122 protein-coding genes and 3 tRNA genes (2 of these 125 running past the window's edge) are annotated in these 115,343 nt (G+C 31.7%); 69 read left to right on the top strand and 56 right to left on the bottom strand.

Going from position 1 to position 115,343, the window contains the following annotated elements; genetic code table 11:
* Together JJ842_03730 and JJ842_03735 are read left to right on the top strand one after the other, a co-directional pair.
* Positions 1–293, top strand: partial view of an NUDIX hydrolase gene (locus JJ842_03730; protein MBO6971020.1) — the 3' portion only. It extends 271 nt beyond the left edge of the window; the window shows 293 of its 564 coding nt (coding positions 272–564); its start codon lies off the left edge, out of view; it ends in the stop codon at positions 291–293.
* Positions 290–1,726 carry a deoxyribodipyrimidine photo-lyase gene (locus JJ842_03735; GenBank protein MBO6971021.1) on the top strand — a complete coding sequence of 479 codons (1,437 nt, stop codon included), beginning with the start codon at positions 290–292 and terminating at the stop codon, positions 1,724–1,726. The genes JJ842_03730 and JJ842_03735 overlap by 4 nt, the downstream gene beginning before the upstream one ends.
* On the opposite strand, the gene JJ842_03740 is transcribed toward JJ842_03735, so the two are convergent.
* Together JJ842_03740 and JJ842_03745 are read right to left on the bottom strand one after the other, a co-directional pair.
* A complete protein-coding gene (locus JJ842_03740) occupies positions 1,711–2,916 on the bottom strand; it encodes a DegT/DnrJ/EryC1/StrS family aminotransferase (GenBank protein ID MBO6971022.1) in 1,206 nt (401 codons plus the stop codon). The two genes, JJ842_03735 and JJ842_03740, sit on opposite strands and share 16 nt — an antisense overlap.
* 53 nt (positions 2,917–2,969) lie before the next feature.
* Positions 2,970–3,563: a thioredoxin family protein gene (locus tag JJ842_03745; protein ID MBO6971023.1), complete on the bottom strand. Its 594-nt coding sequence runs from the start codon at positions 3,561–3,563 to the stop codon at positions 2,970–2,972.
* Positions 3,564–3,669: 106 nt separating this feature from the next.
* Between JJ842_03745 and fabI the strand changes: the two genes are divergently transcribed.
* From fabI to JJ842_03760, 3 genes are all read left to right on the top strand, one after another.
* Positions 3,670–4,452 (top strand): enoyl-ACP reductase FabI, encoded by a 783-nt coding sequence (gene fabI / locus JJ842_03750; GenBank protein ID MBO6971024.1) that lies wholly within the window; start codon positions 3,670–3,672, stop codon positions 4,450–4,452.
* 20 nt (positions 4,453–4,472) lie between these two features.
* Positions 4,473–5,078, top strand: a complete 606-nt coding sequence (gene hisB / locus JJ842_03755; protein ID MBO6971025.1) for an imidazoleglycerol-phosphate dehydratase HisB — start codon at positions 4,473–4,475, stop codon at positions 5,076–5,078.
* A 72-nt stretch (positions 5,079–5,150) separates the two neighbouring features.
* A complete protein-coding gene (locus tag JJ842_03760) occupies positions 5,151–6,635 on the top strand; it encodes a carotenoid oxygenase family protein (GenBank protein MBO6971026.1) in 1,485 nt (494 codons plus the stop codon).
* A gap of 2 nt (positions 6,636–6,637) precedes the next feature.
* Here the strand turns inward: JJ842_03760 and rdgB are convergent, their stop codons facing one another.
* Complete coding sequence (gene rdgB / locus JJ842_03765) at positions 6,638–7,213, bottom strand: RdgB/HAM1 family non-canonical purine NTP pyrophosphatase (protein ID MBO6971027.1); 576 nt, start codon at positions 7,211–7,213, stop codon at positions 6,638–6,640.
* A gap of 2 nt (positions 7,214–7,215) precedes the next feature.
* Positions 7,216–8,670: a phosphoglucomutase/phosphomannomutase family protein gene (locus JJ842_03770; GenBank protein MBO6971028.1), complete on the bottom strand. Its 1,455-nt coding sequence runs from the start codon at positions 8,668–8,670 to the stop codon at positions 7,216–7,218.
* 80 nt (positions 8,671–8,750) lie between these two features.
* Here JJ842_03770 and JJ842_03775 point away from each other — a divergent pair, with 80 nt between their 5' ends.
* Complete coding sequence (locus tag JJ842_03775) at positions 8,751–10,160, top strand: TM0106 family RecB-like putative nuclease (GenBank protein MBO6971029.1); 1,410 nt, start codon at positions 8,751–8,753, stop codon at positions 10,158–10,160.
* Here the strand turns inward: JJ842_03775 and JJ842_03780 are convergent.
* A complete protein-coding gene (locus JJ842_03780) occupies positions 10,155–10,991 on the bottom strand; it encodes a folate-binding protein YgfZ (protein MBO6971030.1) in 837 nt (278 codons plus the stop codon). The genes JJ842_03775 and JJ842_03780 overlap by 6 nt on opposite strands.
* 9 nt (positions 10,992–11,000) lie before the next feature.
* Complete coding sequence (gene pyrE, locus JJ842_03785; GenBank protein ID MBO6971031.1) at positions 11,001–11,561, bottom strand: orotate phosphoribosyltransferase; 561 nt, start codon at positions 11,559–11,561, stop codon at positions 11,001–11,003.
* 140 nt (positions 11,562–11,701) lie between these two features.
* Here pyrE and JJ842_03790 point away from each other — a divergent pair.
* The 3 genes from JJ842_03790 to JJ842_03800 all read left to right on the top strand — a co-directional run bounded on the left by JJ842_03790 (position 11,702) and on the right by JJ842_03800 (position 14,116).
* Positions 11,702–11,774 (top strand) — tRNA-Ile (locus JJ842_03790).
* Between the two features lie 18 nt (positions 11,775–11,792).
* Positions 11,793–13,061 carry an HlyC/CorC family transporter gene (locus JJ842_03795; GenBank protein ID MBO6971032.1) on the top strand — a complete coding sequence of 423 codons (1,269 nt, stop codon included), beginning with the start codon at positions 11,793–11,795 and terminating at the stop codon, positions 13,059–13,061.
* A gap of 50 nt (positions 13,062–13,111) precedes the next feature.
* A complete protein-coding gene (locus JJ842_03800) occupies positions 13,112–14,116 on the top strand; it encodes a Gfo/Idh/MocA family oxidoreductase (protein MBO6971033.1) in 1,005 nt (334 codons plus the stop codon).
* A 25-nt stretch (positions 14,117–14,141) separates the two neighbouring features.
* Here the strand turns inward: JJ842_03800 and JJ842_03805 are convergent, their stop codons facing one another.
* Together JJ842_03805 and tgt are read right to left on the bottom strand one after the other, a co-directional pair.
* Positions 14,142–14,282, bottom strand: a complete 141-nt coding sequence (locus JJ842_03805) for a photosystem II reaction center protein K (GenBank protein ID MBO6971034.1) — start codon at positions 14,280–14,282, stop codon at positions 14,142–14,144.
* A gap of 33 nt (positions 14,283–14,315) precedes the next feature.
* Positions 14,316–15,434 (bottom strand): tRNA guanosine(34) transglycosylase Tgt, encoded by a 1,119-nt coding sequence (gene tgt / locus JJ842_03810; protein ID MBO6971035.1) that lies wholly within the window; start codon positions 15,432–15,434, stop codon positions 14,316–14,318.
* A gap of 96 nt (positions 15,435–15,530) precedes the next feature.
* Here tgt and JJ842_03815 point away from each other — a divergent pair, with 96 nt between their 5' ends.
* Positions 15,531–16,271, top strand: a complete 741-nt coding sequence (locus JJ842_03815) for an adenosylcobinamide-GDP ribazoletransferase (GenBank protein ID MBO6971036.1) — start codon at positions 15,531–15,533, stop codon at positions 16,269–16,271.
* On the opposite strand, the gene JJ842_03820 is transcribed toward JJ842_03815, so the two are convergent.
* Complete coding sequence (locus JJ842_03820) at positions 16,249–17,385, bottom strand: sensor histidine kinase (GenBank protein MBO6971037.1); 1,137 nt, start codon at positions 17,383–17,385, stop codon at positions 16,249–16,251. The genes JJ842_03815 and JJ842_03820 overlap by 23 nt on opposite strands.
* Before the next feature lie 247 nt (positions 17,386–17,632).
* On the opposite strand from JJ842_03820, the gene JJ842_03825 reads away from it, so the two are divergent.
* On the top strand, positions 17,633–18,001 hold the full coding sequence (locus JJ842_03825) for a DUF3155 domain-containing protein (protein MBO6971038.1): 369 nt from the start codon (positions 17,633–17,635) through the stop codon (positions 17,999–18,001).
* Here the strand turns inward: JJ842_03825 and JJ842_03830 are convergent.
* The gene (locus JJ842_03830) at positions 17,998–18,615 is read right to left on the bottom strand and encodes an esterase (protein ID MBO6971039.1); all 618 of its coding nucleotides are present in this window, start codon (positions 18,613–18,615) and stop codon (positions 17,998–18,000) included. The two genes, JJ842_03825 and JJ842_03830, sit on opposite strands and share 4 nt — an antisense overlap.
* A gap of 33 nt (positions 18,616–18,648) precedes the next feature.
* Here JJ842_03830 and purH point away from each other — a divergent pair, with 33 nt between their 5' ends.
* Positions 18,649–20,202: a bifunctional phosphoribosylaminoimidazolecarboxamide formyltransferase/IMP cyclohydrolase gene (purH, locus tag JJ842_03835; GenBank protein MBO6971040.1), complete on the top strand. Its 1,554-nt coding sequence runs from the start codon at positions 18,649–18,651 to the stop codon at positions 20,200–20,202.
* 1 nt (position 20,203) lies between these two features.
* Here purH and JJ842_03840 read toward each other — a convergent pair whose 3' ends face one another.
* From JJ842_03840 to sfsA, 4 genes are all read right to left on the bottom strand, one after another.
* Complete coding sequence (locus JJ842_03840) at positions 20,204–20,764, bottom strand: DoxX family protein (GenBank protein ID MBO6971041.1); 561 nt, start codon at positions 20,762–20,764, stop codon at positions 20,204–20,206.
* Between the two features lie 105 nt (positions 20,765–20,869).
* Positions 20,870–22,066 (bottom strand): 4-hydroxy-3-methylbut-2-enyl diphosphate reductase, encoded by a 1,197-nt coding sequence (locus JJ842_03845; GenBank protein MBO6971042.1) that lies wholly within the window; start codon positions 22,064–22,066, stop codon positions 20,870–20,872.
* Between the two features lie 89 nt (positions 22,067–22,155).
* On the bottom strand, positions 22,156–23,616 hold the full coding sequence (amt, locus tag JJ842_03850; protein MBO6971043.1) for an ammonium transporter: 1,461 nt from the start codon (positions 23,614–23,616) through the stop codon (positions 22,156–22,158).
* 180 nt (positions 23,617–23,796) lie between these two features.
* Complete coding sequence (gene sfsA, locus JJ842_03855) at positions 23,797–24,537, bottom strand: DNA/RNA nuclease SfsA (GenBank protein ID MBO6971044.1); 741 nt, start codon at positions 24,535–24,537, stop codon at positions 23,797–23,799.
* Positions 24,538–24,607: 70 nt separating this feature from the next.
* Here sfsA and murJ point away from each other — a divergent pair, with 70 nt between their 5' ends.
* Positions 24,608–26,191, top strand: coding sequence for a murein biosynthesis integral membrane protein MurJ (gene murJ, locus JJ842_03860; protein ID MBO6971045.1), 1,584 nt, complete (start codon positions 24,608–24,610; stop codon positions 26,189–26,191).
* Here the strand turns inward: murJ and JJ842_03865 are convergent.
* Together JJ842_03865 and JJ842_03870 are read right to left on the bottom strand one after the other, a co-directional pair.
* Positions 26,188–26,478 (bottom strand): DUF3181 family protein, encoded by a 291-nt coding sequence (locus JJ842_03865; protein MBO6971046.1) that lies wholly within the window; start codon positions 26,476–26,478, stop codon positions 26,188–26,190. The two genes, murJ and JJ842_03865, sit on opposite strands and share 4 nt — an antisense overlap.
* Before the next feature lie 11 nt (positions 26,479–26,489).
* Complete coding sequence (locus JJ842_03870) at positions 26,490–26,741, bottom strand: hypothetical protein (protein ID MBO6971047.1); 252 nt, start codon at positions 26,739–26,741, stop codon at positions 26,490–26,492.
* 86 nt (positions 26,742–26,827) lie between these two features.
* Here JJ842_03870 and JJ842_03875 point away from each other — a divergent pair.
* From JJ842_03875 to leuD, 5 genes are all read left to right on the top strand, one after another.
* Positions 26,828–26,901 (top strand) — tRNA-Arg (locus tag JJ842_03875).
* Positions 26,902–26,977: 76 nt separating this feature from the next.
* On the top strand, positions 26,978–28,249 hold the full coding sequence (locus JJ842_03880; GenBank protein ID MBO6971048.1) for a serine hydroxymethyltransferase: 1,272 nt from the start codon (positions 26,978–26,980) through the stop codon (positions 28,247–28,249).
* Positions 28,246–29,520, top strand: a complete 1,275-nt coding sequence (locus tag JJ842_03885; GenBank protein MBO6971049.1) for a competence/damage-inducible protein A — start codon at positions 28,246–28,248, stop codon at positions 29,518–29,520. The genes JJ842_03880 and JJ842_03885 overlap by 4 nt, the downstream gene beginning before the upstream one ends.
* Positions 29,521–29,533: 13 nt before the next feature.
* Positions 29,534–30,940, top strand: coding sequence for a 3-isopropylmalate dehydratase large subunit (gene leuC, locus JJ842_03890; GenBank protein MBO6971050.1), 1,407 nt, complete (start codon positions 29,534–29,536; stop codon positions 30,938–30,940).
* Positions 30,940–31,563 carry a 3-isopropylmalate dehydratase small subunit gene (leuD, locus tag JJ842_03895; protein ID MBO6971051.1) on the top strand — a complete coding sequence of 208 codons (624 nt, stop codon included), beginning with the start codon at positions 30,940–30,942 and terminating at the stop codon, positions 31,561–31,563. Before leuC ends, leuD begins: the two co-directional genes overlap by 1 nt.
* On the opposite strand, the gene JJ842_03900 is transcribed toward leuD, so the two are convergent.
* The 3 genes from JJ842_03900 to psbN form a co-directional block, all read right to left on the bottom strand.
* Positions 31,564–33,570 carry a DUF3769 domain-containing protein gene (locus JJ842_03900; protein ID MBO6971052.1) on the bottom strand — a complete coding sequence of 669 codons (2,007 nt, stop codon included), beginning with the start codon at positions 33,568–33,570 and terminating at the stop codon, positions 31,564–31,566.
* A 23-nt stretch (positions 33,571–33,593) separates the two neighbouring features.
* Positions 33,594–33,722: a photosystem II reaction center protein I gene (locus JJ842_03905; GenBank protein ID MBO6971053.1), complete on the bottom strand. Its 129-nt coding sequence runs from the start codon at positions 33,720–33,722 to the stop codon at positions 33,594–33,596.
* A gap of 127 nt (positions 33,723–33,849) precedes the next feature.
* Positions 33,850–34,002: a photosystem II reaction center protein PsbN gene (gene psbN, locus JJ842_03910; protein ID MBO6971054.1), complete on the bottom strand. Its 153-nt coding sequence runs from the start codon at positions 34,000–34,002 to the stop codon at positions 33,850–33,852.
* A gap of 79 nt (positions 34,003–34,081) precedes the next feature.
* Between psbN and psbH the strand changes: the two genes are divergently transcribed.
* The 3 genes from psbH to JJ842_03925 all read left to right on the top strand — a co-directional run bounded on the left by psbH (position 34,082) and on the right by JJ842_03925 (position 35,321).
* Positions 34,082–34,282, top strand: a complete 201-nt coding sequence (gene psbH / locus JJ842_03915) for a photosystem II reaction center protein PsbH (GenBank protein MBO6971055.1) — start codon at positions 34,082–34,084, stop codon at positions 34,280–34,282.
* A 175-nt stretch (positions 34,283–34,457) separates the two neighbouring features.
* Positions 34,458–35,060, top strand: coding sequence for an aminoacyl-tRNA hydrolase (locus JJ842_03920; protein ID MBO6971056.1), 603 nt, complete (start codon positions 34,458–34,460; stop codon positions 35,058–35,060).
* 3 nt (positions 35,061–35,063) lie between these two features.
* A complete protein-coding gene (locus tag JJ842_03925) occupies positions 35,064–35,321 on the top strand; it encodes a DUF3146 family protein (GenBank protein MBO6971057.1) in 258 nt (85 codons plus the stop codon).
* On the opposite strand, the gene JJ842_03930 is transcribed toward JJ842_03925, so the two are convergent.
* Genes JJ842_03930 through ntcA form a run of 3 tightly spaced genes read right to left on the bottom strand, consistent with a single transcriptional unit; the run spans position 35,299 to position 37,480 of the window.
* Positions 35,299–35,739 carry a hypothetical protein gene (locus JJ842_03930; protein MBO6971058.1) on the bottom strand — a complete coding sequence of 147 codons (441 nt, stop codon included), beginning with the start codon at positions 35,737–35,739 and terminating at the stop codon, positions 35,299–35,301. The genes JJ842_03925 and JJ842_03930 overlap by 23 nt on opposite strands.
* Before the next feature lie 7 nt (positions 35,740–35,746).
* Complete coding sequence (locus tag JJ842_03935; protein MBO6971059.1) at positions 35,747–36,706, bottom strand: DUF3084 domain-containing protein; 960 nt, start codon at positions 36,704–36,706, stop codon at positions 35,747–35,749.
* A 39-nt stretch (positions 36,707–36,745) separates the two neighbouring features.
* Entirely contained in the window at positions 36,746–37,480 is a 735-nt protein-coding gene (gene ntcA, locus JJ842_03940) for a global nitrogen regulator NtcA (GenBank protein MBO6971060.1), read from the bottom strand.
* A gap of 200 nt (positions 37,481–37,680) precedes the next feature.
* Here ntcA and JJ842_03945 point away from each other — a divergent pair, with 200 nt between their 5' ends.
* The 3 genes from JJ842_03945 to JJ842_03955 are packed head-to-tail and all read left to right on the top strand — an operon-like array spanning position 37,681 to position 39,494.
* On the top strand, positions 37,681–38,262 hold the full coding sequence (locus JJ842_03945; GenBank protein MBO6971061.1) for a cob(I)yrinic acid a,c-diamide adenosyltransferase: 582 nt from the start codon (positions 37,681–37,683) through the stop codon (positions 38,260–38,262).
* Between the two features lie 4 nt (positions 38,263–38,266).
* The gene (locus JJ842_03950; protein MBO6971062.1) at positions 38,267–38,860 is read left to right on the top strand and encodes a dCTP deaminase; all 594 of its coding nucleotides are present in this window, start codon (positions 38,267–38,269) and stop codon (positions 38,858–38,860) included.
* 1 nt (position 38,861) lies between these two features.
* Positions 38,862–39,494 (top strand): FAD-dependent thymidylate synthase, encoded by a 633-nt coding sequence (locus JJ842_03955; GenBank protein MBO6971063.1) that lies wholly within the window; start codon positions 38,862–38,864, stop codon positions 39,492–39,494.
* Positions 39,495–39,497: 3 nt separating this feature from the next.
* On the opposite strand, the gene JJ842_03960 is transcribed toward JJ842_03955, so the two are convergent.
* On the bottom strand, positions 39,498–40,043 hold the full coding sequence (locus JJ842_03960) for a thioredoxin fold domain-containing protein (protein MBO6971064.1): 546 nt from the start codon (positions 40,041–40,043) through the stop codon (positions 39,498–39,500).
* A gap of 137 nt (positions 40,044–40,180) precedes the next feature.
* On the opposite strand from JJ842_03960, the gene glmM reads away from it, so the two are divergent.
* A complete protein-coding gene (gene glmM / locus JJ842_03965) occupies positions 40,181–41,533 on the top strand; it encodes a phosphoglucosamine mutase (GenBank protein ID MBO6971065.1) in 1,353 nt (450 codons plus the stop codon).
* Between the two features lie 11 nt (positions 41,534–41,544).
* Here glmM and trmB read toward each other — a convergent pair whose 3' ends face one another.
* Positions 41,545–42,174: a tRNA (guanosine(46)-N7)-methyltransferase TrmB gene (trmB, locus tag JJ842_03970; protein ID MBO6971066.1), complete on the bottom strand. Its 630-nt coding sequence runs from the start codon at positions 42,172–42,174 to the stop codon at positions 41,545–41,547.
* A 121-nt stretch (positions 42,175–42,295) separates the two neighbouring features.
* Here trmB and JJ842_03975 point away from each other — a divergent pair, with 121 nt between their 5' ends.
* Both JJ842_03975 and JJ842_03980 read left to right on the top strand, forming a co-directional pair.
* The gene (locus JJ842_03975) at positions 42,296–42,919 is read left to right on the top strand and encodes a DUF3177 family protein (protein ID MBO6971067.1); all 624 of its coding nucleotides are present in this window, start codon (positions 42,296–42,298) and stop codon (positions 42,917–42,919) included.
* Positions 42,879–43,214, top strand: a complete 336-nt coding sequence (locus tag JJ842_03980; protein ID MBO6971068.1) for a hypothetical protein — start codon at positions 42,879–42,881, stop codon at positions 43,212–43,214. The genes JJ842_03975 and JJ842_03980 overlap by 41 nt, the downstream gene beginning before the upstream one ends.
* On the opposite strand, the gene ileS is transcribed toward JJ842_03980, so the two are convergent.
* From ileS to JJ842_03995, 3 genes are all read right to left on the bottom strand, one after another.
* Positions 43,211–46,117, bottom strand: coding sequence for an isoleucine--tRNA ligase (gene ileS / locus JJ842_03985; GenBank protein ID MBO6971069.1), 2,907 nt, complete (start codon positions 46,115–46,117; stop codon positions 43,211–43,213). The two genes, JJ842_03980 and ileS, sit on opposite strands and share 4 nt — an antisense overlap.
* Positions 46,118–46,238: 121 nt before the next feature.
* Positions 46,239–46,679 (bottom strand): hypothetical protein, encoded by a 441-nt coding sequence (locus JJ842_03990; GenBank protein ID MBO6971070.1) that lies wholly within the window; start codon positions 46,677–46,679, stop codon positions 46,239–46,241.
* A 79-nt stretch (positions 46,680–46,758) separates the two neighbouring features.
* Positions 46,759–46,840, bottom strand: a tRNA-Leu gene (locus tag JJ842_03995).
* A 170-nt stretch (positions 46,841–47,010) separates the two neighbouring features.
* On the opposite strand from JJ842_03995, the gene JJ842_04000 reads away from it, so the two are divergent.
* The gene (locus JJ842_04000) at positions 47,011–48,030 is read left to right on the top strand and encodes a fatty acid desaturase (protein MBO6971071.1); all 1,020 of its coding nucleotides are present in this window, start codon (positions 47,011–47,013) and stop codon (positions 48,028–48,030) included.
* A 1-nt stretch (position 48,031) separates the two neighbouring features.
* On the opposite strand, the gene gatC is transcribed toward JJ842_04000, so the two are convergent.
* On the bottom strand, positions 48,032–48,325 hold the full coding sequence (gene gatC, locus JJ842_04005) for an Asp-tRNA(Asn)/Glu-tRNA(Gln) amidotransferase subunit GatC (protein ID MBO6971072.1): 294 nt from the start codon (positions 48,323–48,325) through the stop codon (positions 48,032–48,034).
* Between the two features lie 194 nt (positions 48,326–48,519).
* Here gatC and JJ842_04010 point away from each other — a divergent pair, with 194 nt between their 5' ends.
* A complete protein-coding gene (locus JJ842_04010) occupies positions 48,520–49,089 on the top strand; it encodes a DNA-3-methyladenine glycosylase (GenBank protein MBO6971073.1) in 570 nt (189 codons plus the stop codon).
* Between the two features lie 21 nt (positions 49,090–49,110).
* Complete coding sequence (locus JJ842_04015; protein ID MBO6971074.1) at positions 49,111–50,127, top strand: aspartate carbamoyltransferase catalytic subunit; 1,017 nt, start codon at positions 49,111–49,113, stop codon at positions 50,125–50,127.
* Between the two features lie 2 nt (positions 50,128–50,129).
* Here the strand turns inward: JJ842_04015 and JJ842_04020 are convergent, their stop codons facing one another.
* Both JJ842_04020 and JJ842_04025 read right to left on the bottom strand, forming a co-directional pair.
* Positions 50,130–50,471 carry a DUF565 domain-containing protein gene (locus JJ842_04020; GenBank protein MBO6971075.1) on the bottom strand — a complete coding sequence of 114 codons (342 nt, stop codon included), beginning with the start codon at positions 50,469–50,471 and terminating at the stop codon, positions 50,130–50,132.
* Between the two features lie 5 nt (positions 50,472–50,476).
* Positions 50,477–50,677, bottom strand: coding sequence for a hypothetical protein (locus JJ842_04025; GenBank protein ID MBO6971076.1), 201 nt, complete (start codon positions 50,675–50,677; stop codon positions 50,477–50,479).
* 215 nt (positions 50,678–50,892) lie between these two features.
* Here JJ842_04025 and JJ842_04030 point away from each other — a divergent pair, with 215 nt between their 5' ends.
* The 6 genes from JJ842_04030 (at position 50,893) to JJ842_04055 (ending at position 57,165) form a co-directional block, all read left to right on the top strand.
* A complete protein-coding gene (locus JJ842_04030) occupies positions 50,893–51,114 on the top strand; it encodes a DUF2555 domain-containing protein (GenBank protein MBO6971077.1) in 222 nt (73 codons plus the stop codon).
* The gene (gene coaBC, locus JJ842_04035) at positions 51,104–52,360 is read left to right on the top strand and encodes a bifunctional phosphopantothenoylcysteine decarboxylase/phosphopantothenate--cysteine ligase CoaBC (protein MBO6971078.1); all 1,257 of its coding nucleotides are present in this window, start codon (positions 51,104–51,106) and stop codon (positions 52,358–52,360) included. The genes JJ842_04030 and coaBC overlap by 11 nt, the downstream gene beginning before the upstream one ends.
* Positions 52,361–52,577: 217 nt before the next feature.
* Complete coding sequence (locus tag JJ842_04040) at positions 52,578–53,372, top strand: photosystem II manganese-stabilizing polypeptide (protein MBO6971079.1); 795 nt, start codon at positions 52,578–52,580, stop codon at positions 53,370–53,372.
* A 71-nt stretch (positions 53,373–53,443) separates the two neighbouring features.
* Complete coding sequence (gene sat / locus JJ842_04045) at positions 53,444–54,619, top strand: sulfate adenylyltransferase (protein MBO6971080.1); 1,176 nt, start codon at positions 53,444–53,446, stop codon at positions 54,617–54,619.
* A 46-nt stretch (positions 54,620–54,665) separates the two neighbouring features.
* Complete coding sequence (gene ftsH / locus JJ842_04050) at positions 54,666–56,519, top strand: ATP-dependent zinc metalloprotease FtsH (GenBank protein ID MBO6971081.1); 1,854 nt, start codon at positions 54,666–54,668, stop codon at positions 56,517–56,519.
* Between the two features lie 19 nt (positions 56,520–56,538).
* Complete coding sequence (locus JJ842_04055) at positions 56,539–57,165, top strand: bifunctional 4-hydroxy-2-oxoglutarate aldolase/2-dehydro-3-deoxy-phosphogluconate aldolase (GenBank protein MBO6971082.1); 627 nt, start codon at positions 56,539–56,541, stop codon at positions 57,163–57,165.
* A 34-nt stretch (positions 57,166–57,199) separates the two neighbouring features.
* On the opposite strand, the gene aroC is transcribed toward JJ842_04055, so the two are convergent.
* The 3 genes from aroC to JJ842_04070 form a co-directional block, all read right to left on the bottom strand.
* On the bottom strand, positions 57,200–58,297 hold the full coding sequence (gene aroC, locus JJ842_04060) for a chorismate synthase (GenBank protein MBO6971083.1): 1,098 nt from the start codon (positions 58,295–58,297) through the stop codon (positions 57,200–57,202).
* A gap of 108 nt (positions 58,298–58,405) precedes the next feature.
* On the bottom strand, positions 58,406–59,488 hold the full coding sequence (psbA, locus tag JJ842_04065) for a photosystem II q(b) protein (protein ID MBO6971084.1): 1,083 nt from the start codon (positions 59,486–59,488) through the stop codon (positions 58,406–58,408).
* A 434-nt stretch (positions 59,489–59,922) separates the two neighbouring features.
* Entirely contained in the window at positions 59,923–60,828 is a 906-nt protein-coding gene (locus JJ842_04070) for an aspartoacylase (protein ID MBO6971085.1), read from the bottom strand.
* A gap of 23 nt (positions 60,829–60,851) precedes the next feature.
* Here JJ842_04070 and JJ842_04075 point away from each other — a divergent pair, with 23 nt between their 5' ends.
* Entirely contained in the window at positions 60,852–61,805 is a 954-nt protein-coding gene (locus tag JJ842_04075) for a glutathione S-transferase C-terminal domain-containing protein (protein MBO6971086.1), read from the top strand.
* Positions 61,806–61,927: 122 nt separating this feature from the next.
* Complete coding sequence (locus JJ842_04080) at positions 61,928–62,146, top strand: hypothetical protein (GenBank protein MBO6971087.1); 219 nt, start codon at positions 61,928–61,930, stop codon at positions 62,144–62,146.
* Positions 62,147–62,214: 68 nt separating this feature from the next.
* On the opposite strand, the gene JJ842_04085 is transcribed toward JJ842_04080, so the two are convergent.
* The 5 genes from JJ842_04085 to hemB form a co-directional block, all read right to left on the bottom strand.
* On the bottom strand, positions 62,215–62,397 hold the full coding sequence (locus JJ842_04085) for a hypothetical protein (GenBank protein ID MBO6971088.1): 183 nt from the start codon (positions 62,395–62,397) through the stop codon (positions 62,215–62,217).
* A gap of 86 nt (positions 62,398–62,483) precedes the next feature.
* Entirely contained in the window at positions 62,484–63,467 is a 984-nt protein-coding gene (obgE, locus tag JJ842_04090) for a GTPase ObgE (GenBank protein ID MBO6971089.1), read from the bottom strand.
* 41 nt (positions 63,468–63,508) lie between these two features.
* Positions 63,509–65,920, bottom strand: coding sequence for an endonuclease MutS2 (locus tag JJ842_04095; GenBank protein MBO6971090.1), 2,412 nt, complete (start codon positions 65,918–65,920; stop codon positions 63,509–63,511).
* Between the two features lie 14 nt (positions 65,921–65,934).
* The gene (locus JJ842_04100) at positions 65,935–66,321 is read right to left on the bottom strand and encodes a VOC family protein (GenBank protein MBO6971091.1); all 387 of its coding nucleotides are present in this window, start codon (positions 66,319–66,321) and stop codon (positions 65,935–65,937) included.
* Positions 66,322–66,383: 62 nt separating this feature from the next.
* A complete protein-coding gene (hemB, locus tag JJ842_04105) occupies positions 66,384–67,385 on the bottom strand; it encodes a porphobilinogen synthase (GenBank protein ID MBO6971092.1) in 1,002 nt (333 codons plus the stop codon).
* Positions 67,386–67,608: 223 nt separating this feature from the next.
* Between hemB and JJ842_04110 the strand changes: the two genes are divergently transcribed.
* From JJ842_04110 to JJ842_04120, 3 genes are read left to right on the top strand one after another with little or no spacing between them, the layout of a single operon-like run.
* Positions 67,609–69,264 carry a SulP family inorganic anion transporter gene (locus JJ842_04110; protein ID MBO6971093.1) on the top strand — a complete coding sequence of 552 codons (1,656 nt, stop codon included), beginning with the start codon at positions 67,609–67,611 and terminating at the stop codon, positions 69,262–69,264.
* A 3-nt stretch (positions 69,265–69,267) separates the two neighbouring features.
* Positions 69,268–70,266 (top strand): sodium-dependent bicarbonate transport family permease, encoded by a 999-nt coding sequence (locus JJ842_04115; protein ID MBO6971094.1) that lies wholly within the window; start codon positions 69,268–69,270, stop codon positions 70,264–70,266.
* Positions 70,267–70,268: 2 nt separating this feature from the next.
* Complete coding sequence (locus JJ842_04120) at positions 70,269–70,550, top strand: transcriptional regulator (protein MBO6971095.1); 282 nt, start codon at positions 70,269–70,271, stop codon at positions 70,548–70,550.
* Positions 70,551–70,574: 24 nt separating this feature from the next.
* Here JJ842_04120 and JJ842_04125 read toward each other — a convergent pair whose 3' ends face one another.
* Positions 70,575–71,531: an FAD-dependent oxidoreductase gene (locus JJ842_04125; protein MBO6971096.1), complete on the bottom strand. Its 957-nt coding sequence runs from the start codon at positions 71,529–71,531 to the stop codon at positions 70,575–70,577.
* A 253-nt stretch (positions 71,532–71,784) separates the two neighbouring features.
* Here JJ842_04125 and JJ842_04130 point away from each other — a divergent pair, with 253 nt between their 5' ends.
* Complete coding sequence (locus JJ842_04130; protein ID MBO6971097.1) at positions 71,785–72,102, top strand: hypothetical protein; 318 nt, start codon at positions 71,785–71,787, stop codon at positions 72,100–72,102.
* A complete protein-coding gene (locus tag JJ842_04135; protein MBO6971098.1) occupies positions 72,099–73,766 on the top strand; it encodes an AarF/ABC1/UbiB kinase family protein in 1,668 nt (555 codons plus the stop codon). The genes JJ842_04130 and JJ842_04135 overlap by 4 nt, the downstream gene beginning before the upstream one ends.
* A gap of 5 nt (positions 73,767–73,771) precedes the next feature.
* Here JJ842_04135 and eno read toward each other — a convergent pair whose 3' ends face one another.
* Positions 73,772–75,064, bottom strand: a complete 1,293-nt coding sequence (gene eno, locus JJ842_04140; GenBank protein MBO6971099.1) for a phosphopyruvate hydratase — start codon at positions 75,062–75,064, stop codon at positions 73,772–73,774.
* A 262-nt stretch (positions 75,065–75,326) separates the two neighbouring features.
* Between eno and JJ842_04145 the strand changes: the two genes are divergently transcribed.
* The 10 genes from JJ842_04145 (at position 75,327) to JJ842_04190 (ending at position 84,535) form a co-directional block, all read left to right on the top strand.
* Positions 75,327–78,080: an AAA family ATPase gene (locus JJ842_04145; protein MBO6971100.1), complete on the top strand. Its 2,754-nt coding sequence runs from the start codon at positions 75,327–75,329 to the stop codon at positions 78,078–78,080.
* Positions 78,081–78,140: 60 nt separating this feature from the next.
* Complete coding sequence (gene secE / locus JJ842_04150; protein MBO6971101.1) at positions 78,141–78,383, top strand: preprotein translocase subunit SecE; 243 nt, start codon at positions 78,141–78,143, stop codon at positions 78,381–78,383.
* 49 nt (positions 78,384–78,432) lie between these two features.
* Positions 78,433–79,044, top strand: coding sequence for a transcription termination/antitermination protein NusG (gene nusG / locus JJ842_04155; GenBank protein ID MBO6971102.1), 612 nt, complete (start codon positions 78,433–78,435; stop codon positions 79,042–79,044).
* A 67-nt stretch (positions 79,045–79,111) separates the two neighbouring features.
* The gene (rplK, locus tag JJ842_04160) at positions 79,112–79,537 is read left to right on the top strand and encodes a 50S ribosomal protein L11 (protein MBO6971103.1); all 426 of its coding nucleotides are present in this window, start codon (positions 79,112–79,114) and stop codon (positions 79,535–79,537) included.
* 66 nt (positions 79,538–79,603) lie between these two features.
* On the top strand, positions 79,604–80,311 hold the full coding sequence (rplA, locus tag JJ842_04165; protein MBO6971104.1) for a 50S ribosomal protein L1: 708 nt from the start codon (positions 79,604–79,606) through the stop codon (positions 80,309–80,311).
* 188 nt (positions 80,312–80,499) lie between these two features.
* Complete coding sequence (locus tag JJ842_04170; protein ID MBO6971105.1) at positions 80,500–81,027, top strand: 50S ribosomal protein L10; 528 nt, start codon at positions 80,500–80,502, stop codon at positions 81,025–81,027.
* A gap of 28 nt (positions 81,028–81,055) precedes the next feature.
* Positions 81,056–81,451, top strand: coding sequence for a 50S ribosomal protein L7/L12 (gene rplL / locus JJ842_04175; GenBank protein MBO6971106.1), 396 nt, complete (start codon positions 81,056–81,058; stop codon positions 81,449–81,451).
* A gap of 47 nt (positions 81,452–81,498) precedes the next feature.
* Positions 81,499–82,218: a ribonuclease HI gene (gene rnhA, locus JJ842_04180; protein MBO6971107.1), complete on the top strand. Its 720-nt coding sequence runs from the start codon at positions 81,499–81,501 to the stop codon at positions 82,216–82,218.
* A gap of 6 nt (positions 82,219–82,224) precedes the next feature.
* Positions 82,225–83,394, top strand: coding sequence for a quinone-dependent dihydroorotate dehydrogenase (locus tag JJ842_04185; protein MBO6971108.1), 1,170 nt, complete (start codon positions 82,225–82,227; stop codon positions 83,392–83,394).
* A gap of 16 nt (positions 83,395–83,410) precedes the next feature.
* Positions 83,411–84,535 (top strand): aminotransferase class I/II-fold pyridoxal phosphate-dependent enzyme, encoded by a 1,125-nt coding sequence (locus tag JJ842_04190; protein ID MBO6971109.1) that lies wholly within the window; start codon positions 83,411–83,413, stop codon positions 84,533–84,535.
* Here JJ842_04190 and JJ842_04195 read toward each other — a convergent pair.
* Positions 84,514–85,605, bottom strand: coding sequence for a UDP-N-acetylglucosamine--N-acetylmuramyl-(pentapeptide) pyrophosphoryl-undecaprenol N-acetylglucosamine transferase (locus JJ842_04195; protein MBO6971110.1), 1,092 nt, complete (start codon positions 85,603–85,605; stop codon positions 84,514–84,516). The genes JJ842_04190 and JJ842_04195 overlap by 22 nt on opposite strands.
* 41 nt (positions 85,606–85,646) lie before the next feature.
* Between JJ842_04195 and JJ842_04200 the strand changes: the two genes are divergently transcribed.
* Positions 85,647–86,372 (top strand): hypothetical protein, encoded by a 726-nt coding sequence (locus JJ842_04200; protein MBO6971111.1) that lies wholly within the window; start codon positions 85,647–85,649, stop codon positions 86,370–86,372.
* Position 86,373: 1 nt separating this feature from the next.
* Here JJ842_04200 and JJ842_04205 read toward each other — a convergent pair whose 3' ends face one another.
* Positions 86,374–87,582, bottom strand: a complete 1,209-nt coding sequence (locus JJ842_04205; protein ID MBO6971112.1) for a phosphoglycerate kinase — start codon at positions 87,580–87,582, stop codon at positions 86,374–86,376.
* 215 nt (positions 87,583–87,797) lie between these two features.
* On the opposite strand from JJ842_04205, the gene ylqF reads away from it, so the two are divergent.
* Together ylqF and JJ842_04215 are read left to right on the top strand one after the other, a co-directional pair.
* Positions 87,798–88,670, top strand: a complete 873-nt coding sequence (ylqF, locus tag JJ842_04210) for a ribosome biogenesis GTPase YlqF (protein MBO6971113.1) — start codon at positions 87,798–87,800, stop codon at positions 88,668–88,670.
* Positions 88,661–89,620, top strand: a complete 960-nt coding sequence (locus JJ842_04215) for an RluA family pseudouridine synthase (GenBank protein MBO6971114.1) — start codon at positions 88,661–88,663, stop codon at positions 89,618–89,620. The genes ylqF and JJ842_04215 overlap by 10 nt, the downstream gene beginning before the upstream one ends.
* Here JJ842_04215 and JJ842_04220 read toward each other — a convergent pair.
* Entirely contained in the window at positions 89,613–91,211 is a 1,599-nt protein-coding gene (locus tag JJ842_04220) for an ABC transporter ATP-binding protein (protein ID MBO6971115.1), read from the bottom strand. The two genes, JJ842_04215 and JJ842_04220, sit on opposite strands and share 8 nt — an antisense overlap.
* Positions 91,212–91,266: 55 nt before the next feature.
* Here JJ842_04220 and JJ842_04225 point away from each other — a divergent pair, with 55 nt between their 5' ends.
* Complete coding sequence (locus tag JJ842_04225) at positions 91,267–93,576, top strand: bifunctional (p)ppGpp synthetase/guanosine-3',5'-bis(diphosphate) 3'-pyrophosphohydrolase (protein MBO6971116.1); 2,310 nt, start codon at positions 91,267–91,269, stop codon at positions 93,574–93,576.
* A 17-nt stretch (positions 93,577–93,593) separates the two neighbouring features.
* Here JJ842_04225 and JJ842_04230 read toward each other — a convergent pair whose 3' ends face one another.
* Positions 93,594–94,037: a DUF2062 domain-containing protein gene (locus JJ842_04230; GenBank protein MBO6971117.1), complete on the bottom strand. Its 444-nt coding sequence runs from the start codon at positions 94,035–94,037 to the stop codon at positions 93,594–93,596.
* Between the two features lie 66 nt (positions 94,038–94,103).
* Here JJ842_04230 and mnmE point away from each other — a divergent pair, with 66 nt between their 5' ends.
* The 4 genes from mnmE to JJ842_04250 all read left to right on the top strand — a co-directional run bounded on the left by mnmE (position 94,104) and on the right by JJ842_04250 (position 99,382).
* Positions 94,104–95,486 carry a tRNA uridine-5-carboxymethylaminomethyl(34) synthesis GTPase MnmE gene (gene mnmE / locus JJ842_04235; protein MBO6971118.1) on the top strand — a complete coding sequence of 461 codons (1,383 nt, stop codon included), beginning with the start codon at positions 94,104–94,106 and terminating at the stop codon, positions 95,484–95,486.
* Between the two features lie 78 nt (positions 95,487–95,564).
* Positions 95,565–96,431 carry a carboxylating nicotinate-nucleotide diphosphorylase gene (gene nadC, locus JJ842_04240; protein MBO6971119.1) on the top strand — a complete coding sequence of 289 codons (867 nt, stop codon included), beginning with the start codon at positions 95,565–95,567 and terminating at the stop codon, positions 96,429–96,431.
* Positions 96,432–96,458: 27 nt separating this feature from the next.
* A complete protein-coding gene (gene argS / locus JJ842_04245; protein ID MBO6971120.1) occupies positions 96,459–98,273 on the top strand; it encodes an arginine--tRNA ligase in 1,815 nt (604 codons plus the stop codon).
* Positions 98,273–99,382 (top strand): histidinol-phosphate aminotransferase family protein, encoded by a 1,110-nt coding sequence (locus JJ842_04250; protein ID MBO6971121.1) that lies wholly within the window; start codon positions 98,273–98,275, stop codon positions 99,380–99,382. The genes argS and JJ842_04250 overlap by 1 nt, the downstream gene beginning before the upstream one ends.
* Here the strand turns inward: JJ842_04250 and JJ842_04255 are convergent.
* The 6 genes from JJ842_04255 to prfB form a co-directional block, all read right to left on the bottom strand.
* Positions 99,379–100,104 carry an MBL fold metallo-hydrolase gene (locus JJ842_04255; GenBank protein ID MBO6971122.1) on the bottom strand — a complete coding sequence of 242 codons (726 nt, stop codon included), beginning with the start codon at positions 100,102–100,104 and terminating at the stop codon, positions 99,379–99,381. The two genes, JJ842_04250 and JJ842_04255, sit on opposite strands and share 4 nt — an antisense overlap.
* A gap of 20 nt (positions 100,105–100,124) precedes the next feature.
* Entirely contained in the window at positions 100,125–100,721 is a 597-nt protein-coding gene (locus tag JJ842_04260; GenBank protein ID MBO6971123.1) for an aminodeoxychorismate/anthranilate synthase component II, read from the bottom strand.
* A 12-nt stretch (positions 100,722–100,733) separates the two neighbouring features.
* On the bottom strand, positions 100,734–101,144 hold the full coding sequence (locus JJ842_04265; GenBank protein ID MBO6971124.1) for a diacylglycerol kinase family protein: 411 nt from the start codon (positions 101,142–101,144) through the stop codon (positions 100,734–100,736).
* Between the two features lie 6 nt (positions 101,145–101,150).
* Positions 101,151–101,690 carry an rRNA maturation RNase YbeY gene (gene ybeY, locus JJ842_04270; GenBank protein ID MBO6971125.1) on the bottom strand — a complete coding sequence of 180 codons (540 nt, stop codon included), beginning with the start codon at positions 101,688–101,690 and terminating at the stop codon, positions 101,151–101,153.
* 6 nt (positions 101,691–101,696) lie between these two features.
* On the bottom strand, positions 101,697–101,879 hold the full coding sequence (locus JJ842_04275; protein ID MBO6971126.1) for a DUF3285 domain-containing protein: 183 nt from the start codon (positions 101,877–101,879) through the stop codon (positions 101,697–101,699).
* 3 nt (positions 101,880–101,882) lie between these two features.
* Positions 101,883–103,005 (bottom strand): peptide chain release factor 2 gene (gene prfB / locus JJ842_04280; protein ID MBO6971127.1). Its coding sequence is split into 2 segments (ribosomal slippage): positions 101,883–102,929 and positions 102,931–103,005, totalling 1,122 coding nucleotides; the frame shifts between segments, so codons are not numbered across the junction.
* Between the two features lie 76 nt (positions 103,006–103,081).
* Here prfB and grxC point away from each other — a divergent pair.
* Positions 103,082–103,336, top strand: a complete 255-nt coding sequence (gene grxC / locus JJ842_04285) for a glutaredoxin 3 (protein MBO6971128.1) — start codon at positions 103,082–103,084, stop codon at positions 103,334–103,336.
* Between the two features lie 5 nt (positions 103,337–103,341).
* Positions 103,342–104,265 (top strand): glutathione synthase, encoded by a 924-nt coding sequence (gene gshB, locus JJ842_04290; protein ID MBO6971129.1) that lies wholly within the window; start codon positions 103,342–103,344, stop codon positions 104,263–104,265.
* On the opposite strand, the gene JJ842_04295 is transcribed toward gshB, so the two are convergent.
* On the bottom strand, positions 104,258–105,670 hold the full coding sequence (locus JJ842_04295; GenBank protein MBO6971130.1) for a chorismate-binding protein: 1,413 nt from the start codon (positions 105,668–105,670) through the stop codon (positions 104,258–104,260). The two genes, gshB and JJ842_04295, sit on opposite strands and share 8 nt — an antisense overlap.
* Positions 105,671–105,771: 101 nt before the next feature.
* On the opposite strand from JJ842_04295, the gene JJ842_04300 reads away from it, so the two are divergent.
* From JJ842_04300 to JJ842_04310, 3 genes are read left to right on the top strand one after another with little or no spacing between them, the layout of a single operon-like run.
* The gene (locus JJ842_04300) at positions 105,772–106,689 is read left to right on the top strand and encodes a 2-carboxy-1,4-naphthoquinone phytyltransferase (protein MBO6971131.1); all 918 of its coding nucleotides are present in this window, start codon (positions 105,772–105,774) and stop codon (positions 106,687–106,689) included.
* The gene (locus tag JJ842_04305; GenBank protein ID MBO6971132.1) at positions 106,686–107,651 is read left to right on the top strand and encodes an o-succinylbenzoate synthase; all 966 of its coding nucleotides are present in this window, start codon (positions 106,686–106,688) and stop codon (positions 107,649–107,651) included. The genes JJ842_04300 and JJ842_04305 overlap by 4 nt, the downstream gene beginning before the upstream one ends.
* Positions 107,636–108,850 carry an AMP-binding protein gene (locus tag JJ842_04310; protein ID MBO6971133.1) on the top strand — a complete coding sequence of 405 codons (1,215 nt, stop codon included), beginning with the start codon at positions 107,636–107,638 and terminating at the stop codon, positions 108,848–108,850. The genes JJ842_04305 and JJ842_04310 overlap by 16 nt, the downstream gene beginning before the upstream one ends.
* A 3-nt stretch (positions 108,851–108,853) precedes the next feature.
* Here JJ842_04310 and JJ842_04315 read toward each other — a convergent pair whose 3' ends face one another.
* Positions 108,854–109,306 (bottom strand): acyl-CoA thioesterase, encoded by a 453-nt coding sequence (locus JJ842_04315; GenBank protein ID MBO6971134.1) that lies wholly within the window; start codon positions 109,304–109,306, stop codon positions 108,854–108,856.
* Between the two features lie 9 nt (positions 109,307–109,315).
* Positions 109,316–110,503, bottom strand: a complete 1,188-nt coding sequence (locus JJ842_04320; GenBank protein ID MBO6971135.1) for an NAD(P)H-quinone oxidoreductase subunit H — start codon at positions 110,501–110,503, stop codon at positions 109,316–109,318.
* A 38-nt stretch (positions 110,504–110,541) separates the two neighbouring features.
* Between JJ842_04320 and rsmH the strand changes: the two genes are divergently transcribed.
* Positions 110,542–111,444 carry a 16S rRNA (cytosine(1402)-N(4))-methyltransferase RsmH gene (gene rsmH / locus JJ842_04325; protein ID MBO6971136.1) on the top strand — a complete coding sequence of 301 codons (903 nt, stop codon included), beginning with the start codon at positions 110,542–110,544 and terminating at the stop codon, positions 111,442–111,444.
* 13 nt (positions 111,445–111,457) lie between these two features.
* Here the strand turns inward: rsmH and JJ842_04330 are convergent, their stop codons facing one another.
* Positions 111,458–112,603 carry a cysteine desulfurase gene (locus tag JJ842_04330; GenBank protein MBO6971137.1) on the bottom strand — a complete coding sequence of 382 codons (1,146 nt, stop codon included), beginning with the start codon at positions 112,601–112,603 and terminating at the stop codon, positions 111,458–111,460.
* 59 nt (positions 112,604–112,662) lie between these two features.
* On the opposite strand from JJ842_04330, the gene JJ842_04335 reads away from it, so the two are divergent.
* Entirely contained in the window at positions 112,663–113,391 is a 729-nt protein-coding gene (locus JJ842_04335; protein MBO6971138.1) for a response regulator transcription factor, read from the top strand.
* A gap of 1 nt (position 113,392) precedes the next feature.
* Here the strand turns inward: JJ842_04335 and JJ842_04340 are convergent, their stop codons facing one another.
* Complete coding sequence (locus JJ842_04340) at positions 113,393–114,094, bottom strand: magnesium protoporphyrin IX methyltransferase (GenBank protein MBO6971139.1); 702 nt, start codon at positions 114,092–114,094, stop codon at positions 113,393–113,395.
* 134 nt (positions 114,095–114,228) lie between these two features.
* Between JJ842_04340 and purE the strand changes: the two genes are divergently transcribed.
* Positions 114,229–114,720: a 5-(carboxyamino)imidazole ribonucleotide mutase gene (gene purE, locus JJ842_04345; GenBank protein MBO6971140.1), complete on the top strand. Its 492-nt coding sequence runs from the start codon at positions 114,229–114,231 to the stop codon at positions 114,718–114,720.
* A 16-nt stretch (positions 114,721–114,736) separates the two neighbouring features.
* On the opposite strand, the gene cysC is transcribed toward purE, so the two are convergent.
* Positions 114,737–115,343: the 3' portion of an adenylyl-sulfate kinase gene (gene cysC, locus JJ842_04350; GenBank protein MBO6971141.1), read on the bottom strand. 17 nt of this gene lie beyond the right edge of the window; the window shows 607 of its 624 coding nt (coding positions 18–624); the start codon falls outside the window, past its right edge; it ends in the stop codon at positions 114,737–114,739.

Consider the following 115,343-nt stretch of genomic DNA (forward strand, 5'->3'; position numbering starts at 1 on the left):
ATTCAATTAAAAGAGAAATTCAAGAAGAGACTGGATTTACTGCAAACAAATGGGACGAACTAGGAACTCTTGTCCCTGCTCCTGGTTATGCAGATGAAGAAATTTATTTATTTTTGGCCCGTGATTTGAGCAAACTTAATTACGAGGTTAAAGGAGATTTAGATGAAGATATAGAAGTATTAATCTTAGATCCAGACGCACTAGATAATCTTATTTCTAATAAGGACGAAATTCTTGACGCAAAAACAGTGACAGCTTGGTTTAGAGCTAAACAATTTTTATATAATTTATGAATAAACCTAGAATACTTTTTTGGCACAGAAAGGATTTAAGAATATTTGATAATAGAGCTTTAATCAAAGCATTTTCATTATCAAATGCTATTACTTCAACTTATATATTTGATAAAAATTACTCACACGATTTTAATGCGAATTCAAGAGCTTGGTTTCTAGTGAATTCGCTACATGAATTAAGAAATAATTGGAGAAAATTGGGAAGCAGGCTAGTTATTGAACAAGGTGATCCGGTATTAATTATCCCTCAATTAGCAAAGATAATAGATGCTAAATTTGTTTTCTGGAATAAATCAATTGAGCCTTATGAGATTAATCGAGATTTAAAAATAAAAGAAATTTTAAAAGTAAAAAATATTCAAGTTATTGAATCTTGGGATCACTTATTAATAGAACCTTCAAAAATATTTTCAGGGAATAATAAACCTTATTCGGTTTATGGACCTTTTTATAAAAATCTTAAATTGAAAATGAATTTATTAAGTTCATATGATCAAGATAAAGTTATTTTCCAATTTAAAGATATAGATAATAAACTTAGAAATAATAAGACAATAAAATCATCTGATTCGGTTCTAGAGCAATTTCTCAAAAACATCAAATTTTCTGGTTCGAATATTTGTCCATGTAGACCTGGGGAGAATGCTGCAGAGAGATTATTAGAAAACTTCATTAACGAAAAAAAAATATATTCTTATACTTATGCAAGAGATTTCCCTTCCCATAATGGGACCTCTTTTTTAAGCGCATCTCTTAGATTTGGCACCATCAGCATTAGAAAAGTTTGGAACGCTACATTAAATTTAAGCTCAGATTTTGAAAATCAAGAAAATTACCTATCTATTGAAACTTGGCAAAAAGAACTTGTTTGGCGTGAATTTTATCAACATTGCTTATTCCATTTTCCAGAGCTAGAGAAAGGCCCATATAGAAAAAAATGGAATAAATTTCCGTGGGGAAACAATAATGAATGGTTGCAACAATGGAGCAACGGTGAGACTGGAGTTCCTATAGTTGATGCTGCAATGCGTCAACTAAATAGTACAGGCTGGATGCATAACAGATGTCGTATGATAGTCGCTTCATTTCTGGTAAAAGATCTTTTATGCAATTGGCAAATGGGCGAGAAAAAATTTATGGAGACTTTGGTTGATGGAGACTTAGCCGCAAATAATGGGGGCTGGCAGTGGAGTGCTAGTAGCGGTATGGATCCAAAACCACTTAGGATTTTTAATCCATATACCCAAGCAAAAAAATTTGATCCTATTTGCGAATATATAAAATATTGGATTCCTGAATTATCTAAAGTGTCAAATTCAGAACTATTAAATGGGGAGATATCTAATTTAGAAAAAAATAATTATTCAAGCGCTATTGTCAATCACAACATACAACAAAGATTATTTAAGTCACTTTATGCTGAAATTTGAATTTCCTCTATACAATCTTTTAAAACTTTATTTAAATTTTCTGCAACATAAACTTGCTCTTCATAAGAAATTTCAGGAAACATTGGAAGACTTAGAACTTCTGTACAAATTCTCTCTGTATTTATGAGTTTTGTTCTAGAAAAATTTTTATTTTTGTAAGCTATTTGTGCGTGTATTGGAATTGGATAATAAATAATTGAATTAATACCTTTTTCAAAAAGTTGTTGTTTTACCAAATTCCTTAAGGAATAGTATTTTTTGCAATCAGTTTCAAATAAATTTGAAAAATCTTCATTTAAAAAATATTTATCGTTTCTTAATTTGATGACAAATTGATTCCAAGAATGGGAGATTGAATCAGAGCTAATTTTTGGAAAACTAATAAATGGATTTTTGTCTAATAAATCAAGGTAATTATTAGCGATTTTTTGGCGATTATTAATCCACTCAGAAATATATTTAATTTTGATATTTAATATGGCGGCTTGAATGGTATCAAGTCTACTGTTATACCCAATTTGAGTATGGTGATATCTTATTGGGCTACCATGAACAGCTAGTTCTCTAATTTTTTTGGCAATCTTCTGATCTGAAGTTGTTACTGCTCCTCCATCTCCAGCAGCTCCTAAATTTTTAGTAGGGAAAAAGCTAAAACAACCTATATCACCGATACTTCCAACTTTGGTATTTTCCCACGTTGTGCATGTTGCCTGAGCACAATCTTCGATTACTCTTAAGTCATATTTGTTTGCCAATGATTTTATAACGGTCATATTTACTGCATTCCCAAATAGATGAACTGGCATAATTGCCTTAGTATTAGAATTTATTTCTTGTTCTATTAGTTCGGTATTAATGAGATAAGTTTCAGGATCGATATCTACCAGAATAGGATTAGCGCCAACTGCGCTAATAGCCTCTGCGGTCGCAAAAAAGCTAAAAGATGATGTAATAACTTCGTCGCCCACACCAATATCTAATGCGCGCAAAGCTAAAACTAAAGCATCAGTTCCACTGTTACATCCAATAGTATTTTGAACACCAATCAGATTAGAAAAACTCTCCTCAAATTTGGCAATCTCTTGTCCTCCAATATACTGGCCTCCTCTTAATACTTTAAAAACCTCACTCTCAATTTCAGAGCCAATTTCTTGGAACTGCCTATTTAAAGTAAATGGAGGTATCTGCATATTTAATATATTAACCTTAAACCATATTTCTATGGGTAAAAAAATATTTTAATTCACTTAAACCAACTCGGTTCTTTTCCAGGAGTCCATTTAATATTGCAACCTAAAGAAGGAATTTGATTTGAAGGATAAGCATTTTCTTGATTCAAATCGCTTACAGCAGATCGCAAATCTTCACCAGACAAAGGGATATTATTACCTGGTCTACTATCGTCTAATTGGCCATGATAAAACAATAAAAAATCACCATCTCCTGCATTTGAAAAAAGATAAAAATCGGGCGTGCAAGCTGCTTTTAACTCCTTAGCAAATTTTTGATTTTCATCATATAGATAAGGAAAACTCCATCCCTGTGATTGTGCTTGTAATCTCAAATTTTCAGGAGAATCTGAAGGGTGAGAGACAATATCGTTACTAGAAATTGCAACCGTTTGAACTGTATTTTCAATTTCCCTACTTAATGTGAAAATTTGATTCTCAATATATTTAACAAATGGACAATGGGCACAAATAAACATTAGAAGTAAATGCCGATTATCTAGATTATGAGAATTAAAATATTGATTATTTGAAGAATTAGCATTTAACATTTCGAAATTAGGTAATTGAAAACCTAATTCCAAAACCATAGATTTTGTTCTGACCATGTTTAAGTTAAATATTCTTTGATATTTGAAAATTATTGTATATTTTGCAGTAATCCGTAAAGATGGGTACTTTTATATAGGAGAATATATAGAAATAATAAACAAAATGCTTCTAAATCTAACTGGCAAAAAAATTCTTGTTACGGGAATTGCCAATAATCGTTCAATAGCATGGGGTATTGCTCAACAACTATCAAAAGCTGGAGCAGAACTTGGAATCACATATTTGCCCGATGATAAGGGAAGATTCGAATCTAAAGTTAGAGAACTAACTGAACCTTTAAACCCATCGTTATTTTTACCTCTTGATGTTCAAAATCCATCTCAAATAGAAGAAATCTTTCAAAATATAAAAAACAATTGGGGGCAAATTGACGGATTAGTTCACTGCTTAGCATTTGCAGGACGCGACGAATTGATTGGAGATTATAGTGCTACAACTTCAGAGGGTTTTGATAGGGCTCTTAATATAAGTGCTTATTCATTAGCACCCTTATGTAAAGCAGCAAAACCACTTTTTAGTGAAGGTGCTGGCGTTATCTCATTAACTTATTTAGGATCAGAAAGGGCCATTCCTAACTATAACGTGATGGGAGTCGCTAAAGCAGCTTTAGAAGCTTCAGTCAGATATCTTTCTGCAGAACTTGGTCCGGAAAAACAAGTCAGAGTTAATGCAATAAGTGCTGGACCTATAAGAACACTTGCGAGTTCTGCTATAGGTGGCATTTTAGATATGATTCACAATGTTGAAGAAAAGGCTCCTTTACGCAGAACAGTCACTCAAACAGAAGTAGGCAATACTGCTGCTTTTCTATTAAGTGATCTCTCTAGCGGCATTTCAGGCCAAACAATTTATGTTGATGCGGGTTACTGCATTAATGGAATGTAAACTAAGTTTTTTGCATAAAAATGTCATCTCTAAGACAATCTGAAATAAAAAGAAAAACGAACGAAACAGATATCTCTGTATTTATAAACTTAGATGGAAATGGAATTTCTGAAATTGATACTGGGATACCATTCTTAGATCATATGCTTCATCAAATATCCAGTCATGGTTTGTTTGATTTAAAAATAAAAGCAATTGGAGACACCCATATTGATGATCATCATACAAATGAAGATGTAGGAATCGCATTAGGCAAAGCATTTACAAAAGCCTTGGGAGAAAGAAAAGGAATAAGCAGATTTGGACATTTCTTTGCCCCATTAGATGAAGCATTAGTTCAAGTCACTTTAGACTGTTCTGGCAGACCACATCTGTCTTATGATCTTGAATTAAATGCTCCAAGAATAGGAAATTATGATACTGAATTAGTAAAAGAGTTTTTTATTGCCTTTGTAAATAACAGCGGTATTACTCTGCATATAAATCAAATACAAGGTAGTAATTCACATCATATCGTTGAGGCTTGCTTCAAAGCTTTTTCTAGAGCACTTAGAATGGCTACCGAAATAGATCTGAGAAGATCTGATTCAATTCCAAGCAGTAAAGGAATGCTAGAAAAAGAATAAAATAGGATTTTTTTCAAATCAGCCACAATTTAGTTGATTTTTGGCGAAGATAGAAAAAGTAATTGTTTTGTTGTGACTAATTTACAAGATAAAAAAAGTGATAAAATTAAAAGTTTTAATAAAGAAGATTGGTCCAGTGCTTATCAAAATGTAGAAAGGGAGCTAACTAAAGAGCCTCTTAAAGTTAGCAAAGGTAATAATATTAAAAATTTAAATGGAACATTATTAAGAAATGGGCCAGGAATATTAGAGAGAGGTGGGCAATGGGTTCATCATCCATTTGATGGTGATGGAATGATAACATCTATAAAATTCGAAAATGGTCATCCATTTTTAACAAATAGATTTGTTAAAACTAAAGGCTATTTGGAAGAAGAAAAAATAAATAAATTTATTTACAGAGGTGTTTTTGGGACACAAAAAAATGGAGGGATTTTAAATAATGCATTAGATCTAAAATTCAAGAATATTGCTAATACTCATGTCGTCAAATTAGGTGATGAAATTCTCGCATTATGGGAAGCAGCCGGTCCACATGCAATGGATCCTGATAGTCTCGACACTATTGGTTTAACATCATTAAAAGGAGTTCTCAAGCCTAACGAAGCATTCAGTGCCCATCCCAAAACAGACCTCAACTCAAATTCATCTTCAGAACTTTTAGTCACTTTTGGAGTCCAAACCGGGCCAAAAAGTACCATTAGATTAATGGAATTTAGTAATGCTGGTACAAATTCTGGAGAGCTAATTTTTGATAGAAAAGATACCTTTAATGGCTTTGCATTCCTTCATGATTTTGCAATTACAACTAATTGGGCAATATTTTTACAGAACGCTATTGATTTCAATCCTCTACCGTTTGTAATGGGTCAAAGAGGAGCAGCACAATGTCTAAAGTCAAACCCAAATAAAAAAGCAAAGTTTTTTATCATCCCCAGAGAAAGTGGATTATTTAGAGGTCAGCCACCTTTAACAATAGATGCTCCAGAAGGATTCGTTTTTCATCATGTTAATGCATTTGAAAAAGATTCCAAAATTGTATTAGATAGTATTTTTTATGATGATTTCCCATCAGTTGGTCCAGACGAGAATTTTAGGGATATTGACTTTGATAAATATCCAGAAGGAAAACTGAAAAGATCAATTATCGATCTAAAGAAAAAAACTAGTGAACTTGAAACTTTAAGTGAACAATGTTGTGAATTTGCTGTTGTTAATCCTAAAAACTTAGGAATAACAGCAACTTTTAGTTGGATGGCAAGCACATCTCAAAAGCTGGGGAACGCTCCACTTCAAGCAATAAAAAAAATAAATTTAATTTCTAAGGAAGAGATTTCTTGGTCAGCAGGTCCAAGTGGATTCGTAAGTGAACCAATTATGGTTCCATCAGATAAATCGTCCAAAGAAGATGAGGGATTCTTATTTATTATCCTATGGAACGGAGAAAGAAGAGGAAGCGATTTAGTGATATTAGATGCAAAAGACTTAAAAGAATTAGCTGTTTATGAATTACCCATTTCGATTCCTCATGGCCTCCATGGATCTTGGGTTAATTGAATTTAAGAAAAAATTTCAATTAAATCTGGAATAATTTTTTTTAATGCTTTACCTCTATGACTACAAGAATCTTTAATATCATTATTCATTTCTGCGAAAGTTAATCTGGTAGAACTCTCCTCAAAAATTGGGTCATAACCAAAACCACCTTTTCCTCTCGAGTTTAAAATAATATTGCCATGACATTTGGCCTCAGATTCAATAATCACTTCACCACTTGGGGAACAAACACAAATATTAGCAATAAAGAAAGCACTTCTATTGTGAACTCCATCAAGTTCTTTTAAAACTCTTTCAATTCTCTTCTGATCATTTTCTGCATATCTAGAGGAGTAAATGCCTGGCTTACCATCTAGTGCTTCAATACAAATTCCTGAATCATCTGCTATGGAGAAATTCTTTGTTTTCCTCGAAACTTCACTCGCTTTTTTAATTGCATTATCTCTAAATGTCAGTCCATCCTCTTCAACTTCTAATGATTCTGGCTGGAGTAATAATTTACAATTCACTCCAGCAAGCAATTTCTTATATTCTTCAATTTTCCCTTTATTCTTACTCGCTAAATATAAATTTTTCATCCTTATTTTCCTGCCAGATTTATAAATACTTGACCCCATTCTAATAACTCATCTAAATAAGATTCTTTTGGAGCTTCGCAATATAACCTTAAAAGAGGTTCCGTTCCTGAAAACCTAAAAAGAAGCCAAAAATTTTTATCAATTCTCAACTTTATTCCATCAATCTTTAAGATACTTTTTAACTTATGATTGTTAATACTTTCAGGAATATTATCTATGATAAATTCTTTAACGTTATTTTTTTCTGACTGATTTGGAAATTTAATATCAATTCTTTTATAAAAACTTGGCCCAAATTCTTCTTGAATTTTATCTAAGGTTTCATATAAATATTGAGATTTTTCAGCAATTCCATTTAATAAAACCATCGCTGCATATAGAGCATCTCTTTCAGGCATAAAGTCGCCAAAACCAACTCCCCCAGATTCCTCTCCTCCAATAAATATTTTCTCTTTAATCATTTTTTCAGCAATATATTTAAAGCCAACTGGAAGTTCAAAAACATCTCTATTTTGACTCTCTGATATATTTTTAATAATATCTGAACCACTAACAGTCTTTAAAACCGGATAAGAATTATTTTTAATTTCGCCCAAATAGCTAATAAAATATGGGAGTAAATCTTGAGTACTAGAGTATCTTCCTTTTTCATCAATTGCCGCAATTCTATCACCATCGCCATCAAATATAATTCCTAGAGTTTTTAATTCATTTGTTGAATTTTTTATTAGTATTTGATTTAGATCATCTGCATAATTTAAAAGAGGTTCAGGAGGTTTTCCTCCAAAAAAAGGATCAGCATCTTTCCTGATTTCTGAAATAATTTCTAAATTATTAGAAGCAAAAATCTCAGCCATACAATTTGCAGCTGAACCATGCATAGAATCTACAAAAATTTTCAATTTCAATTTTTTCAATCTATTAGAAATAAAGTCAATATCAAAAAGAGATTTAATTCTATCTAAATGAAATTTCTTAATATCTACCAATTTATTAACACCATCTATTTTTTCAATTGAATTTCCAAGAATTAATCTTTTTTCAACTTGACTCGTAAAAGATTCGTCAACAGAACATCCATTAAAGCTCTTTATTTTCAGACCCAGCCAATTATATGGATTATGACTTGCTGTAATTACTAATGCTCCAAGACAACCGACTTCTTTAGCATAGAAACTACAAGAGGGGGTCGGAACAAAGCTATCAGATAAGATCGGTTCAAAACCACATCCTCTTACAAATGGCACTATTTGCTTGGCAAATTCACAAGCCATAAATCTACGATCATATCCAATAATAATTTTCTTTGAATTAACTTCTTTATAGTATTGATAATGCAACTCCTGACATGCAGCAACTACAACTCTTGAAAGATTGGATAAATTAAAATCAAATCCAATAATTCCTCTCCACCCATCAGTTCCAAATTTTATCTTATCTAATTTATCAGCTGTCAAATTTAAAATAACCTTGATTTCTTTTAATTATCTATACTAATTTATATGAGTAAATTTTAAAACCGTCCTTTAAAAATAATTTGAATTCTCTTCATTTAAAAAGTTTTACAAGATGCAAAAGAAAGGCATGGCTAGATTTTAAGGGTACAAAATCTTATGAAGTTTGGTCTACCCATAAAGCCATAGATAAAGTTAAACAATATCAAATTTTCTCTAAATTATGTAATAGTGAAATATATACAGGATTAAAAGCTTGTGAAAATGGTTCCCAAGGGGTAATTGGATTAAAAATAAAAGAGAATCTTTTCCAAGATATTAACGCAGAGATACGTCCACAATTACTTGTAAAGACTAAAGGTAAAAGTAAATGGGGACAATATAAATATTTACCTGCTGTTTATAAGTTAGGCCAAAAAACCACTAAAGAACATTTATTCGACTTAGCTTTTAGTTCTATGCTGTTGGAATCTTTTCAAGAATCTAAAATTGAGAAAGGATTAGTAATTTCAAGTTTTAATAAAAAAGTTAATGTTGAAGAAATTTATTTAAATAAAAGATTAAGAAAAAAAGTTTTGAATGTTTTATTAAGTTTGAATGAATGCTTGGAGGGATCTATGCCAGAAATAACCAAAGATAGAAAAAAATGTACTATCTGTTCATGGCAAAAATTTTGTGACAAAGAAGCAAAAGAAAATGGATATCTAACAGATATAGATGGGATAGGTTCCAAAACGGCATCATTACTCATAACAAATGGAATATCTAATACCCAAACATTAGCTTCGTATAGCGAAAAAAAACTTGGAGAGAAATTATCTAAATTCAATGATCAAAAGTATGAAAAAGCATCCATATTTGTGAAGCAAGCACAAGCTTATATTTCTGGGGAACCATATCGCATTTTCAAAAATAATAATAATAATGATCTAAAAGAAAAAACATGTTCGGGATTTTATATATTTGATATTGAGTCAAATCCAGATGATAAGCATGATTTTCTATATGGGTTTTTAAAAATAAATAATTTGTTTACAAAAAAAGAAGATCATATCTATAAACCAATTTTAAATCTCAAAAACAATAAAGAAGAATCATGCAGACAAATTATTACAATGCTTTTTTCAAACAAAGAATGGCCAGTTTTACATTACGGAGAGACTGAAAAATTAGCAATAGTTAATATTGCTAAAAACTTAAAACTTAGTTTTGAAGAAATTGATTCCCTTACCTCAAGGTTTATAGACTTACATACTCTTATCAGGAAATCTTGGATATTACCGCTAAAAAACTATAGCTTAAAAACGGTTTCTAACTGGCTAGGTTTTGAATGGATGCAGAAAAATGTTAGCGGCTCAAAAGCCCTTTACTGGTGGATTCAATATCAAATCACAGAAAATGAAGTATTTTTAAAAAAAATTATGCAATATAACAAAGATGATTGTTTAGCTACTTTACATATTGCGGAATATTTAATCAGAAATCAATTATAGGAAAATTGATCCTACAGATTTATTTGTAAAAATTTTTCCAAAAATTTCTGAATAAAAATAACTTCCCTCATTTAAGTATTTTCTTTTTATCATTGCTAAGCCTTTTATTTGAGAATTCACTTTAAAAACACTAGTGATTTTGCCTACAGAATTTTCTTTGGCATAATTTGTGTATAAATTTTTATCTACAACTTCTAAATCCAAATTAGATTTTAATGATTGCCAAACTCTTATTTCTTGTTTGAGAGAAGAAACATTTTTTATTTTTGACATTGTTTCTTGTCCCAAATAACAACCTTTATTAAAATCTATAAGATCTTTTAATCCCAACTCAAGAGGATTATTTTTTCCATTTATTTCCATATCTAAAGAGGGTATTGCCTGATTAACCTTCCAAAGTTTTAACTCATTGGAATTCAGTATGTTTAGTTTATTTTTGTATGTTTCAAATTCACTATCTTCTGTTTTAAAGAAAATAGGTTGGTAAGCTCTCCATGAATTAGATTCATCGATTTCCTGAATTCTATTTATCAAGAAAGGTTCACTTAAAAGTACATCATCCGCTGGGAAAATAATTTGATTAAAGTACTCAATTATTTCATTTGTGTTTCCTGCCAAGATAATTACTTCTAGGTTTCTTTCTAAAAAAATAATTTCAATTAACGATCTCAAAACCCCATTGGGAGTTAACCAACAAGTTTTAATAACTTTATCTTCTGAATTTAGAATATTACCAGTTGTTATTCCATTCAAGAATTTTCTGGCATCTTTTCCAGAAACAGAAAAAGAATCAAATTTTTCAATCCAATACTTTTTTTTAATATCTTGCATATTAATTTATTATAAAAAGTCTTTTATTGTAAAAAGACTTTTTAACTCGACATTTTCATCATTCAGAGCTTCGAATCCCCCCTCTTGTCTATCCACTATAGACAAAACCTCCTCAACAATATAATTATTTTCACGTAACTTTTTTATGGCCTTTATCACTGAACCAGCAGTAGTAACTACGTCCTCTAAAACAGATACCAAAGTTCCTTTCTCTAAGAGAGGCCCCTCAATTCCAGCCTTAGTGCCGTAACTCTTGATTTCTTTCCTGATTATTAAACCATTAAGGTATTGGCCTCGCGAAGCTGCTTTGACGATTACTCCACTGACAAGAGGATCTGCACCTAACGTCATTCCTGCTACTGCTTTTGACTTTAAGTCTTTTAGATCTAAAAATAATTCACTTATTAAATTTAGACCCTCTCCATTTAATGAGACAGGTTTACAATTTAAGTAATGACTGCTCTTTTTGCCAGAAGCTAAAGTGAAATCTCCCTTTTTATAAGATTTTTCAGTTAATTGTTTTAACAACCTGGCTTTATTTAAATCATACTTATCCGTAAAATTGCTCATTAGGAAATTTTAAATTTATATTTTAAGATTAGAAGAAAAAAAAGAAATCTCACAAAAACTTACTAATAAGGTGTTTTTTGAAATATTATTTTTATATTGTATATTGAAATTCAATGTAATTAAAATTACATCAATTCCTTGGGGGTGTAGCAATCTGGTGAATGCACCAAACTCATAATTTGGCTTAGGCGAGTTCGATCCTCGCCACCCCCATTATTCATTTGTTACTGAATGAAAATAACTCTACTTTTATTTATTTTATTTTTCCCAGCTTTTTTCGCGGCAAGCGAACTCTCTTTTTTATTGATTAGGCCAAGCAAAGTTTTAAGACTAATAGAAGAAAAGAAGAAAGGAGCATTGTCAATTCTAAAAATTCAAAAACGTTTCAGATCATCCTTAATTGCTTCTCAATTTGGAGTAACAATTTCATTAATTGCAATTGGATGGCTCAGTAATAGTGTTGCAATTGATTATTGGGGAAAAAATATTTTGCAAAATAGATTTTATGATCTTCTGTTTTTTTTGTTTGTTGTTTTAGTAGTTACTCTTGTCTCTGGACTAATTCCTAAAGCCCTAGTAATTAACAATCCTGAATCTGCTGCGTTAAGACTAACCACCGTATTCGATGCTGTAAGGAAGGGTATGCAACCCATTATTACGATAATCGAATTCTTTGCTAGTGCATGTTTAAGCTTATTTAATTTAAATAACAAATGGGATTCTTTAAATTCAGGTTTATCCGCAAGTGAATTAGAAACACTTATAGAAACAGATAATGTTACAGGTTTAAAACCAGATGAAAAAAATATTCTCGAAGGAGTTTTTGCTTTAAAAGATACACAGGTTAAAGAAGTAATGATTCCAAGATCTGAAATGGTAACTTTGCCAAAAAATATAACCTTTTCAGAACTTATGAAAAAAGTAGATAAAACTCGACATGCACGTTTCTTTGTTATTGACGAGTCTCTAGATGATGTATTAGGAGTTTTAGATTTGCGTTATTTAGCGAAGCCAATTTCAAAAGGTGAAATGGAAGCCGATACTTTATTGGAACCCTTTCTTTTACCAGTTACAAAAATAATAGAAACAAGTTCACTAGCAGAAATATTACCAATAGTCAGAGAATATAATCCTTTTTTACTCGTAGTTGATGAACATGGTGGAACAGAAGGTCTCATAACTGCAGCTGATCTTAATGGAGAAATAGTTGGGGAGGAAATGCTCAATAGTAGAATTTATTCAGACATGAAAATGCTAGATAATTTCTCTAAAAAATGGTCAATAGCTGGAAAATCAGAAATTATTGATATCAATAAAAAGCTAGGATGCTCGATTCCCGAAGGTGCGGACTACTACACCCTTGCTGGATTTCTGCTGGAAAAATTTCAAATGGTTCCAAAAATTGGCGATGTTTTAGATTTTAATAAAATTAAATTTGAAGTTATTTCTATGTCAGGTCCGAAAATAGATCGTGTTAAAATAATACTTCCTAAAAGCTAAATGTGGCTTCCCATAGAGGATAATTATATTTAATATACGGATTTAAAGTTATGCAACCAACCTCATCACCCGTAAAGGTTGGAGTCATAGGGATAGGAAATATGGGATGGCATCATGCTCGAGTACTTAGTTTACTCAAAGATGCAAACCTCATTGGAGTTGCAGATCCAAATGAAGAGAGAGGCAAATTAGCTGTTGAGCAATTTCAATGTAAATGGTTTAGAGATTATAAGGACTTAATTCCGAAAGTTGATGCTATTTGTATCGCTGTACCAACATTACTTCATAAAGAAGTGGGACTAGATTGTCTTAATGAAGGTACCAATGTTCTAATTGAAAAACCAATTGCAGCAAATGAGTCAGAAGCAAAATCTTTAATAGAGGCAGCAAATGCAAGTAATTGTCTATTACAAGTTGGGCATATTGAAAGATTTAATCCTGCTTTTAGAGAATTAAATAAAATAGTACGTAATGAAGAAATCGTTGTTTTAGAAGCAAGAAGGCATAGTCCCCATGCAGATAGAGCGAATGACGTTTCGGTTGTAATGGATTTAATGATTCATGATATTGATCTTGTATTAGAGCTTGTAAACTCAAAAATCCAAAAATTAGCAGCTGTTGGGGGTAGGAATAGCGAAGGATTAATAGATTATGTGAATGCAACTTTAGTTTTTAAAAATAATGTTATCGCAAGCTTAACTGCTAGCAAAATGAGTCACAAAAAAATTAGAAGCTTAAGTGCTCACTGCCAAAATGGCCTAGTAGAAACTGATTTCTTAAACCACTCGCTTCAAATCCATCGAAAGTCTCATGAATCATACACAGCAGAGCATGGCGAATTAGTTTATAGGAATGATGGATATGTAGAGGAAGTTAGCACAACTTCTATAGAGCCTCTTTATGCTGAATTGGAGCATTTTCTTAAATGCGTTCAGGGCAAAGAAACACCTGAGGTAGATGGTGAGCAAGCCTCAAGAGCTTTAAAAATAGCTGATTTTATAGAAAGTGCTGTAGAAAATTCTGGAGATGCAATTTTACTAGAAAATCCCTTCTAAGAGTAACTGTCTAAACGAAAAGATTTTATTTAAATCCAACTGCAGCTTGCCAAACAAATACCAATAAAAAGAAAAATAAAGGTATTAATGGAAGAACATCAACAGTTGGAGCAAAAGCTTTGTAAGCCTCAGGCAATTCAGCGAATGTATTAAATAGAATGAGCACCTTTTTAATAATTTAATTAATTATGATAAGACGTTACCACGTATAGTGAGCAATAGAGGATGTTTTCCAAGGAGCGAAATCAATTGTAAAACAATTATCTTTAACTGCATTAGAAATAGCATTGGTAAATCTTATTAAATGAGCAATATTATGCATGCTTATTAAGGTGAGACCTAATATTTCATCATTTCTGATTAGATGATGCAAATATGCACGAGAATAGGACTTACAGGTTTCGCATTTACAAGTTTTGTCAATCGGATTAAAGTCATTTTTAAATCTCGCATTTCTTAAATTCAATCTTTCATCATTAAAAAATGCAGTCCCATGTCTTCCTAGTCTTGTAGGTAAAACACAGTCAAAAATATCGAATCCTTTTGCAACAGCTAAAGAAATTTCTCTTAAAGAACCAATTCCCATTAAATATCTCGGTTTATTTATTGGTAAGAATTTCGGAATGTAATTTATTACACTATGTATTTCTTCGACTGCTTCGCCAACACTGACGCCTCCTACCGCTATTCCGGGGAGATCAAATGAACTTGTGAATTCTGCACTATATTCTCTTAATTTAGGATACTTACCACCTTGAACTATTCCGAACAACGCTTGATTTGATTTCTGATGAGTTTCAACACATTTTTTTAACCATGCATGAGTTCTTTGCAAAGAGTCCTCAATATCGTTTTCGTTAGCTGTGTGTGGAGGGCAATGATCAAAAGCCATAGCAACATCCGAGCCAAGATCCATTTGAATCTGCATTACCTTTTTAGGTGATAAAAAAACATGACTACCATCTCTTGGATTTTTAAATTCCACACCTTCATCAGAAATATTATTTAATTTGGCCAAACTAAAAACTTGATATCCTCCTGAATCAGTAAGAATAGGCTTAGGCCAATTCATGAACTTATGTATTCCACCAGATTCTTTAACCAATTTTTCTCCAGGTTGTAGATGAAGATGGAAGGTATTTGAGAGAATCATTTCTGATCCTGTAGAGCTTAACTGCTTAGATGAAATTCCTTTAACTGTAGCCAAAGTACCGACTGGCATAAATCGTGGGGTATTTACCTGACCATTTGGAGTATAAAAAATACCTGTCCTTGCCTCTGTCTTACTGCAATTCGATGTAATTTCAAATTCAAACACGATAAATTATAAAATTTTTTGATAGTTTTATTAATCTACTCTATTATTTAATATTGAATCTATTTTTATCTCATCAAAAAATATTTAATAAAAAATTTGGCAGGTTCTTGGATTTTCTATACGACCTTTCCAAAGATACCTTTTATTAATCCCGAATTTAAAAATATTGCACAATTTGCACCCCCTTTAGGATTTTTAATTGGAACAATACAGAGTTATATTTTTATTTTTTTAAGAGCAAACTCTTGGTCCATTTACACATCTGCATTAATTTGTTTAGCTTCAGGATATTTAATTACTGGAGGACTACACTTCGACGGTTTAATGGATACTTTCGATGGTATTTTTGCGGGCAAAAAAAAACGTTTAAAAGCTATGAAAGATAGTAAAGTAGGATCCTTTGGGGTTCAATCTTTGGTTTTTATAACTTTGATTCAGATTGCTTGCATACTCAAAATTCAAACCCAAATAATTATTGTTTTGCCAATATGCTTATTTTGGGGAAGATTTTCAAATTTATTTTTTATAGAAAAGTTTAAATATGTTAGTTACAAAAAAAAATCTATAAGTCATAAAAAGTTTTGGAATGGATTTAAAAAAGAATCTTTGATTTCCATAATTTTTCTTGCAATTTTCATTGCATATCAAATAGTTTCAATTACATCCCAAGCGATGTTTATTAAATTTTTGTTTCTTATTTTGATTGGTATTTTTTTAAGTTATTCTATCCCAAAAATGCTGGGTAATAATATTGGTGGCTTCAATGGAGATGCGTGCGGCGCGAGTATTGTATTAGTCGAAACTGCAATGTTATTTATGCACGCAATTCTTTTGTAGGAAGTTCCAAATAGAACATATTTTTCTTCTTAAGATTTTTTAATTCCTCAACATCATTTATTGAGGACCTTTCAAGCAACTTTAAGTCTCCCCCAATTTGTTGTGCTAGTTTCCTCGCCAAAAAAAGTCCTACCCCAGTGCCATCCTTTTTTTTAGAAGCACTTCCTCTAAAACCTTTTTGAAAAATCTTCTCTGTTTCATTTTTTGATATTTTTTTTCCATCATCAAATATGCAAAGACCTTTACTCGTTATTGCGATTCCAATCTCAGCGTCTTTTTGAGCATATTTAAAAGCATTTTCTAACAAATTGGCAACAATCTCTGCAATTACAACATATTTTGCCTTTACAGGTGACAACGTCCAATCTAGCCAAAGAGAAGGTTCTGTCCAATCTCTATTTTCTAATTTCGCATTAGCTTCACCTCTTTCTAAAATCGGCCTCAATAAACTCTGAACAGTTATCACCTTTTTATCATCCAAATTTGGAGGCAACAATAATCTTTCTTCTCCTATTTCTAAAGGGAGTTGGATAGGTTTATTTAATTGCTCAAAAGATTCCATATACTGATTAATTTGTTTTTGCTCTATCATCATGTGTTCAACTATCTCAATAGAATCATCATCTGAACCAAGTCTTTTTATAAGTAATTTTGCATATGTTCTAAGTGCAGCCAATGGATTCCTTAGTTGATGGATTACAACATTAACTTGGTTTTTTAAATAATTGATTTCGTCATTTTTATTTTGGCGTTCTAATTCGATTGAAACGCAATTAGCTAAAGATATTGAAAGCGCTTTTAATCTAGAATCTAGAGATATTGGCCAATTCCCACCCTCAAAATCAGTTTCTACCCTAAGAACTCCAAGTAAAATATCGTTTTCTTGAAGAGGATACCACCTTCTGTTTGGAGAAGAAACTTTTACTGCAGGATCATCTTCTATAGATATTAAAAGTCTATCAAGTTTTGGCCATTGACCAATCATTTCAAAAGTCGCTTTAGATCCTTGCTTAGCTGTAGCGAGATACATAACTAAGTGAGTCACTCCCATAGAGGGGCCAAAACTCTCTAATTGTTTTATTATTAATTCTTCAAATTTTTTAGAGAGAATCATAAGTAATGAAATTTGGATAATTTTTAGACAAAAATCTGAAAAAAAGCTTGTAAAATCTGAAAAAAGTATTAAGATATAAGGAGGTCTGACTTATGCCAGCCTTCAATATGAACATCTGATCATATTTTAAGCTACATCAGAGGTTGATGGGTCCTCTATGTAATTAAAGTGAATTCAACATCACATATATAGGATTAGTAAAAATAATCAAGACTAATCTCACTAATAATTTCAGGAGTACCAATCAATGTCAAAAAAAAGGAAAAGAATCAGCAGAAGAAGGTTGGCTGGTCAAAGAGTAATGGCACATGTACCTATCTATCATATCGAAACTGGCAAACATAAACCAGTTACAGCAGCAAGAAGATTTATAGCTGAAAATGCTTTATCTGCCCCTTCAGTCTTCAATGTTCGAAGAAATGAACATACTACGGATAGATTTTTTTGGGGTGAAAAAGGTTTATTCAGCGCTCAATATGCTGAGGAAAACCACTTCTTATTTCCATCACTAAAAGTTGTAGTTGAAGGTATTGGTGAAGAAAAAATATTCGAAGGTCTAGAACTTAGTGCAGATGATTGGGAAGAGATTGAAGAATACGAATATGCTTTCGTTTAAAAAATATTACCTATATTGGAACTTATAAAATTAATTAAATTTGGATCAATTTGATGAAATCCTTCAAATTCTATTAATTTACAAAATTTAGAAGTTTTACTTTTTACCTTTTTATAAATAACCCTAGATGCATCTATGGGTACCACATCATCGAATAAACCATGACTAATAATCAATGGGGGGCATTTTTCTCCTGGGGACCAATTTGGATGAGGATAACCACTACAAGCAACTATTAATCCAAAATTTAGTTTAACTCCTGCATCAATTGCCATTGCCGCACCCTGGGAAAAACCTAACAAAATAGTTTTTCTGAGTGGAATCTGATCAGTATCCAATTTTTTTAATGTACCTAAAAGATTATTAACTTCAACCTCAGCTCCATCCCAATCATGAGGATATAATCCATACCACTGTCTTCCCTGACCACTTGGATGTAATCTAGGAGCTCTCAAAGAAATTAGCTCAAAATCAAGATGTATTTTTGCTGTTATCTCCTTTCCAAATATTAAAAGGTCATCTGAATCAGCTCCCCAACCATGCATCAAAATAATTCTATGAGTTGCAGTTTGAGAGCTAATCGAAACAAATTCATGATTGATATCGTATTTCATGTTTATATTCTTAAGTAAATAAACTTTTCCATAATGTCACCATTAGCTCTCGTAAGTGTCTCTGATAAAAAAAATATAATCCCTTTTTGCACGGAATTAGTTGAACAATTTAATTATAAAATTCTATCAAGTGGAGGAACTGCCAAATATCTAATGGAGGCAAAAATTCCAGTTATTAAAGTTGCAGATTTTACTAATTCTCCAGAAATCCTTGGAGGAAGAGTTAAAACTTTACATCCAAAAATACATGGAGGAATATTAGCCAAAAGAACTGATGCGAAGCATAAAAAAGACGTAGAAGCCAATGATCTTGAGTTGATTGATCTAGTAGTGGTCAATTTATATCCTTTCAAGAAAACTGTAGAACAGGGATCAAAATGGGAAGACGCTATCGAAAATATCGATATCGGAGGGCCATCAATGATTCGTTCTGCAGCTAAAAATCATAAAGAAGTTAGCGTTTTAGTGGATCCTAGTCAGTATCAAAATTTTCTTGAAGAAATTAAAAAAGGTGAATTAAAGGAGTCATATAAGGTCAAATTAGCCCTTGAAGCTTTTCAACATACCGCGGATTATGATACTGCAATATCTAATTGGATAAGAAAAGAAAGAGATTTACAATCTTCCAAATATATTCAATCCTATCCATTAATCAAAACTTTAAGATATGGGGAAAATCCTCATCAAAAGGGTTATTGGTATGGTTTAAATAACATTGGATGGAACGCCGCAGAACAATTGCAAGGCAAAGAGTTAAGTTATAATAATCTATTAGATCTTGATTCAGCGCTTTCAACAGTTTTAGAATTTGGCTTCGCAGAAAAAGATGCACAAAGAGCCGATACGTTTGCTTCTGTTATTCTAAAACACAATAATCCTTGTGGTGCCTCTATAAGTAATTCAGCCTCTCAAGCATTTTTGAACGCTTTGGCATGCGATTCAGTTAGTGCATTTGGAGGAATTGTTGCTTTTAATTCAAATGTGGATAGTGAGACCGCAATTAACCTCAAAGACATTTTTTTAGAATGTGTTTTGGCTCCATCTTTTGATGAGGAAGCTTTAGAAATTTTAAAAGTCAAAAAGAATTTAAGAGTTTTAAAGTTATCAAAAGGTCACCTTGCAAAAAAGAAGCAAACTTTAACTAAGTCAATTATGGGAGGATTACTAGTTCAAGACACTGATAATATTGAAGATAAAACTGAAAGTTGGATTTCAGTAACTAAAGAAAATCCAAGTAATCAAATAAACAAAGATCTGGATTTTGCATGGAAAATTTGTAAACACGTAAAATCAAATGCAATTGTAATTGCAAAAGATCAAACAACTATTGGCATTGGAGCTGGACAAATGAATAGAGTTGGAGCAGCAAAAATAGCATTAAAAGAAGCTGGGAAATTATGTACCAATGCCGTCTTAGCCAGTGATGGGTTTTTCCCATTTTCAGATACTGTAGAACTTGCAAATGAATACGGTATAAAAGCAATTATCCAACCAGGAGGAAGTCTAAGAGACCAAGAAAGTATTGATATGTGCAACTCGAAGGGGATCTCAATGATTTTTACGCAAAAAAGGCATTTCTTACATTAAGTTAAGTTGATTTTGGGTAATATGTAATCTTGTTAGTTTTTCTAAATAATGAAAGTCTGCCTGGACCTGCACATAGAAAGTAGAGAGAAATAGCTCCATATATAAAAGACAATTCAAAAGCATAATTATGACCTTCAACCACTGCTAGAGGAAAGCCCTCTAGTCCAGTATCAAGGAGATGAAAATATACAGCAAATGCCATTGTGGAGAATAAACCAAGAGAAGAAAGCCTCGCAAAAATCCCTAAAGCCAATCCTACTGGGCATATCAATTGAGTAATCGCAGCTCCAAAAGTCCAAATGACAGGATCACCTGGCAAAAATGGGAAGTACTTACCAACTACAAACTCAGCAAAACCTTGGGGATCTTGAAGTTTCTCTAAACCATGATGAATCATCAAAGCACAAAAACCTATTCTTAAAACAAAAATTGATAGTTCTCCAAGTATATTTACTTCTGAGCCTGATGATGAATTGGCAACTACAACTTCAACCTTTTGGGGAGCCTTTGTTCTATTCATACTGGCAGTTTGAACCTGATTAGTTTGTGCTTTGTCTTCCATGCTTCGTTAATTTTTCATTATTCTAGTTAATAAAGTAGATCTTTTGGAATTATCTGACTAATAAATTAAAAAAACTAAGTAAAGTTTATAGATGAAATAATAAATTCAGGAAGCGATATCTATTAACTTTTCAATAACGTCAGCAACAACCTTATCCGGAGTAGATGCACCTGATGTAATTCCAACATTAATATTTCCATTAGGTAAAAAATTATTTTTAAGTTCTAAATCTGATCCAAGTGGTTTGTGTAATATTGAATTTTCTTTAACTGATATTCTCTCTGGGGTATCTATATGAAAAGAAGAAATATTCTTAGTAATTGCTATTTCTTGTAAATGAGTAGTATTGGAAGAGTTGAAGCCTCCTATAACAACAAGAATATCGAGGTCTTCATCAACCAAAGAAAACATTGCATCTTGTCTTTCTTCAGTTGCATCGCAAATAGTATTAAAAGCTAAAAAGTGACTATTTAAGTTTTCTGGTCCAAATTTTTTCAACATGGTTCTTTCAAAAACTTTTCCAATCTCTTCGGTCTCGCTTTTAAGCATTGTTGTCTGGTTTGCGACACCGACTCTATCTAAATCTTTATCAGGATCAAATCCATCAGAACAAGCTTTAGCAAATTTATTCATAAACTCATTTCTATTCCCTCTCCCCAGAATGTATTCAGATACATAGTTCGCTTCTTCTAAGTCAAGTACAACTAAATATTTACCTGCGAATGAGCTAGTGGCGAGAGTCTCTTCATGCTTAAATTTCCCATGGATAATGGATGTGAACACATGTTTTTTATGTTTCTCGACAGTGTGCCAAACCTTAGAAACCCATGGGCAAGTTGTATCTATGATATGACATCCTTTCTCATGAAGGAGTTTCATTTCTTGAACAGTAGCTCCAAAAGCAGGAAGTATAACTACATCACCATTAGAAACTAACGAAAAGTCCTTTATACCATTCTTAGCTGAAATAAATTTAACATTCATTTTTCTCAAATGATCATTAACCGAGGGGTTATGAATTATTTCGTTTGTTATCCAAATATTTTCATTAGGGTAATGTCTTCTAGTCTCATAAGCCATAGCTACAGCTCTTTCAACTCCCCAACAGAAACCAAAGGCTTGGGCTAACTTAATATTTAGTCTTCCATTAGTGTAAGAAAAACCATTATCTCTTATAGAACTTATCAAATCACTTTGATAGGCTTCTTCTAGCGCTTGAGCTCTTTTTGTTGGAGAATCGAATCCCCTTCTATTATATCTGTCAGAATGATGAAGAGATCTTCTAAAAGCTTGAGTATCCATCTTTTGATATTACAACATTCTTAAAAATTTTTTGTAAAAAAAAAGAAACCTGACATAAGTCAGGTTTCTAAAATCTAAATTAGATTAGATTATTTAGCAGAAGCAAAGTCTGGATAAGCTTCCATTCCGTGTTCTCCTATATCTAGACCTTGAGTCTCTTCTTCTTCAGATACTCGGATTCCACCGAATAATCCTCCGATTACAGACCAAGCAATCCAGCAAGTAACAAGTGTCCAAATAGCATAAGCAGCGGCACCAAGAGCTTGAACTAGAAGAAGGGTAATACCTCCACCATTGAACAATCCCATACCTGCTCCATCTCCTTGTACAGCAGTACCCCAAAGACCTATAACTACAGTACCCCATACACCACAAACTCCGTGAACAGAGAATGCACCTACAGGATCATCGATCTCAGCGGCATCAAGTGCTGCAACAGAAAATACAACGATAATTCCTCCTACTAGTCCTGCGAACCAGGCTCCAGCAAGGGTCATATCACCACAACCAGCAGTGATACTAACCAAACCAGCAAGGATTCCGTTAATAATCATTGTAAGATCAGGCTTACCAGAAGTTAATGTTGAAACAATAGTTGCACCAATAGCTCCAGCTGCTGCTGCCAAAGTAGTTGTTACAGCAACATATGGAACCCATTGATCCATAGCAAGTTGAGAACCGGGGTTAAATCCGTACCAACCTATCCATAGAACTAATGCACCTAAAGTAGCTATAGCCATATTGTGTCCTGGCATAGCCTGAGGCTTCCCATCAGAGTATTTGCCAATTCTTGGCCCTAGAAGCATAGCTCCTACAAGACCCGCCCATGCTCCAACTGAGTGAACAATTGAAGAACCAGCAAAATCAACAAAACCTAATGAATCAAGCCAACCACCATTCCATTTCCAGCTACCAGCAATTGGATATATAAATGCAGTTAATACAACAGCAAAAACAACAAATTCTCCAAATTTAACTCTTTCAGCAACAAGACCGGAAACGATAGTTGCCGCAGTTCCTGCGAAAGCAGACTGGAACAAGAAATCAACAGTTGGGACTAATCCAGCATCAGTTACCATATCTGCAGTAACTGTTGGATCAAAAAATAAGCCACCAAAATAAAGCCAACCGTCAGCAACACTTCCTCCGTACATTAATGAATAGCCGATAAACCAATAAGAAGTTACAGCTAGAGCAAATACAAAGAGGTTTTTAGCAAGAATGTTAACAGCGTTCTTAGAACGGCACATACCTGCCTCAACCATAGCGAAACCAGCGTTCATAAAGATCACTAGAATAGTAGCGATCAAAAGCCATAAATTGTTAGCAAGAAAAGCTGCATTCAACTCAGGTAAATCAGCTGCGTGAGCTGAAAGATTAAAAATACCTAAACCAAACAAAGCTAAGGGGACAGTTGCAAGCCACAACATTGAGCGGTTTGAACTAAATCCTCGAATACTCCTCAAAAGGAGCATAGGCCCATTTACAAGACTCGCATCTTGAAGTTTGGACCTAGAGCGCCTTTGAGGCGTTTGCAAAGCAGTGGTCATAAAAAAAAATTAGATCTGCAAAAAAACAGTTTGTGCTGTTTCCTTTCAAATTTAAATTTATTCAAAAAACTTATCCGTGTCTAGTAGTTGTTTATACCATTTTTATAGTTGCACCCTAAAAAATTATTTGTTAGATTTAAAAATTATTTTTTTTGGATTTCAAAATATCAAGTTTTTCGGCTATTTTAAAGGTTTAATTCCATTCCATGATACGTGGTCTTTATGAAATTCAAAGGAACATGGAATCGTTATCATTCCTGCACTTATAGATTCTCTAAAAAGACTGCCGTATAAGGGGTCTGCTTCATCTCCAGGGGCAAAAAAACAAGCGTCTTTTCTTGTAATGCAGAGTACTAAAACACTTTTACTTTCAGGAATTAATTCCTTTAATTCCATGAGGTGTTTTTGGCCTCTTTTCGTTACTGTATCTGGGAATAGAGCTACATTTTCTTTTATCCAAGTCGTATTTTTAACCTCAATGTAAATGTTACGTTTATCAGGATTTGAAGATTTTGGAGTTACAAAAAAGTCAATTCTGCTTTTTTTATCTTTTCCATAAGCCACTTCAGATTTAATTGTCTCTATTTCTCCTATTATTTGGTTTAAGAAATTTTTCTCAATAACCTTTTTGATTAACTTATTTGCAAATAAAGTATTAATTCCCACCCAAACCTCCTCATTTTTTGCATCTAAAACACATATTTGTTCCCAAGTAAAAGGTAATTTTCTTTTTGGAGATGGGGAAACACTTATTCTTACTTTTGCTCCCTCCCTCAAAAGTCCTTTCATTGGGCCTGTATTAGCACAATGAGCAGTTACTACCTCTCCACTCTTTAATTGTATATCTGCAAGAAACCTTTTATACCTCTTGATTAAAACCCCTTCAATTAATGGATCAAATTCAATTATCCGATCATTCATAAATATGTCGTAAGTTAAAAATCAAATATAATTGAAACTTAAACATCTTGAAAAATTTAGAAAAAGCCAAATGCATTCATTTTTAAAAAATAATGTTTTTTCAATTTCATTTGGTACTAGTCTTAGTAAATTAACTGGATGTATAAGACAAATATTTATAGCTGCTGCTTTTGGAGTTGGGATAACATACGACGCATTTAATTATGCATATATAATTCCTGGTTTTTTACTAATAATAATTGGAGGCATTAATGGTCCTTTACATAACGCAGTAGTTGCAGTTCTAACTCCTCTTAACAAAAAAAATGGAGGGATTGTTTTAACTCAAGTCAGCATAAAACTTTCAATAATATTAATCATTTTAGCCATATTAATTTACTCTAATTCCAATTTATTAATAAAATTAATAGCCCCCAATTTAAGTTACGAAGCTAAATCTATCGCCTCTTACCAATTAAGAATACTTACCCCTTGTATCCCTTTATCTGGCTTTATAGGTTTAAGCTTTGGCGCCTTGAATTCCCAAAGAAAATTCTTTTTATCAAGTATAAGCCCAGCCATAACAAGCTTAACTATAATTTTTTTTATTTTATTTAGTTGGATTTTCAACCAAGAAAATACATCTTCAAATTTCTTTTCTTATACAGGGTTACTAGCTTTTGCAACATTGACTGGAACTTTAATTCAGTTTGGGGTTCAAATTTCGGAAATAAATAAAATAGGTCTTTTGAAATTAGGTTCAAACTTCAGTTTATTTAAAGATGAGGAAAGGAGGATTTTTAAACTAATTATTCCAGCATCTATATCATCAGGCCTTAGTCAAATAAATGTTTTTATCGATATGTTTTTCGCTTCAAGTTTTAATGGAGCAGCATCGGGACTTGCGTACGGAAACTTTCTTATACAAGCACCATTAGGTATTTTGTCTAACACTTTAATTTTGCCACTGCTTCCAAAATTCTCTAACCTGAGAAATGATAAAGACAATAGAGGTCTCCAAAAAAAATTGATATCTGGGATAGAGTACTGTTTTTTGACAACTATTTTTCTTACCGGATTTTTCATAACATTCAATAATCAAATCGTACAATTAGTTTTTCAAAGAGGATCTTTTGATTACTCAGCAGCTTTAAAAGTAAAAAATATACTAATTGCTTATGCCCTTGGCATACCTTTTTATCTTTATAGAGATTTATTAGTAAGAACTTACTATTCAATAGAAAAAACAAACTTTCCTTTTAAGTCATCATTCGCAGGAATAATATTAAATATTTTTTTTGATTGGTTTTTAATCGGAGCGCCAATTAAGAATTTTGGGAATCTTTCACCATATAATTTTGGTGTTGTAGGAATAATTTTATCTTCAGTAATAGTTAATTTTATAGTTTGTATTTTGCTTTCTTTCAATCTGCGAAATGAAAAAATCTATTTGCCTAACTTGGATTTATTAAGAAAAATTAGCCTCATGTTAGTAGCAGCATTTTTAGGAAGCACACTATGTTTTACTATTCTCAAAACTGCAAATAACTCAAATTCAATTCTCGAAGAATTTTTATTTTTAATATTTGGATCTCTTACTTTTTTTGTAATTTATTTTTTACTTACTAAATTCTTTAAAGTAAATAAATTGAAAGTTTATACAAACACTAATTAATTTTCAAAAAAACTTTCCAAAATCTCCTCTAATTCTTGAATTTGTGAAGAAGTTATTAACTTAATAAGTGGAATACTGCTAACCCCATCTCCAACTTTTACTTTTATTGCATTCAAACTTATTTTTGCAGCCTCTAATGGACCTTGATCTTTATTACTGATACATTCAATAGCAAGATTTCTAGCTAGGCCAGCATCTCCTAGATATAAATTCCACTTTTCTATTTTTATAAAAACTTGTTCTGAAATAATATTTTCAAGTTCACTTATTCGCATCTGAGAGTCCATTAAAAATTGATTTAAGTTGATTGTTTTGCAGTATCTTTAGGTTTCTTTATGATTACAAAAAGCAAATGGGAAGCCAAAATAACTGACCAGAATATTGCAATGTTATTAAAAAAAGCAATTTCATATTTAATTTCTTTTAAAAGCCAAGTACCACTCACAATCGCAGTAAATATCATGCAGTGAATAACAAAATTTACTATTCGAGAAAAATGTTTGTAGATGGGGTCTTCTAAATCACCATTTCCGTACCACTTAATAGGCATATCAATAATAAGATTGTTAATAATAAATATTTTACCCGAAATCTAGTTGACTAAGAGGACCTGAAACAGAGATATTACATAATTATGCGCCTGTAGCTCAGTGGATTAGAGCACCTGACTACGGATCAGGGTGTCGGGAGTTCGAATCTCTCCAGGCGCGTTTAAAGTTATGAAATATTCTTTTTATATTTTTCTAAAAATATCGTCTATATTGAAGGCATTACACATTAATTATAATGAATATTCATCAAAGTCTTAAAGAAAGCGACCCTGTAATATCTAACTTTATAGACTCTGAAAAAAATAGACAGGAAACTCATCTTGAGCTGATAGCAAGTGAGAATTTTGCATCAATTGCCGTTATGCAGGCTCAAGGATCAGTCCTTACAAATAAATATGCTGAGGGATTACCTCAAAAAAGATATTATGGGGGATGTGAATTTGTTGATGAAATCGAAGAATTAGCTATTCAAAGGGCTAAAAAATTATTTAATGCAAATTGGGCTAATGTTCAACCTCATAGTGGAGCACAGGCAAATGCAGCAGTTTTCCTAAGTCTACTTAAACCTGGCGATACAATTTTGGGGATGGATTTATCTCATGGTGGACACCTAACGCATGGGTCTCCAGTAAATATGAGTGGCAAGTGGTTCAATGCAGTTCACTATGGAGTAAATAAAGAAACTAGTGAATTAAATTTTGATGAAATAAGAGAGATAGCATTAAAAATAAAACCAAAATTAATCATTTGCGGATACTCCGCTTATCCAAGAACAATAGATTTTGAATCATTTAGAAACATTGCAGATGAAGTTGGTGCATACTTAATGGCTGATATTGCTCATATCGCAGGGCTTGTTGCAAGTAAACTTCACCCAAATCCTATACCTTACTGCGATGTAGTAACTACGACTACGCATAAAACATTAAGGGGACCTAGAGGGGGTCTCATCTTATGTAAAGATGCCGAATTTGGGAAGAAACTTGATAAATCTGTTTTTCCTGGAACTCAAGGGGGGCCTCTAGAACATATTATTGCCGCTAAAGCAGTTGCATTTGGAGAAGCTTTACAGCCAGATTTCGTTAATTATTCCCAACAAGTAATAAAAAATGCCAAAGTTCTAGCTTCAACTTTAATCAATAAAGGTATTGATATCGTTAGTGGAGGCACTGATAATCATATTGTTTTACTAGATTTAAGAAGTATCAATATGACTGGTAAAATTGCTGACTTGCTCGTAAGCGAAGTGAATATCACGGCAAATAAGAATACTGTTCCATTTGACCCTGAATCACCTTTTGTTACCAGCGGGCTAAGGTTGGGTACTGCTGCCTTAACAACTAGAGGATTTAATGAAAGTGCTTTTGCTGAAGTTGGCGAAATTATTGCTGATAGATTACTTAATCCAAACGATTCACTGATTGAAAGTCAATGTAAAGAAAGAGTATTAACCTTATGTAATCGTTTTCCTCTTTATGAAGGCAAACTCCAAGCATCAATTAAATGAATTCCAATTCTAAGGGAGTTGAAATTCTTTCTATTGGAACAGAGCTACTTTTAGGAAATATTGTAAATACAAATGCTCAATGGATTTCTGAACAGTTATCTCAACTAGGCTTAAACCACTTTAGGCAATCAACTGTGGGTGATAATTGTGATCGAATTATAAAAGTTATTCAAGAAATATCAAAAAGAAGTAATCTTCTAATTACAACCGGTGGCTTGGGACCCACCCCAGATGACTTAACTACTGAAGCAATAGCCAAATCTTTTAATGTATCTCTTTTTGAAAGACCGCACTTATGGAATGAAATTAAACAAAAACTTTCAAACTCAAAGCTCAAAGACGATTCCTCTAGCTTGAAGAAACAATGTTTCTTTCCAAAAAATGCTCAAATTATTAATAACCCTAGGGGCACCGCCCCAGGAATGATATGGGAACCAAAAAAAGGATTTACCATTCTTACTTTCCCTGGAGTACCAAGTGAAATGAAAACTATGTGGGAAAAAACTGCATTTGAATTTATTAAAAATAAATTCTCAGATAATTATTCTTTCTTTTCAACTACGCTTAAATTCTCAGGTATTGGAGAATCTAGCATTACTGAGAAAATTGACGATCTTTTAAATCTTAAGAATCCAACTGTAGCTCCTTATGCAAATTTAGGGGAGGTTAAACTCAGAATCACAGCTAGAGCAAAGAATGATCTAGAAGCTGAAAATATAATAAAACCTGTAAAAGAAAAATTAAAAAAAAATTTTTCTAAATTTCTTTTTGGTGAAGATCAGGATACTCTCCCTAGCGTTTTAATAAAAGCATTAGCCAAAAGAAAAGAAACTATTGTTTTTGCTGAATCCTGTACCGGAGGCCTTCTTTCATCATCACTAACATCAATATCAGGCTCATCTGAAGTTTTTAAAGGCAGTATAATTTCTTACAGTAATGAGCTAAAAAATTCATTATTAAATATTTCGGAAGACATGCTTAATAAATATGGGGCTGTTTCTGAAGAAGTTTGTCAGGCTATGGCAATTAATGTAAAAGAGAAATTAGGAGCAGATTGGGCAATAGCAATCAGTGGGATAGCAGGTCCTAGCGGAGGCAGTCAAGAAAAACCTGTTGGACTTGTCTATATTTCTATTTCAGGACCAGATAATCATATTAGTAATATGAAAAAAATATTTAACTCAACTCGCAATAGATTTGAAATTCAAACACTAAGTGTAAATGTGTGTTTGAACAGCTTACGATTAATCCTATTATCGAATAGTAAGTAATTTTTTTTACAAATTGAGTCAAGATACCTTATTTGACAAAGTTTGGAATTTGCACAAAGTTTCAAGTCTTCCTGGTGGCTCAGATCAAATTTTTATTGGTCTTCACCTCATCCATGAAGTGACAAGTCCTCAAGCATTTGGTGCTTTAAAAGACAAAAACTTAAAAGTAAAATTCCCTAATAGAACTGTTGCCACAGTTGATCATATTGTGCCCACAGATAATCAGAGTAGGCCTTTCAAAGATAATCTTGCGGAACAAATGATTAGCACATTAGAGAAGAATTGCTCAGAACATAAAATAAGATTCTTTAATATTGGTAGTGGCAATCAAGGAATAGTTCATGTAGTAGCTCCAGAGTTGGGGCTAACACAGCCAGGAATGACAATCGTTTGTGGAGATTCACATACTTCAACACATGGAGCTTTTGGATCAATTGCTTTTGGGATAGGTACAAGCCAAGTAAGAGATGTTCTTGCAACCCAAACCATAGCCATGAACAAATTAAAAGTAAGGCAAATATGGTGTGAAAATCAATTATCAAATGGGGTTTATGCTAAGGATTTAGTTCTTCATATTATTAATAAACTTGGCGTTAAGGCTGGGGTGGGTTTTGCATATGAGTTCGCAGGGCCTGCGATCAATGCATTATCAATGGAAGAAAGAATGACTATATGCAATATGTCTATTGAAGGAGGTGCAAGATGCGGCTACATTAACCCTGATGAAAAGACCTTTAGTTACATTAAAAATAAGTTATGTGCTCCAAAAGATGAACATTGGGATAAAGCTCTCAGTTGGTGGAAATCATTAAAAAGTGATGAGAATTCGATTTACGATGATGTAATTAAATTAGATGCTTCTAAAGTAGAACCTACCGTAACCTGGGGGATTACTCCTGGTCAAAGTATAAGTATTAATCAACAAATCCCTCTTTTAGATGAATTGTCCCCAAATGACAAATTCGTTGCTCAAGAGGCTTACGAATATATGAGTTTCAAGCCAGGACAATCAATAAAAGGTACTCCTGTAGAAGTTTGTTTCATTGGCAGTTGCACAAATGGGAGAATAAGTGATTTAAGAGTCGCAGCAAAAGTATTAAAAGACAAAAAAGTATCTGAGAATGTAAAAGCATTTGTAGTACCCGGTTCAGAAAAAGTAGCCAACGAAGCAAAAAAAGAAGGACTTGACAAGATATTCAAATCTTCTGGATTTCAATGGAGAGAGCCAGGATGTTCAATGTGTTTAGCAATGAATTCAGATAAGCTTGTAGGTAATCAAGTTAGTGCCAGTTCTAGTAATAGAAATTTCAAAGGTAGACAAGGATCTCCAAGCGGCAGAACGCTTCTAATGAGTCCAGCAATGGTAGCTGCTGCTGCTATTAATGGCAAAGTCAGTGATGTTCGAGAATTTATTAACTAATGAAATCTGAATTTAATCATCCAATTGGAAAAATTGCAAACATAAAGGGGAAATGCATCTCATTGGTTGGTAATGATATTGATACAGATCGAATAATACCTGCGCGTTTTTTAAAGTGTATCAATTTCGATTCTTTGGGAGAATCTGTGTTTGAAGACGATAGAGAAAATTTAAAGGGAAAACATCCTTTTGATTTAAAAGCAAATATGAATGCCTCAATATTGATAGTTAATAGCAATTTTGGGTGTGGTTCCAGCAGAGAACATGCTCCCCAAGCACTCATGAGATGGGGTATTAGAGCAATAATAGGTGAGAGTTTTGCTGAGATTTTTTACGGCAATTGTATTGCAATTGGAATTCCATGTTTAACGCTTCCCAAGAAATCAATACAAGATATTCAAAAATATAGCGATAATAAAAGTTTGAACTTAGAAATTGATTTAAAAACTTCCATAGCAAAATCAAAAAATTTAATTTTTAACCTTGAGATTAAAGAGAGCTCAAGAAAAATGTTTTTAAGTGGAGAATGGGATGCAACTACAACGCTTCTTAAAAATGAAAACCTTATTGAAAATAAATTCAATGATTTACCCTATTTAAGATTTAATATTGATTTCTTATAGCTACTGAAATCCAAAGAGTTTAAATGAAATTCCTCCTGCTTGGTTATGAGGTTGATAGAAAATTCCAAATTCATAGGATCTTTTTTTCCAATTTACTGAGATTTTAGAATCAATAAATTCACCGTAACTATCTGAATCATTTGTTAGATTTAGAGTACCTGCACTATTAATAACTACTGGTCCAAATAATTGCTGATCAAAAGAAATATTTAAAGTGAACTTATCATTATTTTGGTCGAATTTAAAAACACTTTCTCCACTATTAAATCTATAAAAAGGGAAAAGGCTTATGCGAGTATAATCAAATATATTTTTTTTTAAATCACCTAATACTAATTCCGGGCCTAAGCCTAAACCTAAATATTTTTGATGATCTCCATTTTCATAGAAAGAATATGATGCTTCTAATCTTGTATTGAGACTTAATCCTTTAATAATTGGTTCAGGTACGTACTTATATGAAATATCAATAGATTTATCTCCAGGATCTTTAATAATAAGAGGAAATTTCTGATCTAGAGCATAGAAAAAGTTACCTTTTTGTTTAGTTACCAGATATTTTGTATTTAAAGCCTCTGCTGTTATGTTAGCCAAACCCATAGACAAAATTTCTGTCTTTTTAATTCCATCGACAACCCAAGTATTTTCTTTTTGTAATTTTGAACCATAACCTGAATAAATTTCCACTTCTCCTAAAGAACCGTTCCAAAATCTCTCTCTATAAATGCCATAAAAGCTTTTGTCCCATTTTGAACCTAAAAAATTAATTTCTTTACTTAATTTAGTTTTTAATCTAAAAGCATCTGAAAACTTATCAAAATCAAGAGAATTTAAATTTTTATCTACTTCTAAATCCCAATTATTAATTTTTCCTTTAATCTTAGATTTGAGAGCAATAAAATCTTCAAAACTTACATTTCTCTTGACCTTTTCAGAAGTAATTGAATCATCATTCTCTACAAAACTGTTTGTATAATTTTTTAATGAACGTTGAATTAGAAACTGTGGCTCTAAATCAAGAACAAAATCATCAGATATATCAATTGAATTAAATTTCCTGCCAATGAAATAGCCGTCTTTATCTAAATTGTCATATCCTATATCCCATCTGTTTTTAAATTTAATAGATCCTTCATCCTTAGTTAAAGTTCTCTCTCCAAGCCAAAATGGAATTGATACTGTTTCATCAAATATTAAGTAATTTAAAGATGACTTAAATCTTAATTTCTTCTCTTCAGAAATAACTTCTAATGAATTAATTACCAATTTAACTTGTTTCAATTCAAGTAAATCATTACTAAAAACAGCCTTCTTACTTCTCCATCTTTCCCCATCTATAGTCATTTCGTCAGTGAAAAACAACCAATTTTCAACCTTTCCAGGGCTATATGATACTTCCTTTTTTTTTAATTCAATTAAACTTTTAATTTTACTAGAATCTGATAGTTTGAATTTTGAAGATAAGTCATCCAGCAAGGCACTGGTATTTACAAATCCCTTAACATCTAATAAATAGCCCTTTTCATCAATAAAACTATACTCAAACTTCGAAGCTTTAAAGATTTGGTTCTCTGTTATCAAAGCAATATTCCCATTAGCACTTATTTTTTTAGTTGACTTATCATAAATTAATTTATCGGCTTTAAGAATTTTTTCTCTATATTCAACTAGAACATTGCCTTCTGCAGTAATAACATTATTTAATTCAGATTGTCTATCAGACTTGATTACTAACTCTTGATTTTTACCACTATTAACAGCTAAAGATATTTCTGAATATTTGCTTAAAAGTTCTTCATCATAAGAAAATTTTTCAAAATTATGAATACCTTTAATATTCCTTTCAGATGAAATTATTTTATTTGATTTTTGTTTCCAAAATAATTTGAAAGCTTCATTATTAGTTTTATTATTAATTTTCTGAAGTTCAGCAGATTTTGATGGCTGTATAAAATTAATAAACAAAAAAGAAGTTAATATTACCTTTTTTGAAATTCCTTTGATCAATTTAACTAAGTGTAATTAATAGCTTAATCTTGTGGACTTTCTAAGTCTTTTCTATTCGGAGTTCTTGTGGGATCACTTGCTAAAAATCCGAAAAGAAAAATTCCTACGAAGAAAAAAACGATTGTGTAAACAGAAATTTTTAGTGCAAGCATGGAAGTGAAGTTACTGACAGAATTATATCCTATTAAAATATTATATAAATTATGGTAAAAGGTTTACTTTTTGTATTTTTGGTAAATTTTGAAATACTTTATTAAGTTAATTGTTCAATAAAGTAAATTAATCGTCATGATCATCCCAGGGATCTGTAAGCTTAGCTGCTTTAGGTCCAAATGCAGTCCATAGACCAAAGCCGGTTAAAGCTAATAATAATGCCAATATTGATACTGCTATGGAAACTGCAGGATCTGGAGCTGATGATAAAGTTTGCATCAATTTTGCTAAGTTTGTAAACAATTTATGTATTAGTTCTTATACAATAACGAAATAATATTCGATTTAGTGAATTCTCATGGGTCAAAAAACTGCTTTAGGAAATCTTTTAAAGGCAATTGGTAATTCTGGTCAAGGTAAAGTTGTCCCTGGTTGGGGTGCGGTACCAGTTATGACTATCATTGGATTACTTTTATTAGTTTTCCTAGTTATTCTTCTGCAAATTTATAATCAATCTTTGCTTCTTCAAGGCTTTTCAGTTGATTGGAATGGTAACTAAACTAAAGGTTACTAGGAAATTTACTTAATAATCCAAATCTTTTTGTATTTTTTAAGTTAATAAATTAAGAAATATATAATGAATTTTCAATTTTTTAATTTTCTTACCTAAAAAATCATTAGTGTATGCTTGATTTCAAATTATAATTTCATTAGCAATAAACTTACTCTAGTATATGGATGAAATATATATAGTTGGTTTGGGTAACCCTGGTAAAGAATATAAGAAAAATAGGCATAATATAGGTTTTTTAGTACTTGAACAATTTTCAAAAAAATATAATTCGAAATTTATTTTGAAAAATAAATTAAAAAGCCGATATTCAGAACTTAAAATTAACAATTTAACTTACAGATTATTTTTGCCAAACACTTTTATGAATAAAAGTGGTGAGGCTGTAAAAGCAATAGTTGATTGGTATAAATTAGATTTAAATCAATTATTTATTATCGTTGATGATATGGATATTCCCATTGGGAAAATAAGATTTAGAAAAAAAGGAAGTTCTGGTGGACATAATGGTCTTAAAAATATAATTGAGAACTTAAAAACTCAAAATTTCAATAGGATTAGAGTGGGTATCGGCTCACCTAAAACAATTAAAAATTCTACTAGCGCCAATGTTATTTCTCATGTACTAGGAAATATATCTGCAGAAGAAAAATTAATATTAGATAAAGTTTGCTTAAAAATAAATGAATCGCTAGAACATTTAAATTCAAAAAAAGAAGATTATATTATTACTGAGTTAAATTCTTTCAATCAGGTACAAATTTAATTGATGAGGTCTAGGCCAGAGACAACCGTATATCTAAATATACAAGAGTATTGTTTTGCCAAACGGGAAGTCAAAGGGACAGTAAAAGCTAGTCAGTTTAAATGGCAATTCACATGGTCATTTGGGAACGGAATACTCGTTGTAAACCCTCCCTTGGGGAGAGCATTAATTGAAGATTCATTATTAAGATTTCTTTTAAAAAAAGATTATCAGCTAGAAGCAGGAAGCGAATATAAATTCATGATTTCAGCCAAGTTTTAATGTCTATATCTTTATCCAAAGTAAATTTATCATTACAATAATCTTCCAAAATTATTAAGGCTGAAATTGCATCTAGATTTTTATTCATAATAAAAAACTCTTTTGGGATTAGAATTTTTAATCCCTTTATTGGAAAAAGTTCGAAAAACCTTTTTTTAGCTCTATAAGTTGTATTTCTCTCTTCAAAAACAATTAGATCTTTCTTGATAAATTCAAGTTTTTCTATATTTTCTTTACTAGTTGTCCCATTACCCATTATTACTTTTGATATTTTTTCAACACTTTTAAGATTTTTTACGTATTTAGCCAAAAATTTGGTGTTAATAACTATTGCTTGATCAACTTTTTTTTTATCCATATCAACCAATACCAAACCACATTTACACTTACCAGGGTCAATAGATATGATTTTAAACATCTTAGGATTAAAATTCAGATATACTCAATTCAATAATAATTGGGTCAGCAGTTTTACTATCTTTTAAAGATACCACTTCCAATTTATATTTAATTCCTTGATTTATATTTAACGAATCTTTTATTTGTTTAATAAAGTTACCCCTTGTAGTAATTTCGTTAACTATTGACCCTCTTGACTTAATTTTATCCCTTGTTTTTGTCAACAAAGTTTTAATTATTAAATTGATATTTTTATAATTAAGTTCATTTTTTTCAAAAATTTCGCTCGTAATAACTTCACCTTTTCTTACGATCATTTTATTTTGCAGTAATTCAGGATACACGAAAACAAAATTATCTCCTTTCAAAATATTTGTTGCTGATTTAATCAATATGATCCAATTTCCATCTTTAGCAGTGACCTTCTCAATTTTAGAAATATCGCTAGGTCGCCACAAAAGTATATTCTTTGTTTCTTTTTTACTAGGAATTACAATTTTTTGAACATATCTATCAGCACTATTATAAATCTTTCCTAGGTCTGATTTTATATTTGGATTAGAAGTAACTTTTGCAATAAATAAAGTTTGGCCTCTTTTAATAACTACGTTGCCTCTTCTGAATTCTTTAATGTCACTTTTTAGTTTATTTAATTCCCTTTCTTTATCATTAATTTTATCTTCTAGCATCTTCCTTTCTTCCTGCAAAGGAACAAGCGCCTTTTTACTTTCTTCTACAGTTTTTTGCAAAAAAGGAATATCAACAAATAGTCTTTGTCTAAATTCCTCACTAACTAAAATTAATAATCCTATAGATGTTGCACTAATAAAACCTCCAGTAATTATGGTTGCAATTGTGGCTGTTTTTTTTGGTCTTAGTCTTAAGATACTAAATCTTGCTTTTCCAATCTTTGTTCCAAGCAGATCTCCAAATGGTGCAATTAATCCTCCGAGTATTATTAAAAAAACAATTAAAATCGAGGCCACTCTTCTTCACAAACTCAACACATCATAGTCAATGATGAATCAATTGAATCTTTTTGCAAGCGCTATTGGGTCAAATACTGTAATCTTTTTTCTTTCAATTGTAAGCAGACCGGAATCCTTTAAATCTCCTAATAATCTTGTAATCGTTACTCTTGTTGAACCAATAGCCTCAGCAATAGCTTGGTGTGAAAGTCGTAAATCTATAGTAATACCTTTTTCGCTTGCAACTCCGAAGTCTCTGCAAAGAACCATTAAAAAGCTTACTAGACGTGAAGACATATCTCTATGAGTGAGTGTTTCTATCATTGTTTCTGTTTGAAGAATCCTACTTGAAAGACCTTGCAACAATAATAGCCCTACTGACGCATCCTCCTCTATTGCTCTTAAAACAGAATTTGCGGGTGCTGTTATCATTTCAACTCTTGTGAAAGCTATGGCATGATAAAAACGATCAGATCTATGGCCTGTCAAAAGAGATAAAACGCCAAAAAGACTATTCTCCCTCAAAAGAGCAACAGTTATCTCTTCCCCTGACTCATAAACTCTTGACAACCTTACCGCTCCTCTTCTAATCAGATAAACTCTTTCAGCAGGATCCCCTGGGAAAAAAATTGTTTTAGATCTCTCGACCATTTCTGTGCTTGCACCCTCTAGACCTTTAATTACTTCCATTAAAGTTCTATTAATTGGAAAACGTTCGCCAACAGAATTGATTTTATTTTGTCCAGGCTGCTGAGAACTGAATCGGCTGAATCCTCGAGAAGAAGGTAACATAAATATCTTTACTCATTGAAATTTAAGAAGACACCATAAAATATCTTGTATCAACAGTAACAGTTTTTAATTCTTATTCATTTCTCTATAAACTTCTCTCATCTATCTTCGAGTTTGCCAACATTTTTTTAAGTAAAATTACACTACATGCAGCGTTAATAAATCATAATTATACTGTATATAGAAAGGAATCTAAAATAATGGTAATTAGCTCACCTAATAGTTTTCCCAGAACTAATCTTGATGTTGTAGAAATAAATACTGCCAAAAAAAATAACTTAAAAAAAGTTTCACATAACGGTCAGATCCAGATTTATCAATCCTCTTATAGAGGAAGTTATTCCTCTGTCATTAGAGACTCACTAAGAAATGCTGCTCTTGGCAGGAAAGTACTTTTAGTGCAATTCATGAAAGGAGGAGTTCAACAAGGAATTGCTAATCCAGTAAAACTTTGTGGTAATTTGACTTGGATAAGATCATCACATTCCTTTGATCAATATAATTCTGAAGAAATTGAAAAAAATAAAGATTTGAAAAAATCTATTCACAAATCTACTTTTGAACTATGGAATTTTTGCAAAAAAGAATTACTATCTAGTGAAAATGATCAAATCATACTGGATGAAATTTTTCTCGCTATTGAAATGAAGATTATTGATAAAGATGATTTGATTTCAACACTTGAAAACCGATTTATTTCAGGAGATGTAATCCTAACTGGTACAGGTATTCCTAAAGATTTATTATTAATGGCTAACCAAATTACTGAACTTCGCTCATAAAACAATGCTCAAAAATGATCTCTGGATAAATCAACAAGCCTCTGAAGGTATGATAAATCCCTTCCAATCAAACTTAGTGCGCCATCTTAAGCCTGATAATAAACAAAACCCAGTTTTGAGTTATGGATGTTCCTCTTACGGATATGACTTAAGACTTTCATCAAAAGAATTTCTAATCTTTAGACATGTCCCTGGTACTGTAATGAATCCTAAAAGGTTTAATCCTGATAATTTAGAAAAAACTGTTCTTCATCACGATGATGATGGAGAATTTTTTATTCTTCCTGCTCATTCCTATGGGTTAGGTGTAGCTTTAGAAAAAATGAAAGTACCAGAAAATATAACTGTTATCTGCATAGGTAAAAGTACTTATGCACGGCTAGGAATAATTGTGAACACAACGCCTGCTGAAGCAGGATGGGAAGGTCATCTAACTTTAGAGTTTAGTAATAGTTCAGGTGCAGATTGCAGAATTTATGCTAACGAAGGTATCTGTCAACTACTTTTTTTTGAAGGAGATCCGTGTTCAACCACGTATGAAGATAGAAAAGGTAAATATCAAAATCAACCAGAGAAAGTAACTCTAGCAAAGATCTAAGATGAGTAAAGTTGAACTAATTTCGTTAACCCCTGATGCAGAAAAAACAATGGCTTATATTGCTAGAGTCAGTAATCCCAGCAATCAGAAAAATGAAGATTATTCGAAATTACTGAGTTATTGCATTAAAAATGAACATTGGAGTGTATTTGAACAGTCATTTATGACTTTACAAATAGAAACGAACAGAGGAATAGCAGCACAAATATTGAGACATAGATCATTTACTTTTCAGGAATTTTCACAGAGATATGCAGATAGTACTCAATTGGGAAATATCCCTCTACCAGAATTAAGGAGACAAGATTTTAAAAATAGGCAAAATTCTATCCCTGACCTTCCTGATGAATTAAAAAAACGATTTAATGGAAAAATTTCTTCACATTTTAAAGCTGCATCAGAATTATATGAAGAGTTACTTTCTGAAGGGATAGCTAAAGAATGTGCGAGATTTGTTTTACCATTAGCAACTCCAACGAGAATCTACATGTCTGGTTCATGTAGGTCATGGATACATTACATTAATCTTAGATCAGCTCACGGTACTCAAGAAGAACACAAGGCTATCGCCCAAAATTGCAAATCTATTTTCAAACAAAGTTTCCCGGTTGTATCAAAATCTCTAGATTGGTAGAAGTTATCCATGACTTCGAGGCGCTGTCCTGTAATTTTTATTTTCTTTTTTGATTGAAAACTCAGAATTAAGAATTTCTTCAGAAGACTCAGGCCCTCCCTCTAAATTAGCTAAAGATTCTCTTATTACTATTTCATCTTGTTTACCTATAAAAGTAGATTTTAAATTACCTTCTTTATCAAAAAGATTAACTTGAGGAATTCCATTGACGTTAAATTTTCGGATATAATTTTCCCATCTCTGATTATCAACATTTAAAAAAACAAAATTGATATCTTTTTCGTATTCTTCTTTTAAGTTAGATACTTTTGGAGCCATCTCTTTGCAAACTTCACACCACTCTGCATAAAATTCAAGGAAAGTAGGTTTATTGTTTTTAAAAGCTATTTCAGGTTCAACAGATAATTCTCCAAAACTCTTAAGAAGATAATTTGGTTGGAACAAGAGCTCTCTAAACAGAACCAAAGAAACAATTATAATAGCGATAAAAGAGACTACTATTGCTCTTAAATTCTCGTTTAAAAGTGGTTCTCCACTCTTTGATTGCATTATTAAAAACTTACTAACTAAGAATATCTTAAATAAGTTAAACAAATAAAGAGAATTTCAATCTATCATCTTTTAATCAACTGATAAGATAGGAATTAAATAATTATCAAAATATCTTTGAATCCTGAAATCTAATTATGCAATCAATTTTTGGAACTGACGGAATAAGAGGAAAATTTAATGAAGAGATAACTTATTCTCTAGCCTATAAAGTTGGATATGCTCTAGGTTCGAATTTAGAGAATAATAATCCAATATTAATTGGGAGAGATACAAGGATTAGTGGAGATATTCTGTTACAAGCAATAACGGAAGGTATTGATGCAAGTGGTAAAGAATTTATCAATCTCGGAATATGCCCTACCCCAGCTATCCCTTTTTTAATCAAAAAAGAGAAGCTGAGTAGTGGAATAATGATATCTGCTAGTCATAATCCCCCTGAATACAATGGTATAAAGATCTTTGATCATAATGGTCAAAAAATTACTAAAGTTTTTGAAAATAAAATTCAAAAATTAGTTGAAGAGTCAAGTAAAAATATATCAGTTATCACAAAAGAGATTCCTTTAAAAAAAAATAAGGAGCTTTTGAATGAATACATGAAAAGCCTAATCCAAACAATGGATGGAGAGGATTTGAGTGGCATGAAAATATTATTAGACACATGCTATGGATCAGCTACAACCTGCGCAAAAAAAATTTTTCAGAATCTCGGTGCAGATGTAAGAGTTATTAATAACTCCAAAAATGGTTTAAAAATTAATATGAATTGTGGTTCTACTAACCTCGAACCATTAAAAAAAGCAATGACAGAGATTCCTGCCGATATAGGATTTAGCTTTGATGGGGATGCCGATAGAGTAATTGGATTAGATTCTCATGGCAATGTATTGGATGGAGATCATATTCTATTTCTTTGGGGTAGAGAACTTATGAAACAAAAAATTCTCCCAAATAATTTACTCATATCAACTCAAATGGCAAATTTAGGTTTTGAAAAAGCTTGGAACAAAACTGGCGGTATTTTATATAGAACTGATGTAGGAGATAAATACGTTCATGACGCAATAAAGAAAAAAAGAGCCGTTCTAGGAGGCGAGCAGTCAGGTCATATCCTTTCAAAAATTAATAACTTTTCTGGAGATGGGATATTAACTGCACTTCAAATTTCTAAGTACTGTAAAAAGAAAAATGTCACTTTAAATGAATGGCTTAAAAGTAGTTTCGACCCTTATCCTCAGAAATTGACCAATATTAATATTGATTTCAATATTAATAAAATAAATCCAAGAACCAAAATTTTAATTGATCAAACAATAGAAAATTTTCAAGATATTTATTCAGATAACTGTAGAGTTTATATACGACCTAGTGGAACAGAACCCCTAATAAGAGTTCTTGTTGAGGCTAAAGATCAGAAGAAAGTTGATTGTTTATCAAGAGAAATAACAAACAAACTCTTTTTAAAAATAAAAAAAATAATTAATTAATTAATTATGAATCATATTTTTTTATAAATCCTCTCAAAAATATCAAGTTGGTTAACAATCACATACTTTTCTCTATTAGTTTTAACTTTATTTGGATTAAAACTTTCGGAATAATTAAAATCTTTTTTAGCTATTGTCTTAAAATTTAAACTACTTAATATGATGCAATTCATATAATCAAATAAATCCTTTACATCAGTTTTTATAAAAATTAGGGATCCTTTTTGCAATGAACTTGAGAGAATATTTATAAACTCTGGCTGAATTACACGCCTTTTATGATGTCTATTTTTAAACCATGGATCCGGAAAATTAAAAGAAATACTTCTCGCATTTTTGAGAATAAATTTACTTTGGTCATTATTCAAAATTTTATTAGCATTGCCAAATGCAAAATATAAATTTTTAATCTCTCTTTCTTGAACTTTTAATTTGGCAGTCTTAACTAATCTTTCACGGATTTCAATTCCCATATAATTCCAGGTTGAATTAACTTTAGCTAAATCAAATAGAAAATCACCAGCAGCACAACCTATATCCAAATGAAGATTCAAATTAGAATCACCAAACATCTCAGCCAAAGATGGTATTCTTTCAATTTCATCAAAATTTCTACTAAGTGGATTTACATGCTGTCTCATACAATTATGAATTTATTTACGGCAATAATGCAAAGTTGCATAATATTCATAACTATGACAATAGTAAGATAAAAAGTTACAGTTTGATGTTTAATGATTATGTATGTAAAAAGAAAAAGTTTTGGACGTTTTTAATCAACTTTCGATTTGGCTATCTTTTCAACTTTCAATAGTTTTCCTTGTTGGCATTCCTATCACATTATCCTTTTGGTCAATTAAAAAAAGAAATAAAGCAGTTGTTAAACTTTTATCAATATATTGGAAAATATCTCTTTTATTTTTTATAAGCCTTTTACTTTTAATAGGTAAATACAATTATGCATTAACCGTAACAAATATTTCAATAATATTAGTGACAATATCAGTCTGGTTTTGGAACGATATTAATGATGAATTTAAAGAATATGATTTTTCTTGCTCCCTAATCACAACTACAAAAGTATGGAGGTGGTCCTTAACATTTGTATCTCTCAATTTCTTAATTCAAAGTTTACAAAACATTAGCTGCTTTTCTTTTATTAATTCGACTGCATGTGGAATATGGATTCAACCTTCTTCAAATTTCTATATTATTCTCAAAAATTTATTTAATTTTTTCTTCGGAGCTAACTTTACTCAGCCAATAGCAAAATATTTAGGATTATTCTCATTATTAATTTATACTTTAGGTTTGATTCAATGGTCAATAATTAAATTCCCTAAAAATGGAAGAAACTCATGCTTCTCAGAAAATGGCAGAAATTGATTTATTAAATAATCTTGAAAAAATAAGTTCATTAATACCTAATAGAATCCTCAAACTAGAGGGTTTCATTTATAGTAATAAGGATAAAGAACATTTAGAAATAATTATTTTTAAAGGTTTCAGTAGCTCGACTACCCATCCAATTGAAATAGATTTAGAAAAAAAAGTTATAGGATTTAATTATGTACTTACAAACTTTAAACTTTATAAGTCACCACTTACAGAAACCAAAGAAGACTTTATAAGAGAAAATCAAAATCCAGTTTATTTTTTGAATCACAAAAATTGGATTTAATTAAATTCAAGATTAATGATGTTTGAACATCTTTTGCATAATTTTGTATTTTGGATTCCACTAAAAGTTTCTTTTTCATAATGCCAACATCTATCACATTTTTGACCATAAGCTTTTGATATTTGAATTTTACCCAATTGATTATTATCTATAATTAAAGAATTCTCGACCAAATTAGTGACCACTTGAAATTTTGAAACTATAAGCCAATCCCTAAATAAATCTACGTCTTCATTGCCAAATTTATCTAGCCAACTCAGAGAATCTTTTACAACTTTATCTTCAGGTAAATAATTCACTTCTGTTTCTAAAGCTGCTCCAATTATTTGTTTGTTTCTACATCCTTCTATTGCTTTGTTAATTTCAACTCTCAAGTTTCTTAAATTTGCAATGTGCTCATTAAGAATTTCATTTTTCCATGACTTCGAATAGATTGGCCACCCCCTTTGAAAAACAGATTTTTCCTTAGTTTTATATGGAATATTTTGCCAAATATCTTCTGCCATATGACAAAGTACTGGGGAAATAAGTACAGCTAAATTTTCTGCAACTTTAGACATGACAAACTGACATGATCTTCTCCTAAATTGTGATTTAGAACTTACATATAACCTATCTTTTGCAATATCCAAATAGAAATTTGATAAATCTACAACGCAAAAACTTTGTAAGATTTGAAAAAATTTTGAAAATTCATAATTTTCATAAGCATTTGATATTTGATCTGTAACCTCTACCAATCTGCCTAACATCCATTGATCTAAGAGCGGCAATTGATCAATTTCAAAACTTTCAATATTTGGGTCATAATCATGGATATTCCCTATAAGATATCTAGCAGTATTACGAACTTTTCTATATACGTCTGATAGTTGCTTAAGTATAGTTGAACCAATTGGAACATCTACTGAATAGTCTACAGAACTTACCCAAAGCCTAAGAACATCAGCACCATAAGCAGGTTCAGTTTTTTTATTATTACCACCATTAATAATAATATTTGGATCAACGACGTTTCCTAAAGATTTGCTCATTTTTCTTCCATTTTCATCAAGTGCAAAGCCATGAGTTAAAACTTTCTTATAAGGAGGTTTATTATTGACTGCAACTGAGGTCAGCAAAGAAGACTGGAACCAACCTCGATGTTGATCTGAGCCCTCCAAATAAAGATCTGCTGGATATTTTAATTCACTTCTTTGTTCACATACTGCAGCCCAACTAGATCCAGAATCAAACCAAACATCCATTGTATCTGTTCCTTTTTTCCATCGATCAGATTCACTTAAATATTTTTCTGGCAATAGATTCTCTACATCCCAATCCCACCAAATATCTGCTCCATGTTCACTAAAGAGTTTTTGAATGTGATTAATTATCTCGCTGTTTAATAGGATTTCATTACCATTTTTTTCATAAAAAACAGGAATTGGAACTCCCCACGATCTTTGTCTAGAAATACACCAATCCCCTCGACCAACCACCATAGAATGAATTCTTTTTTTCCCAGTCGCTGGCATCCATTCAACTTCTTCAATTGCCTTTAATGCGGATGATCTAAAGCCATTTACTGACGCAAACCATTGTTCTGTTGCTCTAAAAATAGTTGGTTTTTTGGTTCTCCAATCATAAGGATATCTATGCTTATAATTTTCTTGTAGTAGTAGCAAATTATTTTCCTTTAAATGATCAATAATTAATTCATTTGCGTCTTTAAGGACATTCGAACCTTTGAATTGACCTGAATATTCATTAAGGTTGCCTCTTTCATCAACCACACAAGTTGTAGGAAGATCATATTTTTTTCCAACATTAAAATCATCTATCCCATGACCTGGTGCAGTGTGCACAATTCCTGTGCCGGATTCCGTAGTAATATAATCCCCTCCAATAACTATTCTGCAATTTTTATTCTTAGTGGGATGTCGATATTCAATATCTTCCAAGAAAGCTCCTTTAACCTCTAAAAGAGTCTTTAAATCTTTATTAAATTTATTACTAATTATAGAAGATAACTCTTTTGCTAAAAGGTATATTCTATTCTCTTCATCAAGAGCAAAAACATATTTTATGTTTGGATTTACTGCAACTGCTTCATTTGCAGGGATAGTCCAGGGTGTAGTGGTCCAAATAGTAATAAAAGAGTTTTTTAGAAATATATCCTTTTTCAAATTAGGATTTTCTTGGCAGAATTTAAATTGTATTTCTTCAGGTACTTTAGTGATTTTTAAAGAAACATAAATACTTTTTGAATAATGTTCATCAGGATATTCCAATTCTGCTTCTGCAAGTGCAGTCCTTGAACTTGGACTCCAATGGACAGGTTTAAGTCCTCGATATATGTATCCATTTAAAAACATTTTGCCAAATACTCCAATCTGAGCAGATTCATAACTTTTCTTAAGGGTTAAGTAAGGGTTATCCCAATCTCCCCATATACCCCATCTTTTAAAACCCTCCATTTGATTTTTTATTTGAACATATGCATAATCTGTTGCTTTTTTCCTTAGATTTAGAGTATCAAGATTCTTTCTTTCATCAGATTTTAAATTCTGAAGCACTTTTAATTCAATAGGAAGTCCATGACAATCCCAACCTGGGACATAATGGACCCGAAATCCTCTCAAGGTTTTGTACTTATTTATAATGTCTTTTAGGACTTTATTAAGAGCATGACCCATATGAAGTGCTCCGTTTGCATAAGGTGGGCCATCATGTAGTGTGAATTTTTCACCTGAGTTGTTTGAACCTAATTCGAAATCAATATTATTTTTAGCCCAAAATTCCTGTATCTCAGGTTCTCTTACAACTGAGTTAGCACGCATAGAAAAGTCAGTTTTGAGTAAATTTAAAGTTTCCTTATAAGAAAAGTCAGATTTTTGTTCTTTGCTATTTTGGGATTTCATTCTACGAAAAGGAAATATTGGTGATGAAAAGAATAATTTAAATAAATCTAATTTACTACATTCTTTACTTAATTGAACTATAGTATTTTGGGCATATTTTTAATAACAAATGGATCTTATTTTAAGATTTTATATTATCATTTTTATCATTTCTTACCCACTTTTTAAAAATTATTCTTTGGTTATTGCTGTCAAAATTTAAAAAACTAAAGCCTTTTTTAGATTTCCTAATCCCAAGATTAACAGCCTCATATATTTTTGAAAGATTATTCTTGAATTCTAAAAAAGTAAGTAATTTTTTCTTTTCTTTATCTGTTAGTTGATTCCATCTAGATAAAAAAAGTTCTACTAAATATAAAACAAATATTAATGTTATTAGAAATAAAATTACCAAAAATAATTCATCGATGGTTTTATTTTTAATTATTAATATGACGCCTGTCAGTAAGTTTAAAAAAGCTTTAATTAAGTCTTTTGGCCTGCCAAGCTCGAGATATATTAATGGTACCAATAAAAATATTGTTCCAATAAAAATATAAAAAGATCCTAAAAAAACAATCAATTTATTTAATTATGATTTTTCAAACAAATTATAAGAAGTTGATATGTATAAATAAACTTTGTATTAGAATTTCCTTAAATGCGGTCGGGGAGACTTGAACTCCCACACCCGAAGATACGAGTACCTAAAACTCGCGCGTCTACCAATTCCGCCACGACCGCTCAAATAAAATAATAATTGAAAGAGGTTTATTTTAAAAATATTTTTAACTTATGATCATTAATTTGACACATAAAAATTAATTAAACATCTATTCAATAAATTTTTTTTTAATTTAAGCATACAATCATCTAAAAATATCAGTTATATTGTTCAAAGAATATTAGAAACGATTTCAAACTTAACTAATAAAAATACACAAAAAGTTACTAATTCTTCAAAATCTTTTAATTGGCAAAGGGAGATTAAGAATTACGTTGATCCACCAAATTTTTGGAATCCAACATTAGTTCTTTTTTTTGGTGGTTACTTTCTAGCTTTTCTTAGCGTTTGGCAATGGTATCGAGGCGTTTGGCCTCTACCTTTACTTGTAGCTACTGCTTTTTTAGCTTTACATATAGAAGGAACAGTTATTCATGATGCATGTCACAAAGCCGCACATCCTGTTCCATGGATAAATCAAGCAATGGGTCACGGCTCAGCAATTCTTTTAGGATTCAGTTTCCCTGTTTTTACAAGAGTTCACTTACAACATCATATTCATGTGAACCATCCAAAACATGATCCAGATCACATTGTTAGTACTTTTGGTCCTATTTGGCTAATTGCTCCAAGATTCTTTTATCATGAAGTTTTTTTCTTTCAAAGAAAACTTTGGAGAAAATATGAATTATTACAATGGGGAATTGAAAGATCGATTTTTATAACAATAATCTTGGCTGGAATAAAATTTGACTTTATGAATTTAATCTATAATTTATGGTTCGGACCAGCATTAATGGTAGGAGTAACTTTAGGAATATTTTTTGATTATCTTCCTCACAGACCTTTTCGGTCAAGAAATAAATGGATAAATTCACGAGTTTATCCAAGCAGGTTTATGAACTTATTAATAATGGGCCAAAATTACCACCTCATTCATCATCTTTGGCCTTCAATCCCTTGGTTTGAATATAAAATTGCTTATGAAAAAACTAAGCCTTTATTAGACATGAAGGGTTCTCCTCAAAGAGTGGGTATATTTGAAAGTAAAGAAGACATTTATAATTTTATTTATGATTTACTAATTGGTATTAGGAGTCACAGCAAAAAGAGAGGGAAAATAAGAAAAATCATAAATTTATACCCAGGATATAAATTAAAGAAATTTTTCTTAAGGATAGTTAATAAGACATTTATTGGAAGCAACTAAATCATTCATTTATGATTTTTGGGACTTTAAAGTATTTATCTTCTCTGGATGGACCCAACTCCAAAAGCTTTTCAGTGCAATCAGAATCTTTCTTTTCATCTTTTCTAAATACATTAATTACCTCTATCGCTCTTGTTGTACAGGGGACATCAACTGTATCAATTTTTTCAAGTTGTTTTATATATTCCAATATTTTTTCTAATTGTTCTGCATGATTATTAATTTCATCCCCGTTCAGTTCTAATCTAGCCAAATTGGCAACTTTTTCTACTTCATCTTTAGTTATTTTTGTCATACCTTAAGTGAACTTAGTTTTTAAAACTTATTTTATCTAATATTATTTTAATTCATACATTCTATGAATTTCAAATAATTAAGTAAAAATAAATAATCACATTTTTAAAAAGATAATCTCAATTACATAGACTCAATTATCTTTCTTAGCTAAAAATAATATTAGAGCGGTATCAAAAAATAGAAGAAAAATTACTGCCAAAAAATTTTTTTTATCGGCACTCTAGACTAGTTGCCCCTGATTTAATAGGTTGTTACCTAATAAATAAAAATAACGAGAAAGATAAATTTAAGGGGATGATAGTTGAAACCGAAGCTTATTCACAGGAAGAAGAGTCTTGTCATGGTTACCGTAAAATAACCAAATCAAATAAATCATTATTTGGAAAACCTGGAACATTTTATATTTACAAATCTTATGGCATTCATCATTGTTTAAACATAGTTACTGATAAAGAAAATTTTGCTAGTGGTGTATTAATCAGGTCAGTTTTTATCCCTAACAAGAGTGAAAGATTAGCTTCAGGTCCTGGTTTAGTTACTAAGACATTCGGTATTGACATCTCACTAGACTCTCTTGAAGTTCTTAATAACAATTTTTTGTGGATTTCTCAAAGAGAGTCAATTTTAAAGCAAAAAGATATTATTCAAACTACGAGAATTGGCATATCCAAGGCAAAAAATATAAAATGGCGTTGGTATCTCAAAAATAGTAGGAGTGTAAGTAAAAGATTAAAAGGTGACAGATCACCTAAATTCAAATAATCATTTATTTTTATAATCGTAATGCAAACTTGGCCTCATAAACATATCCATACACTTGCTAATTTTTCAATTCAAGATTACAAATCAGTATTTGAATTGGCTAATAGATTTGATGCACTTAAGGATGCAGGAACGAAAAAGATACCGGCTTTACAGGGTACTTTGGTAACTTCCTTGTTTTTTGAGCCTAGTACAAGAACAAAAAATAGCTTTGAACTTGCAGCAAAAAGACTATCTGCAGATGTACAAACTTTTGCGCCATCCTCTAGTTCCTTAACGAAAGGCGAAACAATAATCGATACAGCCATAACTTACTCTGCTATGGGTGCAGATACATTAGTCATCAGACATTCATCAAGTTACATAACCTTTGAGATAGCCAAGAAACTTGATTCAATAAATTCCAAGACTTCTGTACTTAATGCTGGAGATGGATTACATAGTCACCCTAGCCAAGGATTACTAGACATTTATACATTAATAAAATTCTTCTCAAAAGAATCACTTAGTCCAGAGATTTTAAATTCCAAAAAAATTTTAATAATTGGAGATGTTAATCATTCAAGAGTTGCAAGATCAAATCTTTGGGCTTTGAGTGCATTCGGCGCAGACATAATTTTATGTGGTCCTAAAACATTAATACCAGACGAATTTATAAACTTTTTTAAAAACCCAGTACCAAATCAAATAGAAGATCCTGTGAAATCAAGAAGTTCCATAACAATTTCTAGATCATTGGAAGAATCAATTAAAATTGCAGATGCAATTATTGTTTTAAGACTACAGAAAGAGAGAATGATGGAGAATTTACTAAGTAGCATTGATTCGTATAGCTTGGATTATGGTTTAACCCCAGAGAAATTATCTTTGAACAGTAAAGAAATTCCAATTCTTCATCCTGGACCTATCAACAGAGAAATTGAAATCAGTAGTAAAGTAGTAGACGAATACAAAAATTGTTTAATCAATAATCAAGTTGCAAATGGGATACCAATAAGAATGGCTCTACTTTACTTATTACAGAAATGCAACAAATAATTTTAAAGCAACTTTAGACTCTCAGTAAAAAAGCCATAAAATAAACCTAATCTTAAGGAATCTAATGTAAGTACTAAAAATTTCTTTGTCCTTTCAAATCTAAAGTTTCTTCTAAGAGCTATTAAAGCTTCTATTAAAAGAACAGATAAGAAAGCTGATATTGGATCCATAAGTTCCACAACTGCGCTGACCATACCAAGTGAGCTTCCTAAAAAGTAACCAATTAAAAGAATTATTAAGGATATTGAATATCTTCTCCAAGGATTATTAGCCCAAATACTTATTGTTTGAATGTTTTCTACAATCTTTAGTTGAAAATTTGTCTTTTGAGGTCTAAAAACCATTTCAACTAAGCTACATCAGAATTTGATTGAATTCTAGTATTTCCTTCTACTAATTCAAGTAACGCCTCTAACTGGGCAATGAGTCCTCTAAGTTCGCCAGGTTCAGGAAAAAGATCATCCTCTTTAATTCCTAAATGCATTTCTCTAAGTTCTTGCCTTAAATAACGTAAGTGACTAGTGACCTGCTCTCTCTTGTTTTGTGACATATTGGGTCTAAATTGTAACTTATATTAAGAAAAAAATTTCTAATATCGAGACTTTACATATTTATGATTGAGAATGAAGATAAATTGCTCAATAAAAATTCAAAAAAAATAATACCTTCTAAATTTTTACAATTTTGAAAATGTGTACTTAATACTTCCATCGACTTTAAACTATAACTTGAGGCTTTATTATAAGATTATTGGCTAAATTCAATATGGAATTTGTTTCTGAAAATAAAATAAGTGAGGAAGTAGTCAAGTCATTTGATGAAAAAATGACCCTGGAGCTTGCAACAAGGCTAGAAGAAGACAATTATAAGACACCATTTGATGGTTTAAAAGACTGGCATTTACTAAGGGCCCTCGCAATCAATAGACCTGAATTAACGTCTGATTATATACATCTTCTTGATCAAGAACCCTTCGATGAAAACTAAAAGTAAGAACTCCAAAATAAAGGTTCTTTTATTAATAACTGGAAGTATCGCAGCTGTAAGAATTCCATTATTAGTTAGCCAACTAGCGAAAGAAAATTATGAAATAAGATGCGTTTTATCAAAAAATGCAGAAAAATTAATAAAGCCACTTTCTCTCTCTATTCTAAGTAGAAACCCATGCATTTTAGAAAATGATCAATGGTCAAATAGTCAATCAATACCTCTTCACATAGAACTAAGTAATTGGGCTGATATTTTAATCACCGCGCCTTTAACAGCGACAACATTAGCAAAATGGGTAACTGGAAATGCAGAGGGATTGATCCCCAGCATCTTAATAGCAAATATAAAGCCAGTTATTGTTGCACCAGCAATGAATACACAAATGTGGCTAAATAAAGCTGTCCAAAAAAATTATGAGAATTTACAGAATTACAAAAATATTTTGTCTTTGGAACCAAGTGAAGGCCTCTTAGCATGTGATGCTATTGGCATCGGTAAGATACCTCCAAATGATCTAATCCAATTAGCTCTTGAATTTATAGCTTCACTCAAACAAAATGAATATCGCAAAGATTTACTTAATAAAGAAATTTTAATAACTGGAGGGTGTACCTCAGAGAAAATTGACGCGGCAAGACACATTACTAACAAAAGTTCTGGAGCTATGGGCCTACTTCTTTCTCAAGTAGCGAGGTTCAGAGGAGCAAAAGTAAAATATGTTCATGGGCCTCTGAAAATAGATAAGAATCTTACTGATGGAATAAAAAGATATGAAATTGAAAATAGTGTTGATTTAATTAGGGCACTAAGTAATGAAATATCAAATTGCGATTATTTTTTCATGAATGCAGCAGTTTCTGATTTCAAGATAACCTCTGATACTTCAGCTAAAATTCCAAAAAATCAAATTAATGCTCATTTGAATCAAAACTTTGAGCTAGTCCCAGATATTTTAAAAACAATTAGTAAATCAAAAAAAGATAACCAAGTTTTTGTAGGCTTTTGCGCTTTTACAGGATCTATCGAAGACGCACGAATGGCAATTAAAGAAAAGATTATCCAAAAGGGTTGTGATTATCTATTCGCAAACCCAATTGATCTTAAAGGCCAAGGATTTGGATTTTTGGCACAAAATGAAGGTTGGCTATTCGATACAAACAATATGGAACACTACATTAATAAAACATCAAAAATTGATTTAGCAAATAAATTACTAACCCAAATTATTTCATTAAAAAAATAAAAAAAAAATTTTTAATTTGTATTTTTTTGTAATCTTAATCATTAAAAATAATGTTATAGCTTAAAATAATTCCAGTTTTTTAAGATCTAAAAAGCTACGGGTTGTTTCGAGGATTTAATAGTCCTAACTTTTATGGTCCTTTCCCTTGTAATATCCGTACTGAACTTATTAGATGACCTTTAATCTATCGTCACAGAACTTTACTGCAACTTTAATTATGAGAATTCGTTCTTTCTTAGCTTTTGTTATTTCAATTTGTATAACTTTTGCTTTCGTACCTGTTAAAACATTTGCTTTTTCTGAGAGAGGAAATGCACAATTTACAGATGTTGTTAACACAGGAAAAGCTAATGATTGCCCTACATTAGACTCATCTCTTGTCGGATCAATATCTCTAGGGAATGGAGATAGCCTTAAAGGAATATGCATGCATCCAACAGAAGTTTATGTAAAAGTGCCAGGGACAAAACGTAAAGCTGCAGAATTTGTTTCTACAAAAATTATTAGTCCTAGAAATAACACCACAGTGACTGAAGTTTATGGAGATATAGATTCAGGAACTTTCACTGAAAAGGGGGGTATTGATTTTCAACTTATTACTGTATTAACTCCTGGTGGTTTAGAGGTGCCATTTGCATTCTCAGCAAAAGATCTTAAAGCTGATTTACCTTCATCTATTGAGCCAGGCACTGAGGTTAGTGGTTCAACATTTACACCAAACTACAGAACTGGTGATTTTCTAGATCCTAAGGCAAGAGCTAAAAATACTGGTGTTGAATATGCTCAAGGGTTAGTGGCATTAGGAGGAGATGATGAAGAACTTGCAAAAGAAAATATTAAAGTTGATGTAAATGGCACTGGCGTTATTACTCTTTCAATCAAAAATGTAGATTCTGACACAGACGAATTTGCGGGTACTTTTGAAGCTATCCAACCTTCAGATACAGATATGGGTTCAAAGGATCCACTTGATGTAAAAATAATTGGTGAGCTTTACGGAAGAAAGGCATAAATCCTACTCAAGAGAAAAAGGGGGTTAAACCCCTCTTTTTTTTTCAAAATTTTTCTTTATCAATTTAAAAAATGGAATTACAACAAAAAACTAAAAGAGATACTAACGGACTAATACCGCCTTATGGAGGGGAACTAAAAAATTTAATTATCAAAGATAAAAACCTTAAAAATGATCTTATCTCTAAAGCTTCTTATGAGTTTGAATGTAGCGAGAGAAATGCATGCGATGTAGAACTTTTGATAGTTGGAGCTTTTTCTCCATTGGAAGGTTTTATGGATGAAAATAACTATAATTCGGTAATTAAAAATAATAGAAATACAAACGGGTTACTTTTTGGTTTGCCCATTGTATTTGATTCAAATAATGAAAAAGTAAAAGCTGGAGAGACAATATTACTTACTTATAAAAAACAAAAAATAGCAGTTTTAGAAGTTAGCTCTAAATGGGAGCCTGACAAATCCTTAGAAGCTGAACTTTGTTATGGTACTAATTCTTTAGATCATCCTGCTGTTAAGATGATTTTTAACGAGAGAGGTAGATTTTATATAGGAGGAAGAGTTTTTGGTTTCGAACTACCAATTAGAGAATTCCCCTGCAAAACCCCAGAAGAAGTTAGATCTACACTGCCATCAAATCATGATGTAGTTGCATTTCAATGCAGAAATCCAATTCATAGAGCACATTATGAATTATTTACTAATGCCTTACTTTCAGATAATGTCTCCTCTAACTCAGTTGTTTTAGTTCATCCAACTTGTGGGCCAACTCAACAAGATGATATCCCTGGAAAAGTTAGATATTTGACCTATAAAGAATTAGAAGAAGAGATATCTGATGAAAGAATAAAATGGGCTTTTTTACCTTATTCAATGCATATGGCAGGGCCAAGAGAAGCTCTACAACATATGATAATCAGAAGAAATTATGGCTGCACCCACTTTATTATTGGTAGAGATATGGCTGGTTGTAAGTCGTCATCAACTGGTGAAGATTTTTATGGTCCGTATGATGCCCAGAATTTTGCGAATAAGTGTGCAGATGAATTGATGATGCGAACAGTTCCTTCAAAAAATTTAGTTTATACGAAGGAAAAAGGATATATAACAGCTGAAGAAGCGAAAGAATTTAATTATGAAATTATGAAACTTAGTGGTACTGAATTTAGAAAGAAATTGAGGAATGGCGAACCAATTCCTGAATGGTTTGCATTCAAAAGTGTAGTAGATGTTCTAAGACGCTCTTAATATTGTTTTATAATTAGTAATATAGATTTATTAAAGATTTTTTATCGTGAACAAACGTTGGAGAAACGTAGGACTTTATGTCCTAGCTGTTATTACTGTAATTTTCATTGGAACTTCAGTTTTTGATAATCCTAGTACCGAAAGCTCTACAAAGACCTTGAGATATAGTGATTTTATAGAGGCAGTACAAGATAAAGAAATCAGCAGAGTCCTAATATCTCCAGATAATGCCACAGCTCAAGTTGTTGAAAATGATGGGAGCAGGTCTGAGGTAAATTTAGCCCCTGACAAAGATTTATTAAAAATACTGACTGAGAATAACGTAGATATAGCTGTAACTCCTACAAAATTAGCCAATCCATGGCAACAGGCTATAAGTAGCTTGATTTTCCCAGTACTTCTGATTGGAGGTCTATTTTTTCTTTTCAGAAGATCCCAAAGCGGGAATGCTGGTGGTGGTAACCCTGCCATGAGTTTTGGCAAGAGCAAAGCCAGACTCCAAATGGAACCATCCACACAAGTAACTTTTTCAGATGTTGCTGGTGTTGAAGGTGCAAAATTAGAACTCACAGAAGTTGTAGATTTTCTTAAGAGCCCAGATAGATTTACTGCAGTCGGAGCAAAAATTCCGAAAGGAGTTCTCCTTGTAGGTCCTCCTGGTACAGGAAAAACATTGTTAGCAAAGGCAGTAGCAGGAGAAGCAGGTGTACCTTTTTTCTCAATATCTGGTTCAGAATTTGTAGAAATGTTCGTAGGAGTTGGAGCTAGCAGAGTTAGAGATCTTTTTGAACAAGCTAAAAAGAATGCTCCTTGTATTGTATTTATTGACGAAATAGATGCAGTTGGAAGACAAAGAGGTGCTGGTATGGGTGGAGGAAATGATGAAAGAGAACAAACATTAAATCAACTCCTAACTGAAATGGATGGTTTCGAAGGTAATTCAGGAATAATTATAGTTGCCGCCACCAATAGACCAGATGTCTTAGACTCAGCTTTAATGCGCCCTGGAAGATTTGATAGACAGGTAACAGTAGATAGACCAGATTATGCTGGAAGATTACAGATATTAAATGTTCATGCGAAAGATAAAACTCTTTCAAAAGACGTTGATTTAGACAAAGTTGCTAGAAGAACACCCGGATTTACTGGTGCAGATCTAGCTAATCTTTTAAATGAAGCAGCAATACTAGCAGCTAGAAAAGATTTAGATAAAGTAAGTAATGATGAAGTCGGTGATGCCATTGAAAGAGTTATGGCAGGCCCAGAAAAGAAAGATAGAGTCATCAGTGATAAGAAAAAAGAATTAGTTGCTTATCACGAAGCTGGACATGCACTCGTTGGAGCGTTAATGCCTGATTATGATCCTGTAGCAAAGGTTTCAATAATTCCTAGAGGTCAAGCTGGAGGTTTAACCTTCTTTACTCCAAGTGAAGAAAGAATGGAATCTGGTCTTTACTCTCGTTCTTACCTTCAAAATCAAATGGCTGTAGCTCTTGGTGGAAGAGTTGCTGAAGAAATAGTCTATGGAGAAGAAGAAGTTACAACCGGAGCCTCAAATGACTTACAGCAAGTTGCTAATGTAGCCAGACAAATGATTACCAAATTTGGCATGAGTGACAAAATAGGTCCTGTCGCATTAGGGCAATCTCAAGGTGGAATGTTTTTAGGAAGAGATATGAGCTCTACTAGAGACTTCTCTGAAGACACAGCCGCAACAATTGACGTGGAGGTTTCAGAGCTTGTAGATGTTGCTTATAAGAGAGCCACAAAAGTTTTAACAGATAATAGAAGTGTTTTGGACGAAATGGCTCAAATGTTAATCGAAAGAGAAACTATAGATACTGAAGATATCCAAGACTTGATCAACCGATCAGAAGTTAAAGTAGCAAACTATATCTAGTTTAAAAAATAAATATTTAATGAATATTAAAGAAGATTCTTTTTCTGACTTGCTGCTAAAAGAATCTTTTTTTTTACTTGTAAAACCAGAAGATAATTTTTACTCAAATACTTATATAAGAAATTCATTTTTTGAAGAATTAGGAAGCTTAGTAAAATTAGGATTAAAAAATATTGAAATACGTTGGTCAAACAATGAAAAGTGGTTGGATTTTGTATCCGAAATCAAACTCAATTTTCCACAAATTAATTTAGGCTCTGCCTCCATAGTTAATAAGCAATCAATAGAAGATTCATTAAAAATTGGATTAAATTTTTCTATGATGAAATTTTGGGATAAAGATCTCTTTAATTATTCGAAGTCAAAAAATTATTTATTAATACCTGGAATTAAAAATTTAAAAGATCTTGAGGAAGCCATAAATTTAAATTGCAACATTATAAAAATTTATCCAATCAAAAGTAAAGCTAGTTCCATAGATATACTCAACTTTGGAAGTATTGATTTTATCGCTGCTGGAGGCCTATCAATCAATGATGTAGAAACTTATCAATCTTTAGGATATAAAGCAATCGTGATTGGAGATAAAGGAATTATTAAAAAAAAATTTGATCCAAAAATATATGAATGGCTAAAAAATAATTAAATCAAAGATAAATATAAATTTTTTAACGAAACTACTAATTATTGATTAAGCCACATTGAGCTTGATTCAGTAGTAAATGATCAGCAAGTACTAAAGCCACCATAGCATCAACCATAGGAACTGCTCTTGGTAGAACGCATGGATCATGTCTCCCTTTTGCCTTCATCAAAACTTCTTTTCCTTCAGCATTTACTGTTTTCTGTTCTTTCCCGATAGTTGCTGTAGGTTTAAAAGCTATCTTCATCTCAATATTTTCGCCATTACTTATTCCTCCCTGTATACCACCTGAATTATTGGATATTGTTCTTAACTTCCTAATATCATCAGATTTAATGAAGGCATCATTATGTTCGCTTCCTTTTAAATAAGTTCCAGAGAAACCTGAACCTATTTCAAAGCCTTTAGTGGCAGGCAAAGACATCAAAGCCTTCGCTAAATCAGCTTCTAATTTATCAAAAACAGGCATTCCAAGACCTGAAGGGACATTTCTTACTAGACATTCAATAACACCGCCACAAGAGTCTCCTTGACGCTTTAATTGCTTAATTCTCTCTATCATTTCTGCTGATACATGTTCATCAGGACATCTAACAATATTAGAATCTATTTTGTTGAGAGAAATCTTTTCTTTATTTATATCAGAATCAATATCATGTATACGCTTTACCCAAGATAGTATTTCAGTATTACAGAAGTTTTTTAATAATTGTTTTGCTACAGCACCAGCAGCTACCCTCCCAATTGTTTCTCTTGCAGAGGCTCTTCCACCACCAGAACTTGCCTGAATTCCATATTTCAGATGATATGTACCATCTGCATGAGAAGGTCTAAATACTTGCTCCAAATTATCATAATCTCCTGGTCTCTGATCCTTGTTTCTTACCAACATCGCTATTGGAGTTCCAAGTGTGAACCCTTCCTTTACCCCACTTAAAATTTCAATTTTATCTTCTTCATTTCTGGGTGTTGTAATGTCACTTTGGCCAGGCCTTCGCCTATCTAATTCATTTTGTATTAGATTTATATCTACTTTTAACTTTGGGGGACATCCATCAAGGATAACTCCTACTGCACCACCATGCGATTCTCCAAAAGTACTAACACGAAAAATTTTTCCAAAACTACTACTCATAGAAATATCAAATGTTTTATCTATATATAAACATTATATGAAACCAATTGAAAATTAAACAAAAAAAAGCCCCCAAAAAGGGGGCTTGTAAATTTAAGAACTTTAAGCTTAACCAATAGCTGGAGCTGAAAGAGCTACTGTTGTAGACTCAGCTGCTGCTAGATCAAGTGGGAAGTTGTGAGCGTTACGCTCGTGCATTACTTCCATACCTAGGTTTGCTCTGTTAAGAACGTCACCCCATGTAGGAACAATCTTACCGTTTGCATCAACAACTGACTGGTTGAAGTTGAAACCGTTAAGGTTGAATGCCATTGTGCAGATACCCATTGAAGTTAACCATACACAAACAACTGGGAATACAGCTAGGAAGAAGTGAAGACTTCTGCTGTTGTTAAAACTTGCATATTGGAAGATCAAACGACCGAAGTAGCCATGAGCTGCAACGATGTTATATGTTTCTTCTTCTTGTCCGAACTTGTAACCATAGTTCTGAGATTCTGTCTCAGTTGTTTCTCTGATTAGAGATGAAGTAACAAGTGAACCGTGCATAGCTGAGAATAAAGATCCTCCGAACATACCAGCAACACCAGCCATATGGAATGGGTGCATAAGAATGTTGTGCTCTGCCTGGAAAACAAACATGAAGTTAAATGTTCCAGAGATACCTAGAGGCATTCCGTCAGAGAATGAACCTTGACCGAATGGGTATACAAGGAATACTGCGAAAGCTGCTGAAACTGGTGCAGAGTATGCAACACAGATCCAAGGACGCATACCTAGACGGTATGAAAGCTCCCACTGTCTTCCCATGTATGCTGAGATACCAATTAGGAAGTGGAAAATTACAAGCTGGTAAGGACCACCGTTGTATAACCACTCATCTACAGTAGCTGCTTCCCAAATTGGGTAGAAGTGTAGACCAATAGCGTTAGATGAAGGAACAACTGCACCTGAGATGATGTTGTTTCCGTATAGGAAAGAACCAGCAACTGGCTCTCTAATTCCGTCGATGTCTACTGGTGGTGCTGCGATGAATGCAACGATGAAGCAAGCCGCTGCTGTAAGTAGGCATGGGATCATTAAGACGCCGAACCAACCAACGTAAATTCTGTTGTTAGTTGATGTTACCCACTCACAAAACTGTGGCCAGCCTTTTAACAGCGAAGAACGCTGCTGCTGAATAGTTGTCATGAGTTCGTAAAGTATGTCTCGAAGATGAGACGTGTAAATAAAAACGGAAAATAAATTCCGCTTCGAAGATTTTAGACCAAAATCGCTAAAAATGTGTAAATATTTTTTCTTTAAGTAAACTTATTTTTTGCAATACATAAGAAAAGAACCTCAATGTCTTAATATTTTCTTTGTTATTGAGGATTTAACTTGGTAATAATCGAATGGCTTCTTAACGGAAAAAGATCGAAAGAGGTAGTTTCTTTAAAAGAGGCTAAGCATAGAAGACTGCAATTAGAGGCTTTTGGAGCTGTTATTTATTGGAGCGAAAGAATTTAAATTTTTAAGATTTAAAAGTTAGCAAAAAAATAAAAGTATTAAATATTAAATAAACTTATCTATTAAATAAACAATCCTTATTTAAGAATACTAATTTATTGTTCTGTTTTCTTAATTTAAAGACTTTCAAACTCATAAATCCATTGATTATTAGAAAAAATGACTTCTTTCTTTGTATAGCTCATCGCAATTTTTTTTTCTTTATAGGCAACTTCGCCAATAAAAACAGGCCAAATTAATTGGTCCCGTTCATATTTGTGGATTATTCCTTGGCTATCCAGAAATAATGGATCTCCTTTTTTAATCATTTTCCAATCTTGGTTTATTCTCTCAGGATGAATTAGGCCATCAATATCTCCCTTTTCATCCCTTGGATAATCTATACTCCCTTGATGAACGTGAACCACTAATTCCTTTGGAAGTTTTATAAGGTTGTTTTTTAATTTATCTATCTCTTCCCTTAGGAACCTAATTATTAGAGAGAATCTATTTATAATATTTTGATCATAAAAATTTTGTGCTACAGGTCCTATTTCAATAACTAAACCACATGGCCAAGCCTCTACAAGAAAGCCTGTTTGGGCTTTATCTTTTTCGTGCAAATAAATAGGCAATCCAAATTTGTTCTGCAGTAATGCAGCTAAACAAAAATCTTTGGGTCTCCTCCCATACATAACAATGCTAGTTCCCATATTTGCAGTAGTAGTGTGCAAATCGATTGCAATTTGACAGGGTTTAGACCCGTCAATTCCAAATTCATCTACTAAAAAATTGGCTCTATTAGTTTCATAAAAGCTATTCTTGTGTTGATCAAAATTCTCACTTTCTTTAAAAGATCTATTTAAATCTACATCTATATATCTGCAACCTTTTTCATAGGCAGCAGGATTACCTATGATGTACTCATACTCAATACCATTATTTAAACTATTTTCCTTTTTATTAAATTGCTTAACAGCCCAAACAGGATTTATTTCATTCCCATGAGTGCCTGAAACAATAAGTATTCTTTGAATAGTCATTTTTTCTTTATAAATAAAATTTTATGCAAAATAAATACCTTATAAAGGCCTCCAGAAAATTCTGGTTTTGGTTTTGGACCCAATTAATGAATGGCTTCGCGCCATCAGATTTACATGGTAATTATAAAAGGCCTAAAGGTATAACTACTAATAGTGAATACGATATTAATAATGAAAATGGACAAATTTATTTATTAGCAGGTCATTCTTGTCCATGGTGTCAAAGAACTTTACTCGTACACGAACTAAAAGATTTATCTAAAAAAGTAAAAGTAATTTTTTTAAAGGCAGATGTTGAGCATGGCGAATGGATTTTCAATACAAAGATTAAGGGATGTATGAGACTTTCAGACCTTTACAAAAAAGCTAATAAAAAGACTTTTTTTAGAGCGACATTACCTCTTTTAATAAGCTTTGTAAAAGATGAAGTAAATATTCTATCTAATGAAAGTTCACAGATTATGAGACTACTCAATTCAATAAAAAGTGAATCGAAATATCAGTCATTAAGTATTAAAGATGGTAATCAAAAATTTTTAGATTTAATTAATAACAGCATTAATGATGGCGTATATAAATGTGGTTTCGCAAGAAACCAGTCAGCTTACGATAAAGCAAGTAAAAATCTTTTCGCAGCTGTAAATGAAATTGAAAATTTACTACAGAAAAATAGAGGGGACTGGATATTTGGAAAAGAGTTAACCTACGCAGATATTTACCTTTTTCCAACGCTCATAAGATGGGAATTGATATATAGCAAACTATTCAAATGTACTGAACAAGAACTATCAAGTTTTGAAAAGATTATTGAATGGAGATTAAAATTCTTTAAATTATCTAATGTAAAAAGGACATGCTTCGACAATGAATGGAAAAAAGATTACTACAAAGCTTTATTCCCTTTAAACCCAAACCAACTAATCCCAGTTTTACCATCGCTAGAGGAAATAATGAGATTAGAGTCCGAAAAAATATAAAAATCAATTTCCCCAAAAAAAATAATGATGTTGTAATGAACACTTATTTAGTTCATAGATAATGCAATTTCATTAGAAATTAACTATGTTATGTATGTCTACTAAAGTACGAAAAGCTTAAAATGAAATCCATTGACGACCACATCCAAAAAGATCAATCGGAAATCGAATCTGCAAAAGCAGAGGGCAATCTTCCAAAGGTCAGACATTTAACTGAAGAGCTAAAAGAACTCGAAGAATATAAGGAACATCACCCAGAAGATAAACATGACCCTAATGCTTTGGAATTATTTTGCGACGCCAACCCAGATGAACCAGAATGTCTCGTTTATGATGATTGAGTTTTTTTTTAAAGCATAAAGTATAAAAAAGGGCTTTTATAGCCCTTTTTTTATTTATTAAATTGTTATTAGTAATCTCTATTAAAGTCAGATGGACTACCCGTTAAAGAACATACAACAGACTCCTCATTTTTCATTTCTTTGACCTCCACAATTGGTCTTCCCATTTTCTTCAGAACCTCAATATCTTGAATGGTTTGACATCTGGCTATTATTTTTCCTTGTTCATCAAAACAGCTGTAGAAATTCATATTGTGTTTAAAGAAGTATCTTATTTATGGCTAATTTTCACTACTAAATCAAGTATATTTATCAACAAAAATTTTTTAAATTTAAGTTAGATCCTTTTCCATACTTCAGAAAGCAGTGGAGATAAACCTTTTTTTAAAGATGAAGAAATAACTAAAACTTTCTTTTTAGATAAATCTTCTAACTTTTTTATGATTATTTTCAAATAATCATCATCTACAAGTTCCATTTTATTTAATACTATTAACCTTTCCTTATCTAAGAGACCTTTCCCATATTTTTTTAATTCCTTCTCAATTATCTCAAAATCTTGAATAGGATTTTCTGCAATTGAATCTATTAAGTGTATAAGTATCTTCGTTCTTTGGATATGCCTCAAAAAATCATGCCCTAAACCTACTCCATCAGCAGCCCCTGATATTAATCCAGGAATATCCGCAAAAAGACAACCGTTCCCATCTATTTTTCTCACTACACCTAGGTTAGGTATTAAGGTTGTGAAAGGATAGTTTGCGATTTTTGGACGAGCAGATGATAAAACAGAAATTAAAGTACTTTTCCCTGCATTTGGCAGGCCTATAATCCCTACTTCTGCAAGGAGTTTAAGTTCTAATTGAACCTCCCATATCTCACCATCTTTACCTTCAGTAAATGATTCTGGGGCTCTATTTTGATTACTTAAATAATAAGCATTACCATGTCCACCTCTTCCTCCAATGGCGATAGTTAAACTCTCTTTATCTTTAGTTAAGTCTCCTAAAATAATGCCGGTTTTAATATCCCTTATTTCTGTACCGCAGGGAACTTTAAGGATTGTATCCTCGCCTGAAGCACCTGACCTTTTATTAGGACCTCCTTTGCATCCATCTTCAGCGATTATTTCGCGTTTGAATTTGAAATCTAATAATGTTTGCAGATTATTATCTGCCATCAAAATTATTGAACCCCCTCTGCCCCCATTTCCCCCCGAAGGTCCTCCAGCAGGAACAAATTTTTCTCTCCTAAATGAAACTATTCCATTTCCACCTTTTCCAGCTTTTAGGATAATGCTTGCTTGATCAATAAATTGCACTTAATACACTTATTAAATTGTTTTCTAGGTATTTTAAAATTTTATTTTATCCACGCAATACTGCAACCAGGTCCACCCTCGTTATTGGCAGCATCTTCAATCTTATCAACATAATTTAAACCTGATAACCAATTTCTTAGTCCTTTTTTTAATTTCCCTGTTCCAATTCCATGAACAATCCATAGCGGTCCATGAAATTTTCTAATTTTTTCCTCAATAATTATTTCGGCTTCATGAACTCTTAGACCTCTTACGTCAATTGTATTTTTACTCGTTCTAATTTTAGAAAAAGAAAAATCTTCTCTTGTAGAGTTGATCTCAATCTTTGACATTTTGAAATTAGGCTTTTCTCCATTAATACCTTCAAAGTCATTTACAGATAATGTGCTTCTGAATGCACCGCATTTAACTTCGTAAAAACCACCTTTTTTATCTAAATCTACAATTTGTCCCGTACTATTTAGACTTTTAATTTTTACAAAATCGCCTACTTGAGGATTCCATGATATTGACTTTTCAAATTTTTTTTGGGTTAAATGTTCCATCTCAATTTCCTTTAATCTTTTTCCAATAATTCTCGTATCCTCTCCATTAACATTTTTATCTCTTAATTTTTTAATTAAATCTATTACCTCTTTTTTAGCGGATACAATATGTTTTGATAATTTAGACCTCTCAATTTCTTGGATTTTTTCAGCATTTATTTTTTGATATTCATAATTTCTCTTCAGTTCATCATGTAATATTTCAGTCCTTGCAATCAGTTCTGCAGCCTCTTCTGCAGAATTTTGTTGCTTAATCCTCTCTTCTTCAAGTCCTTTAATAATACTGTTAATATTATCAACCTCTTTTGGCTTTAGATAACTAGCCGCTTCATTAAGTATGCTTTCATCGAGACCAATTCTCTTTGAAATTGACAAAGCATTACTTCTCCCAGGAATACCCCAGTTGAGTATATACTTTGGCTTCAAAGAATCCTCATCAAAGGCGACTGATACGTTTTCAAATCTTGAGTCATTATATTTAAGAGCCTTAATATCTCCATAATGTGTAGTTGCTAAAGTGATATCAGATTTATTTGCAAACTCTTTTAATAAAGCCATCGCAAGAGCACTTCCTTCAAGAGGATCTGTACCAGATCCAATCTCATCTAACAAAACAACAGATAATCCTTTTTTATTATCAAGTGAATCCAATATCTCTTTTATGCGGGATATATGCCCACTGAAGGTAGATAAATTTTCTTCTAATGATTGATTATCTCCTATATCCACATATATATTTGGACAAAAAGGGATAATAGGGTTATTAATTGAGGGTATCAATAATCCTGCTCTAGCCATAAGTAAAGACAACCCCAAACCTTTTAAAGCTGCCGTTTTACCTCCAGTATTTGGACCTGTAATAGCTACAACCTTAATATTTCTATTTATGTGAAAATCGACAGCCACTGGAGGAGGAGCTCCTTTTTTCTTGTGTTCCCAAATCAATAACGGATGAGAAAAACCAATTAAAGAAATAATAGGATTTTTATCAAAGGTAGGAGGTTTCCCTCCTATCCATTTCGAATATCTTGAACGAGTTAGAGCATTTTCTAATCTCAATAAAATGGATGCCATTTCAATAAGACTTTCTGAATTATCACTAACAACTTGGGACCATTTCTTTAGTAATTTAAATTCTTCTGCTGTGATCCTAGCCTCTAAAGAAGCAATCTTATTTCCTTTAATAACTACACTTTCAGGCTCAAAATATACTGTATTTCCTGAGGATGAAGAGTCATGAATTATGCCTTTAAATTTATCTAGATAATTAACTTTGACTGCTAAAACAGGCCTACCATATCGATCTCCAATAGTAGTATCTTGCAAATAAGCTAAATTCTTTTGAATAAATTTCTCAACTAATATTTTTCTTTCAAGTTTCTTAGATAATAATTCTTTTCTAAGAATAGATAGTTGATTACTTGCATTGTCTGAAATCCTTCCATTAGATTCAATGCCACTTTTAAAAATAATTTCGATATTCTTATGGTCAATTAAATTTTTTGTAAATGATGAAATATAAGGCCTTTCTTCAAAATCTAATAAAATTTTTTTTAAATTTCTTGCTGCAGCAATTGTTTTCGCTATCTCTAACAATTCAGAAGATCCAATTACACCTCCCTTGGAACAAATTTCAATATTTCTACTAATATCAAAAACACCAGAAAAACTAATTGATTTATCTAAATTATTTTCTAGCTCATTTATTTCAACAGTTTCATTCAAAAGTCTTTTAGAGGCTTCGTATTCTGAAGGAATACCAAAACTTAAAATTGCTCGTTTACCCATTTCCGTTGAGGCGAACGAAGATAAATGCGTTTTTAATGAATCCCATTCTAAAAGGTTTATAGATTCTTCTTCTAACGTGTTATCTGAATATGATTTTTTTGAATAACTTTTCTCTGGCATACAAAAAAAAAGAATCAAACATTCGATTGAATCCCTTCAGGAGGAACATAAAGCATCTCGAGCCAGTTTCCTTCAGTATCTTTCATATAAAAAGATGCTGTTCCATCTCTATGTTCATGTAAAGGACCAACTTTTACACCAGAATTTTTTAAATCATTTTGAATATTTTCCACTTCTTTTTTATTTTCAAAATGAAAAGCAAAGTGAGGTCCCGCAGATTTATAGCTAGGGCCTAACAACGCAAGTCCATCTTTCCCTTTACCAGCTTCTAAATAAGACCAATCTTTATCGTCCCAAACTAAATTCATACCGAGCTTTATATAAAAAGATTTCGCCCTTTCGAGATTCTCTACTCTAAGTGCAATGTGACCAATCCTATTTACTCCTTGTGAAAACTTCAAAACAAAGCAGTTGATTTATTACTTATCTAAGAATAAACCAAATTTTTGTTAATAATGAGTTTTTAAGTATCCTGCAACCATTGAGATGCATCACAAGCATGATAAGTGAGTATTAATTTTGCTCCTGCTCTTTTAAAACTAAGCAATGTTTCTAATACAATATCTTTTTCGTTAATCCAGTTCTTCATAGCAGCAGACTTGACCATAGAATATTCCCCACTAACGTTGTATGCAGCTATTGGTTTATTTGAAAAAGTGCTTAATCTATAAACAATATCCAAGTATGAAATTCCTGGTTTTACCATCAAAATATCAGCTCCTTCATACTGATCCAATGCAGATTCAATTAAAGCCTCTTTTGAATTGGCAGGGTCCATTTGATATGTAGACTTATTATCTGGAATTATTTTCTTACTATTTTCTCTAGGAGCAGAATCTAAAGCAGTTCTAAATGGTCCATAATAAGCAGATGAATATTTTGCTGTGTAACTAATAATACCTACATCACTAAATCCTTGACTATCAAGAACAGTTCTGATTGCTCCAACTCGCCCATCCATCATGTCACTAGGGCCAATAAAATCTGCTCCAGCTCTTGCTTGTGTTAAAGCTTGTTTTTTTAAAATTTCGATTGTTTCGTCGTTCAATATTTTTCCAGTTTCATCAACTAATCCATCATGACCATCACAAGAGTATGGGTCCAAAGCAACATCTGTCATTATTGCCATTTCTGGAATCTCTTTTTTTAATATTCGAATAGCTTTAGGTATTAAGCCGTCATCATTAAAACATTCTGCTCCATCTTCAGTCTTTAAGCTATCGTTAATTTTTGGGAAAAGAACCACACATCTTATTCCCAATTCCCATGCCCTAGTAACCTCCTTTATTAAGCCATTAATATCCCATCTATAAATTCCAGGCATTGCTGAAATTTCCTCTTTAAAATCTTTTTCATGAATAAATAATGGATATATAAAGTCCGATGCTTTTAGATGATTTTCTCGAACCATTTCTCTAATTGCCTCTGTTCTTCTTAATCTTCTAGGACGAATAATCGAATTCATTTGAATATTATTTAAATTGAAAAATATTTATCTAATACATTAATCGCTTGCCTCGCACATAAATCAATCAGAGACTACTTTTGTTCAGGAAAATTAACTAAAATTGATTTTATTACAGAGAAAAAAAGTTACAAAAATATTTTGCACAAACTTCATTTTTCACAAATTTACGTCATTAAGAGATAATATCTTCTAGTTAAGCTTTATTTTAAGGAGAACATCTTTGAAAATAATTAATGGATTTCATCTGAAAAATGTGAGGGGCGATATTCTTGGAGGTATAACAGCCGCAGTAGTGGCTTTACCTCTCGCTCTTGCTTTTGGTAATGCTGCTTTAGGACCTGGTGGAGCAATTTATGGACTATATGGAGCAGTAGTAGTTGGCTTTTTAGCAGCATTATTCGGCGGAACACCTGCTCAGGTTAGTGGACCTACCGGTCCCATGAGTGTAACTGTTGCTGGTGTAGTAGCAGGCTTAGCAGCAGTAGGGGTTCCAAGAGATCTTTCTGCAGGACAAATTTTACCCTTAGTTATGGCAGCGGTAGTCATTGGCGGCTTACTGCAAATATTATTCGGGATTCTAAAACTAGGTAAATATATTACTTTAGTTCCATATTCTGTTGTTTCAGGATTTATGTCTGGTATTGGAGTAATAATCATTGCGCTTCAGATTGGACCATTACTTGGAATTAGTACTAGAGGTGGAGTAGTCGAATCTTTAACTACTGTATTTTCAAATTTTCAGCCCAACGGTGCTGCTATTGGAGTAGCAATAATGACACTAGGTATAGTATTTCTTACTCCTAGAAAAATAAGTCAGTGGGTTCCTTCTCCTCTCTTAGCACTATTGATAGTTACCCCAATATCAATATTAATTTTTGGAGATGGAGCTATTGATAGAATTGGTGAAATCCCAAGGGGAGTTCCATCTTTAAATTTCCCAAGTTTTAATCAATATTTCCCAATTATCTTCAAGGCAGGACTAGTCCTAGCAGTACTTGGCGCTATTGACTCCTTACTGACATCTCTAGTAGCAGACAATATCTCACAAACAAAACATAATTCTGATAGAGAACTTATTGGTCAAGGAATAGGAAATGCTGTTGCAGGTCTTTTTTCAGGTTTACCTGGGGCAGGAGCAACCATGAGAACAGTTATAAATGTTAAATCTGGAGGATCAACCCCCATCTCTGGCATGGTTCACTCAGTCGTATTGTTGATAGTTTTAGTTGGTGCGGGACCTTTAGCTGAGCAAATACCAACTGCATTGCTAGCAGGAATTCTTATAAAAGTAGGCCTGGATATTATTGATTGGGGATTCTTGAGGAGAGCTCACAAATTATCTTTAAAAACATCAGTAGTAATGTACGGCGTACTTTTAATGACTGTTTTTTGGGATTTAATTTGGGCAGTTTTAGTAGGTGTATTCATAGCAAATATGCTCACTATTGATTCAATAACTGAAACTCAACTAGAAGGTATGGATGAGGATAATCCTTTATCAGAAGATGATCAAGCAAAAAATGCATTACCTGCTGATGAAAAAGCACTTCTGGATAGATGCTCAGGAGAAGTAATGTTATTTAGACTAAAAGGACCACTTAGTTTTGGAGCAGCTAAAGGTATATCTGAGAGAATGATGCTTGTAAGAAACTACAAGGTTTTAATATTAGACATCACTGATGTACCAAGACTAGGAGTCACGGCTACTCTCGCGATAGAGGATATGATGCAAGAAGCAAAAAATAATTCCAGGAAAGCATTTGTTGCTGGTGCGAATGAAAAAGTTAAAGATAGATTAGCTAAGTTTGGAGTTGAAGGCATTATTGAAACAAGAAAAGAAGCTTTAGAAACTGCTCTAAATGAAATAGCCCTGTAATTTATGGAAATAAATCCAATTCTGCAAAATGTACTAGCCCCACCAGTTCTTTTCTTTTTGATTGGAGCAATATCAGTACTCTTTAAATCTGATTTGGAAATACCAGCTCCATTACCAAAACTCTTTTCGTTATATCTGCTCTTAGCAATTGGGTTTAAAGGAGGTATAGAGATACAGAAAAGTGGATTTACTGATCAAGTATTGCCTACTCTAAGCGCTGCAATACTTATGTCACTAGTAATCCCGCTTATTGGATTTTTAATTTTAAGATTTAAGTTTGATGTCTTTAATTCAGCCGCCATAGCAGCAGCATACGGTTCAATTAGTGCTGTTACATTTATTTCCGCAGAAAGTTTTTTGGAGAGTCAAAAAATAGCTTTTGATGGGTTTATGGTTGGTGCCTTAGCTTTAATGGAATCTCCTGCAATAATTGTTGGATTATTACTTGTGAAATTTGCAGCCCCCAAAAATAGACCAAAATCAAGAAAAATGCATTTAAGCTCAATTTTACACGAATCGCTTTTGAATGGCTCAGTTTATTTATTGCTCTCAAGCTTGATTGTAGGATTTCTCACTGCTTCCAGTAATCCCTCAGGAATTGAAAAAATGGAGCCTTTTACTGGACAATTGTTCTATGGGGCAGAATGCTTCTTCTTGTTAGATATGGGAATAGTTGCTGCTCAAAGATTGCCGAGACTGAAAAATGCGGGTTCGTTCTTGATTGGATTTGCAATTTTCATGCCTTTATTTAATGCATTTATAGGTGTTTTCGTTGCAAGATTCTTAGCTTTAGGACCTGGCAATGCACTTTTATTTGTGGTTTTATGTGCTAGTGCCTCGTATCTAGCAGTCCCTGCTGCTATGCGGATGACAGTCCCAGAAGCAAAATCTAGTTATTATATTTCAACAACACTAGGGCTAACTTTCCCATTCAATATCGTTCTTGGTATTCCAATATACATGAGTTTAGTAAATACTATTATCCCTCTTTCTCCTCTATAAAAATGAAAAGATTAGACTTAATATTTAGTGAACGAGAACTAGATGCAATCATTAAAACATTAGAAAAAGCTAATGTTCCTGGATATACAGTTATGAAACATGCAACGGGTAGAGGTCCTGAAAGAGTTGTTACTGAAGATATGGAATTTACAGGATTTGGATCGAATGTTCATGTAATTGTTTTTTGTGAACAAGAATTAATAGATAAAATGAGAGACAATATTAGGGATGATTTAAGCTATTACGGAGGTGTCGCTTATATTTCTGAAGCAACTCCACTATAAAATTAAGATAAATAATATTTTGTTTTAAGAGTGAATCCAATCAACTCTTATATTTTTTCTACTATTTAGATATCTATCAATTGACATTGCTGCAATGCATCCATCAGAAGCTGCTACGACGGCTTGCTTAAATGGTGTATTTCTTATATCTCCAATAGCCCATACTCCATCAGAGTTTGTAGACATAAAGTCATCGACAATAACTCCTCCGTCTTCTTTTAGAGCAATTTGATCCCCTAAGAAATCAGTAATTGGCTTTGAACCACTCATATAAACAAAGACTCCATCTAAATTTAAATTAATAGGATTTTCTTCTTGCTTATTTTTTACAACAACCCCATTAACACCCATATCATCACCCAATATTTCCAACAATCTTGTTCTACTCCAATGTTTTATATTTGAATTATCCATCAATTCCATAGCTTCTTCATTATCTGATTTAGGATCACTTGATGTAATCCAATGAACAGTTGATGCGAATTTAGTTAGAACAGTTGCCTCTTCAATTGCCTCCTTGTTCACTCCAACAACGGCGACTTCTCTATTTTTATAAAAAGCCCCATCACACGTAGCACAATAACTTACTCCTTTGCCAAGAAAATCCGCTTCACCCTTAAATGATGCAGGCCTACCCATAGCACCACTTGCAAGTACAAGTGCTTTAGCTTTGAAAGTGCCTTCGGGTGTATAAACTATTTTCCATTCTCCACTAGCGTCTATTCCAAAAACTTGTGCTCTTCTATAGTCTGTGCCGTATTGCACAGCCTGTTCTCTCATTAAAGTGAGTAATTTATCCCCACTTATATCAACTGGAACTCCTGGATAATTAGCTATTTGATGAGTTATTGCTAAGGCTCCAACAGATGGATTTTTATCTAGAATTACCGTTTTTAAGTTTGAACGAGATGTATAAAGTGCGCAGGTACATCCGGCCGGGCCTCCTCCGATAATAACTACATCTGACTCAATAATTTCCAATTTAATAAAACTCCTTTTTAGTAGTTAATTAGATGAGTTTTTGGTTAGAAGATATCTTTAATGTAAATACCTAACCTTCATATAGATATAAGTTAAAAGAAAAAAAAGAAAAAAGCATAATATAGAAACAAACTTACATAGGAAAAATATAAAAAATTAATTATCAGAATGATTAGTTACCTGAAATGTTCGCTATTGATCTATTATTAGATCAGATCGAAAAATCAATTGCTGTAGAAACATTATATTTTTCATGACCAACTCTGATTACATTTTAAAAGCTGCAATTAAGAAAGTAACCGAAAAATTAAACGAGATATTGGTTGAAAAAATTGAGGAAGCAGCAAATATTGCTCAGGACGTACCAGAAATTTTCAAAAAAGAATTTGATAGTTTAAAAGAATCCATAGTAGAAGAAGCCTCAAAAATGGAGAAAGCCGAGAACATTCAAGCGAATGAGTCCACAAATACTTATCAAGATTCCAAAATAAAAAAAGCTTTGAATGAAATTGAAAGTATTAATGAGCAAATTGATCTCTTTAATAAAACCATAAATAATCAAATTAAATGAGTTACCAAATTCTTCATTATCGTTTAAAAAAATTGAAGAGGGCCTTGCTTATTTGGAAAACTCTGATTCTGCTTTTAATAAATTTGTGGCTAGATAATATTAGATTTACAATTTTCCAAACTAAAAGTGATACAAAAAGTAGGGTCCAAATTAGAAGAGCGAGATGGTTTACTAATCAATTAATAAAGCTTGGTTCAGCATTTATTAAAATTGGACAATTATTGTCCGCGAGACCTGATTTAATTCCTAATACCTGGATAAAGGAATTGTCTAAATTGCAGGATCAAGTTCCTAATTTTTCATATACCCAAGTTGAAGAAACTATCAGAGAAGAGCTAGGATCTAAGTTTAAAGAAATAGATCAAATATTATGCGATCCTGTTGGATCAGCATCACTGGCTCAGGTTCATAGAGCAACTTTAAAAGATGGTAAGAAAGTAGTATTTAAAGTTCAAAGACCGAATCTAAAAGAATTATTTATTATCGATTTAAGCATAATGCAACAGATAGCAGGATTGTTGCAGAAAAATAAGAATTGGAGTCGAGGTAGAAACTGGGTTGAAATTGCTAAAGAGTGTAAGAAAGTTCTAATGAAGGAGCTTGATTTTAATTGCGAAGCACAATATGCAGCAAGATTTAGACAGCAATTTCTTGATGATGAAAATGTTGAAGTTCCTGAAGTAATTTGGGATATGAGCAGTGAAAAAGTACTTTGTTTAAGTTATCTAGAAGGAACAAAAATAAGTGATCTAGAAAAATTACAATCCCAAGAAATTGATTTACCTAAAATTGCAGAAATAGGTGCCATTAGCTATTTAAAACAATTAGTAAATTACGGTTTTTTTCATGCAGACCCTCATCCAGGAAATCTAGCAGTTTCAAATAAGAGTAAATTAATTTTTTATGATTTTGGAATGATGGGCAATATCTCAAATAACCTTCAAACAAGATTAGGGGCAATGGTTAAGGCTGCTGCTTTAAGAGACGCCTCATCACTCGTAAATCAATTACAACAAGCTGGATTAATTTCAAAAGATATTGATGTAGGACCTGTGAGAAGATTAGTCAGATTAATGCTTAAAGAAGCCTTAACTCCACCATTTAGTCCAAATATTATTGAAAAATTATCTGGAGATTTATACGAACTTGTTTATGAAACACCATTTCAACTACCAGTAGATTTAATCTTTGTGATGAGAGCTTTATCAACTTTTGAAGGAGTTGGTAGAATGCTTGACCCAGGGTTTAACCTTGTATCAGTTACCAAGCCTTACTTAATAGAACTTATGACTTCAAATAATCAAACTCCTAACGATTTAATAAACCAATTTGGAAGGCAAGTAGGTGAACTAGGATCGAAAGCTGTTGGAATTCCCAAAAGAATAGATGAAAGTTTAGAAAGATTAGAGCAGGGCGATCTACAATTGCAAATAAGAATGGGAGAGTCTGATAGGCAATTTAAAAAAATGTTTACTGCTCAAAAAACGTTAGGACACTCTATTCTTATTGGAAGCTTATCAATTGCATCAGCTTTACTAGTAACAAATAAACAAAATAATTTTGCATTATTGCCACTTTTTTTTGCACTACCAATAAGTATTGATTGGATAAAATGCCAGTTAAGTATGAGAAAAGGCTCACGCTTAGAAAAACTTAAGCGCTAGAAAGACTATATATTTTTGGGTCCTAAACCTAAAGCGCCAGCGAATCTTGCTTGATTTCCCAATTCCTCCTCAATTTTTAGAAGCCTATTGTATTTTGCAATCCTTTCACTTCTACTCAAAGAACCAGTTTTAATCTGACCTGATCTTGTGGCCACAGATAAATCAGCAATTGTTGTATCTTCAGTCTCGCCACTTCTATGACTAATAACACTTGTGAATCCAGACATTTTTGCCAACTCAATAGCTTCCAAAGTTTCAGTTAGTGTTCCAATTTGATTTACCTTAATTAAGATTGAATTCGCAGATTTTTCCATAATCCCCTTCCGTAACCTTTCTGTATTTGTAACGAATAAATCATCACCGACAAGCTGGACTTTATTTCCTAATTCTTTATTTAATTCTGACCAACCCTCCCAATCATCCTCTGCTAAACCATCCTCTATGGAAACTATTGGATAATTAGAAACTAACTTTGAAAGATATGAAATCATTTCAGAGCTATTTAAATTTTTCCCTTCATATTTATAAATACCATCACTATAAAATTCAGTACTTGCAGCATCTAAAGCTAAAGATACCTGCTCACCAGGCTTAAATCCAGCTTTTTGAATTGCTTCTAATAATAAGTCCCCTGCTTCTTCGCTCGATGACAAATTAGGGGCAAATCCACCCTCATCACCTACAGCGGTAGATAGACCTTGTTTATCAAGTAATGATTTTAATGAGTGAAAAATTTCAGTACCCATTCTTAATGCTTCACTGAAATTATTAACTCCATGTGGGACAAGCATAAATTCCTGAAAATCAAGACTATTTGGTGCGTGAGCACCACCATTTATTACATTCATCAATGGGACTGGTAAAAGATTGGATAATGGATCTCCAAGATACCTATAGAGGGGGATGTCTAAAGCATTTGCTGATGCTCTTGCTGTTGCAAGACTTACTGCAAGGATTGAATTTGCTCCAAGGTTAGACTTATTAGGAGTTCCATCAATTTCAATCATTAGGTTATCTACCACGGTTTGATCTAAAGCTGACAACCCACACAAAGCCGGGGATATTGTTTCATGAATTTTATTAACAGCATTTAAAACGCCCTTGCCCATATATTTTGAACCGCCATCTCTTAATTCATGTGCCTCATGAGCACCTGTACTCGCTCCGCTAGGAACAATTGCTGTACCACTTGCTCCACATTCCAAAAATACTTCTGCCTCTACAGTCGGATTGCCTCTTGAATCAAGTACTTGCCTTGCTTCAACAGTGTCAATAAGAAAATCAATAGTTTCTTTCACAATTTAATTATTACTATTTAAATCCTATTAATAGCTGAACTATTTGGCTAATATCTGAAATAAATTTGTTAACCTAACATAATTTTTAATTTCAGAACAACTTGGATGTTATTTAGGGTTTTTATTAATCCTAAACATTGCATGATTTTTTGCATAAGCATATTTTAATATTTCATCTTACAATTTGAAAATTGTGGGATGATTATTAATGAAGAACTTATTTAGAATATTAATTGATAATCAACTATAGTTTTTATAGTTTATGAGAGAAACCCTAACATCCAGTCCTGAACTTTTTAGCGATATAAGTTGGAATCTTCTTCTATTAGGTGAAGAAACTGCAAAAAAATGGGATCATAGCGAATTTAATATTGAACACATAATTCATACATTGTTTACATCAAGTGAATTCTTTGCTTTCATCGAAAATTTATCAATAGACCAAGATACAGTTTTAGATATAACAGAAGATTTTTTAGAAGAGACACCAACAAACGAATCAGATATTTTTACTATTGGAGAAGATTTAGAAATTTTATTAGATAATGCAAATCAGATTAAAATTCAATGGGGGTCAAAATTCATAGAAATCCCGCATTTACTTATTGCTCTTGGAAGAGATTCAAGAATAGGTAATTATGTTTTTCAAGAAGGAAATCTATCAATGGAAAAATTAGAAGAAGAATTAAAGTTTTTCCCAAATATAAATCAATCAAAAGATTCTGTTGATTATAAAAACTTAATTGAGATAAACAATCAAAATAATTTTGAATCAAACAAAGAGACAAAAGTCAAAGAGGAAAAATCAGAAAAAGCTATTGTTCCATTACCTAAAAGTGAACTTCAAATCGAACCCAATAAACGAGTTAAAAAAGATGAAAATGCTCTTTCAATTTATGGGAAAGATTTAACAGAATCAGCCAAAAAAGGTTTACTTGATCCAGTTATAGGAAGAGAAAATGAGATAAATAATTTAATGAGGGTTCTCTGTAGAAGAAACAAAAACAATCCAATACTGATAGGTAATCCTGGAGTTGGTAAAACCTCAATTGCGAAATTGCTAGCACAATTAATTGTGGATAAAAAAGTTCCTGATTCTTTAAAAAACTTTAAAATTATTTCACTTGACTTGGGTGCATTAGTTTCTGGTACAAAGTTTAGAGGTCAACTAGAGGAAAGACTAAGCTTAATACTTCAGGAATTAAACGATCCAAGCCAAGGTATGATTTTATTTATTGATGAAATTCACTCAATATTAAGTTCTGATAGATCTACTGCAGATATTAGTAATATTCTCAAGCCTTTACTAGCGGAAGGAGAACTTAGATGTATTGGTACAACAACACCTGAAAAATTTCGCGAAACTATTGAAAAAGATCAGGCATTAAATAATTGCTTTCAAAAGATAATTGTTAATGAACCTTCAGTAGAATTGAGCGCAAAAATAATTCAAGGCATTAAAAAGAAATATGAACTACACCATGGCATAAGAATTTCTGAAGATGCTATAAATTATTCTGCAAAATTAGCCGACAGATATATCAGCGATAAATGTCTCCCTGATAAAGCAATTGATTTAATTGATGAAGCGGCCGCACAACTAAAAATCGAATCTAACAATAAGCCGCAATTGATAATCCTACAAGAAAAAAAGATAAATAATATTGATGTAAAATTGAGGAATCTGCCTGATGAAGATATCGAAGATAAAGAGAAGCTACTAAATATGAGAGACCAATCTGAGGCAAAATTGAATGTCCTTATCGATAATTGGAATAATTTGCTCGAAGAAATGGAACAATTATCTATTCTGATGAGAGAAGAAGATAGGCTAATCAAAAAAATTAAAGATAAATCAAATTATGAAATCGAAAAAGATCTGGATTTTTTAGAAAAGCTTGAAGAAGAATTACATGAAATAGAGAATGAAATTCAAAAAGTTGAAATTAACTTTAAAAAAATAAATAAAAATAGAAATTTCCCGTTTAAATATCAAGTTGAACCTGATGATATTGCTGATGTCATATCAAAGATCACAGGCATTCCAATTTCTAAAGTAGTTTCAAATGAAAGGAAGAAACTAGTTAATTTAGAGGCAGAACTAAGAGAAAAAGTTATTGGACAAGAAAAGGCTATAGAAGCTGTTTCTTCAGCAATTAGGAGGGCTCGAGTCGGCATGAAAAGCCCAAAAAGACCAGTAGGCTCCTTTCTGTTTATGGGTCCCACAGGGGTTGGGAAAACAGAATTAGCTAAATCTCTTGCATCAGCTTTATTTAATGAAGAAGAAGCACTTTTAAGATTAGATATGAGTGAATATATGGAAAAAAATGCAGTTGCAAGACTTTTAGGCGCTCCTCCAGGCTATGTAGGTTATGAGGAAGGTGGACAATTAACTGAAGCTGTAAGACGTAAACCATATTCAGTAATACTTCTTGATGAGATAGAAAAAGCACATACTGAAGTGTTTAATATCCTTCTACAAGTCTTAGATGAGGGAAGATTGACGGACTCCCAAGGTAGAACAGTGGACTTCAAAAATACCGTAATAATTATGACAAGCAATTTAGCTGGGAAAGTCATACTGGAGTATTCACAAAAGATTTCTAAAAGTGAAGAACAGTCAGAAGACCTCCAAACTCTAGAAAATTCTATCAATAATACATTGTCTTCAATTTTTAGACCAGAATTTTTAAACAGAATTGATGAAGTAGTAAAGTTTGATCCATTAACAATTCATGAACTTCAGAAAATTATTATTTTACAAACAGAAGATTTAAAAAACCTCCTACTTGAACAGAAAATAAATATCACAATAGACAAAAAAGTTGTTAATAAAATTGCAAACGATTCTTACGAACCTGAATATGGTGCTAGGCCACTTAGCAGGGAACTTAGAAGACAAATAGAAAATCCCTTGGCTGCAAAACTTTTAGAGGATAACTTTAAAAACAAAAAAAATATCACAATTAAACTTAATCCCGCTAAAAAAGATGAGATAGTTTTCAAACCTAGCTGAGGAGTAAATCAATAAGCTAAAATAAAGTTAAAGCGTAAAGCTTATTTTCAAAAAAATTTTGTGACAAGTCCTACTACTAATAAAGAACCTCTAAAAAAGGATTCTCCTGAAATTGAAGAGCCTAAAAAAAAGAATAATTTTTTTAGATCTACCTACGATGAGCTTAAACTTGTCGTGTGGCCAAACAAACAACAACTTTTTAGCGAATCTGTAGCGGTTATAATTATGGTATCGTTTTCTGCGGCAGCAATAGCATCTGTCAGTAGATTCTATGGATGGGCAGCCTCGCAAATTTTTGGTTGAATAATCCCTAAATATCCATTTATAAAGATCTTAATTAAGCTTCAAAAAAATGAGTAACGAATTGACTACAAGCCTTACCTCTTCAAAAGCAAACACTAGCATCGCAAGATGGTATGCAGTTCAAGTAGCATCGAGCTGCGAAAAAAAAGTAAAAGCGACTCTCGAGCAGAGATCAGTAACTTTAGGTGTTAATAATCGAATCATTGAAATTGAAATTCCCCAAACTCCTGGAATTAAATTAAAAAAAGATGGAAGTAGACAAACTACTGAAGAAAAAGTTTTCCCAGGTTATGTTCTCGTAAGAATGATTTTGGATGAAGATACAATGATGGCTGTTAAAAGTACTCCAAATGTAATTAACTTTGTTGGTGCTGAAGACGGGAGAGGCAGCGGAAGATCGCGAGGTCACATCAAACCTCGACCATTATCCAGACAAGAGGTTAATAGAATATTTAAGCGCGCATCAGAGAAAAAAGCTGTAATCAAGCTAGATATTGAAGAAAAAGATAGAATCATAGTAACTAGTGGTCCATTCAAGGATTTTCAGGGAGAAGTTATAGAAGTTTCTGGAGAAAGAAATAAATTAAAAGCATTACTTTCAATATTTGGGCGCGAGACTCCTGTAGAATTAGAATTCTCCCAAATCAATAAACAAAATTAATTTCTAATTATTCATGTTTATCGAGTAAAATTATCATTTTCTACTCCAGCTTAAATTCTTTAATCTAATGGCAAAAAAAATTGTTGCAGTTATCAAGCTTGCTCTACAAGCAGGCAAAGCAAATCCTGCCCCTCCTGTAGGGCCAGCTTTAGGACAACATGGTGTCAATATTATGGCATTTTGTAAAGAATACAACGCAAGGACACAAGATAAAGCAGGTTTTGTAATTCCAGTTGAGATTTCTGTTTTTGAAGATAGAAGCTTTACTTTTATCACAAAAACACCTCCCGCTTCCGTTCTAATAACAAAAGCAGCTGGTATAGAGAAAGGATCAGGCGAATCCTCTAAAGGCTCTGTTGGGAATATAACTAAAGCTCAATTAGAAGAAATAGCCAAAACTAAGCTTCCTGATCTAAACTGTTCTAGTGTTGAATCAGCAATGAAAGTAATTGAGGGTACCGCTCGTAATATGGGCGTCTCCGTTACTGAATAATTTCAAGACAAAATTGCTCACTATTTAGGGGAGGTTAGTTAATAACCGTTTGCACCCAAAATTACTATGAAAAAACTATCAAAAAGAATGGCGGCTCTATCAACAAAGATTGAAGATCGCATTTACCCCCCACTTGAAGCTCTAAGTATTATCAAGGAAAATGCTAATGCGAAGTTTGATGAAACTATTGAAGCGCATATTCGTTTAGGTATCGATCCAAAATACACTGATCAACAATTAAGAACCACTGTTGCGTTACCACATGGTACTGGCCAAAGCATAAAAATTGCAGTTATCACAAGCGGGGAGAATGTATCAAAAGCTAAGGCTGCAGGTGCAGATTTATTTGGCGAAGAAGATCTTGTGGAAAGTATCAACAAAGGAAGTATGGAGTTTGATCTACTTATTGCGACTCCAGATATGATGCCAAAGGTTGCAAAATTAGGACGAGTTTTAGGGCCTAGAGGTTTAATGCCTAATCCTAAAGCTGGTACAGTAACTAATGATATTGCTAATGCAATTAAAGAATTCAAAGCTGGTAAGCTCGAATTTAGAGCAGATAAAGCTGGTATCGTTCATGTCCGCTTTGGGAAAGCAAGTTTTACAAAAGAGGCTTTATTTGAAAACTTAAAAACCTTACAAGAATCAATTGACAAAAACAAACCAAGTGGAGCCAAAGGAAAATACTGGAAAACTTTTTATGTTACTTCAACTATGGGGCCTTCAGTTCAAGTTGACGTAAATGCTGTACAAGATTTCCAACCTGAAGGTTAACGCTTTGTAGTATAATTTAAATGCAATAATACGGCCAAAGAAAGTAGGTTAATTTAGCTATTCTAAATTTCTAATTCCTACCGAGGACTCGTCTTAATTATTTCTTTTTGGATCTAATAAAAGCGGCCTCTATAAAGGACTTTGCCGCATTTCCTGCTCTCCCTAAATTACGATCCAAAAAAAACACAATGGGCCGAACACTAGAGAATAAGCAACAAATCGTTACTGAGATTAAATCTCTCTTAAACGACTCGGAAATGGCTGTAGTTCTTGACTATAAGGGTTTAACTATCAAAGAGATGTCAGATTTGCGATCTAGATTGCAAACAACTAACGGCATTTGCAAAGTTACTAAAAATTCATTAATGCGTAAAGCGATTGATGGAGATAGTAATTGGAACGATCTTGAATCTTTACTGACCGGAACCAATGCTTTTGTCTTAATCAAAGAAGATGTTGGAGGAGCTGTAAAAGCAATTCAATCTTTTCAAAAAGACACCAAAAAATCCGAAACCAAAGGAGCTTTATTTGAAGGCAGACTTCTTAGCGATTCTGAAATAAAAGAAATTGCAAGTCTTCCATCTAAAGAAGTATTGATGGCAAAAATTGCTGGCGCTCTAAATGGCGTTGCAACCAAAATTGCGATCTCTATCAATGAAGTGCCTTCTGGACTTGCTAGATCACTTAAACAACATTCTGAAAAATCAGAATCCTAAATTCAAACCCTAATTAACTTTTAAGAAAATGTCCGCAAAAACTGAAGAAATTCTTGAATCATTAAAATCTCTATCACTTTTAGAAGCATCAGAGCTTGTAAAGCAAATTGAAGAGACTTTTGGTGTATCTGCTGCAGCTTCTGCAGGTGTAGTAATGGCAGCTCCTGGAGCGGCTGGCTCTGATGGAGATGGTGGCGCTGCTGAAGAAAAAACTGAATTTGATGTAATTCTTGAAAGCTTTGATGCAGCTGCAAAAATCAAAGTCCTTAAAGTTGTAAGAAATGCAACTGGTCTTGGTCTTGGAGATGCAAAAGCACTGGTTGAATCAGCACCAAAAACTGTAAAAGAAGGAATAGCCAAAGCAGATGCTGAATCTTTAAAGAAAGAGATTGAAGAAGCTGGCGGTAAAGTTACACTTAAGTAAGAGTACATTTTTTAAAGCCGATATTAAGGATATCGGCTTCAAAAATTATGAATATTAATAGTATTGCGATTGAAGCCGCAACTGACGGAGCCTGCAGTGGTAATCCAGGTCCAGGTGGTTGGGGCGGTTTAATAATATTTGACGATAATAGCGAATTAGAAATAGGTGGTTCCGAGCAAAATACTACTAATAACAGAATGGAACTGACTGCCGCTATCAAAACTCTTGAAAAGTTAAAAACCTTCAAATTAAAAAAGAACTTTAAATTAAGAACTGATAGTAAATATGTCATAGAGGGTTATACAAAGTGGATTATTAATTGGAAGAGAAATGGATGGAAAACAAGCTCTGGAAAATCAGTTCAAAATGTTGATCTATGGCAAAAAATTGATCAATTAAGAATTGATGGCCTAATAATGGAATATGTTAAAGGTCACAGCGGTGATAAACAAAATGATAGGGTTGATAAAATTGCCACTAATTACAGCAAAGGTATATCTATAGAAATTAACTCAAAAGAAGTAGAATCTTCAGTTGGTTTTTTTGAAAGAAATGCACCTGCAGAAATTCAGGAATTATTTTCACGCTATGAATTAATTCAAAAATTTGCTGAAAAAAAGTATTTTTTAAGTTCACTAGAACTAAGTAACTTATTGGGTAAAGAAAACGACTTAAATATAAAAAAATATTTACTTTTTGAATGGCGTAATTGGAGAGTGATTCCTAAAAATAGAAAATATTGGATAATAGAAAAAAAAGAATCCTAATTTTTTATGAATGTACAGAAGGGGGTATTTAAAAATCTTTATAAAAACTTGATTACCCCTGTATTAAAAAAAGACTCTGGAATTGATGCAGAATACTTAACAAATTTATCTCTTAGCCTCCTATCATTCAGTTCAAGAAAATATAATTGGCCTGTAGTTGCTTCTATCTTAAAAAATCTAAATAAAGAATTTTCTGTAGTTGATAAAAGATTAACTCAGAACATATGTGGAATAAATTTTTGTAATCCAATTGGTTTAGCTGCGGGTTTTGACAAAAATGGAAATGCCGCAAATATATGGAAAGATTTTGGTTTTGGATTTGCTGAACTTGGAACAGTAACTAAATTTGCTCAAGATGGAAATCCCAAACCAAGGTTATTTAGATTAGCTGAAGAAGAGGCAGCATTAAATAGAATGGGTTTCAATAACAATGGTGCTGAAAATCTAGTTAAAAACTTTGCTGAACAAGGAATTGAGTTTAAAAAAAATAGAAAGAATATTTGTTTAGGGATAAATTTTGGTAAGTCTAAAATTACAGATTTATCTCGAGCAAAAGATGACTATTTAACTTCTCTAAAATTATTAATTCCATATTGTGATTATGCAGCAATAAACGTAAGTTCTCCAAATACTGAAGGACTAAGAAAGTTACAAGATCCAATTCTTCTAAAAGAACTTATTAAAGAAATTAAAAAGTTACCCAGTTGTCCACCATTATTTGTCAAAATTGCACCAGATCTAAGCTTTAAAGATATTGAAGATATTTGCCAATTAATAATCGAGGAAAACATCGATGGAATAATTGCTACTAACACCAGCATAGATAGATTAGGTCTTGAAAATAGAAAGATCATGCAAACTGGATTATTACTTTCTGAAGAGAAAGGAGGATTAAGTGGAAGGCCTCTACAAAAAAAAGCAAATCAAATAATAAAACATATTCATAATATTGACAAAAAGATTATTTTAATTGGCGTTGGTGGAATAGATAGTCCTGAGTCAGCATGGGAAAGAATTTGTTCTGGAGCATCATTAATTCAAATTTATACAGGATGGATATATAAGGGTCCACAATTAGTACCCGATATACTTCAAGGAATTATAAAGCAACTAAATATCCATAAATTATCAAATATAAAAGAGGCCGTTGGATCAGATCTAAAATGGATTGAGTAAAAAAAGAAAATGAATAATGAATAAACCGGAACCTAATGATTACAAAATACTAACCATGCAATCATCAAACCTAAAACATGGAGGAAACGTATATGCAAAAGCAAAGAAATTAAATTTATTACCCTCTGAAATTATTGACGCAAGCGCCTCATTAGTACCATTTGATCCTCCTCAGATACTAATAGATTCATTAAATGAGGAAATTAAGAATCTTGGATTTAGATATTACCCTGAGAGAAACTTAAGTGATTTGAGAGAAATAATTGGTAAATTTCATAGGATAAATCCAGACAATATATTGACTGGTAATGGAGCTTCTGAATTAATAACCTGGGCAGGTTACGAAGCATCCAAATTTGGAATAAGTTGTATTCCTTCTCCATCCTTTGTTGATTATGAAAGATCTTTAAATTGTTGGAATAGCAATTTAATACATTGCGAATTACCAAAAAACTGGAATGATATTTTTCCTCAATCATTTCCGCTTCATCCAAAAGGTGATGTTATTTGGATAACAAATCCACATAACCCTACCGGCCAATTATGGGAAAAGAATTCATTGGAGGAAGTTGTGAAAAAATATAAATTAGTTATCTGTGATGAAGCTTTCTTATCGATAACACCTAATGGAGAGAAAGAATCTTTAATACCATTAACCCAAAGATTTGATAATTTATTAGTCTTGAGAAGCTTGACCAAAATCTTCAATATTCCTGGCCTTAGATTAGGTTACGTTATTGGCTCATCGAAAAAACTTAAACAATGGGAAATAAAGAGAGATCCTTGGCCTTTAAATTCCTTTGCTATTAAAGCCGGAATTGATCTACTAAGTAATAAGAAATTCTATGAACAGTGGACAAAACAGATTCATAGCTGGATAAATGTTGAAAAAAAGAGAGTATTTAGAAAATTATCAAAAATAGAGAACCTTAAAGTTCATAACTCTTCAACCAACTTTTTTTTAATAGAAAGTAAAACATCCTTGTCGCCAAATATAAAATACTTAGAAAATAAGGGGATATTGCTTAGAGAATGTACTTCATTTAAATTTCTCGACGAGAAGTGGGCAAGAATAAGCTTGCAGAATAGGAAAAATAACACTCTTTTATGTAAAGAAATTCAGAATTCCTTTAGAAAATAATTAATAAATTTTTTAATCTCATTTTTAGATTTAATTTTATTATTATTTTCCATATTCCTCTTCATGAGATCTAATATTTCATAATGATTTTTGCCCTTTTTTGATTTTATTTTAAAAATTCTTTCTAGAGTTTCTTCAAAAACTTCTTTAGAAATTTTATTTTGATTGATTAAAACTGAACCTCCACTTTCAGCGAGAATCATCGCATTTTTCTCCTGATGATTATTTTTAGAATCTGGATATGGAATTAAAATAGAAGGTTTTTCGGCCTCTATTAGTTCATTGATTGTTCCTGCACCGGATCTTGATATTACAAGATCACAGTTTTGAATTAAAGCTGCTATTTCATTAGTAAATTTCTTTTGAATATAATTTTTGGAGTTTTTTACATCAAAAGATTGTTGATTAGATTCCCCAATAATATGAACTATCCGAAACTGTTTTTTTAATAAAAATTCCAGAGATTCGTTAAGAATTTGATTTATAGCTTTTGCTCCTTGACTACCTCCCATAACAATCAAAAGAGGTCCTTTTCCTTCTGGAACCCATTCTGGCAAAGGATTAGATTTATAGAATTGTTCTCTTAAAGGGGTTCCAGTGAAAATAGTTTTACAATTTCTTAAATAAGGATTTGTATTCTTAAATCCTAGAAGAACATAGTTACACAAAAAACCAAAATATTTCGTGACCATTCCTGGAATTAAATTTGATTCATGAATAATGACAGGTATCCTCAGAAATTTTGAAGCAACAATAGTGGGTGCAGAGATATAACCTCCAGTCGTAAAAACCAAGTTAATTTTTTTTTCTTTTAAGATCCTAATTATTTGGAAAGTTGACATTAAAATTTCTATATATTGATAAAACAGAAAAATGTTTTTTCTTGGTGTTTTTATACTCAAAGTCTTCAAATTATATTTTTTGGGAATTAAATTGGCATCAAGTCTTTGGTTAACACCCAACCAATGTATATTCCACTTATCTTCTACGTCTTTAGAGACTGCTAACGCTGGAAAAATATGCCCCCCTGTCCCACTGGCTGCGACTAGTAAATTATTTTTTTTAGACATAAAAACTTAAATTAGTAGAATAAAAACAATAAATGATAAATATGTTTAATTTAAACTTTTTCAGAAATAGAGGTTTCCCTCTCTACTTATTTATTTATCTCATTATTCCCTATTCAGCAATAACGCAAACTTTAGAAGTTGATTTTATAAGAAATCTAGAAAACTCCTTAAATGCGAGAGATTTTGAGTTTATTAAAAAAAATTTTAGAAATGATGAAAGCCATTATATACCAAAACAATTTTCTAAGATTATTAATGATTTCCCTGACAGCAAATGGAAGATCAAAAGATTAAAATCTAATATTCCAAATAAAGATATTTTGCGAATAAAAGTTTCTGGAAGAAAAATAGTTAATGGAGAAATATATATACTCGAATCAAATTTTGATTATTTATTTTCAATCTTGAATGGAAAAATAAATGAAGGAATTATCAAAAATTTATTCACATTAATAAGAAATGATGATAATAAGATAGATATTAGTTTCAAAATTCCTGATAGAGTTCTTACTGGTTCTAAATACGATATCGATATAATTTTAAATAAGCCTCTTGAAGAAGTGATTATTGCTGGAGCTATAAAACCTCATCAAGTAAATTCATTTTTTGAACAGGAAATATTATTGGAACCATTAGCATCTGGGGGAATTTTTAAAATTACAAGGGCTCCATCAAAACCAGGGATACAAATTTGGTCAGGAATCATAGCTCATCCCAAGGGAATGATTACTTTCACAAAGAGTATTGATATAGTTGATGAGATTTAGCCTAAGCGTCGTTTAAAGCAGATACACCAGGTAAGGTTTTACCCTCCAAAAGTTCCAAACTAGCCCCACCACCAGTAGATATATGAGACATTTTCTTAGCTAACCCTGCCTTTTCAACTGCTGCTACTGAATCTCCACCACCAATTATTGTGCAAACTTCAGAAAAAGCACTTAAGTCTGCAAGAGTCGTAGCTATTGCATTTGTACCTTTTGCAAATTTATCAAATTCAAAGACTCCCATCGGGCCATTCCAAATTATTGTCTTACATTCTGCAAGAGCATTCTGAAAAACCTTAATGGAATCTGGACCAATATCTAAACCCATCCAATCCCCACTAATTGAATCTATTTGAGATATTTTACTTTCAGCGTCAGGTGAAAATTCACTAGCTAAAACGACATCAGTGGGTAATAATAATTCGACTCCTTTGGCTTTTGCTTTTGCTTCTAAATCTTTGGCGAGCTCTAGTTTATCTTCTTCTACAAGGCTCTTCCCAACATCTAGACCTCTAGCTTTATAAAATGTAAAAATCATGCCGCCACCAATCATAATTTTGTCACACTTATCTAGTAAAGAATCAAGCACACCTATTTTGCTACTAACCTTTGATCCTCCAACTATTGCTGCCAATGGACGGTTTGGGGAATCTATTGCGCCTTGTAAATATTTCAATTCTTTTTCTAAAAGGAATCCAGCTACCGATGGACTTAAATAATTCGTAACACCCTGAGTTGAAGCATGAGCTCTATGAGCAGCACCGAAAGCATCATTTACATACATATCTGCATGAGATGCTAATTTTTTAGCAAACTCCAAGTCGTTCTTTTCCTCTTCACCAAAAAAACGAACATTTTCAAGTAAAAGAACATCTCCATTAGATAAGCTATTTGATTGTGCAATTGCTTCATCACCAATACAACTGTTAGTAAGAGCAACATTTTGCCCCAACAATTCACTTAATCTTGCTGCTACTGGAGTTAATCTCATTTTTTCATTTACCTGACCTTTTGGTCTACCAAAATGAGCAGCTAAAATAACTTTTGCAGAATGATTAATAAGATATTCAATCGTTGGGATCGCTGCACGGATACGCGTATCGTCAGTTATTTGACCATCTTCATTTAATGGAACATTAAAATCTACCCTTACAAGAACTTTTTTTCCTTCTAAATGTGTCTTATCAAGACTGGAAAGAGATAACTTTGACATTAAACAAGCTTATTTTTTAATCTTAAGACCCTAACGTTAATTTGGGCTTATTGGGTTAAAAAGTAGTTACTGTTACCTATGCCTTAATAAATTTTAAGAATTAACGATTATAAAAATTTTTAGTTATTAAATTTATACTAAACTTAAGGTGTAAATACTTTTGAAACTTATAAAAAAAATTAAAAGGAATACAAAATTTTATTTGATTTATTGAAGTGGACATACCCAAAATTCAATGGTATCCAGGCCATATCGCAAAAGCAGAAAAAAAATTATCTGAAGTTATTAATAAAGTAGATTTAGTTATAGAAGTTAGAGATGCAAGAATTCCTTTATCAACAGGACATCCACACTTAAATAAATGGATTAATAATAAAAAACATATTCTTGTTATTAACAGATCAGACATGATCTCCCCTGACACCATAACTAATTGGAATAAATGGTTTAACGATAAAGATCAATATCCACATTGGTGTGATGCTAAACAAGGTATTGGTATTAAAGAAATTTGTAAGTCTGCCAAAGAATCTAGGACATCAATTGACGATAGAAGACTTTCTAGAGGAATGCTAATTAGGCCAATTAGAGCCCTTACACTTGGTTTCCCAAACGTAGGTAAGTCAGCATTAATTAATAGAATTGCAAAAAAAAGAGTTGTAGATAGTGCTAGGAAAGCAGGGGTGACTCGTAATTTAAGATGGATAAAATTAGAAGGTGGTATCGATCTACTAGATGCTCCTGGCGTCATACCTCCAAATTTAGAAGATCAAAAATCAGCACTTCATCTTGCATTATGTGACGATATTGGAGAAGCTGCTTATGAAGTTGAGAGCGTCGCAATTGAATTTATCAAGATTATATCCACACTAAACAAAGATAAAAATGCGAATATCTCAGTAAAAAAAATATCAAATAGATATGGAGTTGATATTACAAAAGGCTTTAAGAGTCCTTCTGATTGGATCAATGAAGCAGCTATAAAACATACCTCAGGTGATAAAAGAAGAATGTCTCATAGATTATTGGAAGATTATAGAAATCAAATGCTTGGTAAAATTGCTTTAGAAGTCCCACAATGGAATTAAATAATAAAAATTCTTTCGGTATTGGAGAGGGTGAACTTATAGAAATTATTTATGAGCTACCTCTTCCTATGAGACTAGACAGATGGTTGGTAAGTAAAAGGCCAGAACAAAGTAGAGCAAGAATTCAAAATTTTATCAATTCAGGATTAGTACTTGTAAATTATAAGACTGCAAAAGCAAAGACGCCATTAAAAAATGGCGACAATATTCAAATCTGGATGCCTCCTCCAGAACCTCTTGTATATTTGAAACCTGAAAAAATGGATTTAGAAATCCTTTTTGAGGACGAGCACATCATAGTAATAAATAAACAATCAGGACTAATTGTTCATCCAGCCCCTGGACACAAATCAGGAACTCTAGTCAATGGATTACTTTTTCACTGTAATGATCTTCCTGGAATTAATGGGAAACTAAGGCCTGGTATTGTTCACAGATTAGATAAAGATACTTCCGGATGTATGGTGGTAGCAAAAAGCCAAGAAGCATTGGTAAATCTCCAGAAACAAATAAAAGAAAAAATAGCTTCGCGCGAATATATTGCAGTAATTCATGGAGCACCTAATTCTGAAGAAGGCCAAATAGTAGGGCACATTGGTAGAGATAAATTCAATAGATTGAAATATAAAGTAGTTGAAGCAGCTTCAGGAAGATATGCCTGCACTTATTGGAAAGTAAAAGAAAGATTAGGTAATTACTCATTAATGAATTTCAAATTAGATACTGGTCGAACGCATCAAATAAGAGTTCATTGTGCTCACATTAATCATCCTATTGTGGGTGATCCTTTATATGGAAGATGCAAAAAACTTCCTTGTAAATTAGAGGGCCAAGCATTACACGCTTTTAAGCTTGGCCTTATACATCCAATCAATGGCAAAGAAATGATATTTGAAGCAGAATTACCATTAGATTTTCAAAAATTACTAAAAGTTCTTAAATCTAAATAAGATTTAAAGAAGAATTTAAAAGAGATTTTGTATAGGTATTTTTAGTTTCGGTGAATATTGTAGAACTTTCTCCTTCATCAACTATCTTTCCGCGATTCATTACTAGCAACCTATTACAAAATCTTTTAGCAATACCTAAATCATGAGTAATAAAGATAATGGTTAAATCCATTTTTTCTTGCAAGACTCTTAGTAATTCAAGAATTTCTATTTTTACTGAAGCATCTAACATATTAACGCTCTCATCACAAATCAAAATTTTTGGTTTCAACAATAGTGCTCTGGCTAATGAAATTCTTTGCAACTGACCACCAGATAATTGGCTAGGAAAAGAATTAAGAAAATCATTCGTTAGTGGGAGATTTAAATTTCTCAACATAAATTTTATTTCCTTCTCAATTTTTCTTTTATCTGAAATTTTTTGAATAAGAAAAATATCTTCCAAAAGATTTTTAATTTTCATTTTTGGATTCAAACTTGAAAAAGGATCTTGAAAAATAATTTGTATGAAATTGTTCTTTGTGTAAGATTTATTTTTTTTCGATAAATGATTTTTTTCATAAATTTTTATTTCACCACCTCTTACTTTAATAAGTCCAATTAAAGCCCTACATAATGTACTTTTTCCACTTCCTGAAGAACCAACTATACCAAGAGTCTCATTTTTATATAATTTAAAACTTACTTCATTTAAAGCCTTATTCCATTTATTCCAAAAGATTGAAGAATTTATTTTATACCAATGTCTTAAGTTATTAACCTCTAAAACAACTTCATTTATAACGTAGTTTTTAGTATTTGGTTCAAAAACTATATTCGAAGCATTTACTAACTTAATACCAATATCAGACTTTGGTGATCGAAGAATGTCTGATATATTTCCATTTTCAACAATTGAACCTTTATCAATAATTGCGATTTTCTTGCACCACTTTGCCGCAAGATTAATATCATGACTAATTAGAATTAAAGTAGTTTCAAATGTGTTACATAAGTGAATTATTTCTTTCATAATTTCAAAACTTGTTATGGAATCAAGGCTTGTCGTAGGTTCATCAGCTATTAATAATCTTGGTTTTAAGGCAAGAGCCATTGCTATAGAAACTCTTTGTCTCATTCCACCACTAAATTGATGTGGGAAAGAATCAAGTAAACTTTCTTCAATTCCGACTTTTTGAAAAACTTCTTTAACTAATTTTTTAATATGCAACGATGATTTAGTTTGATCATGAGTTTTAAATAATTCGAATAAATGATCCCCAACTTTCATTAGTGGATTAAGTTTTTTTATGGAATCTTGATAGATAAATCCAAAATTATTTCTTCTAAATAATTGAGCTTCGTTCTTATTTATTTTTCTAGGATCTAAACATGAAATTGATATATGGCCTTGAGAAGTTGCTTGTTCAGGCAACATATTTACCAATGTTTTTGCAAGAGTAGTCTTTCCGCACCCAGAAGGGCCAATAATAGCTAAATGATCCCCTCTATCTATATCTAGATTAATATTTTTGATTATAGGGCTCTTCTTTAAACTATATTTAACAGTAAGATTTTTAACTGTAAGAATCTTTTCTTTTTTTATTTCCATGATTTTATAGCAAATTTTTCTAGTCCTAAATAAAATAAATCTAAAGCAATATAAAATGTCTGAGGCAGCTGCAAACTCAAAAGATAAAAAAGAAATTGAAGTTTCCAAAACTATTTTGCCCGAAAATGAAAAATATGAAAGTGAATCTTTGAATTATGAGATAAAAATCCCCGATTGGCTTTTTAAAGATATTAATAATTACGAAAAATCGAATAATATAAACGATAAGGATCAAAACCTTATTGTAAAGGCCTTTAAACTTTCCTATAAGGCTCATGCAGGACAACTACGTGCTAGTGGTGAACCTTATATTATTCACCCAGTTGCAGTTGCAAATCTTCTCAAAGAAATAGGGGCCAGTTCATCTGTAATTGCTGCAGGACTTTTACATGATGTTGTTGAAGATACAGGCATTGATTTATCTGAAATTGAAGCAAATTTTGGATTAGAAGTAAAAATACTTGTGGAGGGCGTAACAAAATTAGGTGGGATTCACTTTAATAACAGGACTGAAGCACAAGCTGAAAATCTCAGAAAAATGTTTATGGCTATGGCTAGCGATATCAGAGTTGTTTTAGTAAAACTGGCAGATCGACTTCATAACATGAGAACAATCGAATGGCTCAATGATGAGAGAAAACAAAGAATAGCGAGAGAAACAAGAGAGATTTATGCACCATTAGCTAATCGATTAGGAATAAATAGATTTAAATGGGAATTAGAAGATTTAGCGTTTAAATTTCTGGAGCCTAAAGAATATCAAGATCTAAAAGATCAAATTGCTGTTAAAAGGAGTGATAGAGAAAAAAGGTTAAAAGTCACCCTAAATCTTATGAAAGCAAACTTAGTCTCAGCGGGTTTAAGCCACTTTGAAATAACTGGAAGACCAAAACATCTTTATGGCATCTGGAGCAAAATGAAAAGACAACAAAAACAGTTTCATGAAATTTATGATGTTGCTGCTCTAAGAATTATCGTTGATAATTCAGATAGTTGTTACAGAGCTTTAGCGGTTGTTCATGATACTTTCAAACCAATTCCAGGCAGATTTAAAGACTATATAGGATTACCAAAACCCAATGGATATCAGTCCTTACATACTTCAGTAATTGGAAGACATCGACCTATTGAAGTTCAAATTAGAACTACTTCCATGCATCAAATTGCGGAATATGGAATTGCTGCGCATTGGCAATATAAAGAGGGCGGCTCTCCTGCTAAAAGTAATGCTGAAAGATTTAATTGGCTAAGACAATTAGTCGAATGGCAACAAGAAGGTAATGATGGTGATCATAATGATTATCTAGCTTCAATTAAAGAAGATTTATTTGATGAAGAAGTATTTGTAATCACTCCTAAAGGAGATGTTGTTGGTTTAAGAAAAGGGTCTACCGCGATAGATTTCGCCTACAGAATTCATTCTGAAGTTGGAAATCACTGTAATGGAATAAGAATAAATGAAAAGCTTTCTCCATTATCTACAGCACTTCAAAATGGTGACTTCATAGAAATTTTGACAAATAATAATGCTACTCCAAGCTTAGATTGGCTTAACTTTGTAGTTACGCCAACTGCTAAAAATAGAATCCGCCAATGGTATAAGAAAAGCCACAGGGATGAAACGATTAAAAGAGGTAGAGATTTACTCGAAAAAGAAGTAGGTCGAAATGGTTTTGATTCATTACTTTCTAGTGATGCTATGAAAAAAGTTGCGAATCGATGCAATTTAAAAAATACTGAAGACCTTCTTGCATCACTTGGTTTTGGTGGTTTAACTTTACATCAAGTATTAAACAGACTAAGAGAAGAAATAAAATTACAGACAGAGGATATTAAAAATGATTCTGATTCTGAAATAGCAAAATCTCTTAAAAGTAATAGTAATTTAGCTACCAATAAACCTTATAGAACGACTAAATCACCAATTTCTGGGATAGAAGGTCTTGATTACAGAATAGGTAAATGCTGTACCCCACTTCCAGGCGAGGATATTATCGGAACTGTCTCACTCGGCAACCATGGCATAACAATACATAGGGCAGATTGTGAAAATGTAATGCCAATTCCAATAGAGAGAAGATTACCTGTTGGTTGGAATCAAGATAATAAAACTGGCGATAATAAGTTCCCAATTCAGCTCCGAATAGAAGTAATTGATAGAGTCGGAGTCCTTAAAGATATTCTTATGCGGTTATCTGATAAAGGTATAAATGTTAGTGATGCCAATGTTAAAACTGCTTATGGCAAACCAGCTATTATCAATCTCTGCGTAGGTCTAGAAAGTTATAATCAACTTCACAAAACAATTGATCAAATTAAATCAATGGCAGATGTTTTAGATATTGCCAGAGTTGGACAAAATTAATTTAGATTCATAACTATCTATCTTTTAAGTTTTATCTTATAAATAAAGAAAACAATACTGCCGCAAATCAAAGCTAACAAAAACCCAACACAAGAAGAACCTAAGAGTAATTTGAGGGAAAAAATTCTACCTTGTTTCCATAAGTCATCAATAAACAAACTTTTTTCAATAATTTCATCAGAAGAAGTATTAAAAAAAATCGAACCAACTTTATAATTAAAATAATAAAGTGGAATATAGGTAAAGGGATTGCTGATCCAGGTACCAACTGCAGCTAGAACAATATTTCCCTTAGCAAGTTTTGCAAAAAATACCCCTATTAGAGTCTGAAACCCAAAAAAAGGAAAGCAGCCACTAAATACCCCTATAGCTAAACCTTTAGCATTAAAGAAGGGACTTCCATTCTGATTCCTAAATAATGATAGAATTTTCTTATAGGTAATATCTCTTTTAGATCTCATTCAGAAAGAAAAATTCAAAACTAAATTCTTGATAATCTTACTTAATTATCTTTAATAAAGCGAGAGATGGATTCGATAGTTGCTACAGAAGATACGATAGCTGCAATTGCTTCAGCTATAAGTATAGGTAAAGGAGGAGTTGCGATAATAAGAGTATCGGGGAAAGACTCAATAAATTCTTGCAAAAAGATTGTTAAAACTAAATCAAAATATGCGTGGGAATCACATAGAGTTTTTCACGGTTTTATTCAGGAAAATAAACAAAATAAATTTATAGATGAGGTTTTAATTTTAGTGATGAAATCACCAAATAGCTTTACAGGAGAGGATGTTGTTGAACTCCATTGCCATGGAGGAATTATCTTAGTAAATAAAGTTCTCAAGATATTATTATCAAGTAATTCTAGAGTTAGAATTGCGAATCCAGGAGAATTTAGTCAAAGAGCTTTTCTGAATGGGAAAATAGACCTTACTCAAGCCGAGTCAATTAATCAATTAATTAATGCAAGCAATAGCAGATCAGCAGAATTAGCTTTTAGCGGGGTTCAAGGAGAAATAAAGAAAAAAATTGATGATATTAAAAATGACCTTATAAATCAACTTTGCGAGATAGAAGCAAGAGTTGATTTTGAAGAAGACTTCACAGATTTTGATTACTCCAAATATCTAAAAAACATTAAAAAAGTTAAAGAAAAAATAGAGTTACTTATAGAAAATTCAAAAAGAAATTCATATATTCATAATGGGATATCCATTGCGCTTATAGGTAAAACAAATGTTGGTAAAAGTTCTTTACTAAATTTGCTTGCAAAAAAAGAGAAGGCAATCGTAACTAATATTCCTGGAACGACAAGAGATGTTATTGAAGTTAATTTAACTATTAATGAAATCCCAATGAAAATAATTGATACTGCTGGCATAAGAGAAACTCATGAACAAATTGAAAGTATTGGAATTAAAAAAAGTTTTGGGAAAATTAAAGAGTCAGATTTTATTATTTATATTTATAGTCTTGAAGAAGGATTTAATGAAGAAGACAAGAAAATAATAAAAGAAATCCCCAAAGAAAAATTAATTACTATTGTGGGTAATAAAAAAGATTTAATTGACTCTAAAAATATTAATTCAAATGAATTAAAAAACACAATTCTTATGAGCATTAAAAATAATGATGGTGAAGGATTATTAATAGACGCAATCATAAAAAAATGCGGATTAAAACAATTAGAAAATATCAATATATTTTTAAACGAAAGACATCTAACGAATTTGTCTGCTTGCCTATCTAATTTAAATGATACTGATTCAATAGTTAAAAATAGATTGCCATTTGATTTATTATCAATAGAACTTAGAGATGGTATTCAAAACTTATCTAAAATAACTGGTCAAGAATTAACAGAGGCGCTTCTAGATAATATTTTTTCAAAGTTTTGTATTGGTAAATAAATTTGAGTTAAATTACAAAGTGACTTATAGTTGATTCTCTAACTTCAGTTGAATTTTTATTAATTATTTTTTAGTTTAGTGGATCTTAATACTCCAAAAATAAGTAAGATCATTGATAATTGGATCGATGAAGATTTAGGTAAGGGAGATCTTACAAGTTCCTCTATTACAGAAGAGAATGGTAATGCATATTGGATTGCAAAAGAGGATGGTATATTTTGTGGGGTTGAGATAATAAAAGAAATTTTTAAAAAAATTGATTTAAAAATCATTCCAAAATTTAATATCTCTGATGGAGATAAATTTGTTAAAGATCAAAAACTACTTGAAATATATGGACCTTCAAAAAGTTTACTAGCGAGTGAAAGGATCAGCTTAAATATAGCAATGCATTTATCTGGAATAGCAACATTTACAAAAAATCTTGTAGATAAGTTAGAAGGCACAAATATAAAATTAGCAGATACTAGAAAAACGACTCCTGGCTTAAGAATATTTGAAAAATATGCATTCAAATGCGGAGGTGGAGTGAATCATAGAATGGGATTATACGATGCAGCTATGATAAAAGAAAATCATATTGCATGGACAGATAATCTTAAGAATGCAGTACAAAAAATTCGCCTAAATTCCCCTTTTACAACTCATATCATAATTGAAGCTGAGAATATAACGCAGGCAAAAGAAGCAGTATTAGCAGGAGCGAATAGTGTCTTATTAGATGAACTTAGTCCTGAAACAATCGAAAAAAACATTCAGGAATTAAGGAACTTATCAATTAATAGCTTAGAAAAAGAAGTCAATAAGAATTTAATAATAGAAGTTTCTGGAATTAACCCTGAAGAAATTAGTAAATATCTAATAAAAGGTATTGATTTGATTTCAACAAGTTCTTCAATTACAAAAAGTGATTGGATTGATTTAAGTATGCGTTATATTAATTAATCATATAGATAAATAATTGAATAAATAATGCTAATCATTTTTAAGGAATTAACAAATAAATTTGAAGAATCTCTTTTAGATAGTCTTAAAAAAAATAATAAAGAGACAGAATTCGAAATTCTTAGAAAAAATTTAATTACACAATCATCAAAAGAGGTATTTGGTGATTACCAATGTAATGTTTGTTTAAGTTTATCTAAAATATATAAAAAGAATCCAAGAGATATTTCTAATGATTTTATAAACCTTTTAAATAAAAATAAAAGTATATCCAAATTATGTAAGAGTCTAGAAATAGCTGGACCTGGATTTATAAATATAAAATTAAAAGATGAAGTTCTCATAAATGAAATTAAATCAAATATTAAATGCCAAAGGGCTGGTATACCTCAAATTAAAATAGATTTAGATAGTGGCTTATCAAATAAAGTCATTGTAGATTTTTCTAGTCCTAATATTGCTAAAGAAATGCATGTAGGGCATTTAAGATCAACAATAATAGGAGATTCAATATCCAGAATCTTTGAGTTAAGAGGTTATCAAGTATTAAGACTAAATCATGTTGGTGATTGGGGAACGCAATTTGGAATGCTTATTACTCAGCTCAAAGATTTATATTCAAATGATTTAGAAGATATAGGGAACATCAAGATAAGTGATTTAGTTGAATTTTATAAAGAATCAAAAAAAAGATTTGATAATGAATCTGAATTCCAAAAAAGATCTAGAGAGGAAGTAGTTAAGTTACAAAGTGGAGATATAAATTCGATTAAAGCTTGGAAATTATTATGTGATCAATCTAGAAAAGAATTTAATGAAATCTATAAAAATTTAAAAATAAAAATAGAAGAAAGAGGTGAATCTTTTTATAACCCCTTCTTAAAATCAGTTATTGAGGATTTAAATTTAAAACAAATATTAGTAGAAGATCAAGGAGCGAAATGTGTATTTTTAGATGGGATGACTAATAAAGAAGGCAAACCTTTACCACTAATTATTCAAAAAAAGGATGGAGGATTTAACTATGCCACCACAGATCTTGCTGCTATAAGATACAGATTCAATAAACCTCCTGATGGGGATGATGCTTCGAGAATTATTTATATAACTGATCATGGACAAGCAAATCATTTTGCTGGAGTCTTTCAAGTTGCAAAAAAAGCAAAATGGATCCCAGACAATTGTCAAGTAGACCATGTCCCTTTTGGTTTAGTTCAAGGAATCGATGGCAAGAAACTAAAGACAAGGGAAGGTAAGACAGTACGTTTAAAAGATTTATTAAATGAAGCAGTTAGAAGAGCAAGAGAAGATTTGTTGAAAAGAATAAAAGAAGAAAATCGTTATGAGACAGAAGATTTTATTGCAAATACTTCAAGAATCATTGGATTAGGAGCTGTTAAGTATGCAGATTTAAGCCAAAATAGGATCACTAATTATCAATTTAGTTTTGATAAGATGCTCTCCCTGAATGGCAATACAGCTCCTTACTTGTTATATACACTTGTAAGAATTGCAGGAATTAAAAGAAAAAATAATTTTGTTTATGAATCTAAAGATTTTCAATATATAAATTATGAACATAAATCTGAGTGGAAACTTATCAGAAAATTACTTAAGTTCGATGAAGTCATAATATCTATTGAAAAAGACTTAATGCCAAATAGATTATGCAATTATCTGTTTGAGCTATGTCAGACTTTTAATAGATTTTATGATCAAGTTCCAATACTCAAAGAAGAAAAATATATAAAAGTTTCTAGACTTAATTTATGTGATCTAACTGCAAAAATACTAAAATTAAGCTTAGAGCTTCTAGGAATTGAAACTTTAGAAAGAATGTAATGAAAGATTTTGATCAATTAAATAATCTTTTCCCAAAACCAAGAGAAGAAATAATAAATATGCAGTCTTATTCTGCACCTTTAGAAAATAGAAGAAATTTACTCCGCTTAGACTTCAATGAAAATACTCTAGGTCCTAGTCCTAATGTTTTTAAAGCATTACAAGCGATACAATTAGATGAGATTTCAATTTATCCAGAATATAATCTATTAAAAAATTTTTTATGTGATCAATATCTTGATTCAAGAAAATTTGATGACGATGAAATAGGAATTTTTAATGGAGCAGACGCAGCAATAAATGCAATTTTCAATTGCTTTGGAGAAAAAGATCAAATATTTCTAACAACAAATCCAACTTTTGGTTACTATTCTCCTTGTTCAGAAATGCGAGGAATGAAGAAAATCACTTGTTCTTACATTGGAGAAAATTTTCTATTCCCCATCGAAGAATTTAGTGAAAAAATTATAAAGTATAATCCAAAGTTAATATTTATTTGTAATCCAAATAATCCAACAGGCACAGTTTTAAGTGCTCAAGAGATAATTAACTTAGCAAATATCAAAAACGATTCATTGATAATTGTTGATGAATTATATGAAAAATTTAATGGAGATAGTCTTCTTGAATCGATAGATTTTGAAAAGAATAACAATATACTAATAATCCAATCTCTCTCAAAAACAGCTGGTTTAGCTGGTTTAAGAATAGGTTTTACTTTTGGAAATAAAAATTTAATTCAATACATCAACAAAGTTACAGGACCATATGATGTAAATAGCTTTGCTATAACGGCAGCATTAGCAGCACTTAAAGACAAATCATATATTGATGATTATGTTTTAGAAGTAAAACAGGCAAGGAAATGGATTAAAAATAAATTTAAATCAACAAAAATCAGAACTCACTTTAGTGGTGGTAATTATTTCTTAATTTGGCCTAAAAAAGATCCTAAAATTCTAATAAAACAAATGAGAGAAAAAGGCATTCTTATCAGAAGTATGGAAAACAAGAAAGATATTGGCAATTCAATAAGGGTAAGTATTGGAACTAAAGAACAAATGATTTTTTTCTGGGACAATTACAAGGGCTTAGATTTAATAAATTAATTACCAAAAATATAAATTGTATTTTGATCGATTCTTTTAGGTTTTATTTGAAAATCTTTTCCAACATATTTTACTTTAAAATCTTTCATATTTTCGATAAATAAATCAGCATTTGAGAAATCACATTCTTTATTAATTTTTTTACCCTGAGCAAAGTGAACAGGAATAACTACATTAGGTTTTAAAAGCTTAACGATTCTTGAAGCCTCTTGCCCATCATAAGATTTTATTCCTCCTCCAATTGAAATAAATAAGATATCTGGGCGAGATAAAATAATTTGACTATTAATATCAATATCACCAGCAGCGCCTCCCATATGAACAATTTTAAGATCATTCTGCTCCCAACTCCAAACAGTTGCCATCCCAAATCTTCTTCCATCTACTCTGTCATGTGGGACGGAAATTCCATTTAATAAAATATCCTCAAACTGATAAATTCCTGGTTCAACAAACATTAATTGATTATTAGGGTTATATCCTTCATCTAAAAGCCTAGAACTAGCCAAAATAAAATCTGCATTGACTTCTTTTGGCTCCTTTAAATTGCTTGCACAACCTACTGCTTTAAAGGGATTTATGAGAATCGATTTTTCTGTACTATTTATTAAAAAACTACTATGTCCCAGACTTTTTATTACTAAATTCCTAGCCAATAATGAGGTAGGTAAGAAAGAGCTTAATAATATAAAAAAGAAAATGTTTTTAATTTGAGAAATCATAATATTGACTTTTTTATATTTTACTTTTGTTCAGCCATTTTTAGAAAATTACTAATTAATTTATGACCAAATTGTGTCAATACACTTTCAGGATGAAACTGTACACCATGTAAATTTTTATATTCTTTGTGAGAGATAGCCATAATTGTTGAGTCTTCTAAAGTCGCAGTTATATCGAAGCAAGATGGTAAAGAACTTGAATCAACAATAAGACTATGGTATCTTGTAGCCACAAATGGAGTCTCGATATCTTTAAACAATCCTTTTTGATTATGAAAAATTTTGGATGTCTTACCATGCATAAGTTCTTTCCCAACTATTACTTTACCTCCAAAAGCTTGGGCCAAAGCTTGATGACCTAAACAAACTCCCAATGTAGGAATAGTTTTAGATAATTTTTTTAGTATTGGCAGACAAATTCCAGATTGATCTGGATTGCCTGGACCTGGTGATAACAAAATACCACTAGGATTTAGTTTGATAATTTCTTCTATAGTAATTTCATCATTTCTTTTAACTATTAATTCTTTAGTTATTTCATGCTCTACTGAAAGTTCTCCTAAATATTGAACAAGGTTATAAGTAAAACTATCGTAATTATCAATAACAAGAAACATATTTATATGGATTTAAAATAACAACTTAAGTTTAGGAACAAAGATGTATACAGCAATAATAACAGAATTAATGGAAGCTAATAATACTGCACCTGCAGAAGTATCTTTTGAAATTTTAGCCAAAAAACTAAATTTTTTTTTCACTACTAAATCAACGATTGATTCAATAGATGTATTCAATATTTCTAATATTAAAACAGACATTATTGTTGCAATCAAAATAACATAATTACTTAGACTAATTTTGAGTAAAAAACCACTTATCAAACTTGTAAATGCAAAAATTAATTGAATTTTAAAATTTCTTGAAGTTTTTAATACATAACTAATACCACTGAAAGCATACCTAAAACTTATAAATACATTACTAGAAGTTTTGTATGATTCTTTTCTATTTTCTAAATAGTTTATTTTTTTTTTCATTGATTTTTAATCTAATCGAGTAATTAAATATTCTTGGAAATTTAACATATTTTCTAAATCATGCTCATTATTATGTTCCCATCCCAAAAGATGTAAAAATCCATGACTAGCTAACCAGATCATCTCTCTATAGATTGAATATTTATATTCATAAGATTGCTTAAGTGCCATCTCTAATGATATAAATATATCTCCCAACTCTATATGATCTAAATTATTTAGATATTCATTAGAAATAATTGGAAAAGATAGAACATCAGTTGGACCATTTTTTTGCATCCATTTCTTATTCAAAGAAGCAATTTCTTGATTAGATATTATCTGTAAGCCTAATGAAAAAGATTTTTTTTCAAAAATATAATTTGGTAATTCATAATCCTCTTTTTTTGATATTGTAGTTATCCAAGATAAAAAAACTTTCTCCCAAAAATTAGATTCGAAAATAAGCTTAGTTTTAGTATCTTTTAACTTATTTGAAAATTGAGAAAAATCATTACATTGAAAAACCAGATCTAAATTTATTTCAGAAATAATTTTTTCTTTCATACATTCTTAAACTGGAATATTGGGCTTACCTATTGTGGCAACAAGTATTAATATCCCAATTAAAACTAGAAAGGTTATTGAAAAATGAGAAATACTTTTTGAGCCTTTCCTTACCATATTTCTCATAGCTAGCTTTATAAAGCTTGGAGGAGAAACTTTTTTTTCTAAAATTTCGTTTTTATTTTCCATTAGTTATTCAATAGATTCATTAGAAGAAATATTCATACGTAATAATTCATGAATAAATGGTTCAAGTCCACCATCTAAAACACTATCTAAATCATTAGTCTCCTGCATAGTCCTAAGATCTTTTACCATTTGATAGGGATGGAAAACATAATTTCTTATTTGATTGCCCCATGCAGCTTCCACAATATCACCTTTAATATCAGCGACTTCTGCAGCTCGTTGTTCTTTAGCAATCACTAATAGTTTAGACTTTAAAAGTAACATAGCTTTTTCTTTATTTTGTAATTGAGATCTTTCTTGGGTACATCTTACTGAAATCCCTGAAGGCAAATGAACAATTCTTACTGCTGTTTCTACTTTATTAACATTTTGTCCTCCCGCTCCACCGGATCTACTCGTTGTAATTTCTAAATCTTTTTCAGGTATATCAAGTGAAATATTATCATCTAATTTTGGCATAACCTCTACCCCAGCAAAGCTGGTTTGTCTTTTGCCATTGGCATTAAAAGGAGAAATTCTCACTAATCTATGAGTTCCTTTTTCATGCTGCAGATAGCCGTATGCATATTTTCCATCAATTTCAAACGTTACACTTTTAATACCTGCTTCTTCTCCTTGAGATAATTCATTAATGTCAAGGTGCATTTGATTATTATCGGCCCATCTTGAGTACATTCTTAATAATATCTCTACCCAATCCTGCGCATCTGTTCCCCCCGCACCTGCGTTAATAGAAACTACTGCTCCTTCCTTATCGTATTCACCACATAACAATCTTTCAAATTCCCATTTATCTAAATTCTCTCTTAATTTCTTTAACCCCTGCTGAGATTCTAAAATCATTTCTTCTTCAGGTTCTAAATAATAAAGCTCAAGAGAGGCATTAGCATCAGAAATAAAAGTTTTCCATTTATCCAACAATTCTAGTTGTGCTTTGACATCATCAAGGATTAACATTTGCTTTTTAGCTTCTTCTTGATTTTCCCAAAATTCAGGTTGAGCAGAAATTTGCTCTAACTCTTTCCTTTTCGCTTTTAATCTTGGAACGTCAAAGACAATCCTGAGCATTACCCAGGCGCGCTGTTAATTCCGAAAGATCTTTTTTAAAATCTGTAATATCTATCAAAATAGAATTTAATCGTTATTTATAATCTAACAAGCACTTTTGTTTAATAGTATAAACTAAGTATTATTTTAAAAAAATGTCCAAAGTTGAAATTTATACTTGGCAATATTGCCCATTCTGTATTCGAGCAAAATCACTACTCAAGAAAAAAAATGTAAATTTTACAGAATATAAAATAGATGGCGACGAAGATGCCAGAGCATTGATGATTGAAAGAGCTGATGGTAGAAGAACATTACCACAAATATTTATAGATAATGAAGGTATCGGAGGCTGCGATGATCTCTATGCATTAGAAAATGAAAATAAATTAGAAGTATTATTAAACTAGACCTTATGAAATTTCTATTCGTAATAGATCCAATTAAAAATATAAATCCCTTAAAAGATTCAACTGCTGCTTTAATGCAAGCATCATCAAAAAAAAATATTGAAATCTGGAGTTGTACTCCTCAAGACCTTGAAGCTAGAGGTGATGAAGTATGGGCATCTTCCGTAAAAGTTGAAGTAAATCCGTGGATTTCTTTCAAAGAGAATGATTGCATACCTCTCGCCGAATTTAATTGCATTTGGATGAGAAAAGATCCTCCTGTAAATGAGGCTTATTTATATGCAACCCATCTTTTAGAAGTTGCCGAAAGAAAAGGAGTAAAAGTAATAAACAAACCCTCATCGTTAAGAGCATGGAATGAAAAGCTAGGTGCTTTGAGATATAGCCACTTAATGGCACCTACAATAGTTGCGAGTAAGGTAAAAGATCTTATTAATTTTGCAAATATAAATAATGAAGTAGTCATAAAACCTCTTGGAGGAAAAGGTGGTCAAGGTGTTATAAGGATAAATAAAAATTATCCAGGCATTAAATCAATCATTGAATTAATCACTTCTCAAGAAGAATTACCCGTTATGATGCAAAAATTTATTCCTGAAGTCATAGAGGGTGATAAAAGAATAATTATCGTAAACGGAGAAGCAATTGGATCTATAAATAGGATTCCTCAAGGAGGTGATTTTAGGAGTAATTTAGCGATGGGAGGTAAGGCTGAACCCACATTATTAACAGAAAAAGAAAAAAGTATCTGCTCAGAATTATCTCAACACTTCAAAGATGAAGGTTTATTTTTTGTGGGTATTGATGTAATAAATGGAATGCTTAGCGAGATTAATGTAACCAGTCCAACAGGTTTAAGAGAAATAGAAAATTTAACCAATAAGAATGTTTCTGCGGAAGTTATTGAAAAATTAGTAGAAATTATCTAGGATTTTTAGCGCAAAATATCTGTTTTATTATAGATTCAAATTTTAATTTAATCTCATCTATTTCTTCCTCTAAAACGGAGCCTAAAACTATACCTGAACCTGCAGTAAGTTCAATATTTTCTTCAATACATCTTACGCCTCTTATTGCCAAAAGAAATGAAGCATTTCCTGATGAATCAACCCAACCCATTGGAGAAGCATAATTTCCTCTTGGAAAAGACTCAAGAGTATTTATCCAATCCAATGCTGTATTTTTTGGGTATCCACAAACGGCCGGAGATGGATGTAGGTTTTTAAGTAATTCAAAAGGACAAATATTTTCAACTTTAGAGAAAATAAGTGTTTGCAAATGAGAAATATCTCCAAATGAATTTACCTTGATATCACTTTTTTTAAAGTTTGTTATTTTTGAGACTTCTAAAGATTCAATCAAATACTGTATTACATAATTATGTTCCTTTAAGTCTTTAGTACTTTTTAGGAGTTTCTTAAAATTTGAATTAGTAGAGATAGTTCCAGCAAGAGCCTCTAAAGTTAAATTAGGTTTAGAAAAAGAAAATAATTTCTCTGGAGAAGCTCCAAACAAAATATCCTTACTATTCCTTTTCCAAACGTATCTACATGTATTTGGCTGCTTCTTTTTGAATCTTTTTAAAATTTCTACTAAATCTAATTTATTTTTTAATTTTATTTTAATCCTATTCGCTAAAACTATCTTTTCAAGGATACCTTTCTCTACTAATTGAATTCCTCTATTTATTACTTTTTTCATATCTGTTTTAGAAGTTTCTAAGGAACGTGAGAAATCATCAATATAAGGGGAATCAAAACTAGTTTTTAAGACAGATGATTTTATTAATTTTGAGCCAGAATTAATAACTTGATTTCTAATTGTCCATATTTCTTCAATTAATGTTCTTAATGATGATTTACCTTCAACATGACCATTGATTCTTAACCAGCAATTCTTATCACTTTTAGTAATTAATATTTTTGGCAAGATGGCTTCCAAACTAGGGGTATCTGAAGGTAAATTCTTATTATTCAAATTTTCAGAGAAAGAAAATAAATAAATTATTTTTGAAAGTGCAGAATTATGCGATTCATTAGTTAAATTAATTAAATTTTTAAAATTCTCAGAATTAAACTCTTTTGCTACCTCAAATCTTTTTGGACCATCCAGAGTAACATATTTACACTTTTCGAAAGCTATATATGAAATGCCGTCAGATTCCTCCCAAAATGAAGAAAACGGATATTTATTTATTAACAATTCATAAACTTGAAATAAATCAATACAAGGAATCTCAACACAAATACTTACTAATCCAGAATTTTCAACTTTCTTATCGAAAGAGGAAAATACATCTTTTAAAAAATCTGTTAAGTTTAAATCATTTTTCATTACTTATTGAAAATAACTAAAAATCATGCAATAAAGTAAAAAATGTAACTCAATTTATAAACTACATTTAAAAATTTTCTAATTTTGTGTGTTAATTAAAAATGGACGAAGATAAAAAAAAATTATGGAAACAAGCAATAAAATGGCCTCTTTATTCTGTTGCCATACTTCCAGTTTTAATAACAGGGGCTTATTTACTCAATCAATATGAAAAGGTAAAAATTTATAATTTGATTGCATTTACTTTAGCTGCAATTTTGATATTACTTTGGGAAAATCTTACTAATGATTTATTCGACGCAGAAACAGGAATCGATGAATTTAAATTCCATTCAATTGTAAATCTTGTAAAAAATAAAAAAATAATTTCATTTATTGCATATACATCTTTAGTTATTGGTTTATTAATAATTTCAATTATTTCAGTATCAACAAGTATAAACATTTTGATTTTGGTGGCAGCTTGCTGCTTCTTAGGATATTTATATCAAGGCCCTCCTTTTAGATTTGGCTATCAAGGTTTAGGAGAACCATTATGCTGGCTTGCATTTGGACCGTTTGCTTACTCTGCAATCTTAATTGCGTTAAATCCATCTAATATTTTCTTTGAAGATATTCCCTGGAAAGTTTCTTTATTACTTGGTTCAGGACCTTCCTTGGCAACAACTCTTGTATTATTTTGTTCTCATTTTCATCAAATTTCTGAAGATAAAAAGCATGGGAAAAATTCACCTTTAGTTCGCTTAGGGTCAAAAAAAGGTTCTCAATTTGTGCCTTGGATAATTTTTACAATATATATTTTTCAACTTTTCACTATAGTTAATGGATTTATTCCAGTGTTTTGTATCCTTTATTTGATTAGTTATCCTCAAGCAATAAAACTTATAAATTTATTAAGTTCTTCATATAAAAACCCTAGTGCAATAAAAAATTGTAAATTTATCGCAATAAAATTTCAAACTCTTAATGGAGTTGGCTTAATCACAGGATTAATATTTAATTACTTGCTTCATAAATGAACTTAATATTTCAAAAAAAATCTTATAGCTTTAAGTTATCCGCCAAAGTAGAAAATTCTAAAACCACTTACCATACAAAATCGGGTTGGATAATTAAATTAACAAGTAATGATAAAAAAATTGGGTTTGGAGAAGTTTCACCGCTTCATAAAGAAGACTTAAAAAAGTGTGCAAAACAACTAGAAATGATACCTTCGTATGTGGAATTATTTAATTTATCTGAGCAAATAAATATTTTTCATCCATGCATTCAATCTGCAATAAATTCTGCATTAGCCGAAATAAATGGAAAAATAATTTTTAAAGAAAACTACTACTTTGATGAATTTAATAAAACAGCCATATTATTAAATCATGAAAATGTGGTTTCAGATCTAAATGAAATTAAAAAAAGACAATCTGATATTGGAAAATCATTAACAATAAAATGGAAAGTAGCATTAAAAAATAATCATGAGGAAGAAGCAAGTTTAGAAGAAATTTTAAGCCAAATAGACAATAATATTAAGTTAAGAATAGATGCTAATGGTTCTTGGGGAAGAGAGATAGCTAATAGATGGGCTGATATTTTGAAGGGCAACAAAAATATAGATTGGTTAGAACAACCTCTATGCGTTGATGATATTGATGGACTAACAGAACTAAACAAAAAAATCCCTATAGCCTTAGACGAATCACTTTTAAAATTTCCAAATTTGATTGATGAGTGGAAAGGTTGGCAAATTCGAAGACCTTCTCAAGAAAATAATCCAGTTAAGCTTTTAAGAGAATTAGAAAATAAAAAAGGTTTAATATCTATAAGTACCTCATTTGAAACTGGTATAGGGAAGAGATGGCTTTATCATTTATCATCTCTACAATTACAAGGACCGACTCCAAAAGTTCCTGGTTTAGCAATGAATAGATTCCCTAATTCGTTTCTATTTTTAAATGAAGCAAAAAAGATATGGGATCAACTATGAAAAATAAAATTCATACTATTGAAGTTGAAAATAACGAAACTCAATCTGTAGAGAAAATTATTGAAAAAATTAGAGAGAATAAAATTATTTATGTGAAAAACAAATTTTATCAAGACAAATATGTATTAAACTCAATTAATGAAAATGGGCCAGCAATTATCTTAAACAGTAGTGGGAGTTCTGGAAAACCGAGACAATGTTTTCACCATTTAGATAATCTTAAATTATCTGCAGCTACATCAGGTCAATGGCTAATAGAGCAAGGATTTGAATTGCAAAACTGCTTAATTTTAAATACTTTACCCCTGAACCATATAAGTGGATTAATGCCAATTTTTAGAAGTCAAACTTGGGGATGTGATTGTATTAATATTTCTCCGAATTTGATAAAAAAAACTCGAGAACTTTTACTTTTTACAATTAAATTTAAAAAAAACAAAAAACACTTGATTACGTCATTAGTACCTACACAATTACAAAGACTTTTAGCTCAAAAAGATGGAATAAGTTGGTTAAAAATTTTTGATCTAATTTGGGTAGGTGGAGCTTCAATTTCAGAAGAAACTGCAGAACAATGTATAAGAGAAAAAATAAAATTAGCACCTTGTTACGGCTCAACTGAAACAGCAGCAATGGTTACGATTTTAAAACCAAAAGAATTCTTAATGGGTTTTAAAAATGTTGGAGAAATACTACCTGATACAAAAATAAGAATTAACGCACAAGGATTAATCGAGATAAAATCAGCCAGAATTGGAATCGAAATAATAGACTCTTTTAAAACTGAAAATTTCAAGAATAAAAATGGGTGGTGGCAAACAAGTGATTTAGGTGAAATTATTCAAATCAATAATTCTCTCTATTTAAACTTTGTTGGCAGAAGTGATAATGCCTTTAATTCAGGAGGAGAAATCGTTTTCCCTGAAGTAATTGAATCTAGATTAAATGATTTTATTATGAAAGAAAATATCCCAATTAATAAATTCAATATTTCAAAAGTATCTAACAAATTATGGGGAAATAAAATTAAAGTAATAGTTGAATTTAGAGAACTTACAAATAATAAAAATATTGAAATATCTTTAAATTTATTAAAAAAATTTTCTCAAAGTTGGCCTAAACATGAAAAGCCTGAAAAGTGGATTGTTAAAAACAAAAATAGCATTACAGAAAAAATAAACTATAAATTTGAAAAATAATAATTAGCATTCTTTTAAATTTGTACTCACATTAGAAGCCTCTATCCATCTTTCTAACTGAGCGGGAAGTTCTATTTTATTTCTTGAATCAACATCTAAAGAACAATGTATAATTTTCCCTTCGGCTACTTTATTTCCATTTTTTATAAAAAAGCTATTTACTTGGAACAAATGAGTATTAATTTTATGAGGGGCAATTTTTACTTTTAATAAATCTCCAATTTTTATAGGCGCAAGAAAGTTTGCTTCACAATTTACTATTGGAAAAATAATTTGACTTTTACGTATAGAAAAATCTGGGAAAATATCTTGAGAAGGAATCCCATAAATCTCCATACTTTCTTCCCAAGCTTCATGCGACCATTTTAATAAGTTATGAAAATGAATTACACCTGCAGAATCACAATCACCAAATCTTACCTTCTTCTGCAATATTAACCAGTCAGCAGATTTCATTTAAAGAAATTATCTATCAACAGATCCCATAATGACATCTATTGAACCAAGGATAGCCATAATATCAGCTATTTTGGCACCTTTCAGAATATGAGGCAATATTTGCAGATTATTTAAATCAGCTGCTCTGATTTTAAATCTCCATGGGGTAACTTCATTATTTCCTTGAATAAATACACCTATTTCTCCTTTGCCGGACTCTAATCTTGTATATAATTCTCCGTTAGGAATTTTAAAAGTTGGAGCAACCTTCTTAGCTACATATTGATAGTCAATACCAAATATTTCACTTTTCTTATCTTCAGTCGCCATTCTTTGAGCTTCTAAATTTTCTGTTGGACCTCCTGGAATCATTTTGCAGGCTTGGCGAATGATGCTTAGTGATTGTCTCATCTCTTCAACTCTTACTCGATATCTCGCATAACAATCTCCTTCTTTTTCTGAAGCAATCTGCCAATCAAAATCGTCATAACATTCATAACTATCGACTTTCCTTAAATCCCAGGAGACTCCAGAAGCTCTAAGCATTGGCCCAGACAAAGACCAATTAATTGCCTGGTCCCTTTGTATTGTTCCAAGACCTTCAATTCTTTTTCTAAAAATTGGATTATTTGTGATTAATTTTTCGTATTCATCTATCTTAGGACCGAACCAATCGCAAAAGTCTATACATTTTTCTAACCATCCGTATGGGAGATCACATGCGACACCGCCTATCCTAAAGAAATTATTATTTATTAGCCTTTGCCCAGTAGCAGCTTCCCAAAGATCATAGATCATCTCTCTTTCTCTAAAAATATAGAAAAATGGAGTTTGAGCTCCCACGTCTGCTAAAAAGGGACCAAGCCATAAAAGGTGATTAGCAATACGATTAAGTTCGAGCATAAGAACTCTGATGTAACTAGCTCTTTTAGGAACTGGAATATTAGCTAATCTTTCAGGAGCATTTACTACAATAGCTTCATAAAACATTCCTGCTGCATAATCCATTCTGCTTACATAAGGTACATACATTACATTTGTCCTATTTTCAGCTATCTTTTCCATTCCTCTATGTAAATATCCAATTACTGGCTCACAATCAATGACATTCTCACCATCAAGGGTTACAACTAACCTTAAAACCCCATGCATTGAGGGATGGTGAGGGCCAAAATTGACCACCATTGGTTCTGTTCTAGTCTCTAGCTGAGCCATTCGAAATTTAACTTCTAAATAAATCTTAGTCGAAAGTTATGCAAACTGACCTATCTGATTCATCTTTTTTCAATCATCAATCAGTTATGACAGATGAGATTATGGCCTCATTAGAGCATTACCCACTTATACATAACAATCAACTTAAGGGAATAGACGCAACTTTAGGCGGAGGCGGGCACTCCTATCATTTATTGAGAAAATATTCGGATTTAAATATAATTGGACTTGATCAAGATCCATTCGCAAGAAAATCAGCATCAAAAAAACTTGATGAGTTTAAAAGTAGGATTGATATAAGGGCTTCAAATTTTGCAGATTTTGTACCAAAAGAAAAAGTTTCTTTTGTGATTGCAGATCTTGGAGTAAATAGTAACCAAATTGATGACCCTAAAAGAGGATTTAGTTTCCAAAAAGATGGTCCGCTTGATATGCGCATGAATCCTTTTCTTGATGTTGATGCAGAAAAATTAATTGAGGCTTTAAATGAAAAAGATCTAGCTAACCTAATTTATAAATATGGAGATGAGAGATTGTCAAGAAAGATTGCTAGGAAAATAAAATTAGATTTAAAGGAAAATGGGAAATATTCTGGGACAAAAGAGTTAGCATATTCTATTGCAGGCTGCTTCCCACCAAAACAAAGATATAAAAAAATACATCCAGCAACAAGAACATTTCAAGCACTAAGAATTGCTGTTAATAAAGAAATTGAAGTATTAGAAAAATTTTTGCAAGTTGTACCTGAATGGCTTTTGCCAGGGGGTATTATTTCTATTATTAGTTTTCATTCCCTTGAAGATAGGTTAGTTAAAAGTTGTTTTAAGAATGATCAAAGACTAAAAAACCTGACAAAAAAGCCAATAACTCCTTCCGAACAAGAAGTCGAACTAAACAAAAGAGCTAGAAGTGGAAAATTAAGAATTGCTCAATTAAATTAAAAGCCTATAATTTCTATCGTAATGATCTGATCGTATCTGTAAGAATATGAATTGCTTGTTTTATATCTTTTGAATTAGTACTTAATCCAATACTTAACCTTATTGAAGATTCTGCATCTTTAATAGATCTACCTAAGGCTAGTAAAACATGAGATGGTTCACCATTACTACATGCAGATCCAGTAGAACAAATTATTTTAGATTTTAAAAGTTTATGAAACTTTGCTCCGTTTAAATCCAATACAGTCAAATTTAGATTGTGAGGTAATCTTTTTTCTAAGGAGCCATTAATTAATAAACCAGAATTATTTTTTAACAACCCTTCTAAAAGGTTATTTCTATAAAAAAGTAATTTCTCAGCATTATTTTTTTGATTAAAAACTGCTATCTCTATTGCTTTAGCAAAGCCAACTACTAAAGGAAGAGGTAATGTGCCGGACCTAAGACCATATTCCTGACCTCCTCCAACAATTAAAGGCTCAAGATTAATTTCTTCATCAATCAAAAGAAGTCCTATCCCTTTAGGACCATATATTTTGTGAGAACTCATCGTTACCATGTTTACATCTAATAAAAGATTGTCTAACGCCATATAACCTAAACATTGTGCAAAATCAGAGTGAAATGTTATTCCTCTCGATTTACATATTTTTGAAATATTTTCTATGGGCTGAATAACTCCTATTTCGTTATTTGCCAACATTACACTAACCAGAAATGTATCTTCTCTTATATTTTTTTTGAATTGTTCTTCTGAAATTAAGCCATCTTTCTCAGGATTAATTTCTGTAACCATAAATCCCTCTTTTTTTAGTTGGTATAAGGGCTCCAAAACAGCTTTATGCTCCGTTTTTAAGGTAATAATATGTCCATAATTTCCTGTTTTTTTATAGAAATTTCTAGCAAAACCTAATAACGCTAAGTTATTAGATTCAGTTGCTCCACTTGTAAAAATAACTTTTTTATTCTTAAGAAATAAACTTTGTTCTATTTTTTCTCTTGATGCTTCCAATATAGCGCTTGCGTTGATCCCCGCCAAATTAGATTTGCTTGCAGGGTTAGAAAATATCTCACTCCAAAAAGGTTTCATAGAATCAACGACATCTCTAGAGCAAGGAGTCGAAGATTGATAGTCTAGTAGTATAGGAGTTGATAGCATTATGTTTAGTATATAAAATTCTGTTTATTACTAGAAAATCAAATTAAAGAATTAAAAAAATGAATGAAATTAATCAAATAAATAATGAACCGGTAAGAAAATCAAGAATTTTATTAGTTGATGATGAGCCTGGGTTAAGAACAGCTGTTAAAACATTTTTAGAAGATGAAGGCTTTGAAATATTTATTGCAGTTGATGGAGAGGATGGTTGGGAAAAAGCTCAAACAATTTTCCCCGATTTGATAATTAGCGATATTATGATGCCACGAGCCAACGGTTATGCTTTATTAGAAAAAATTAGAGAGGATGAAAAATTAGGAGGAACTCCAGTTATTTTTCTAACTGCAAAAGGAATGACCCTAGACAGAACAGAAGGTTATCTTGCGGGAGTTGATGATTATATTTCCAAACCTTTCGATCCCGATGAATTAGCTGCAAGAGTTAAAAATGTAATCAACAGACAAGAACGATTATTAAAAGAAGCGGCACGATTCGCAGATATTGACGTAAGCAAAATGGCAAAACAAATTACTGAAATAAAATCTATGCTCACAGACCAAAACCAGACTAATCCAGAAAATAAAATAAATCTTCCTAGTTTTACTCCTAGAGAAGCTAGTGTGCTGCAACTAGTAGCAGAGGGACTGATGAATAAAGAAATTGCAAGACAGCTTGAAACATCTATTAGAAATGTTGAGAAATATGTAAGTAGACTTTTTATCAAGACAGGTACATCTAGCCGAACAGAATTAGTTCGTTATGCACTTGAAAATCATTTAGTGAAATAAATTATCTAATTTTTTCGAATTCAATTAGTTTTGAAAAGTAAAAAGGAGCTTGATTTAATTTCTTTTTAACCACCTTAAATCCTCTTTCTTTAGCAGCATTAATAATGCCCTTTTCTTTCAATGTATAAGCTCTTGTAGTTTTACTTGGCCCAGGAAATAATTTCCCAATATTTTTTAGAACAGCGAGAACTGGCGTATATGGAGCAAAGCTTACAATAAGTTTCTCTTTACTTAAATCACAAAGATGTTGGACCATTTCTTCTGCAACTGGTTGAGGATAATGAATAAACACATCCAAACAAACTACAACATCAAATAATCCTTTTAATTTTTCCAAATCACAGATTTCATATTTAATTTTTTCTTGTTTCAAACCTAATTCATTAATGCGTTTCTTTGTTTCTTTAATCATTTCAGAAGAAATATCACTCACCTGTAATTCTTTTATACCTAGTCTTAGTAATGGTATGGATAGACTTCCAACACCGCATCCTGCATCACAAAAACTTTTTTTTGTTAGTTCAGGGTAATTTTTGATGTATGAGATTACATCATCTACAGTTTTTTGATGTCCTTTCCTTATATTTTTCTGAACTGTATTAATTTCATCAGATTTACTATAAATTTTGTTCCATCTTTCAAAGCCAGTGCCATTAAAATACTCCCTAACCTCACTTTTTTCGATAATCTTATTGGACGTCATAGTTTTCTATGAAAATTTATTCTTTTTATATTAACTAACTGGCGCCAAATTAATTGCACGCCATTATAGGAAAGAATTGTTTTGTTATTTTGTCAGAATTAAATTCTAAAGATATTTATAAAATCGCTGTCGTAATGGGTAGTGATTCAGATTTAAAAACATTGAAACCTGCTGTAGATATTTTAAGAGAATTTGGAATAAAAACTGAAGTTTGTATACTTTCTGCTCATCGAACACCTATTGAAATGATGGAATATGCAAAAAATGCAGAAACAGAAAACATAAAAGTAATAATTGCGGGGGCTGGGGGTGCTGCACATCTTCCAGGAATGTTGGCATCCATTACTTGCATTCCTGTAATTGGAGTGCCAGTAGAGAGTAAGACACTTAAGGGGATTGACTCTCTTTTATCAATTGTTCAAATGCCCGCTGGGATACCAGTAGCAACAGTTGCAATTAATGGAGGTCAAAATGCTGGGTTATTAGCAATAGGAATGATCAGTTTATTTGATGAATCAATGAAGAAAAATCTAAAAAAATTTAGAGAAAATCTTCATAAACAAGTAAGGACTAAAAATAGTAAGTTATCAAGTATTGGAGCTGAAAATTATCTTCAAAATCTATGAAACTATACTTTTTCTATTAGCTCTTTTTGAGAAAGTTTTCTGTTTTAAGGTACTTAATAACTTTTTCAACAGAATCATTTAAATCTAATGATCCTGTATCAACAGTAATTTCTGGATTATGAGGAGCTTCATATGGACTAGAAATCCCAGTAAATTCCTTAATTTCGCCCAATCGAGCTTTCTTATAAAGACCTTTAGTATCCCTATTTTCGCAAACTGTGATATCTGCAGCACAATAAACTTCAATAAAATCCTTAGATCCAATAATTTTTCTCACCTTATCTCTATCGCTAATAAATGGTGAAACGAATGCTGTAATTGTAATTATCCCTGCATTCATAAATAAATTTGCAACTTCTCCAATTCTTCTTATGTTTTCTTCTCTATCTTCATCCGAAAAACCGAGATCTTTACATAAACCGTGTCTAATGTTATCCCCATCCAACACGTAAGTCGAAAAACCATCTAAGTGTAAAACTTCATTTAAAGCATTGGCTAAAGTACTTTTACCAGAGCCAGATAAACCTGTAAACCAGATAACCATACTTTTATGACCTCTCATTTTCTCTAATTTTTCTCTATCAATAGTTAAATTATGCCACTTTATATTGGTTGACTTTGTT

Source organism: Prochlorococcus marinus CUG1433 (genome assembly GCA_017644425.1).
In the GTDB taxonomy this organism is placed as follows: domain Bacteria; phylum Cyanobacteriota; class Cyanobacteriia; order PCC-6307; family Cyanobiaceae; genus Prochlorococcus_A; species Prochlorococcus_A marinus_U.

Bases quoted from the DNA above. Each gene is read 5' to 3' on its own strand.
- JJ842_03735 (MBO6971021.1), top strand. From the start codon at position 290: ATGAATAAACCTAGAATACTTTTTTGGCACAGAAAGGATTTAAGAATA.
- JJ842_03740 (MBO6971022.1), bottom strand. From the start codon at position 2,916: ATGCAGATACCTCCATTTACTTTAAATAGGCAGTTCCAAGAAATTGGC.
- JJ842_03745 (MBO6971023.1), bottom strand. From the start codon at position 3,563: ATGGTCAGAACAAAATCTATGGTTTTGGAATTAGGTTTTCAATTACCT.
- fabI (MBO6971024.1), top strand. From the start codon at position 3,670: ATGCTTCTAAATCTAACTGGCAAAAAAATTCTTGTTACGGGAATTGCC.
- hisB (MBO6971025.1), top strand. From the start codon at position 4,473: ATGTCATCTCTAAGACAATCTGAAATAAAAAGAAAAACGAACGAAACA.
- rdgB (MBO6971027.1), bottom strand. From the start codon at position 7,213: ATGAAAAATTTATATTTAGCGAGTAAGAATAAAGGGAAAATTGAAGAA.
- JJ842_03780 (MBO6971030.1), bottom strand. From the start codon at position 10,991: ATGCAAGATATTAAAAAAAAGTATTGGATTGAAAAATTTGATTCTTTT.
- pyrE (MBO6971031.1), bottom strand. From the start codon at position 11,561: ATGAGCAATTTTACGGATAAGTATGATTTAAATAAAGCCAGGTTGTTA.
- JJ842_03795 (MBO6971032.1), top strand. From the start codon at position 11,793: ATGAAAATAACTCTACTTTTATTTATTTTATTTTTCCCAGCTTTTTTC.
- JJ842_03800 (MBO6971033.1), top strand. From the start codon at position 13,112: ATGCAACCAACCTCATCACCCGTAAAGGTTGGAGTCATAGGGATAGGA.
- JJ842_03820 (MBO6971037.1), bottom strand. From the start codon at position 17,385: ATGATTCTCTCTAAAAAATTTGAAGAATTAATAATAAAACAATTAGAG.
- JJ842_03825 (MBO6971038.1), top strand. From the start codon at position 17,633: ATGTCAAAAAAAAGGAAAAGAATCAGCAGAAGAAGGTTGGCTGGTCAA.
- JJ842_03830 (MBO6971039.1), bottom strand. From the start codon at position 18,615: ATGAAATACGATATCAATCATGAATTTGTTTCGATTAGCTCTCAAACT.
- purH (MBO6971040.1), top strand. From the start codon at position 18,649: ATGTCACCATTAGCTCTCGTAAGTGTCTCTGATAAAAAAAATATAATC.
- JJ842_03840 (MBO6971041.1), bottom strand. From the start codon at position 20,764: ATGGAAGACAAAGCACAAACTAATCAGGTTCAAACTGCCAGTATGAAT.
- JJ842_03845 (MBO6971042.1), bottom strand. From the start codon at position 22,066: ATGGATACTCAAGCTTTTAGAAGATCTCTTCATCATTCTGACAGATAT.
- amt (MBO6971043.1), bottom strand. From the start codon at position 23,616: ATGACCACTGCTTTGCAAACGCCTCAAAGGCGCTCTAGGTCCAAACTT.
- sfsA (MBO6971044.1), bottom strand. From the start codon at position 24,537: ATGAATGATCGGATAATTGAATTTGATCCATTAATTGAAGGGGTTTTA.
- murJ (MBO6971045.1), top strand. From the start codon at position 24,608: ATGCATTCATTTTTAAAAAATAATGTTTTTTCAATTTCATTTGGTACT.
- JJ842_03865 (MBO6971046.1), bottom strand. From the start codon at position 26,478: ATGGACTCTCAGATGCGAATAAGTGAACTTGAAAATATTATTTCAGAA.
- JJ842_03870 (MBO6971047.1), bottom strand. From the start codon at position 26,741: ATGCCTATTAAGTGGTACGGAAATGGTGATTTAGAAGACCCCATCTAC.
- JJ842_03880 (MBO6971048.1), top strand. From the start codon at position 26,978: ATGAATATTCATCAAAGTCTTAAAGAAAGCGACCCTGTAATATCTAAC.
- JJ842_03885 (MBO6971049.1), top strand. From the start codon at position 28,246: ATGAATTCCAATTCTAAGGGAGTTGAAATTCTTTCTATTGGAACAGAG.
- leuD (MBO6971051.1), top strand. From the start codon at position 30,940: ATGAAATCTGAATTTAATCATCCAATTGGAAAAATTGCAAACATAAAG.
- JJ842_03905 (MBO6971053.1), bottom strand. From the start codon at position 33,722: ATGCTTGCACTAAAAATTTCTGTTTACACAATCGTTTTTTTCTTCGTA.
- psbN (MBO6971054.1), bottom strand. From the start codon at position 34,002: ATGCAAACTTTATCATCAGCTCCAGATCCTGCAGTTTCCATAGCAGTA.
- psbH (MBO6971055.1), top strand. From the start codon at position 34,082: ATGGGTCAAAAAACTGCTTTAGGAAATCTTTTAAAGGCAATTGGTAAT.
- JJ842_03920 (MBO6971056.1), top strand. From the start codon at position 34,458: ATGGATGAAATATATATAGTTGGTTTGGGTAACCCTGGTAAAGAATAT.
- JJ842_03925 (MBO6971057.1), top strand. From the start codon at position 35,064: ATGAGGTCTAGGCCAGAGACAACCGTATATCTAAATATACAAGAGTAT.
- JJ842_03930 (MBO6971058.1), bottom strand. From the start codon at position 35,739: ATGTTTAAAATCATATCTATTGACCCTGGTAAGTGTAAATGTGGTTTG.
- ntcA (MBO6971060.1), bottom strand. From the start codon at position 37,480: ATGTTACCTTCTTCTCGAGGATTCAGCCGATTCAGTTCTCAGCAGCCT.
- JJ842_03945 (MBO6971061.1), top strand. From the start codon at position 37,681: ATGGTAATTAGCTCACCTAATAGTTTTCCCAGAACTAATCTTGATGTT.
- JJ842_03950 (MBO6971062.1), top strand. From the start codon at position 38,267: ATGCTCAAAAATGATCTCTGGATAAATCAACAAGCCTCTGAAGGTATG.
- JJ842_03955 (MBO6971063.1), top strand. From the start codon at position 38,862: ATGAGTAAAGTTGAACTAATTTCGTTAACCCCTGATGCAGAAAAAACA.
- JJ842_03960 (MBO6971064.1), bottom strand. From the start codon at position 40,043: ATGCAATCAAAGAGTGGAGAACCACTTTTAAACGAGAATTTAAGAGCA.
- glmM (MBO6971065.1), top strand. From the start codon at position 40,181: ATGCAATCAATTTTTGGAACTGACGGAATAAGAGGAAAATTTAATGAA.
- trmB (MBO6971066.1), bottom strand. From the start codon at position 42,174: ATGAGACAGCATGTAAATCCACTTAGTAGAAATTTTGATGAAATTGAA.
- JJ842_03980 (MBO6971068.1), top strand. From the start codon at position 42,879: ATGGAAGAAACTCATGCTTCTCAGAAAATGGCAGAAATTGATTTATTA.
- ileS (MBO6971069.1), bottom strand. From the start codon at position 46,117: ATGAAATCCCAAAATAGCAAAGAACAAAAATCTGACTTTTCTTATAAG.
- gatC (MBO6971072.1), bottom strand. From the start codon at position 48,325: ATGACAAAAATAACTAAAGATGAAGTAGAAAAAGTTGCCAATTTGGCT.
- JJ842_04015 (MBO6971074.1), top strand. From the start codon at position 49,111: ATGCAAACTTGGCCTCATAAACATATCCATACACTTGCTAATTTTTCA.
- JJ842_04020 (MBO6971075.1), bottom strand. From the start codon at position 50,471: ATGGTTTTTAGACCTCAAAAGACAAATTTTCAACTAAAGATTGTAGAA.
- JJ842_04025 (MBO6971076.1), bottom strand. From the start codon at position 50,677: ATGTCACAAAACAAGAGAGAGCAGGTCACTAGTCACTTACGTTATTTA.
- JJ842_04030 (MBO6971077.1), top strand. From the start codon at position 50,893: ATGGAATTTGTTTCTGAAAATAAAATAAGTGAGGAAGTAGTCAAGTCA.
- coaBC (MBO6971078.1), top strand. From the start codon at position 51,104: ATGAAAACTAAAAGTAAGAACTCCAAAATAAAGGTTCTTTTATTAATA.
- JJ842_04040 (MBO6971079.1), top strand. From the start codon at position 52,578: ATGAGAATTCGTTCTTTCTTAGCTTTTGTTATTTCAATTTGTATAACT.
- sat (MBO6971080.1), top strand. From the start codon at position 53,444: ATGGAATTACAACAAAAAACTAAAAGAGATACTAACGGACTAATACCG.
- JJ842_04055 (MBO6971082.1), top strand. From the start codon at position 56,539: ATGAATATTAAAGAAGATTCTTTTTCTGACTTGCTGCTAAAAGAATCT.
- aroC (MBO6971083.1), bottom strand. From the start codon at position 58,297: ATGAGTAGTAGTTTTGGAAAAATTTTTCGTGTTAGTACTTTTGGAGAA.
- psbA (MBO6971084.1), bottom strand. From the start codon at position 59,488: ATGACAACTATTCAGCAGCAGCGTTCTTCGCTGTTAAAAGGCTGGCCA.
- JJ842_04070 (MBO6971085.1), bottom strand. From the start codon at position 60,828: ATGACTATTCAAAGAATACTTATTGTTTCAGGCACTCATGGGAATGAA.
- JJ842_04075 (MBO6971086.1), top strand. From the start codon at position 60,852: ATGCAAAATAAATACCTTATAAAGGCCTCCAGAAAATTCTGGTTTTGG.
- JJ842_04080 (MBO6971087.1), top strand. From the start codon at position 61,928: ATGAAATCCATTGACGACCACATCCAAAAAGATCAATCGGAAATCGAA.
- JJ842_04085 (MBO6971088.1), bottom strand. From the start codon at position 62,397: ATGAATTTCTACAGCTGTTTTGATGAACAAGGAAAAATAATAGCCAGA.
- JJ842_04095 (MBO6971090.1), bottom strand. From the start codon at position 65,920: ATGCCAGAGAAAAGTTATTCAAAAAAATCATATTCAGATAACACGTTA.
- hemB (MBO6971092.1), bottom strand. From the start codon at position 67,385: ATGAATTCGATTATTCGTCCTAGAAGATTAAGAAGAACAGAGGCAATT.
- JJ842_04115 (MBO6971094.1), top strand. From the start codon at position 69,268: ATGGAAATAAATCCAATTCTGCAAAATGTACTAGCCCCACCAGTTCTT.
- JJ842_04120 (MBO6971095.1), top strand. From the start codon at position 70,269: ATGAAAAGATTAGACTTAATATTTAGTGAACGAGAACTAGATGCAATC.
- JJ842_04130 (MBO6971097.1), top strand. From the start codon at position 71,785: ATGACCAACTCTGATTACATTTTAAAAGCTGCAATTAAGAAAGTAACC.
- JJ842_04135 (MBO6971098.1), top strand. From the start codon at position 72,099: ATGAGTTACCAAATTCTTCATTATCGTTTAAAAAAATTGAAGAGGGCC.
- JJ842_04145 (MBO6971100.1), top strand. From the start codon at position 75,327: ATGAGAGAAACCCTAACATCCAGTCCTGAACTTTTTAGCGATATAAGT.
- nusG (MBO6971102.1), top strand. From the start codon at position 78,433: ATGAGTAACGAATTGACTACAAGCCTTACCTCTTCAAAAGCAAACACT.
- rplK (MBO6971103.1), top strand. From the start codon at position 79,112: ATGGCAAAAAAAATTGTTGCAGTTATCAAGCTTGCTCTACAAGCAGGC.
- rplA (MBO6971104.1), top strand. From the start codon at position 79,604: ATGAAAAAACTATCAAAAAGAATGGCGGCTCTATCAACAAAGATTGAA.
- JJ842_04170 (MBO6971105.1), top strand. From the start codon at position 80,500: ATGGGCCGAACACTAGAGAATAAGCAACAAATCGTTACTGAGATTAAA.
- rplL (MBO6971106.1), top strand. From the start codon at position 81,056: ATGTCCGCAAAAACTGAAGAAATTCTTGAATCATTAAAATCTCTATCA.
- rnhA (MBO6971107.1), top strand. From the start codon at position 81,499: ATGAATATTAATAGTATTGCGATTGAAGCCGCAACTGACGGAGCCTGC.
- JJ842_04185 (MBO6971108.1), top strand. From the start codon at position 82,225: ATGAATGTACAGAAGGGGGTATTTAAAAATCTTTATAAAAACTTGATT.
- JJ842_04190 (MBO6971109.1), top strand. From the start codon at position 83,411: ATGAATAAACCGGAACCTAATGATTACAAAATACTAACCATGCAATCA.
- JJ842_04195 (MBO6971110.1), bottom strand. From the start codon at position 85,605: ATGTCTAAAAAAAATAATTTACTAGTCGCAGCCAGTGGGACAGGGGGG.
- JJ842_04200 (MBO6971111.1), top strand. From the start codon at position 85,647: ATGTTTAATTTAAACTTTTTCAGAAATAGAGGTTTCCCTCTCTACTTA.
- JJ842_04205 (MBO6971112.1), bottom strand. From the start codon at position 87,582: ATGTCAAAGTTATCTCTTTCCAGTCTTGATAAGACACATTTAGAAGGA.
- JJ842_04215 (MBO6971114.1), top strand. From the start codon at position 88,661: ATGGAATTAAATAATAAAAATTCTTTCGGTATTGGAGAGGGTGAACTT.
- JJ842_04220 (MBO6971115.1), bottom strand. From the start codon at position 91,211: ATGGAAATAAAAAAAGAAAAGATTCTTACAGTTAAAAATCTTACTGTT.
- JJ842_04225 (MBO6971116.1), top strand. From the start codon at position 91,267: ATGTCTGAGGCAGCTGCAAACTCAAAAGATAAAAAAGAAATTGAAGTT.
- JJ842_04230 (MBO6971117.1), bottom strand. From the start codon at position 94,037: ATGAGATCTAAAAGAGATATTACCTATAAGAAAATTCTATCATTATTT.
- mnmE (MBO6971118.1), top strand. From the start codon at position 94,104: ATGGATTCGATAGTTGCTACAGAAGATACGATAGCTGCAATTGCTTCA.
- argS (MBO6971120.1), top strand. From the start codon at position 96,459: ATGCTAATCATTTTTAAGGAATTAACAAATAAATTTGAAGAATCTCTT.
- JJ842_04250 (MBO6971121.1), top strand. From the start codon at position 98,273: ATGAAAGATTTTGATCAATTAAATAATCTTTTCCCAAAACCAAGAGAA.
- JJ842_04255 (MBO6971122.1), bottom strand. From the start codon at position 100,104: ATGATTTCTCAAATTAAAAACATTTTCTTTTTTATATTATTAAGCTCT.
- JJ842_04260 (MBO6971123.1), bottom strand. From the start codon at position 100,721: ATGTTTCTTGTTATTGATAATTACGATAGTTTTACTTATAACCTTGTT.
- JJ842_04265 (MBO6971124.1), bottom strand. From the start codon at position 101,144: ATGAAAAAAAAAATAAACTATTTAGAAAATAGAAAAGAATCATACAAA.
- ybeY (MBO6971125.1), bottom strand. From the start codon at position 101,690: ATGAAAGAAAAAATTATTTCTGAAATAAATTTAGATCTGGTTTTTCAA.
- JJ842_04275 (MBO6971126.1), bottom strand. From the start codon at position 101,879: ATGGAAAATAAAAACGAAATTTTAGAAAAAAAAGTTTCTCCTCCAAGC.
- grxC (MBO6971128.1), top strand. From the start codon at position 103,082: ATGTCCAAAGTTGAAATTTATACTTGGCAATATTGCCCATTCTGTATT.
- gshB (MBO6971129.1), top strand. From the start codon at position 103,342: ATGAAATTTCTATTCGTAATAGATCCAATTAAAAATATAAATCCCTTA.
- JJ842_04295 (MBO6971130.1), bottom strand. From the start codon at position 105,670: ATGAAAAATGATTTAAACTTAACAGATTTTTTAAAAGATGTATTTTCC.
- JJ842_04300 (MBO6971131.1), top strand. From the start codon at position 105,772: ATGGACGAAGATAAAAAAAAATTATGGAAACAAGCAATAAAATGGCCT.
- JJ842_04305 (MBO6971132.1), top strand. From the start codon at position 106,686: ATGAACTTAATATTTCAAAAAAAATCTTATAGCTTTAAGTTATCCGCC.
- JJ842_04310 (MBO6971133.1), top strand. From the start codon at position 107,636: ATGGGATCAACTATGAAAAATAAAATTCATACTATTGAAGTTGAAAAT.
- JJ842_04315 (MBO6971134.1), bottom strand. From the start codon at position 109,306: ATGAAATCTGCTGACTGGTTAATATTGCAGAAGAAGGTAAGATTTGGT.
- JJ842_04320 (MBO6971135.1), bottom strand. From the start codon at position 110,503: ATGGCTCAGCTAGAGACTAGAACAGAACCAATGGTGGTCAATTTTGGC.
- rsmH (MBO6971136.1), top strand. From the start codon at position 110,542: ATGCAAACTGACCTATCTGATTCATCTTTTTTCAATCATCAATCAGTT.
- JJ842_04330 (MBO6971137.1), bottom strand. From the start codon at position 112,603: ATGCTATCAACTCCTATACTACTAGACTATCAATCTTCGACTCCTTGC.
- JJ842_04335 (MBO6971138.1), top strand. From the start codon at position 112,663: ATGAATGAAATTAATCAAATAAATAATGAACCGGTAAGAAAATCAAGA.
- JJ842_04340 (MBO6971139.1), bottom strand. From the start codon at position 114,094: ATGACGTCCAATAAGATTATCGAAAAAAGTGAGGTTAGGGAGTATTTT.
- purE (MBO6971140.1), top strand. From the start codon at position 114,229: ATGGGTAGTGATTCAGATTTAAAAACATTGAAACCTGCTGTAGATATT.